The organism is Thermostichus sp. OS-CIW-30 (assembly GCF_054060215.1).
Map to the genome: position 1 here is coordinate 1 of NZ_JBSSCZ010000012.1, position 89,388 is coordinate 89,388.

The window sequence follows — 89,388 nt, forward strand, 5'->3', positions numbered from 1 at the left end:
TTCTCGTTTTGACAAATTGGCCAGGAACTTCTTGAGTTTTCTCTATCTCGTCAGTGCTCTCTTTTGGCTCAAATGAAAGATCAACACAACCTAGTTTCAAATGACGATAACGCTCAATCTCGACTTTGACTTGGATCGCAATGGTCGGGAACACGCTCCAAGCTCCCCTAGGCGGTTTGCACTTGGCGCACCAACCCAGTCGTTTTCAGAGCAGCCAAAGCGCGATCCCGGTAACGGCCATAGCGCTCCTGCTTGTTGCGAAGCTTGCGCCCCTCCAAATCCGGCAACAGCCCAAAATTGGCCGGCATCGGCTGAAAGTGCCTGGGATCCGCGCTGCTGATGAACTGAAACAGGGATCCCATCATCGTTTCGGGGGGCAGCGTGATCAAGGGCAACCCCAGAGCCAGGCGGGCGGCGTTCTGTCCGGCCAACCATCCCCCTGCCACCGCGCAGGCATAGCCCTCGGTGCCCACCAACTGGCCGGCGGCAAACAGCGTGGGTCGGCGACGGAATTGCAAGGTCGGCCACAGAAGCTGGGGCGAATTCAAAAATGTATTGCGGTGCATCACCCCAAAGCGGACAAACTCCGCCTGTTCCAGGCCGGGGATGAGGCGAAAGACCCGCTGCTGTTCTCCCCATTTCAAGTTGGTTTGAAAGCCCACCAAGTTCCACAGCTGCCCTGCTTTGTCCTCTTGCCGCAACTGCACCACCGCGTAAGGACGGGATCCCGTGCGCGGATCCACCAGCCCCACCGGCTTCAAGGGGCCGAAACAGAGGGTGTCTTTGCCCCGGCGCGCCATTTCTTCAATCGGCAAGCAGCCCTCGAAAAACTTGCGCTCCTCCCGTTCAAAATCCTTGAGGGGCGCCTGCTCTGCCTCCACCAGCGCCCGCCAAAACCGTTCGTACTCCGCTTCCGTCATGGGGCAGTTGAGATAGGCTGCTTCCCCCTTGTCGTAGCGGGAAGCCTGAAACACCACCGCTCGGTTCAACGAATCCCCGGTAACAATGGGGCTAGAAGCATCGAAAAAGCTCAGGTACTCCAGGCCCGTAAAGGCTTGCAGTGCCTTGGCCAGGGGATCGCTGGTCAGAGGGCCGGTACAGAGGACGGCAATGCCCTCCGGGATCTCCGTCACCTCCTCCCGACGCAGGGTGATGCGGGGATGGTTTTGAATGGCTTCCGTGAGAGCCTGGCTGAAGCGGGCCCGATCCACTGCCAATGCCCCTCCTGCCGGCACTGCATGGCAATCCGCCGTCGCGATCACCAGGGATCCCAGTTGTCGCAGTTCTTCCTTGAGTAGCCCTGCCGCCCGATCGCTGGCTGCAGCCCCAAAGGAGTTGCTGCACACCAGCTCCCCCAACTGATCGGTGTGATGGGCCGGGCTCTGACGCACGGGGCGCATCTCCGAAAGGATGACAGGCAACCCTGCCTGGGCAATTTGCCAAGCAGCTTCTGTCCCCGCCAACCCCCCGCCCACAACATGGATGGGGGCAAAGGATCCCGCTCGTGCAAGCGGGCTGCAAGCCCTTGGGTTAGTTGGAGGGTTCATCACAACCTCCGGGAGGGAAGAGAAGAATAGAACGCACCCTGCCGAGGCCGGAAACGGCCCAGGTCAGACCCACTATACCAACCATCAGCATGGCCCGACCTGCACGAGGCAAGTGACCCAGAGGCGGGATACGCTACTAGATACGCTACTATAAGTACCCGCTGACACCCAGGATCCCGACCCATGACGGAAACGGCTGACCTTTGGCCACAGCTTTTGGGGCAGTTGCTGGATCGGCAATCTCTCAGCGAAGCCCAAGCTGAACAGTTGATGAACGGTTGGCTCCAGAACCAAGTGCCAGATGTGGTGTCGGGGGCGATTCTGGCGGCCCTGCAAGCCAAGGGTGTGAGCGCCGGTGAACTGGCCGGCATGGCACGAGTGCTACAGCGGGCTTCGCTGGGATCCCCGCTGGACTTGTCTCTCCTGGTGGATACCTGTGGCACCGGCGGCGATGGGGCCGGCACTTTTAACATTTCCACGGCGGTGGCCTTTGTGGTCAGTGCAGCCGGGATCCCGGTGGTCAAACATGGCAACCGTTCCGCCTCTGGCAAGGTCGGCTCGGCGGATGTGCTGGAGGCCCTGGGGGTGAACTTGGGGGCTGAGCCAGAGCGGGTGCGGGCGGCTGTGGCGGAAGTGGGCATCACCTTTTTGTTTGCTCCCCAGTGGCACCCGGCCATGCGGGCGGTGATCCCCTATCGGCGGGCCCTCAAGGTTCGCACCATTTTCAACCTGTTGGGGCCCTTGGTCAACCCCCTCTATCCCAACCGCCAGGTGATCGGGGTTTACGCCCAGGAGCTGGTGCCGGTAATGGCAGAGGCCCTGCGCCTGTTGGGACGGGAAGGGGCCATTGTGTTGCACAGCCGCGAAGGTCTCGACGAGGCCGGTCTGGATCAACCCACCGATCTGGGCATCCTGTCCGGTGGGCTGGTACGGACGGAAGTCTTGAACCCTGCAGATTACGAGCTAACCCTGGCACCCACCCAAGCTCTCAAGGGGGGGGATGTGGCGGAAAATGCCGCCATCCTCACCCAAGTTCTCCAGGGATCCGGGACGCCTGCCCAGCAGGATGTGGTGGCCTTGAATGCTGCTTTGGCCCTGCAGGTGGCCGGAGTGGCCCCCGATTGGAGAGCCGGGATCGCCCAAGCTCGCGAGATTCTCGCCAGGGGTGCCGCTTGGGATCGCTTGCAACAGCTGGTTCATTTTCTCAAGGCTTGATGCCGGTAGGAGCCCAGGAGAGGGCGACAGGGATCCCACCTGAGCCTAGGGCTAAAACTCCCGCCCTCGCCCAAAGGCCAGAACTTCATCCACCCCCAAGCGAGGCTTGCGCGGCAGGTTACCCGCTGCCGCATATCCAACCGCCAGCAGCATCACCGGCACGTAGCGGTCGGCAATGCCGAACTCCCGCTTTACCCCTTCCGGATCAAAGCCGATCATCGGCCCGCTCACCAAACCCTTGGCCTGAGCCGCGATCATCAGCGCCATGGCAGCCATCGCCCCAGAGCGAATCGCTTCATCCCGCGCCAAGGTGGGATTGTGGAGATAGGTTGCCTGGGCCATGTTCACCCAGCCTTCCGCTTTTTCGGGGGGGAGGATCCCGGCAGCAACGCTTCTTTGCACAATTTCAGGCAGTTTCTCATACCCCCGCAGATCCCCCAGGATGATAAACACCACCGATGCATCCGCCACCTTCTGTTGGTTGTAGGCCAGAGATTTGAGGCGCTCTTTGTCTTCCGGGTCGGTGACCGCAACAAACCGCCAGTGCTGAATGTTGAAGGAAGAAGGAGCTTCCGTAGCATAAGCCACCAGCTCTCGGATCTCCGCTTCCGATAAACGGCGGCTGGGATCCAATTTGTCGGCGGAAATGCGCTCTTTCAGGGCAGTTAGGGCGTCCATAGGGATCCTCAAGTGTCGGTAGAAAGGCTGCTCCCCCCAAAGGTAGGGGCAGGATTGGCAAATGGCTATACATTCCGTGTTCAAACGGTCTGTCTTCTTTGTTATCTCCCTTTTATCCAGCCTGTGGCAACCGGGTGAGGCACAAACTGGGCCTTGGCAGGGCAGGCAAGCGGGATCCCTAACGCAAAGGCAGGTATGATGGAAAAACAAACTGGTCTCATCTGGGTCGCCCGGTCGATTGTTGGATTGGTGTGGTTGATGGGGAGAAGCAATCGGTGAACTTCGGTCGAGTGCTGACGGCCATGGTTACTCCCTTTACTGATGAGGGGGAGCTTAACTACGATGAGGCCGCTCGTTTGGCCGATTACTTGGCAACCCACGGCAGTGACGGCTTGGTGGTCTGTGGCACCACAGGCGAATCTCCCACCCTAACCTGGCAAGAGGAGTATGAGCTGTTCCGCGTGGTGCGAGATGCCGTAGCCGGTCGGGCTAAGGTGATCGCCGGGACGGGATCCAACTCCACCCGTGAGGCCATTGAAGCCACAAAAAAGGCCGCTCAACTCGGTTTGGATGGCTCTCTGCAGGTGGTGCCCTACTACAACAAGCCTACCCAGGCCGGCCTTTATGAGCACTTCAAGGCCATCGCCCAAGCCAGTGACCTGCCCATCTTGCTCTACAACATTCCCAGTCGGACAGGGGCCAGTTTACAGCCGGAGACTGTAGCCCAATTAGCAGAATTGGAAACGGTTGTCGCCATCAAAGAAGCCAGTGGTATGATGGATGTAGCTTCGGAAATTCGGCGACTCACTCCCTCGCGTTTCGCCATCTATTCAGGGGATGACTCTCTGACGTTGCCGCTCCTATCTTTGGGGGGGAGCGGGGTGGTCAGTGTAGCCAGCCACCTGGTTGGGTTGCAGTTGCAGGAGCTGATCCAGAGCTACATCAGGGGGCAACACGATCAAGCTTTGGCCCACCACCTGCGCCTGTTTCCGTTGTTCAAGGTTTTATTCATCGAGACCAACCCAGTTCCGATTAAGGCCGCATTGGAGATGCAGGGTTGGCGAGTGGGTCGGGCGCGCCTTCCCCTAGCGCCTCTACAGCCCAGTTCTCTGCAGGTTTTGCGACAGGTGCTTGAAGAGATGGGCCTACTGGCTGAATCGAAGGGATCCGAACAAATGGCGACAAAAGTTTCATGATTGCATTTTTAGACTTTGCTTCTGCCATGACCACGGTTTTCAGGGGTTTGCAAGGGGCTCTTTTGTGGCGTTTGACCTGTGGGTAGGTAGCTTTTTCCCTGAAAAGCTCTTCCCCGGCCTGGGAAATGGATGAGTTGCGGCTTTCGCCCACAACTTTGTCGGGGATAGCTTGTGCCTATTTCTGTTTTTGTTTTTTTACTGTTGAGGATCTAAACCCATATGCCAACACCACGTTCTTCAGTTGCTTCTCGTTCTGTGATCCCACAATCCACCTCTTCCGTTCAGATGATTCCGCTGGGCGGCGAGCGGGAGATCGGCAAAAACACATGGGCCTTCCGCTACGAGGACGACATTATCCTCTTGGATGCCGGTTTGGCTTTTCCCGATGAGAGCATGCACGGCGTGAACATCGTGCTGCCGGACATGACCTACATCAAGCAAAACCGCGACAAAGTGCGGGGGATGGTGGTTACCCACGGCCACGAAGATCACATCGGTGGCATCCCGTATCACCTGCGGGAGTTCGATATTCCGGTCATCTACGGCCCCAGATTGGCGCTGGCGCTGCTGGAAGAGAAACTGCGGGAGGTGGGCCTGCTCAACCGCACAGAGCTGCGTCCTGTTGGCCCCCGTGAAATCGTTCCCTTGAGTAAGCACTTTTTTGCCGAATTCATTCGCAACACCCACTCTTTTGCCGATAGCTTTACGGTGGCTCTGCACACGCCTGTGGGCGTCATTATTCAGACCGGCGACTTTAAGATCGACCATACCCCCGTGGATGGGGAGTACTTCGACCTGCAGCGGTTGGCCGAACATGGGGAAAAGGGAGTGCTCTGCCTGATCAGCGACTCCACCAACGCTGAAGTGCCGGGGTTCACCCCCTCTGAAGCCTCAGTGGTGCCCGGTCTCACCAAGGCCATTGCCGGAGCCAAAGGGCGGGTGATCATCACTACCTTTGCTTCTTCGGTGCATCGTCTCAACTTGGTGCTGCAGATCGCCGAACAGCAGGGTCGGGTGGTGTCTCTGCTGGGCCGCTCCATGCTGAATGTGGTGGCTCACGCGCGGCGTTTGGGCTACATCCGCTGCAAGGACGAGACGCTGCAGCCGATGCATGTGATCAACAGCCTGCCGGATGACCGGGTGATCATCCTCACCACCGGATCCCAGGGAGAACCTCTAGCTGCTCTCACCCGCATTGCCAACGGCGAGCACCCGCAGTTGCAAATCAAGCCAGGCGACACGGTGGTGTGGTCGGCCAACCCGATCCCTGGCAACACCATCGCGGTCTCGCGGGTCATCGACAAGCTGATGGAGCTGGGAGCCAATGTCATTTACGGCAAAGACAAGGGCCTGCACGTTTCCGGCCACGGCTGCCAGGAAGACCAGAAGCTGATGATTGCCCTGACCCGCCCCAAGTTCTTCGTTCCCACCCACGGGGAATACCGCATGCTGGTCAAGCACGCCGAAACCGCCATGAGCATGGGGATCCCGCGGGAAAACATTGTAATCATCGACAACGGCGATGTGGTGGAGGTGAACCGGGAGCGCATTGCCATCACGGGCCGCGTCCCCTCTGGCCTGCAGATGATCGCCGCTTCCCACGATGGAGTGGTGATGGATGAGATGCTGCAGGAGCGGCAGCAGATCGCCAAAGATGGCATGGTGACGGTGGTGATCAGCCTGGACGGCAGCGGCCAGTTGCTCTGCACCCCGCAGGTGCAAACCTTTGGCTTGGCGGGGGAAGGGAACCAACTCAAGGGATCCGACCTGAAACCCCTTCTGGAGAACACCCTTCGGCAAGCGTGGCCCCAATTTGCTCGCTCGCTGGAGCGGGGCAGCCTGGACATCGACTGGGCCGGCCTTAAGGGCGAAGTGGAGCGGGTGGTGCGCCGTTTCTTGCGAGAACAATTGCCCGGCAGGCCCACGGTGGCGGTTTTTGTGCAATCCCCTGAAGAGGAGTCTGTGTCTTCTTTGGGTGTGGAAACCCAACCGGAGCCGGTAGCGGGTGCTCTGGGCCGGCGGCGGCGTTCCTCGGCAGCGGTAGCTGCTTCCTAAAACTGGCCCGTTCTCCGTGGCTGGATCGTCTAAGCGCCTTTGGGATCCCTTGCCGAGCGCAGGGATCCTTCCCATTGTGCCGGCTTGTATTCATCCGTGAGAAAACTGCGGAGGGCGGACTCTGCCGCCGCATCCCATTGCAGGGATCCCACCTCGCTAAAGGGAGGGCAGCGGGTTTGGGGAGGGATCGGTTGCCGAAAGGCGCTTAAGAAGGCATCGGCCAAATCGGCGTAGCCCCGGTCGTTGGGGTGAAACCCGTCGGCCAGCGGGCCGGGAAAGAAGGACTCGCGCCGGTAGGAGCGGGGATCGCAGAGCAAGTCCACCACTGGGATCCCCTGTTGGCTTAAGGGGTTGATGGCCCGTTGCGTGAGGCCAACCGAGATCAGGGAGAGCAGTTGGCGCACGCTGCTGGGTTGCTGCTGACCCAGAGGAATCAGGGCGAAGTTGGGCAGGTTAGCCACCGCCAGGCGAGCTTGAGGGGCGCGGGCACGCACCGCCTGCAGCAGGGTTTGGTAATCGGCGGCGAATTGTCGGATCTGTTGATCGACGAAGGGCAAGGGATCCTCACCTCGGAGAGCCCGTTGAGCCGCCGCCAGAGCGATGGCGTTGGTATCGTTTCCGCCCACCCAAATGGTGATCAGGGTGGCATCGGGGGGAAGGCGCGGCACTTGATCCTGCAGCAAATTGGCCGGGATCCCCTGCCTCAGGGCTTGCATGGCGGGGCTGAGCACCGCTCCCGAACGGCCCAGGTTGATAAGCTCCACTGGGCCGGGCAGCAAGCGAGCCAGGCGGGGCACATAGCCCGTTCCATTGGGGCAGTCCAGGGGCTCTGAGCGCTGGGGTCGAGTGCCGGCGGCGTTGGCTGGGCCATCACAGGAAATGGAGGCGTTGTAGCCAACGGCATCGCTGGCTCCCAGGGCAACGTAGCGGGTGAGGGTGGGTGGGCTGGGCACAACAGGGGATCCAGAACTGGCAGAGCAGGCGGTTAGCCCCAAACTGAGTATCAAAATCAGCAGGGAGAGGAGGAACACCCAGCTGTCTTGTTGTCTTGGAGTCGAGTTTTCTGGGGTTCGGGTGCTGGCATCCTTTGCAGAGAGAGGCATGGGAAAGCGGGCATAGATAGGGCGAGGCGGGAAGCACCCCCAGACAGGCTAGCCAAGGATCCCAAAATTGGCGAGGTATGGTGGGAGTATGCCGCTACGGTTTTGCAAGTCCCGCACCTACCACGATCCCCTGCATGGCGCCATCAGCCTGAATGGAGGGGACGCGGTTGAGGCTCTGCTCATTCGCCTGATCGATACGCCGGCCTTTCAGCGGCTGCGCCGCATCCGCCAGTTGGACACGGCCTTTTTTACCTTCCATGGGGCAGAGGGATCCCGCTTTACCCATTCGGTGGGGGTGCTGCAGGTAACGCGGCGGCTGTTCGACAAATTGGCCCATCGTCACCCGGAGCTGCGTCCCTATCGGGCGGTAACCTTGGCCTCGGCTCTGCTGCACGACATTGGCCATGCCCCTTTTAGCCATGCCGGGGAAGAGATCTTCGGCTGCCGGCACGAGGTTTGGACGGCCCGCATTCTCCGGGAGGATCCCCAGGTGAGGACGCTGCTGGCGGAGTTTGATTCCCAACTGCCGGCCCAGATGCAGCAAGTGCTGCAGAAGCAGTTTCCCCTGCCGCTGGTGGGGCAACTCATCTCCAGCCAACTGGACTGCGACCGCTTCGATTACCTGATGCGGGATAGCCTGCTCACGGGTGCCCAATACGGCCACCTGGACTTGGATCGCATCCTAACGGTGCTGGATTATGACCCGGAGACGGGATCCCTGTCCATCCCCGCCCGCAAAGGCCTGGGGGCCATCGAGCACTACCTGGTGGTGCGCTATTTCATGTACACCCAGGTGTACCAACATCCCAAAAGCTTGTGCGCCCGCTTCATCTTGGATCGGCTGTTCAAACGGGCGCAGGTTCTCTTGCAAAGGGGGGAGATTGAGCTGGATCCCATCCTCAGCGCTTGGTGCTGGGCCTCGCTGGCGGCTCAAAAAGGGGATCCCTTCGAGTTGCCGCTCCCCCTCTACTTGGCTGCCGACGATATCATCTTCAGCTACCCCATGCGCCTCTGGGCCATGTCGGGGAAGGATCCCATCTTGGCGGATCTGTCGCGGCGCTACTTGGAGCGGGATTTGTTCAAGGCCCGCAACATTACCCAGTTGTCTGAGGAACAACGCCAAACCCTGGTGGCTGCTGTGCAGGCCAAAATGCTGCGGGATGGGCTGGATCCTGAAAGCTATTTGGGCATCCGCTCTGCCCATGTCCAGGGCTATAGCTTTTATGACCAAGGGATCCAGCTCAAAACCGAGCGTGGCTATGAAGAAATTGCCCATCTTTCCCCTTTGGTGCGTGCCTTGGTGGAAACCCAGCGCCAGGTCTGGCTAATCTTTCCCCGGCCCTATGGCGATATCGTAGAAGGGGTTTTGTCTGCCTAGAAAATCATTGGGCCATCCCAGAGCTAGAGCATTAGAGGTGGGAATCTGTTCCTGAGCACATCTAAACAACGAGGGAAGCAGGAGTGGGGATCCGAGAAATCCTAACGGGGGTATTGTCCTTAACAGCTTTGGCGATTGCCCTGGTGGCTCTGCAACTGAGGCGAGCGTTGCGGGCTTCCCCCTGGCTGAGGGATCCCCCGGCGGAACAGGCAGGGGAAATCGCGGCCGGGATGGAGCGGCTGGCGGTGATCGTGCCCGCCTACAACGAGGCCGAGAACGTGGTGGGCTGCCTGAGCAGCATTCTGGACAGCACCTCTGCCCCTTTACAGGTGTGGTTGGTGGACGATGAATCCACGGATGCCACCTGGGAGCTGGCCCAAGCCCTGGCTGCCGAACGGCAAGATCCGCGCCTACACCTGCTCAAGGGGGATCCCCGTCCCAAAGGCCAAAGGTGGGTGGGCAAAAACTGGGCCTGTGCCCAAGCCGTCGCCCGCGTAGAAGCCGACTACTTGCTGTTTCTGGATTGCGACGTGCGGCTGGGATCCGGTGCCATTGAAGCGGCCTTAGGACATTTGCTGGCAAGCGGCAGCGGCTTGGTGAGTGTAGGGCCGCAATTGGTGTGCGGTTGCCTGGCGGAGTGGCTGGTGCAACCCATCATGATGACCATCCTGGCGGTGGGTTACAACTTTGCCGCCGTCAACGATCCCGACAACCCCAAAGCCTTTGCCTTTGGTCCCTTCCTGCTGTTTCGCCGCTCTGCCTACGAGCAAGTTGGCGGGCATGCCGGAGTGGCCGATGTGGTGATCGAGGATGTGGCCCTGGGGCAACGGATCAAAGCCCAGGGGTTGGGCCTGCAAATTTGCCTGGGAGGGCCGCGGGTGCGCAGCCGCATGTATGCCAACGGGGCTGCCCTTTGGGAAGGGTGGACCAAAAACTGGTTCCTGGGCCTGGAGCGCAACTGGGCCTTGGCGGTGTTGGCAATGGGTACGGTCTTGGGGATCTGCAGCTTGCCCTGGTTGGGGCTGATCCTGGCTGGGGCTACGGGATCCCTGGAGGTGCTGTTGGCCAGCTTTGCAGGGATCCTGGCCCAATTGGCCATCCGGCTTCTGCTCCGGCATTGGGCGCATCTGCCCCTCTGCTACTGGTGGCTAACGGCAGTGGGGGGTTGGGCGACAGCGGCCATCATCTTGGCTTCGGCCATCCGCACCACCACCGGCCGCAACTGGACTTGGCGGGGCCGTTCTCTCGCCGTCCACTGACCGGAGTGCGCCAACACCCCAGAAATGGTACAAGAACATGGTCTAATGGGGGATGTTCGGAAAACAGGCAAGCTGGGTTTAGAAACAGCGGAATAGCACACCATGCAGGCTCTGGTCATCGGATCTGGGGGGCGAGAACACGCTCTGGCCTGGAAGCTGTTGCAGTCTCCCCAGGTTACTCGGATCTACTGTGCCCCCGGCAACGGCGGCATGCAGCAGCTGCCCCGCTGTCAATCCGTGGCTTTGGCGGCTACCGACATTGAAGGCCTGGTGCGGTTTGCTACCGTACAAGGGATCCGCCTGACGGTGGTAGGGCCAGAGCTGCCCTTGGTGCAGGGGATCGTGGACGCCTTCCAGGCAGCAGGGTTGCCCATTTTCGGGCCTAGCCGCGCCGCTGCCCAACTGGAAGGAAGCAAACTCTGGGCTAAGCAATTGATGCAAGAGGCGGGGATCCCGACTGCTCGCGCTACCGGCTTTGCTGAGCTATCTGCCGCTGTGGCCTATCTCGACTCCCAGAGTTTCCCAGTGGTCATCAAAAAAGATGGACTGGCTGCCGGCAAGGGGGTAACCGTTGCCCAAAACCGGGAAGAAGCCGTGCAAGCCCTGGAAGCAGCCCTGGCCAAGCCGGGCGATCAGGTGCTGATCGAGGAGTTTATCCCCGGCCAGGAGGTGTCGGTTTTGGCTCTAACCGATGGCCAGATCTGTGTGCCGCTGCCACCTGCCCAGGACTACAAGCGCCTTGGCGAGGGCGATACTGGCCCCAACACCGGCGGTATGGGAGCTCATGCCCCTGCGGATCACCTGGTAACTCCAGAACTGTTGGCCCGCATCCAAGCCCAGATCCTGGATCCCACCCTGGAGGCTTTGCAACGGCGGGGCATCCGCTACCAGGGGGTGATCTATGCCGGTTTGATGATCACGCCCAGTGGGGATCCCTACGTGTTGGAGTACAACTGCCGCTTTGGGGATCCAGAGGCTCAAGTCCTCCTGCCCTTGCTGGAAAACCCTTTGGACGAGGTGCTGCTGGCCTGTATAGAAGGACGGCTGGCCCAAATCCAGCTCAAATGGAAACCCGGCTATGCCGCCTGCGTGGTGATGGCAGCCCCAGGCTATCCCGATGCCTACGAGCGAGGGATCCCCGTCTCCGGCTTGGATGCAGCTGCCACCACGGGGGCGTTGGTGTTTCATGCGGGTACCCGCCAGGCAGGCAAGCAGCTCCTGAGCGATGGCGGGCGCGTTCTCTGTCTTACCGGCCAAGGGGCAACCCTATCCGAGGCCCTGCGCCAAGCCTACGCAGCTGTGGAGCAAGTGCAGTTTCCCAAGGCCTACTATCGTTCTGACATCGGCAGCCACGCCCTGGGGCCTGCCGTCCGCCGAGGAGTGATCCCTACCCCATAAAGCCATCCCTTGCCCTCTCAGCTGCAGCCGGATGGAAGAAGCCCCAGAGGGGTCGCTCCTCCAGGGCCCATAAAGCAGCTTTGAAAAAAGCTTTGATGCTTAGACGATAGCGCTTTCGGTAACAAGACGGCAACAGTGATATCAAAAGCTCAACTTTACTTTAGATTCCTTAACAATAGCCCTCTGCTTTGACTAGGCACGGATATTGCTGAGCTGAGTCTCTCCCCTCTCGAGGGGGATCCCCCATTAGCCCACTTGAACTGTTGCGGACCCGGATCCCCTAGAGCAGGCATTTCCTCTCCCAGGGTGGAAGAGGGGTTGGGGGTGTTCGTCTGGGGCAGCGCATGGCAGAGAAGACTATCTCTCTCAAATAGATTCAGCTAGAAATCGCAGGAGCCCCGCACTGTACCCGTAGGGTCGGTGTCGGGAGGAATGCGCTTTGATGAAGTACAATGAACTTATGAGCCAAGTCCTGACCATATCCTGTAAGCTCAAGGTAGCCCAGTCGCAAGCCGCCAAATTGGACGCGACGATGGAGGCTTTTGGCCAAGCCTTGAACTGGGTCAACCAGAACACGCCGGAGAAGATCGTCAACGCGGTCAAACTGCAATCCCTTTGCTACTACGAGATTCGAGCCCGGTTCGGCTTGTCCAGTAACTTGGCTCAACAGGTGTGCAGACGGGTAGCGGGTTCCCGCAAAGTGGCTAAGCAGAAAAAGCGTCCCGTCAAGGAGTTTAAGAGCGGCTTTGTTACCTACGACGCACGCATCTTCTCGTTCCGTCAAAAAGACTGGACGGTGTCGCTGACCACGGTGGAAGGGAGAGAACGCTTTGAACTGGCCATTGGCAACTACCAGCGTGGGATGCTGGCTGGTTCCAACCCCAAATCTGCCACCCTGGTCCAGCGGAAGGATGGCTCCTACTACATCCAGATTTGCGTAGAGAAAAAACCACCCAAGCAACAAGATACCGACAAGGTGATCGGGGTGGACTTGGGAAGGACGGATATTGCTCATACGTCAGAGGGGGACAACTGGAATGGACAGCAGTTGAACAGAGTCCGCGACCACTACTCCAAGCTGAGGGCGGCACTCCAACGCAAAGCCAGTAAGGGCACACGCAGTTCGCGGCGCAGATGCAGAGAACTGTTGCAACGGCTGTCTGGCAAGGAGAGACGCTTTCAGTCGCGTCAGCGTTGCGTAGCAAAAACGTGGGTCAATCATCGCATCTCCAAAGCTATTGTCTCTAGGGCAAAAGCTACCAACAGCGCTATCGCTCTGGAAGACCTGACAGGGATCCGGGAAAGGGTCAATCAACAGCCACGCAGCAAAACCGAAAGGCGCAGGGCCAACAGTTGGGCGTTCTACCAACTGAGGCAGTTTCTGGAATACAAGGCTCTGCGTGCGGGGGTTGCTCTGATTCTTGTTCCGCCTGCCTACACGTCGCAGACCTGCCACCGGTGTTTGCACATCCATCCCGACCCTGCGCAATCCTATCGCAGTGGTAAGTCGTTCAAGTGTGGGCACTGTGGATGGGAAGGGGATGCGGATTTGAATGGTGCAAACGTAATTGCGCTCTTGGGGGCTGTCGTAAACCAGCCTAGAGGTCCGGGCTTGTTTTGTTCTCTGGTAGAGCAGAACAGGCTCAGGGCTACTGAAAGCCCGCTCCGTATCGCTTAGCGGTCGGAGCCGGGTAGTTTACAGTAACTGCAATCACCATCCCTCGCCATCTTCAGGCCAAACTCTCGCAGAGCGGGCAAGAAATTTTTGTTTTCGTGATGGGATCGGCTCAACTTCAGCAAGGCAAATCTCTGGATATCGTGCAAGTTTCTCCAGAAATCGAGGGCAAGCCGGATCCCCAGGTCTTGAGCTTTTTGTTGGACAGCCATTGGGATCTGGTTGGGATTTTGCCATTCAGGCTGGGGATCAATGGGAATCTCTTGCGCCTCTTCGTGGCAGATGGAGCGAACCAAATGGCGCAGATGGTTGCGGAGTTCTTCTAGATCCTGTGGAGATTCAGAGGGCCAATCAACACACTTCCGCCGCTCTTCTAAGGAAAACTTGGCCCATTGATGGAGCTTGAGCTTGATCCCGCACAAATCCAGCTTTAGGCGCAAGGTCATGGGGATGCATCGCAGAGAGTCGGCAAAATCTTGCTCAAACTGAAACAGAGTCATGGGAACCTCGATTAGGAACCAAATCTAGAGTTGAGGGGATTGCTTGAGCGGTGGGTCGGCTTTCTCAAGAGCAACGGCACAGGCTTTTAATTCCGGCTGGCCGGAATCGGGACAACTGATGTCATGGGTAAGGGCATTACACTCGGCTTGTTCTGCCCAGAGGGATCCCCAGTGCATGGGCACAAACACTGTTCCAGGGGCGATGTTGGCAGTTATCTTGGCCGGGAAATAGGCCCGCCCGCGGGCAGAACGCACTTGAACCCAATCTCCATCTTGGATGCCCAGCTTTTCCGCATCGCGAGGATGGATTTCAATAAAGGGTTGGGGGTGCATTTGCTTGATTTTTTCAATCCTGCCGGTGCGGGTTTGGGTGTGCCAATGGCCGTAAAGCCTGCCCGTGGTTAATACGTAGGGAAACTGGGGATCCGGCGGCTCTGCTAGGCCACGGGAATGGTGGGGGATAAAGCGGGCGCGGCCATCGGGGGTCGGGAAACGCCAATCTGTGTAGAGGCGAGTGGACTTAGGGGCCGAGGTTCTTTCTTTGGGATAAGGCCATTGCTGAGGGCCTCGTTCTGCCAAAAGGGCATGGCTGAGGCCGGAGTGATCGCAGAGGCGATTTGCGGTAAGGGCGGCAAATTCTGCATAAACCTCTGCCGCGGTTTGGAAGGAAAATTGCGCTTCAAAGCCCAACCTGCGCCCCACTTCAGCAAAGATCTCCCAATCGGGTCGGGCTTCGCCAGGGGGATCTCGAAAGGCTTGACAAAGGGTAACCCTGCGCTCGGAGTTGGTCATCACCCCGGTTTTCTCGCTCCACTGACAGGCAGGCAAAAGCAAATGGGCATATTCTGCCGTTTCTGTAGGGTAATAAGCCTCTTGATAAACAGTAAAGGGAGACTTTTTCAGGGCTTTTTTGACCCGTTCCAGATCCGGAAAGCTCACCAAAGGATTAGTGGCCACAATCCAGAAGAACTGCAGGGATCCCGTCTCCAGAGCGGCAATCATCTCGGTGGCCCTCAGTCCTGGGTGGGGGGAGATGGAGCCGCCGGGCAAACCCCAAGCCTGCTCCACCTCTGCCCGATGCTGGGGCTGGCTCACCAGCCGATATCCCGGCAGCAGATGGGATAACCCCCCTGCCTCTCGACCGCCCATGGCATTGGGCTGGCCGGTCAAGGAAAAGGGGCCCGTCCCCGGTCGGCCAATTTGCCCGGTCAGGAGATGCAGGTTGATTAAGCTGGTGATCTTGGCGGTGCCCTCACTGGACTGGTTTAGGCCCATCGACCAAAGGGAGAGAACCCTTTGGGATCCCTGCCAAAGCTTGGCTGCTTCGATCAAATCCTCGGTGGCAATTCCGCAGCGCTGGGCCACAATCTGCGGTTCATAATCGGCCAGCAAAGCTGCATATTCAGCAAAACCTTGGGTGCAGCCCTCGATAAAATCAGCAGCAATGGATCCCCACTTTAACAACAAATGGGCAATCCCATTGAAAAGATCGATATCCGTACCGGGGCGAATTTTTAAGTGGAGATCGGCAGCTTCTGCTGTCTGAGTGCGCCGGGGATCCACGACCACCATTTTGAGGGGGGATCCGGGCTTGTGCCGCTTCTTCAAGCGATTAAAAAGAATGGGATGGCACTCGGCGGTGTTGGTGCCCACCAGAAAAGCCAGATTGCAGAGATCGAGATCCTCGTAGCAGCAGGGGGGGCCATCGGATCCCAGGGATTGGGTGTAGGCCGAGACGGCTGAGGACATGCACAGGCGCGAGTTGGTGTCGAAATTGTTGGTGCCCAGGCAGCCCTTAATGAGCTTTTGAGCAACGTAATAGTCTTCAGTGAGCAACTGCCCCGATCCATACATAGCCATGGAGTGAGGGTTGTCTTTGAGGCAGCGCAGCCGAGAAACCATCTCCTCAAAAGCCTGATCCCAAGAAATGCGACGAAAGGGCTGGCCCAAGCTCTCCCGAAACAGGGGATAGAGCAGCCGATCTCGACCAACTGCCTCCAGAACCGTAGCCCCCTTTACACAGACCATCCCCAAGCTGGAAGGATGCTCCCGGTCGCCTCTTATTTTCCAGCCACCTGAGGCTGTCGAAACCGCTTCCAATCCACACCCTACGCCGCAGTAGGGACATAGGGTTTTGATGACGGCTTTTTCCGGCTCCATCGCGGTCACCATGAGTGGGGATCCCTGTCAGGATGGATAAGTGTCTTGCATTTTGGATCCCGATAGGCCATCAGGTTAAGGATCTCTCAGCCGAGGAGATCGGCCACTTGGATCTCAAATCCGGGCAATACAACCTGGCTTTTGGCAGTCTCTTGTTCGGTTAGCCAAAGGTGGCGATCCTGAGTCTGGATAAAAATAAATTTGCTTTTGGGAAAAACCAGCCAGACTTCCAGCGCACCGGAGCTGAGATACTCCTGGGCTTTCAAGAAAATGTCCTCTCCAGAGTCGGTTGGGGAGAGGATCTCTCCGGTGAGGGGATAGCTCTGCGGCAAAGTGGCAATATCCTCTCCAAATTGCTGGATTAAATCTGGAGACAGGTAGGCAACATCAGGTCTTCTGACTTTGCCTGTCGTTTGGCAGGGAGCCTTCACCAAAACCATACCCCCCAATGGCAGACATTCAACATAACCGAGCCAACGGAAGAGAAGTCGGGTTTGGATCTTTGCATGCCCTAAGGTTTGCCCCACTTTCTCCACAATGTAGCCATCTACCCATTTGGTTGGAGCAACTGGGTTGGCCAGACAGTCGGCAAGGGTTTTGGGCAGGGCAAGACCCGCTCCTCCATTGGGAGATCGGTTGGAACTACCTGAACCGGAGCAGCGGCCATCAACTTCCCTCTCCAAGTATTTTGAACCCTAGCTCAATCCCCTCCATGGGCAAAGCGGCGATAGAGGAAGTCAAGGGCGCGGTTACGCAATTCGTAGAACTCAGGCATTTCCATAATGCGGGAGCGGATGCGCGGTCGCTCAAAGGGAATGGTCAAGATCTCACCAATATGGGCAGCGGGGCCGTTGGTCATCATCACCACACGGTCTGACAAGTAGAGAGCCTCGTCGATGTCGTGGGTAATCATCAAAACTGTGCAGCGGTGATCCCGCCAAATGGCCAGCAGCTCATCTTGTAGATCTTCCTTGGTAATGGCATCCAAGGCCCCAAAAGGCTCATCCAAGAGCAAAACTTGCGGACGAACGGCAAGAGCACGGGCAATGGCTACCCTTTGCTTCATGCCTCCAGAAAGCTGCTTGGGCCGCTTGTGGGCTGCCTCTGCTAAACCTACCAATTCTAGGTGTTCTTCAACGATTTCCCTTTTCTCCCGCCGGGATTTGTTTGGGTAAACCTGATCCACCACCAGATAAATATTTTCAAAGGCAGTCAGCCAGGGCAAAAGGGAATAATGTTGAAACACCATCATCCGATCTGGCCCTGGGGAGGTGATGGGCTGGCCCTTGAGGGCGATGGATCCCGAAGTGGGAGTCGAAAAACCCGCCACCATGTTGATCAAGGTGGATTTGCCACAACCCGAGTGGCCGATAATGCAAACAAACTCACCGGCGGCCACTTCCAGATTGATATTTTCCAGCGCAACGAAGGGCCCTGCTGAGGTGAAGTAGGTCTTGCCCACATTCTGAAGACAAAGAAGGGGCAGTCCTGCAACCGGAGATGCAGAAGATAGCGGTGAGGAAGATAGGCGAGAACTGGTCATCATGGTGTTTTCCAATCGAGAGTTTAAGGTAACAAAAGCTAAACTTCGCTGAGCTGGTACTCCTGCAGCTTCAGATCCTGCCGGATGGCCACCGACTCCAGGTAAGCAACGGGATCCTCTCCGTCAAAGCGGGATCCATCGCCAAAGAGTAAAGCTCCGCGGTCGTGGGCCCGATCCGGAAGGCCCAGTTCTCTGGCGGCTAGGGCGTAGGTTTCGCTGTCCAGAACTTGGTCGAGAACCGAAACCCAATTGCGGGGAAAAGCGCAGAGTCCCCAGCGAGCCATCTGCGTCAGGATCCAGAGGTGTTCCAATCTTTCCGGACAGGTGTTGCGCCCGTTGGCAAACTGGTGAAAACCGGTGAGGGCTTGGGATTCATCGGCAATTCCCCGCTGCAGAATACCCGTCCACCCCGGCTGCAGATCCTCCAGGGCCACGCCCACATACTGGGGCTGAGCCAGCCACTCCAAGATCTCAGAACGGTGCTGCGGCTGATCGCAGTAGTGACAAGCCTCCAGTAGTGCCTTGACCAGAGCTACATGGGTACGGGGGTAGTTTTGCGCCCAATCCTGGCGCACTGTCAGCACTTTTTCAATGTGGCTGGGCAAGATTTCGAGAGTGGTGGTGACGATAAATCCCAACTGTTCCCGCACGGCGCGGGAGTTCCAGGGCTCGCCCACGCAGTAGCCATCGATGTTGCCGGCCTTGAGGTGGGCCACCATCTGCGGGGGTGGGATCACCGTCAACGTAACGTCCCGATCCGGATCCACCCCCCCACCGGCCAGCCAGTGCCGCAACAGGAAGTTTTGCATGGAAGCCGGATGAACCACTCCCAGGGTGTGGACTGTGTCGGGGGTGTGGTTGAGGTATTGGCGAAAATCCGCCAGGCTTTGAACGCCTCGCTCCAAAAGTCTGCGCCCAAAGGTAATGGCGTTGCCGCCACGGGAGAGGGTTAAGGCGGTTACCAAAGGCACCGGAACTCCCCCTACTCCCAAGGTGGAAGCCAACGGGATCCCGGCCACCACCATGGCCGCATCCAGCCGACCGGAGCGGATCCCTTCCCAGATGGTCTTCCAGCCTGGCTCCCGCACCAGGGTGACCTGCTCCAGGCCATGCTTTTGAAACAGGCCTTTTTCCTGCGCCACCACCAGAGGCGCGCAGTCGTTGAGGGGCACAAAGCCAATCTCCAAATTGACCTTCTCCAGGCCGTGTTTGGCAATGGCCACGCGAACAGGCGTTTTTTGGCGAGCCCGCTTTTGCTGGTTGAGAAAGTAGATCATCTCTCCCCGCAGGCTGTAGTAGTCGGGGTGACGCACCACTTCCAAACGATGGCGGGGTCGAGGAAAAGGGATCCGCAAAATCTGGCCAATGCGGGCCTCCGGGCCATTGGTCATCATTACCACCCGATCCGAAAGCAGCAGCGCCTCATCCACATCGTGGGTAACCATGACACAGGTGAGCTGCTCCGCCTGGGCAATCTCCATCAGTTGCTCCTGCAGGTTGCCGCGCGTCAAGGCATCCAGAGCGCCAAAGGGCTCATCCAACAGCAGCACCCGCGGACGGATGGCCAAAGCCCGGGCAATGGCTACCCGCTGTTTCATCCCTCCTGACAGATGGGCCGGTCGCTTGTCGGCTGCCCCCTGCAACCCCACCTGGCGGATGTGCTCTTCCACAATCCGGCTTCGCTCTGCTTTGGGAAGGGATCCCAGCACCTCGTCCACAGCCAGGGCAACGTTCTCCCGCACGGTCAGCCAGGGCAGCAGGGAATAGTTCTGAAACACCACCATGCGATCTGGGCCGGGATCTGTAACCTGTCGGCCCTCCAGGAGAATGCCTCCGCGGGAAGGCTTTTCCAGGCCGGCGATGATGTTGAGCAGGGTCGATTTGCCACAGCCGGAGTGGCCGATCAACGAGACAAATTCCCCCTTTTGGATCTCCAGGTGGATGTCTTTCAGGACAGGATAGACCTCTCCGTTGTCGAGGAGAAATTCCTTGTCGACATGATCCACTTCAATGTAAGGCTGAGTCTTCATGATTCCCCTGAGATGATTTCTGAGAGCATGGAGAAATTGTCAGCAACCAATCTAAAACTCGGCCAAGCTCATTTAGCGATCCTCAGCCACCACCAGCGAGCCAATCCAAGCCGTGATCCGATCCAGCAGAAGACCCACCATCCCGACATAGATCAAAGCCAGAATGATTTCGCTGATGCGGGAGCTATTCCAGGCATCCCAGATGAAGAACCCGATGCCCACACCGCCAATCAACATTTCCGCTGCCACAATGGCCAGCCAAGACAAGCCCACCCCAATGCGCAAGCCGGTAAAAATATAGGGCACAGTTGCCGGGAAAACGATTTTGAAAAAGTACTTCCAGCCGGACATGCGCACAATTCTGGCCACGTTGCGGTAGTCCTGTGGGATCTGCTGTACGCCGACAACGGTGTTGATCAAAATGGGCCAGAGGGCCGTAATGAAGATTACGAAAATGGCGGAAGGGTTGGCATCTCGAAAGGCAGCCAAAGAAATCGGCAGCCAGGCCAAAGGCGGCACCGTGCGCAGCACCTGAAAAATGGGATCCAAAGCCTCGTACAGCCAGCGATTGACCCCGATGATCATGCCGCCCACAACCCCCACCAAGCCGGCCAGGGCAAACCCAATGAACACCCGCCGCAAGCTGGCCCAAATTTGCCAGAACAGCCCTTTGGCATTGCCGCCATAGTCAAAAAAGGGATCTTTAATGAGGGGATCCCAGGTGTCCTGCCAAACCTGGAGAGGGGTGGGCAAGTTGGCTCCGGGGCGGCTGTAAATGATTTGCCAGAGAATCAGGACGAGCAAAATGGCCGTAGCGGGCAACAGAATGCGACGCAGCGCTTTGTGGATTTGGACTCTTTGCCGCCAAGCAGAAGAAGGTGCAGAACTGGCGGGGGAACCGATTCCGGTACTGGACTGAAGAACAGAACCTTGGCCGGTTTTCAGCAGCCAGTGGCCTAGGCCAACCAGTAGGGGAAGCAGGATCCGAAAGAGGTGGTAGCCCAACTGTAGGGCAGAGTGGAAAATCCTCATGGCTTGCTGGGAGTAAGGTTGAAGTCAACTTAAGAGGATCCCAAGAGAGAAGGGGTTTCAGTTGAACACTCTTTGTGGGGATTCGGGGATCCCTTCTCTCCTGGACAGAGGGTTTGCAGCTAACTTGCTGGGGAAAGTTGGGAAATTAGGCCAGCTTCTTAATCGCCAATTTCTCCAGGTAGGCGGCAGGATTTTCGGGATCGAACTGCACCCCGTCGAAGAAGGTTTCCACTCCTCGGGAAGGGCTGGGGGGAATGGCCGCCTCCTGGCCAATGGCTTTGGCAGCTTCCCGCCAGAGTTCTTCCCGATTCACCCGCTCCACCAAGGCTTTGGTATCGGTGTCGGCAGGTAGGTAACCCCAGCGAATGTTTTCGGTCAAGAACCAGAGATCGTGGCTCTTGAAGGGGTAGGAAGCGTAGTTCTGCCAGAACTTCATCAGGTGGGGGCTGTTTTCAACGACCTTGCCGGTGCCGTAGTCAAAAGTGCCCCGAGAACGGCCCAAGATATCGGTCACGGGAACCCCCAGCCAGCGGCGGTCGCCGATGATGCGACACATCTCCTCTTTGTTTTCCATCTGGTCGCACCAGATCTGGGCTTCCAGCACCGCTTTCAACAGGGCAAGGGTGGCTTTCGGGTGCGCATCCACCCAGTCGGCCCGCAGGGCAAAGGCCTTTTCCGGGTGGCCGTTCCACAGCTCGCCGGTGGTGAGGGCACTATACCCCTCTTTTTGGTTCACCAGCTGGGCATTCCAAGGCTCGCCCACACAGAAGGCTTCCATGGTTCTGGATTTCATATTGGCCACCATCTGCGGCGGCGGCACCACAATGATGGAGACGTCGCTAGTGGGATCGATCCCGCCTGCGGCCAGCCAGTAGCGCATCCACACGTCGTGGGTGCCACCAGGGAAGGTCATTGCACATTTGGGATCCCCGCCGGCAGCTCGGACCTCGGCAAACTTGGCCTTGAGGGGGGAACTATCCAGGCCGATTTGCAAATCCCGATATTGGTTGGAAATGCTAATGCCCTGACCGTCCAGATTGAGACGGGCCAAAATGTACATAGGCACCGGCTTGCCATCGGTAACTTTGCCGGTGGTGATGAGGTAGGGCATGGGGGTGAGGATGTGTGCCCCATCGATGCCGCCGGCGGCGGATCCCAGCACCAAGTTGTCGCGGGTGGTGCCCCAAGAGGCCTGCTTGACCACCTCCACATCTTTCATGCCGTACTTGTCGAAAAACCCCTTCTCTTTGGCGATGATCAGGGGGGCCGCGTCGGTTAGAGCGATGAACCCCAGCTTGGCGCTGGTGGTTTCGGGAGTATCGGCCTGCGCCACCCAGTAGCCTTTGCCCAAGGATTGCGATTGGGCGCGCGGGATCCCAGCCGTGGCCGCCCCAGCCGTGAGAGCAGCCACCCCGGCCAAAAATTGCCGACGGGAGACGGGAGAGGAAGTGCTGAACAGCTTAGACATCGAAACCTCCAAGATTTACAACGACGAAGAAAGAAAAACTTTCAGGACGGCAACAGAACCGCTAGCGGGTTACCAAAACAGAAGCCTGGGCGGCGGACGGATGCTGACGCGGCCTGGCCCCAAAGTGCTCCCTGAGCAACTCCACCAAGACCGGCTTGAGGTCTTCGCAAGGGATCCCTTTGCGCACGCATTCGCCCAGCTTGGCGTCTTTGCCCACCTCTCCCCCCATGTAGATGTCCACGGCCTCCACCACCCTGCCGTCCTTGCGAGCAGTGGTGCCCATAAGGCCGATATCGGCTACTTGGGGTTGGCCGCAGGAGTTGGGGCAGCCCGTCCAGTGGATGCGCACCGTTTGGGGGATCTCCAGCTCCGCCTCCAGCTCCTCCATCAAGGCCACAGCCCGGTTTTTGGTCTCGATAAGGGCAAAGTTGCAGAACTGGTTGCCCGTACAGGACACCAACCCCCGCTGCAAGGGCCCTGGGTTGGGGGAGAACTTCTTCAAGAGCGGCTCTTTGAGGAGCGGGGCCACTCGGGAGTCGGGCACATTGGGGATGAGCACGTTCTGCTCCACCGTCAGCCGCAGCTCCCCGGAGCCGTACACCTCCGCCAAGCGGGCCAGCTCCATCATCTCCAGGGCGTTGAGCCGCCCCACAGGCACGTGCAGGCCGACAAAGTTGAGGCCCGGCTGCTTCTGGGCATGCACCCCCAGCAGATCCCGCTTGTGCCAGACCACCTCATCTTTTTCCGCTGCCCTGAGCAGAGGGTGGCCAGTCTGGCGCTCCACAGCCGCCCGGAACTTCTCTAGGCCCCACTCGTCAATGAGCCACATCAACCGCGCCTTTTGCCGGTTGGCCCGCAGGCCGTGATCCCGGTAGACCAGCAGCACCGCCTCGCACAGAGGAACCACATCGCGGGGATCCACCCAGACATCTAGGCCAATTGCCTCGGCGCAGCGGCGAGCCGAGAAAAAGCCGCCCACCAGGACGTTGAAGCCCAGGCGGCCATTTTTGAAGGCGGGCACAAAGGCCAGGTCGTTGATCTCCGCATGCACGGAGTTGTCGCGACAACCGCAGATGGCGATGTTGAACTTGCGCGGCAGGTTGCTGAAGGAAGGGTTGCCCTCGCCGTTGTTGGTGATCATGTCCTGCACCTTGCGGGTGAGACCGCGCACATCGATCAGCTCGTCCGGGTCAATACCGGCCAGAGGGGATCCCGTGATGTTGCGCACGTTGTCCATGCCCGACTGGATGCTGGTCAGGCCTACCTCTTTCAGGTAGCCCAGGATCTGGGGCATTTCCTCGATGGGGATGCCCCGCAGTTGCAGGTTCTGCCGGGTGGTGATGTCGGCTACGCCCTGTTCTCCATAGGGGTGGATGATTGCGCCCAACATCCGCATTTGGCCGCTGGTTAGGATCCCATTGGGCAGGCGCAGCCGCAGCATGAACTGACCTGGGGTGCGCTTGCGAAAGAAGATCCCCAGCCACTTGAGGCGGTGATCCCGGTCGTCTTCAGGAATGTTCTCCCAACCCATCCGGGCAAACGCCTCCAGCTCGGCCTTGACCGCCAGCCCATCCTTTTCGCTTTTGAGGCGTTCAAATTGGTTCGCCATGATCGCTGCTGTGGGGTGAACACTGGCTACTCTAGCGATGACGAACTGTTAACTTTGGTATTGGCAGTTACACTCTGTAACAGGTTATGCAGTTTTGTCATTCTCGAATTGCGCTTTATGCATAAAGTCAAGCTTCCAGGAGCAGCAGACTCCTCTCTCCCCTTTGGGAAAGGGGCTGGGGGTGAGGAAAAGCTAGTTGAGAGGGTTGAAAGAGTTGAAAGGCTCCCTCTGCCAGAGCAGACGGGGCGGGATCCCCAGCCCTTCGGTGAGGGGTGCGGGCCGTTGGGAAGTTTGGGGATCGCAGTCGTAGAGAGCGGTGGTGTAGCGGTAACTGCGGGGGGGGCCACCGTTGAGGCGAATGCCGCTAATTTCAAAGGTGTAGTTGCGATTGGGCTGGATCGAACCCACGGAGTAGGTCAAAGTTTCCAGGCCAAAGGCGGGATCCCCCACGCGGAGATCTCCAACAGGCACCGGCTCGCCGCTGAGGGCATCGGTGATGCGGACTTGGGCTTGGCTGAGATCAGCCTTGCCGCCACGGCTGGGCACCGAGAAAGACCAGCGGTAGGCAGACAGGGGCTGGCCGGAAAACCCTTCTAGGCGGTAGAGGTAGCCGTCTTTCTCCGGGAAGGCGATGAACTCTGGATCTGGCACCGACTCGTCAAAACCGAAGATCCAGTTGGCGTTGGCCTGGGTCACCCGTCCAGCCCGTGGGTCAAAGACAATGCCGTAGGCCCCCTGGGCGTACTGAGGATACAGGTTCCAGCGGCGATGCCCCACATCCACAAAGTTTTCTCGACCTGGCTCGGCAAAATAGATGTCCACCTGCCGCGCCAACACCCGGCCTGGATCGGGGCCGTTCAGCTCTAGGATGGGCCCAACCGCCAGGTTGCTGAAGCGGGATCCCGCCTCCCCAGCAGGGGTAAAGCAGCGCCAAGAAGGGGGCGGCTGGTGGCTGAGAGTACCATTGGCTACCTGCATCAAGGCCGCTTGCTGGGCGGCTTCTAGGAACTGAGGATTGAGCTTCACCGGCGGTAACTGGTGCAACAGCCGTAGAAAATTCAGCCGATCCATCATCTTTTGGGCTGCTGCAGGCGTAAGGCGACCGGGGTTGCAGGTGGCAACCTGGGGCTGTTCGGCGTAAATAGGCCCCGTGAAGCTGCGGGTCTGGCGATCCAACCGGCACAGGAAGCTGGCAATCGGCACTTCCCCTGCCCGCGGTGGCTCCATCGAGGTAGGGGATCCTCCACAGGCCGCCAGCAGACAAAGACAAAAGATCCCCACGATCCTCAAAGCCCAAAGCTGAACCAACTTGGGCAACCGCTGCAAGGGCATGCAAAAACCAGCCGAATTATGAGCCGGTGGGGGTGGGGGTGATGCTGGGGGGGCTGACGGTGCTGCTGCTGCTCTCGCCACAAGCAGGCAACAAGCCCAGACAGGCAAACAGGGCTAAGGCCGCCAAAAGCTGGTGGGTCACTTTGGGTTGCAACGTAGCCATGACAACAAACCTCCCAAATGCTGCTGGGTTTGATCCTGTTCTATCACCTGGCCAGGTGGGTTACAGCACCAAGATCCATGGCGACAAGGGTATAACTTAAGCCCAAGTCAAGGAACGCTCACCCAAGTCGGCTACATCCACTAGGACTGGGATCCAAGCCCACTTTTTCTCTCCACCCATAGTGGAGTACGGATCCCCACAACTGATACATTCACGCTGAACTCTCCTGAACATGGTTCAGGAAAGAAGCGAGCGCATCCTGCCTATCTCTGTTCGCGTCAGCGGGACGGAGTCCAAACAGGAAGGCGGTATCCCGCAAAGCCCTGAGGAATACCCCCCGAGCGCTTTCCCCCTTCACTTCCCGGCAACCGTTGCGGTGGACTCAAGGATCAGGGGGAAACTTGGTCTACTATATCCCTCTCAATGACTTTTGCCAAACCGCCTAAAGCTCAGTAAATTCAGCAAAGTTCAGGGTTTTGGGGGTTAGAGGCATGCTCTTCTTGCGCTCAAGCGAAAGATTGCTGTGATCAATGCTGCTTTTTGCCCGATTGATAAGGGATCCCCAAAAGCTTGTCAGGGGGTGATCTGGAACTCCAGGTTGTAGGTTTGGAGTAAGTTTATGGTTTCGTGATCGGTGATGTTGGTGTCGGCCAGCTCCAAGTTGTAGAAATCGATGAACTCTTCGTGGTCAAAATAGGGGCCGGCATGCCAGGTACCCATCTCCAGTTTGATAAAGCGATCCCCAGGCACCCGAAAGGCTTGAATCTGATCCACGTGCAGCTCATCGGCAGGGGGTGCAACACCAATAAACCACTCCTTGCCATTGAGGGATCCCAGGCACTGGGTGCAGCGGATGTGGTGGGTGATCTGAGTAAACTTGAGGCCGCGGCGAGGCAAGCGCATGATGTAAAAGCGGGGCTGCCCTTGATTCAAGAACAACTGAGCATCTTGACTGTCGAAGGGTTTGTGATCGGGAGTGGGGCAAATGACCTGTCCGTAGGGGGCAAAGTTTTCCGGTTCAGCGAGATGGGCCTTCAGTTGGCGCAATTGGCTGGTCACCCTGCTCTTCTCCTTTGCGTTTGACGAGCTGTCTTGTGTCTCACTGTTGCCCTACAACGTGAGCACGAGGGCGTGAAGACGCAAACAGCCCAGCGAACCCCATTCTATCGAGACTTGGCCAGGCAGCTTCCCTTCTGGAAGGGATCCCTGAGCAAGCCCAAGCTGCTCAAGGTCGCAAGTACAATGGGAAAACTTCCCAGCCTCAGCAGAGCAAATGGCGATGCAGCGGGACTTACAAGAGCTGATCATCTCCCCAGCTCAAGTTCAAAGCCTCTCTCAAGTGCCGGTGGCTTGGTTGTATCGGCCTCGGCCCGTTCGTCGTTTTAAAGACCGTCTGCGCCAGTTCTCCGCTTTCTGGGATCTCCTACGCTTGCTGGTGACGCTGGACTTGTTCTTGCGTTTCTTGACCTTCTGGACAGGGGGATCCCTACTTACCCTGGTGGGGCGGATTTGGATCCCTGGCCTACAGGCCACTTGGGGCACTTGGCTGGTGGAATGGGGGATCCTGGCGGCTATTGCCGCTCTGGGCCAAGCCTATTGGATTTTCCGCAGCCGTCGCATGCCGCTGCTGTTGAACTTGCTGGGGGAAGTGGATCGCTACAACCGAATCATCCAGGCCATCCACGTCAACGACCAGTTGGTGGAAGCGGGCAACCCCGAGGTGAAGCTGGCCCAGAGGGCTGAGGTGATCGAAGCCCTGAAGCTGACCCGGGCCGATCTCATTCGCGCCTTGAAAACCGAACGGATCTTGCGGCAAAACGAAGACCTGATCGAGCAGCAGAGCGAGTTCTTCGGCGATAACTTGGCAGCTTTGACAGCTCTGCAGGTGAGCGAGCAGGCCAGCGAACAGGGGCGAATCCTGGAGGCTGCTTTACAGATTGCTCTGCAGGTGCGCTCCCAAATCCGCCGTTTGCAAGAGCGAGAAGCCAACCACCCCCCAAACAGGGATCCAGACAAGATTGAGAAAGATCAGCAGGATAGAGATGGCAACTCAGATGGGCAGTGAAACAGATGGTTATTTTTGTCGGCAGGCGGCGCTGTGGGTTCTAATCCTTGGGAGAAAGTTGAGGTTGATTGCACCGCGTTAGCAGGTCGGAGACCGAAATTGGAGTGACCCCATCTCCCTGATTGGTGCTAAATCCCCGCTCTGCACTATTCCGCACTGTCAAGATCGCCTGCCGGCGCTACACTGGGGCTTGTCTTGGATCCCTCGGTCATCTGCGCACCTTTGATGAGCCTTTTGGCCCGCTCCCTGGCCTACGCCCAGAACCACAGCGACATGCTGTTTCAAGCTTTCGTCCAACACCTGCAACTGGTGGCGGTGCCTTTGGGAATGGGGCTGCTGTTGGGTTTGCCGCTGGGCTTTTTCAGCTCCCGCTCCCAGATGCTTTCTCTGGTGGTGATCAATGCGTTCAGCAGCCTGCGGGTGATCCCCAGTTTGGCCATTTTGTTTTTGGCCATCCCCTATTTCGGCCTCAGCTTCCGTTCGGCAGTCGTCGCGCTAACCCTCCTGGCTTTGCCCCCCATTCTGATCAGCACGGATGTGGCCTTCCGCAGCCTTGAGCCGGCCCTACGGGAAGCTGCCCTGAGCATGGGCATGACTCCTGGCCAGGTACTGCGGCACGTGGAGATCCCTTTGGCCTTGCCGGTGATCTTGGCCGGTGTTAAAACGGCTACCATTGAGGTGATTGCCAGTGCTACTCTGGCAGCGTTTATCGGCGCAGGAGGGCTGGGTACTTTCATTACCCTAGGGTTTGCCCTCTACGACAACGCCATCTTGCTGGTGGGGGCGGTTCCAGTGGCCCTTCTGGCTATTGCGGCCGAGATCGGCCTTGGCACTCTGCAGCGGGCTTTGGAACCTCCCCAAGCCTGAGGTTCTGTGAGGGATCCCATGCTGTTTTTCTCTGGTTCTTCTGAAGTGCGATCCCGTTGGCCTTTCCGCTCCATTCCTTTGCGGGTGGCGTTGCTGCTGCCCCTAGTGCTCTCAGTAGCAGGGGGAGTGGGGGGAGTGGCCTATCTCTCCTGGCAGGGCGGGCGACACCTGGCGCTGCGCTTGACGGAGCAACTGAGGCGGGAAGTTACCGACCGCACCGAAGAGCATCTTGCCAGATATTTGCAAATTCCCCTTCAGATCAATGCCCTCAATCAAGGGGCAGTGAGGGGGGGGCTGCTGCCCGATTTGACAACCCCCAGCCCAGCCGATCTAGAGGTGCTGGAAGCTCACTTTGCCCGCCAGTTGCAGCCATTTCCTGAGCTCAGCTATGTCGGCTTTATTTCCGCCCAAGGGGGGTTTGTGATCGCCCGCCGTCACGCCGATGGGTCGATTTGGACTTACCACACCCCCAGCCTGCTGCCAGGATCCGTCCGGAGCCGCCAACGGGATCCAGAGACAGGGGATCCCACAGGGTTCACTCGCCGGTTGGGCTTTGTGGATCTGAGGCAGTTGTTCTGGTTTCCCCAGCTCCTGCAGTCGGAAGGGATCCGCGACACTTGGGTGGTAACCCGATTTTTTGCGGAGCTTCCTGCCCAGGATCCAGAGCGGCTGATCATGACGTCCCTATCCCTGACCGACTCGGGGGGGCGGGTTTACGGCAGCTTAGTGGCTTCCCTCTCCGTCCGGCAGCTTCAAGCCTTTCTGGAACAGATGGAAGGCCGTTCTCCTGCAGAGGTGAGTTTTCTGCTGGACGAGGAAGGACAGGTGGTGGCCAGTACGGCGGGGCCTGCTCCCCATCCGCTGCTGGTGGCTGTGCAAGAGCAGGTGGGCTCCTGGGAGACGGCCTCTTCTCAAAATCCGCTGCGCCTCGTGGTTGGCGGGATCCCTTACTGGGTGGAGGTGGAGTCCGTTCAGAGTGAAGGGAGGCTAGGTTTTTATTTCGTGTACGGGATCCCAGAGGCAACCCTTCTGGCCGAAGTCCATCGGAGCGCCCAACAGGCTGCGCTGCTGGGGGGTGGGCTATTGCTGAGCATGCTGGGGACAGGGATCCTCCTCGGCGAAGCTCTCTCCCGTCCCCTGCGCCGCCTCACCCAAATCGCCGAGCAATTTATCCAAAGCGGCTTCCAGCCCTGGCCCCCTTTGGATCCCGGCCCCATCCAGGAGGTGCAGACGCTAACCAAAGCCTGGCAGCAGGCGGCAGCAGCTCAGCAGGCCCTGCTGGATCGTCTGTGGCAGCAGCAGCAAGAATACCGCGCCGTGGTGGAGCAGCAGACAGAGCTCATTTGCCGCTTTCGGCCCAATGGGCACATCACCTACGTCAACTCTGCTTTATTGCGTTTCTTCGATCATCGGGTAGAAGAAGTGGTGGGCCGAGCTTTGTGGGATCTGCTGCTGGAAGAAGAGCGGGAGGTGGTGCTGCAGGCTTTTGCCGCTCTCACGCCTGAGAGTCCTTTTTATAGCAGCGAGCGGGAGTACCCCGGCAAAGACGGCCAGTCCCGCTGGGTGAGCTGGGTGGATCGGGGCATTTTCGACAGCCAGGGCCAGTTGGTGGAGATCCTCTCGGTGGGGCGGGAGATCACCGAGCAAAAACGGGCAGAACAGCAGTTGCAGGCCCTCAACCGCGAGCTGGAAGCCCAGGTGGAGCTGCGCACGGCCAAGCTGCAGCAGGCTTTTCGCTTTGAGGCGATGCTGCGCGCCCTCAGCGGCCAGATGGTGGCCAGCCTGAATGAGGGGGAAATTCTGGAAGAAGTGGTCAAAAGCCTGGCCGAGGCACTCAACCTAAGCGGCTGCCATATCCTCTTGCTCTCAGACGATGGATCAACCTGGATCCCTGGCTACTGCTACTCCCCCTCTCTCTCTTCTGACGTGGCTCAAGATGGCGGGGCGGATCCCTTGCATGGGCCAGACTACGCCAGTGACCCGGAGTTCTTGCGCCTGCTGCAGTCCCATTCTTCCTCACAGCAGAAATGGAAAATCCACTGCTGTTGTCGGAAGGAAGGACGCTGGGTGCGGCTGCTGGCCTGCACCCTTTGGGACAAAGAGAAGCGGCTGGGAGCTTTGCTGTTGGAGCGGCTGCCGGAGCAAGAGTTTTCCGAAGACGAGATTCAACTGGCCTATCAGGTGGCCAACCTATGTGCCCTGGCCATCCGCCAAGCCCGTTTGTACCAAGCAGCCCAAGCGCAGGTGAAGGAATTGGAGCGGCTGAATCTGCTGAAGGATGATTTCCTCAGCACCGTCTCGCACGAGCTGCGCACCCCCATGACCAATGTGCGCATGGCCTTGCAAATGCTGCAAATGACCCGCGATAACCCCGAGAAACAGCGGCACTACTTCACCATTGCCCTGAAAGAGTGCAACCGGCAAATCGAGCTCATTAACGACCTGCTGGATATGCGACGGCTGGGAGCCGGGACGTATCTGCTGCAACCAGAGAATATTTTTCTGCCGCGGTATTTACAAGATTTGCTGGCCGGGGCTCAGCCTTTGGCCCAAGCCAAACATCAACACCTGCAACTGCACCTGGAGGCAGGGATCCCCTCGCTTTGGGCCGACCCCACCTGCTTGGGGCGCATTCTGCGCGAGCTGCTGCACAACGCCATCAAGTACACGGCCCCCGAGGGATCCATCCACCTGCGGGTTGTCTCAGAAGGAGAGGGGATCCTCTTCGTCTGCAGCAACAGCAGCGAGATCCCAGAGCCAGAGCTGCCCCGCATCTTTGAAAAGTTTTACCGGATCCCGCAATCGGATCGCTGGAAGCACGGCGGCACCGGCCTGGGGCTGGCTTTGGTGAAGCAACTGGTGGAGCATATGGGGGGGAATATCTCCGTCAACAGCTCGGATGGATGGACGCATTTCCAAGTTTGGTTGCCCCAAGGTGAGGATCCTGCTCCGCCATTGCCCGGCCCACCCCCAATGTCAGAAGACCTCCCCTTTTGGAAAGAGGCTGGGGGTGAGGGGCATACGTAAACTACCCGACCCTGACTGCTTCGCAGTACAGGGCGGGCTTTCGGCAGCCCTGCAGTTGGCAAGCCAACCACGAACCTCTAGGCTGGTTTACAGCAGCCCCCAAGAGCGCAATCACCTTCGCACCGTTAAAATCCGCATCCCCTTCCCAACCGCAATGCCCGCATTTGAACTGCTTACCCTTGCGATAGGATTGAGCGGAGTCGGGATGAATATGCAGGCACTTGTGGCAGATCTGCGAGGTATAGGCCGCAGGGACAGCTACCACCTTGACACCCGCCCTCACAGCCTTGTATTCGATAAACCGCCGCAGCTGGTAGAACGCCCAGCTATTGCTACGCCGCCGCTCCTCACGACTGCGGGGCTGCCGGTTGGTACGCCCCCGGATGCCGCTCAAGTCCTCAATGGCAATGCAGGCAGAAAGAGATTGAGCTGCTTTAACGATGCGCTTAGCGATACTGTGGTTCACCCAAGCTTGAAAGCGTCTCTCTTTGCCAGACAGCCGTTGCAGCAGTTGACGGCATCGCCGCCTGCAACTGCGGGTGCCCTTACTGGCCTTGCGCTGAAGAGACGCTCTTAACCGACAGTAGTGATCTCGGACTTTGTTCAGCTGCTGTCCATTCCAGTTGTCTCCTTCGGAGGTATGTGCAATGTCTCGCCGCCCCAGGTCAACACCAATCACCTTGTCGGTGTTCTGTTGCTTGGGGGGCTCTGCCTCGACACAAATCTGGATGGAGTAGGAGCCGTCCTTCCGCTGGACTAGGGTGGCCGTTCGCGTCAGCGGACCGGAGGTCTTTTTGGGGTCAGAGCCAGCCAGCATTCCCCTCTGGTAGTTGCCAATGGCTAGCTCAAAGCGTTCTCTTCCATCAACCGTGGCAAGCGACACTGTCCAGTCTTTCTCGCGAAACGAGAAGATACGGGCATCGTAGGTAACGAACCTACGCTTGAACTCTTTAACCGGACGGTTGCGCTGTCTCGCCACTTTGCGAGCGCCTGCCACCCGTCTGCAGACCTGCTGGGCCAGATTACTGGACAAGCCAAACCGAGCGCGAATCTGGTAATAGCAAAGGGATTGGAGTTTGACTGCGTTGACTACTTTTTCTGGTGTGTTTTGGTTGACCCAGTTCAACGCCTGCACAAAGGCATCCATTGTCGCGTCCAATTTGGCGGCTTGCGACTGGGACACCTTGAGCTTGCAGGATACGGTCAGGACTTGGGTCATGGTTCTATCATAACTTCCGCATTCCTCCCGACACTGACCCTACGGGTACAGTGCGGGGCTCCTGCGATTTCTAGCTGACCCCTATCCCGGCAAGACTTGTTGCTGCCAGAGGGCCTCCAGTTGCACCGTGTATTCGGAGTTCACGATGGGCACTGCCCCAGCAATGGCCTCTTGAATGGGGATCCCGGCAGCAGCCTCCAGCTGGGCAAAAGCTGTTTGGTAGTCGGCAGACAACCGGCTGACATCAATGAGCGGCAGATCCCCCCAAACCTCCGGCTTGAACTTTTCCAATTGCCCCTCCGGGCTGGCCAAAACCTCCGCCAAGACCATCGCCCCCCAAGGATTGGCCGCATTAATGGGAATGGCTGTAAACGAGGGATCGATCAAGCTGGTGCCCGGGATCCCATAGGGGGTGGTGCTGGGGGGAAATTGGCCGTTGCCCTTGCGTAAGATCACCTGATCGATAAAGGTGGGGATGAGCCACACTTCGCCGTTGGCAAAAAGCTCCGCCAGGCGGGCAAAGGTGGGCGGGTAGGTTTGGCCCTGTCTCCACAGGAAGGGATCCAGCTTTCTCAGGTATTCCACCAGGGCAGGGGATTGTCGCGCCCAGAGATCGGCATCGAAGTCCGGCCCGCTGTACTGAGCATAGCCCCCGGTCACGCCGTAGAAGGCGCTCAACAAAAAGCGGCTGCCATGAAAATCCGGCGGGGCCACGTAGGTAAATCGCCCTGGATTGGCCTCTGCCCAAGCCAACAGTTCGGCGTAGCTCTGGGGGGGATTGGGTACCCGTTCGGCATCATAGGCCATCAAAAAGTAGTTGCCGGTGTAGGGCGCAGAATAGCCCTCGGTGGGCAGGCCAAAATCCGTTGCAATATCGGCGGGATCGTAGAAGGGCAAGCTGGGCAATTTCTCAGCAAAAGGGCCGAAGAGCAAATTCCCCTGCTTGAGGGTGCGGAAGTTGTTGCCATTGATCCAGATGAGATCGATGCTGCCGCCGCTGAGCAGCCCGGCCTGTACCTCCCCAATCACCTTGTTGACTGCTTCAACGGTATCCGTGAGCGGGATCCGGTTCAAGCGAATGCCATAACGCTCCTGCAACTGGCTTTTCACCCAGCCATCCACGAAGCCGTTGATGGCCTCGCTGCCGCTCCACATGGCCCAGTTGACAGAGCTGCCCCGCGCCCGCTCCAGAATATCCGCCCAGCTCAAGGATCCCAGATCCACCATGTTCTGGGAGGTGTTCTGGGCAAACGGAGAGCCTTGACTCAACGCCCAAGCCCCCAGGGATCCCAGACCAGCCAACACCTGCCGCCGCTTCCAGAAAACGCTTTTGGGTTGCATAGCCTTGCCACCATCCCCATCAAACTTTCAGGTTCCAGATTCAACTTAAACTGATACATTTACGCTGAACACTGCTGAGCATTACTGCTCAACGGTGAAGCGATAGCATTCTGTCCGTTTCCGTTCGCGTTAGCGGGACGGAGTCCGAACAGAAAGGCGGTATCCCGCAAAGCTCTGAGCATAACACCCAGAGCGCCTTGCCAATCTCGTGGTAGCCTGTGGTCGCACTTTGGGCATCTAAACACCTTTGCGCCACCTAACCTCGTGTGGATGTGCCCGCACTTGGTACAGGTTTTGCTGGTGTACGCTTCCGATACTTCCACAACAACCACGTTTTTCTTTTGGGCTTGAAATTTCAGGAACTGCTTGAACCGATAGTGCGCCCAGGTGAGCATCGCCCTTGCTGTCTTGCTACCAAACTTCCTCCCCGCCTTGGCAGCCATCTTGGCTGACTCGAAAGTAGGGAGGAATATCAATCGGTAGTTATTCGTTAGGAACGCCGCTACCTTGCGATGGCACTCGTCCACCAAGTTCCTGATTCTCTCCCGCAGACGAAACGCCGCTTGCCGCATTCGCCTACGCTTGGGTCTCGGCGCTTTACTCAGCCTAGATTGCAGATCGTCTAGGTGGTAGCACAGCCGAGTGATTCTACCAAAGTCCCCCTTAGCGATATCTACAAAACCTGCCCCATCAAACCCTGTAAAGAAACTTCTTACCCCAGGGTCAAGCGCAACCACCCCCTTTGCTAACGAACACTGCTCGTTCACGGGCTCAGGGAAGATGGCATACCATCTGTCTTTCACCCGCGTTAGCTTAGTCCCATAGGCACACTTTTGCGGCACCGCTTCTGACGCCGTAAACGACAAACCCTTCGTGAGCTTCGGATACCACCTGCCCTGACTGAAATTACTGTTGTTGAACTGCAAGGTGTGGGTCTTATCCCTCACACTGCGAAACCGAGCTTCCTTGCTTTGGCGAAACGCTTGCCATGCCTCCATGACGGCGTTCTGCTTAATGTGGCAGGGGGCGTCCTTCACCCACTGCGGCAAGTCCGATTGCAGGATAATATTCCGCAGCTTTTCTGGGGTTTTAGTAGTGCCATGCTGACGCTGATAGGCAATCGCTTGGTTGTAGCAGTACCGGCATGCCGCTTGCCAATGCTTCCAAGCCTTAGCCAGCGCTGGTTCCGGATAAATCCTTATCTTTCTCGATTGCAGCCCGATATTTCCTGAGTCCGTAGAGCCGACTGCTGAAGCAGTGCAGGATGGTGAGGATATCCTCAACCAGTTCCTGTTGGGGAGAAAGGTGATCGTCATCGAGAACCAAGACTTCGCACCCGTATTGACGGCAGTACCACTCAACGAACTCAAATCCAAACCGGCAGAGTCGATCCCGGTGAGCGACCACAATTGTTCCGACATCTCCCGCACGAACTCGTTCCAATAAGGCAAGGAACTTCGGTCTTTTGAAGTCGAGACCGCCGCCAATCTCTCCGACCACTTCGGCTCCAGGATAGAGGTTAACCAGTCTTGCAATCTGTCTCTCCAAATCTGACTTCTGCCCCCGACTGCTGACTCGGGCGTACAAAACGACTCGTTTGACTTTCTTTGGCGTTCTGATGTAGCTGTCGAGGTCATACCTTCTCGCCCTACCGGATGGTGTGCGTATTGCCTTGATCCAACCTTTCTGTTCCCATCGCCTCAAAGTGTGGAGACATACCCCGAAATAGTCCGCCGCTTCTCTCGGTTTCACATACCTAGCCATACTAAGCAGCCATGCTGAACATACTATACGTTATTTCCAGTATAGTCCAGCATATCATTGACTAGAGTCATACTCTCCCCTCTTCCTTTGGGAAAAGGGCCGGGGGTGAGGGATCCCCGCCAACCCCCACAGGCCACAGAGCCTCTGGCGGCAAATGGATCCACACTGCCTGCCCCGGCGCAAACACCTGATGGGGAGCCACCCAAGCCTGCAGACTGCCCCAAGGGGTTTGTAAGGTCAGCCGTCGCTGGGTGCCCGCAAAGCGTTCCGCCATCACCTGGGCCAAGAAAACATTGTCGGCCAAGCCGGGCGGCTGGGGAAGCACCTGCACCTGTTCCGGACGCACCGTCAGCCGCACCTGACCTTGAAGTGGCACGGCGCTTTTCAAGCGGATCCCGTTGTTGAGGCGAAGTTGGTGACCCTCCGCCTGCGCATCGAAAAAATTGACCCCGCCAAAAAAGCGGGCAATGCGCTCGGAGCGCGGCTGCTGATAGAACTCCACAGGGGATCCCACCTGGTGTAGCTGCCCCTCAAACATCAGGCCGATGCGTTGGGCCATGGCTGTGGCTTCTGCTTGATCGTGGGTAACCAGCACCGTCGTCACCCCTGTTTCCGCCTGCAGCTCCAGGATGAGAGCCTGCATCTCTTGGCGCAGGTTGGCATCCAGGGCCGATAAAGGTTCATCCAACAGCAGCACCTTGGGCCGAATCACCAAAGCCCGCGCCAGGGCCACCCGCTGCGCTTGTCCGCCAGAAAGCTGACTGGGCCGACGCTGAGCAAACCCGGCCAATTGTACCCGCTCCAGCATGCGCAAGGCGGCAGCCTCCCGCTCTGTCCGGGGAATGCCCCGCATTTTCAGGCCAAAAGCGACATTCTCCCCCACGCTCAGGTGGGGAAACAGGCGGCTGTGTTGGGACAGCAAAGTCACGCCGCGCCGTTCCGGCGGCAGAGGGTTGAGGGGGATCCCGTCCAGCCAGATTTCCCCCGGATAGGGCAAGGGATCCGGCTCCAGCAGGCCGGCGATGAGATTGAGGGTGGTGGACTTGCCGCAGCCCGACGGCCCCAGCAGGGCGAAGATCTCCCCTGCCTCCACACTCAAAGACAAATCCCTGAGGACAGGGATCCCTCCCTTGTGGAAGCGCTTGCTGAGGTGGCGGAGAACAAGGTGGCCCATGCTTGGGTTACCGATCAAACGCTCAATAGAGCTCTCAAACTCTCCCAAATTAGAACACCCAAATTAGAACAGAAAATACCGCTGCGCCATGGGCAGCACCTCTGCCGGCTCGCAGGTGAGCAATTCTCCATCGGCCCGCACTTCATAGGTCTCCGGGTTCACCTCAATGTGGGGAGTGGCGGTATTGAGTTTCAAATCCGCTTTGCCGATCTCGCGGCAATTTTTCACCGCTACGGCCCGGCGCTGGATCCCCAGTTTTTCCGGGATCCCCAGGTCTAGGGCAGCCTGGGAGACAAAGAGGAGGCTGGTCTCGGTCAAGGCGCGGCCAAAGCTGCCGAACATGGGGCGAGGGTACACCGGCTGCGGGGTCGGAATGGAAGCATTGGGATCCCCCATCTGGGCGTAGGCAATCAGGCCCCCCTTCAGGACGATTTCCGGCTTAACCCCAAAAAAGGCCGGCTTCCATAGACACAGATCCGCCAGCTTTCCCACCTCCACCGACCCGATGACGTGGCTGAGTCCTTGGGCGATGGCAGGGCAGATGGTGTACTTGGCTACGTAACGCTTGGCCCGGAAGTTGTCGTTGCGGCTGCTGTCTTGTGGCAAAGGCCCCCGCTGCACCTTCATCTTGTGAGCCGTCTGCCAAGTGCGGATGATCACCTCCCCCACCCGGCCCATGGCCTGCGAGTCGGAAGAGATGATGCTGAACACCCCCATGTCATGCAAGATGTCTTCGGCGGCGATGGTTTGGGGACGAATGCGGCTTTCGGCAAAAGCAATATCCTCCGGCACATTCTTGCTCAGGTGGTGACACACCATCAGCATGTCCAGATGCTCTTCGATGGTGTTGCGGGTAAAGGGGCGGGTGGGATTGGTGGAGCTGGGCAGCACGTTGGGCTCAGAGGCAATGCGAATGATATCGGGGGCATGCCCACCCCCGGCCCCTTCGGTGTGGAAGGTGTGAATGGTGCGGCCATTGATGGCAGCGATAGTGTCCTCCACGAAAGCGGACTCATTTAAGGTATCGGTGTGGATGAGGGTTTGGATGTCGTACTCATCCGCGACCTGCAAACAGCTGTCGATCACCGCCGGCGTGGATCCCCAATCTTCGTGGATCTTGAGGCCGCAGGCCCCCGCTTCCACCTGTTCCCGCAAAGCTGCGGGAAAAGCCGCGTTTCCCTTGCCAAAAAAGCCCAAATTGACGGGGAACCCCTCCGCCGCCTGCAACATCTTGCCCAAGTTCCAAGCTCCAGGGGTGCAGGTGGTGGCGTTGCTGCCTGTGGCCGGCCCAGTTCCGCCCCCCAAAAGGGTGGTCACTCCCGAGGCGATGGCAAACTCGCACAGCTGCGGACAGATGAAATGCACATGGGCATCGATCCCGCCCGCTGTCAGGATCAGGTTTTCCCCGGCAATCACCTCAGTGCTGGGGCCAACCACCATGCCCGGCGTCACCCCCGCTTGGATGTTGGGGTTGCCGGCTTTGCCAATGCCGACAATGTAGCCATCGCGAATGCCCACATCCGCCTTGACAATGCCCCACCAGTCCAGGATCAGGGCGTTGGTGATCACCAGATCCAAGGCCCCGTTGGCGCGGGTGGCCGTCGGCGATTGCCCCATGCCATCGCGGATGGTTTTGCCGCCCCCAAACTTAATCTCCTCGCCGTAGGTGGTGAAATCCTCCTCCACCTCGATGATCAGTTCGGTATCCGCCAGGCGCACCCGATCCCCTACGGTGGGGCCGTAGTTGCTGACGTATTGGCGACGGGGAATCTCTAGGGTCATAGGGTGGTATCTGCAAAAGGGCTGCCAGGGTTTTACCACACATCCCCACCCAGGGGATCCCTTGCTGCTTGTTGTCTGGTTTCAACCCTTCATTAGAACCCATTGGGTCGACTGAAAATTCGTTACATATATTTACATCTATGATCGAAAAAACAATTGCCAATCGACTCCGACCTCGATGGGACAAGGGATCCCTCGTTTAATTATTGTGAAGCAACTGAGGGCTCACAAACCCTGACCTATAATGCCAGGTAAGTCCTGCCCTGGGGGAATCTTCTGCCAAGGGGTAGGGATGCTTCGTTCCTTGTCGCAAGAGAGGAGTTCTTGATGACAACTACGCCAAAGGAGCGAGAGCCGAAGGTCAAGGTGTCGGTTGATGTGGATCCGGTTCCCACCTCATTTGAGAAATGGGCTAAGCCGGGCCACTTCGATCGCAGCCTATCCCGTGGCCCCAAGACCACGACCTGGATCTGGAACCTCCATGCTCTTGCTCATGACTTCGACAGTCACACCAGCGACTTAGAAGACGTCTCTCGTAAGATCTTTTCCGCTCACTTCGGCCACTTGGCAGTGGTTTTCGTCTGGCTGAGCGGCATGTACTACCACGGAGCTCAGTTCTCCAACTATTCCGCTTGGCTGGCGGATCCGATCAACATCAAGCCCAGCGCCCAAGTGGTCTGGCCCATCTTCGGCCAAGAGATCCTGAATGGGGATGTGGGCGGCGGCTTCGAAGGGATCCGCATTACTTCCGGTCTGTTTCACCTCTGGCGAGCTGCCGGCATCACCAATGAGTTTCAACTCCTCTGCACCGCCATCGGTGGCTTGGTGATGGCCGGGTTGTGCCTGTTTGCCGGCTGGTTCCACTACCACAAGCGGGCTCCCAAGCTGGAGTGGTTCCAAAATGTGGAATCGATGCTCAACCACCACCTGGCGGGCCTGCTGGGGCTGGGTTCTTTGGCCTGGGCCGGTCACCAAATCCACGTGGCCATTCCCATCAACAAGATGTTGGATGCGGGCGTGCCGGCTGACCAGGTGCCTTTGCCCCACGAGTTCATCCTCAAGCCCGCCTTGATGAAGGAGATGTTCCCCAGCGTGGATTGGGGCATCTTCAGCGGGGTGGTGCCCTTCTTTACCTTGGATTGGGGCAAGTACGCGGAGTTTCTCACCTTCAAGGGTGGCCTGGATCCGCAGAACGGTGCCCTCTGGCTGACCGACCAAGCCCACCACCACTTGGCCATTGCCGTGCTCTTCATCGTGGCCGGGCACATGTACCGCACCAACTGGGGCATTGGCCACTCCATTAAAGAGATCCTGGAAGCCCACAAGGGCCCCTTCACCGGCGAAGGCCACAAGGGCCTCTACGAAGTGCTCACCACCTCTTGGCATGCCCAGCTGGCCATCAACCTGGCCATGGTGGGATCCCTGAGCATCATCGTGGCGCAGCACATGTACGCCATGAACCCCTACCCCTACATGGGCATCGACTACGCCACCCAGATCTCCCTGTTTACCCACCACATGTGGATAGGCGGCTTCTTCGTGGTGGGGGGTGCTGCCCACGGGGCCATTTACATGGTGCGGGACTACGACCCGGCGGTGAACCGCAACAACGTGTTGGATCGGGTATTGCGCCACCGCGACGCCATCATCAGCCACCTCAACTGGGTGTGTCTGTTCTTGGGCTTCCACGCCTTTGGCTTCTACGTCCACAACGACACCATGCAGGCCCTGGGTCGTCCGCAGGACATGTTCTCGGACACCGGCATCCAACTGCAGCCCATCTTTGCCCAGTGGATCCAGTCGCTGCACACTTCGGCCATTGCCAGCACCGCTCCCTATGTGGGCGCCTCGGTTAGCCCCATCTTTGGTGGCGACGTGGTGGCTGTGGGTGGCAAGGTGTCCATGATGCCCATGGTGCTGGGCACGGCGGACTTCATGGTGCACCACATCCACGCCATGACCATCCACATTACGGTGCTGATCCTGCTCAAGGGGGTGTTGTTTGCCCGCTCTTCCCGGTTGATCCCGGACAAAGGCAAATTGGGCTTCCGCTTCCCCTGCGATGGCCCGGGCCGCGGCGGCACCTGCCAGGTCTCCGGCTGGGATCACGTGTTCCTGGGGCTGTTCTGGATGTACAACTGCATCTCCATCGTGATCTTCCACTTCAGTTGGAAGATGCAGAGCGACATCTGGGGCACCGTCAACGCCGATGGCACGATTGAGCACATCACCGGCGGCAACTTTGCGGCCAGCGCCATTAACATCAACGGCTGGTTGCGGGACTTCCTGTGGGCGCAATCGGTGCAGGTGATCAACTCCTACGGCTCGGCTCTGTCGGCTTATGGGCTGCTCTTCTTGGGCGCTCACTTTGTCTGGGCCTTCAGCCTGATGTTCCTGTTCAGCGGTCGCGGCTACTGGCAGGAGCTGATTGAGTCCATCGTTTGGGCCCACAACAAGCTAAAAGTCGCTCCGGCCATTCAACCCCGCGCTCTGAGCATCATTCAGGGTCGGGCGGTCGGTGTGGCCCACTACCTGTTGGGAGGGATCGTCACCACCTGGGCGTTCTTCCTGGCACGGTTCGGCGCACTCGGCTAAGGCAAGGAGGAAGAGAGAATCATGACAACTGCAACTCGTTTTCCCCAATTCAGCCAAGACCTGGCCAGCGATCCCACCACGCGTCGGCTGTGGTATGGCATTGCCACCGCCCACGACTTCGAGACCCACGATGGCATGACGGAGGAGCGGCTTTACCAAAAGCTGTTCGCCACCCACTTTGGCCATCTGGCAATCATCTTCCTGTGGGCCTCCGGCAACGTCTTCCACATTGCTTGGCAAGGCAACTATGAGCAATGGGTAGCCAACCCCACGGGTGTCACCCCCATCGCCCACGCCATCTGGGATCCCCACTTTGGCAAGGCAGCGGTGGAAGCCTTTACCCAACCGGGGGGCGGCGGCCCCGTCAACGCGGCCTACTCTGGCCTGTACTACTGGTTCAACACCATTGGCCTGCGCACCAACGGCGATCTCTACGCCGGTGCCATTGGCCTGTTGTTGTTGGCGGCGGTGTTTCTGTTTGCCGGCTGGCTGCACCTGCAGCCCCGCTTCCGGCCTAGCCTGAGCTGGTTCAAGAACGCTGAAGCCCGTCTCAACCACCACCTGGCCGGCTTGTTTGGGGTCAGTTCCCTGGCTTGGACTGGTCACCTGGTACACGTCGCCATCCCCGAGTCCCGCGGGCAGCACGTAGGCTGGGACAACTTCCTTACCACTCTGCCCCACCCGGCAGGTCTGAAGCCCTTCTTTACCCTCAACTGGGGGGTCTACGCCCAAAACCCGGACACGGCCAACCATGTCTGGGGCACGGCAGAAGGGGCGGGCACGGCCATCCTCACTTTCTTGGGTGGCTTTAACCCCAACACCCAGTCTCTGTGGCTGACGGACATGGCCCACCACCACCTGGCCATCGCGGTGATCTTCATCGTGGCCGGCCACATGTACCGCACCAACTGGGGCATTGGCCATAGCATCCGGGAGATCCTTGGCGCCCACAACCCCCCCAAGGGCACTCCCTTCGGAGGCCTGCTGGGAGAAGGCCACAAAGGTCTCTACGACACGGTCAACAACTCCCTGCACTTCCAGTTGGCTCTGGCCTTGGCCTGTCTGGGGGTGGTGACCTCGCTGGTGGCGCAGCACATGTACGCCCTTAACCCCTACGTGTTCATGTCCATGGATCACACCACGGAGGCGGCTCTCTACACCCATCACCAGTACATTGCTGGCTTCTTGATGGTGGGGGCGTTTGCCCACGGGGCCATCTTCCTGGTGCGGGACTACGATCCTGAGGCCAACAAGAACAACGTGCTGGCGCGGGTGCTGGATCACAAAGAAGCGATCATCTCCCACCTCAGTTGGGTATCGCTGTTCTTGGGCTTCCACACGCTGGGGCTGTACGTCCACAACGACGTCATGCAGGCCTTTGGCACGCCCGAGAAGCAGATCTTGATCGAGCCGGTGTTCGCCCAGTTCATCCAGGCCTCTCACGGCAAGATGATCTACGGCATGGATGTGTTGTTGTCCAACCCCGACAGCCTTGCTTCTACCGCTTGGCCCAACTACGGCAACGTGTGGCTGCCGGGCTGGCTGCAGGCCATCAACGATCCCAATGGATCCCTGTTCCTGCCCATTGGCCCGGGTGACTTCCTGGTGCACCACGCCATTGCGCTGGGCTTGCACACCACCACCTTGATCTTGGTCAAGGGGGCGTTGGATGCCCGCGGCTCTAAGCTGATGCCGGACAAGAAGGACTTTGGCTACAGCTTCCCCTGCGACGGCCCGGGTCGAGGCGGCACCTGCGACATCTCCGCCTGGGATGCCTTCTACCTGGCCATGTTCTGGATGCTGAACACCATCGGCTGGGTTACCTTCTACTGGCACTGGAAGCAGCTTGGGGTTTGGAGCGGCAACACTGCCCAGTTCAACGAGAACTCCACTTACCTGATGGGCTGGCTGCGGGATTACCTCTGGGCCAACTCTGCTCAGTTGATCAACGGCTACAACCCCTACGGGATGAATAACCTGGCGGTTTGGGCCTGGATGTTCCTGTTTGGCCACTTGGTCTGGGCGACGGGGTTCATGTTCTTGATCTCCTGGCGCGGCTACTGGCAAGAGCTGATCGAGACCTTGGTGTGGGCGCATGAGCGCACTCCCTTGGCCAAGCTGATCCGCTGGAAAGACAAGCCGGTGGCCATGTCGATTGTCCAAGGTCGTCTGGTGGGTCTGGCTCACTTCACGGTGGGTTACGTGTTGACCTATGCGGCCTTTGTTATCGCCTCGACAGCCTCTCAGTCGGGGTAGCAAGCCCATAACCTGCTGAATAGGGATCCCTCGGCTGGTCCAGGGATCCCTTTTTTGTGAGTTGGTAGAGTGGTGATATGAAGTTTAGGGTCTGATGAGTTTGGTCGATGACTCTAGCCGCCCGATTGGATCCCTATATCAGGCGATATACCTTTGAGGAGTTTCATCGGCTGATTGAGTCTGGACAGATTGAAGAGCCCAATCAGTTGGAGCTGATTGACGGGCTCCTGGTTCAAAAGATGACGAAAGGGGAGAGGCACGCCGCCTACTGTAGCCGCCTGTACCGACTGTTGGTGGGCCTTGTGCAGGAGCAAGCTATTGTGCGCACCCAGGATCCGGTGCAACTGCCCCCCAATCACGAGCCAGAGCCCGACTTTGCCATTGTGCGCTTTCAGCAGGATGAGTACCGCTCTCGGCATCCTCAGCCCGAAGACATCTATCTCATCATCGAAGTGGCTGATTCTTCCCTTACCTATGATCGGGAAGTCAAACTCGGACTCTACGCCAAAGCCGGGATCCCCAACTACTGGATCTTGAACTTGCAAGAGAACTGCCTAGAGACGTACAGCTTGCCAACAGGGTCGGGAGTTTACCAGAAAAGAGAGGCTTACACCCCCGAGGAGAAAGTTGGGATCCCAGGGATCCGGGCTGGAGAGTTGAGTCTGGATCAGGTTTTTTCCATCGGTTAAGGCAGGGATCCCTTGCCGGCAGATCGAATCTTGGCTGGCAGGAGCATGACTCTATTCAATGATACGCTGGACTATACTGAAAATAATGTACAGTATGTTCAGTATGGCTGCTTGGTATGGCTAGGTATGTGAAACCGAGAGAGGCGGCGGATTATTTTGGGGTGTGTCTCCACACTTTGAGGCGATGGGAACAGAAAGGTTGGATCAATGCAGTACGTACGCCGTCTGGTAGAGCGAGAAGGTATGACCTCGACAGCTACATCAAAGCGCCCAGAAAGGCCAAGCGAGTCGTTTTGTATGCCCGAGTCAGCAGTCGAGGGCAGAAGTCAGACTTGGAGCGACAGATTGCAAGACTGGTTAACCTCTATCCTGGAGCCGAAGTGGTCGGAGAGGTTGGCGGCGGTCTCAACTTCAAAAGACCAAAGTTCCTTGCCTTATTGGAACGAGTTCGTGCGGGAGATGTCGGAACAATTGTGGTCGCTCACCGGGATCGACTCTGCCGGTTTGGATTTGAGTTCGTTGAGTGGTACTGCCGCCAATACGGGTGCGAAATCTTGGTTCTCGATGACGATCACTTTTCTCCCCAACAGGAACTGGTTGAGGATATCCTCGCCATCCTGCACTGCTTCAGCAATCGGCTCTACGGACTCAGAAAATATCGGGCTGCAATCGAGAAAGATACGGATTTATCCGGAGCCAGCGCTGGCTAAAGTTTGGAAGCGGTGGCAAGCGGCGTGCCGGTACTGCTACAACCAAGCGATTGCCTATCAGCGTCAGCATGGCACTACTAAAACCCCAGAAAAGCTGCGGAATATTATCCTGCAATCGGACTTGCCGCAGTGGGTGAAGGACGCCCCCTGCCACATTAAGCAGAACGCCGTCATGGAGGCATGGCAAGCGTTTCGCCAAAGCAAGGAAGCTCGGTTTCGCAGTGTGAGGGATAAGACCCACACCTTGCAGTTCAACAACAGTAATTTCAGTCAGGGCAGGTGGTATCCGAAGCTCACGAAGGGTTTGTCGTTTACGGCGTCAGAAGCGGTGCCGCAAAAGTGTGCCTATGGGACTAAGCTAATGCGGGTGAAAGATAGATGGTATGCCATCTTCCCCGAGCCCGTGAACGAGCAGTGTTCGTTAGCAAGGGGGGTGATCGCACTTGATCCTGGAGTAAGAAGCTTCCTTACAGGGTTTGATGGGGCGGGCTTTGTAGATATCGCCAAGGGAGACTTTGGCAGAATCGTTCGGCTGTGCTACCACCTAGACGATCTGCAGTCTAGGCTGAGTAAAGCACCGAGACCCAAGCGTAGGCGAATGCGGCAAGCGGCATTTCGTCTGCGGGAGAGAATCAGGAACTTGGTGGACGAGTGCCATCGCAAGGTAGCGGCGTTCCTAACGGATAACTACCGATTGATATTCCTCCCCACTTTCGAGTCAGCCAAGATGGTTGCCAAGGCGGGGAGGAAGTTTGGTAGCAAGACGGCGGGGGCGATGCTCACCTGGGCGCACTATCGGTTCAAGCAGTTCCTGAAGTTCCAAGCCAAAAAGAAAAACGTGGTCGTCGTGGAAGTATCGGAGGCGTACACCAGTAAAACCTGTACTAAGTGCGGGCACATCCACACCAAGTTGGGTGGCGCAAAGGTGTTTAGATGCCCAAAGTGCAACCATAGGCTACCACGAGATTGGCAAGGCGCTCTGGGTGTTATGCTCAGAGCTTTGCGGGATACCGCCTTTCTGTTCGGACTCCGTCCCGCTGACGCGGTCGCGTTAGCGTCGCGTAGCGACAACGGAAACGGGCAGAATGCTATCGCTTCACCGTTGAGCAGTAATGCTCAGCAGTGTTCAGCGTAAATGTATCAGTATTGTGGGTGGAGAAGCGTTTGCAGAAGGATTGTCGATGAGCTACGACGCGGTGGTGATTGGGGCCGGGCACAACGGGCTGGTGAGCGCTTGCTATTTGGCCAAAGCGGGGCAAAAAGTGCTGGTGCTGGAGCGCTATCACACCGTTGGTGGTGCTGCCATTACAGAAGAAATTCACCCGGGCTTTCGCGTGTCGGTGGCTTCCTATTCCTGTAGTTTGCTGCGACCGGAGATCATTCGCGATTTGCGCCTGCCGGACTATGGCTTTGAGGTCTACGCCAAGCAACCTTCCTACTTCATGCCTTTCCCGGATGGGCAGCACCTCTTTCTGTATGCCGATAACCGTGCCAAGAGCAAGGCGGAAATTGCCAAGTTTTCTCGCAAAGATGCGGAAGCCTACGACCGCTGGGAGGAGTTTTGGGATCGGGTGAACGAGGTGGTGGAGCCAACCTTAATGCAGCCGCCGATTTCACTGGGCCAACTGGCGGATCGCTTTGCAGCTGCTGGCTATGAAGACGATTTCCGCCGCATCATGCTCCTCTCGACCACTGATCTCCTGGATGAATTCTTCGAGTCGGAGCAAGTCAAGGCGGCGATGGCTCCTCAATCTTTGATCGGCACCTCTGCCGGGCCGATGACTCCGGGTACGCCCTACATCTGGCTGGTCCATGCGGTAGGTCGGGCCATTGGCTCGCGTGGGGTCTGGGGCTATGTGCGCGGTGGGATGGGATCCATTACCCAAGCGATGGCCAAGGCAGCTCTGGACTTAGGGGTGGAGATCCGCACGTCTGCTCCAGTGGCGGAGATCTTGATGGAGAGTGGGCAGGCCGCTGGGGTTATCCTCGAATCGGGGGAAACCGTGCGGGCGCGGGCGGTTCTCTCCAATGCCCATCCCCAAATCACCTTTTTGCGGCTCTGCTCCTCTTTGCCCCCAGACTTGCGCGACCGACTAGAACGGCACTACCGCACCTCAGGCCCGGTGTACAAGCTCAACTTGGCCCTGGAAGAATTGCCTCGCTACACAGCGGCCCCTGCTGAAGTGCCCCCAGAAGTGGTCAGTTCCGCCACGGTAGACATTGCTCCCTCGGTGGCCTATCTGGAGCGGGCTTGGGATGATTGCAAATACGGGATCCCTTCCCGGGATCCGTTTATCGAGATCTACAGCCAATCCCCCACCGACCCGACGATGGCTCCCCCAGGCAAGCACATTCTCTCCTGCTTCTGCCAGTTTGTGCCCTACCAACCCAAAGGGCGGGACTGGAACGATGGCCTACGGGAGGAATTTGCCGATCGGGTAATCGACAAAATTGCCCAATTTGCCCCCAACATTAAAAACGCCGTGATCGCACGGCAGATGTTGTCGCCCGTGGATCTGGAGGCCCGCTTCGGCCTTGTGGGGGGCAGCATTTTTCACGGGGAAATGACGCCGGATCAAAGCTACAACCTGCGGCCCATCTCCGGCCTAGCCGACTATCGATCCCCCATCCCCGGCCTTTACCTCTGCGGCTCAGGGGCGCACCCAGGAGGCGGAGTGACCGGGATCCCTGGCCACAACTGCGCACAGGTGGTGCTCAGCGATCTACCCAAGCTCTGACCGACGAAAAGGCCAAGCCAGAGCGGATCCCTGCTCTGGGATCAGACGGTTTGCCTGGGCTACAGGCGTACCTCAGTTCCCTCAAAGAACCCACGGATGATTAAGATAGTTCCAGTTGGGTCTGGAGTAAGAGTGTTAGTAGGGAATTGCTGTTCCAAAAACCACTGGCCGGAAATGCGCTCAGCAGAGGTCGTTGAATCGAAGACAAGGTTCAGATTTCCTCTTTGTGTTCCCCCACCAATATCAAGCCGGTTAAACGGCCCTGATAACTGTGCTCCGGCCAAGGTGCGGAAGAGGAAATCCCCCGTTGCAGGCACGATGCCCTGCAAAACAACTGGAGTACCCCCGCCTTCTTCCCTTTCAGTTCGTAATGAGAAAAAGTAATCAAAGGCTGTAGGAGCATTTGGCGGCGGGCTGACCTGCACAAAGTTGAGGACTGTGCTGACGTTGGCCGGATCAAACTCCGCTTGAACACGACCGTTCAACAGGCGGCGGATGCGAACCAACTGATTGGGCAAGATGTTCGGTCGAGTCGGATCCGGAGCGAACAGTACCGACTGCGTACCCACCTGGGCAGGGCGATAGACAATCTCCGCCTGGTTGGGCCGGAAGTTCAGGCGGGCAAAGAGAGCCAAGGCATCCTCAGGAGTGCCATCGCCCGCAACCCCCCGCTGCCGCACCACAAAGCTCGCGGAGAAACTGCCTGTTTGGAGAATAGCGACTACAGGACCTTGGGGTGGAGGAGGGTTGACAAAGGAGCCAGGCGCCAAAATCTCACCACCGGGGCCAGGGCCACCGTTTTCAAACAATACACCCACAGTGGGGACAATCAGGGAAGAATCTCCCTCCAGGACGACTTGATTACCATTTCTACTCACCAAAATGCGGCGCACGGTGAGCGTTAAAACAGTGCGGTCATCTCGGATAGCCCTGAAGGTGGTGTTCACCCGAATGCGCTGGTCGTTGGGGAGGGTCGAAATTGCAACCAGCCCGGCGATATTGAATTGCGTAGATAGCCTGCCGTCGTTGGGTCCAAAGGCAGTGATATTCACCAGCGGTGTGGTTCGCCCAATTTGGATGGCCAGGGTGCTGGAGCGAAGAGTTGAGTCAATCGTCAGCTCAGTGGCTGGGATCTCGTTCACAGGCAAGATGCGGGCTTCAACATTGGCGATGCGAGCTTCACCGCTGCCTTGGAGGGGGTTGGTGCGCACAGGGATCCCGTTGTCAAACCTCGGATTGACATAGTCCAGCCGCAGGCTGGTGGTCTCCAGCACCGAGCCGGGGGTAAAGCGATACTCTTGGGCCGAGACAAAGGCAGCCGGATCCACCTGGACGGGCCCAGGCAAGGTCGGAGACTCATTAACTTCTCCGCAGCCGCCTAGCAGCAAGACTCCACACAAAACCGCCAACGAGCGACCTTTGAAGTTCATATGGCACTTCCTCACACACCTTAAATCTGGGCAAATCCACACACAAAATGGGGAGAAGGCACCCAACCCCTAACGCTACAGGTAAGCTGGCCGCCCCTGCTCGAGGCTATGATACCCCATATCTAGGGGATGGGCCATTTCCAGAACAATTTCTTGCATTTGCTCTGCCGCTCGCTTGACAACGCTCTAGGATGCAGTAGAACTAACAGCAGGCATCCCCCTTGAAATTGTGCAGATGCATAAGACTTGAGCAAGCTCCGTGGATCCCCGCTGGACGCTGCCTAAGACGTTTGCTGTGGTGTGAGTGAGTGGAGATTTTTCGATGAGACGACGTTTTGGCTCAGCCCTTGGCCGTGGCGGCCTCTCTCTTTGGGCAACCTGTGCTTCGGTTGCGCTGATTACCGGCTGCAGTAGCGAGACCACCAGCGGGGTGCCGCCTCTACTGGCTTCTAGCGGTGCCACGCCTCCTCCTGTGGCCGTTGCCCCCACGATTGCCCCCATCACCCCACCGCCCATCCAGCTCGACCTACCGGATCCGCCTAGTCTGTTGCCAGATGGGGAGTTCAATCTTTCATCAGTGGAATCCGCTTTCGTAACCATCACTCTGAGAGGCTTACTTGCTCCAGGAGTGATCAGGAGCGTAGAGGTTCAGTTTTTTAACATCAGTCGCGGCACGGATATTACCAGCATCTTTTTGCCGACGGCAATCGAGCAGTTTAGAAATACGCTGATAGGCAGAGGCAATAGCTACGACGACCGAATCAACGGGATCACGCTTACCAACGGCTTCACCTTCCCGGCGGATCTAGCCGCCTACAACACCAACGTTGCTGCGGGAGAAAGGGTTTTGGTAATCGTGGTCATTCGAGATTCATTTGGTCAAGCTCTGAGGCTGGAAGCGGACGCCCAAGCCACCCAAGCTGGAGCTGAGTAAGGCTGTTTGGGTTTGTGCCACGAGAGAGTTGAATGGCAGGAGGATGAGGGAATGAAAACGGGAAAAGTAGCTGGGGTTTTGGCTTGCTTGTGCTTGGGCTTGCTAACAGCTTGTCAACAAACTAAAGAGAGGAATCCAATCAGCTCGCTGCCAGGGCCAATCATCCCTGTGCAAAACCCAAACACAGAACCCGGAGGAACGGGGGTAGGGCTGCCATCCACCCCGCCCCTGCCCACTCCCAATCCCTCTCCTAGCATTATTGGCTTGCCCCCAGGCCCCTTGGCTGCTCCAACGTTCACTAAGCAGTTTGTTCCTAACCCGACTACAAACGGCAACGTCGTAACTGTTGTCTTCACAATTACGAACACTGCAACTGTTCCCATAACCGGCCTCAGTTTCATCGACATTTTGCCCAACGTTCCGGCTTCAGGGTTACAAATTACGACTCCAGCAGTTACCTCAAACACCTGCGGTGGCACGCTGACAGCAAATGCTGGTACGACCACGATTTCTCTCGCGGGCGGAAGCCTAGCCGCAGGCGCCTCCTGCGTGGTTTCTGTATCGGTCGAGCAAGCTCCGCCCCTGCCTCCACCACCACCACTACCAGTGACCTACACCAACCCACCAGTTACTCTCTTGAGCAATGGCGCGCCGCCAGCGATTTCTGGTTCAGCTACTGTAACTTTTACACCGTAACTTTTAAGTAGAGTTCTTACCCTTGACCCAAGTAAAAGTGAGGCAGATGGGTCAAGCTGTGAGCATTCCTATGCTGCTCAGCAGAGCTTGGGGGGAGAGGCCAACCCTGTAGGCTGCCGCAGTTTGGCAGCCTCTCAGTCTCTGCACTCAAGAGTCAAAGGGATCCAGCTTTGCGCAAAAGATTATCTGGGATATTAAGCTGTTGTGCTGTTCAAGCCGGCTGCCCAATCCAGCAGGCGATTCACTTCTTCCGGGGTTTTGGCTTCCGAGTACAGCCGCAGCAGAGGCTCGGTGCCGCTGCCGCGAATCATCACCCAACTGCCGTTGGCGAGGGTGAATTTGTGGCCATCTTTGTCGAAATGTTTGATCACCTGCTGCCCCAAAATCTCAAGCGGGGGATCCTTTTGCAGCCGCTGGAAGAGCTGGGTTTGTTGATTTTGATCGGCGAGGTGGAGATCGCGGCGCAGGTAAACAGAGGTGAACCCTTCCCGTTCCTGCAAAGCTCGGTAAAGGGCGCTGAGATCTTGGCCGGTTTCCGTAACCGCTTCGATGAGATACAGGGCCGAAAGCAGGGCATCCCGCTCGGGAATGTGGCCCAGGTAGCCGATGCCGCCCGATTCTTCTCCGCCCAACAGCACCTGGGTGCTCATCATGCGCTCGGCGATGTACTTAAAGCCCACCGGCATTTCCGTAACCGGCAGGCCGTAGTGCTCCGCAACTTTAACAAACAGTTCGGAGCCGCTGATGGTTTTGACAATCTCGCCCCGCAAGCCGCGTCGCCCGGCCAGGTGGTCGATCAAGATGGGGATCAGGATCTGCGGGCTGAGGAAATGGCCCTGCCCATCCAGGGCGGCAATGCGGTCGGCATCTCCATCAAAGACCAAACCCATTTTCAAGGGGGCGGGATCCGCCGCGATGATCTGAGCAGAAGCCTGCAGGTTTTGGGGCAAGGGCTCGGGGGGAAATCCCCCAAACAAGGGATCCCGATGCGCCTGCAATTCAATCACCTTCTCCCCCAAGAGGCGCTTGAGGCCGCCAGCGCCAGAGCCAAACATGACATCCACCCAAATCTTGGCCGGGGATCCTTTGAGCTTTTCCAGATCCACAAAGCGGCTGAGCTGGGCCAGGTAGCCAGGCCAGGGATCCCAGGCGTGAATGGGGGCCTTGTGGGATCCCAGAGGTTGCAGGTGGCGCATATCCTGCTCGATGGCGGCAGTGACTTCCGGTGGCACGGATCCGCCAAATCCCCCCTTGACCTTGAGGCCGGAATAGTGGGGGGGGTTGTGGCTGGCGGTGATCACCAAAGCGCCGTGGCAGCCCCGCTCCTTGGCACCCCAGCTAAAGGCCGGCGTTGGGGCCACACAGGTGGAGAGGTAAACTGGGATCCCCAGGCGGGCCACCACCTCAGCAACGTGGGCGGCAAAGCGTTCCGAAAGAAAGCGGTTGTCGTAGCCGACCAGGATCCCTTCGCCGGGGTAGGTGCGGGCCAACACTTGGGCGCTGGCCTGGGCGGCAAGGGCCAAGTTTTGGAAAGTAAAGGCATCGGCAATCACGGCTCGCCAGCCGTCGGTGCCAAAGTGAATAGGGGGGGTGGGCATGGCTTGATGTATCGGATCCCGTCGCATCAACTCATAGCATGATGCCAAGGTCAATGGTTTCAAGGAGGACGAAAAAGCGGTTGATCTGCGGTTTCTCAGCCCACTCTCAGGCAAAATGGGCTGCATTCTCAGCTGGAGCGGGGGTAATAAGAGAGGAGTTTCTCTTGCAGGGTTCATCAATCCAGCTCCCAGCCTGACGGCCCAAGGTATCTGCGAGGGAGTTCCTCCGCGTATTTACGTGGGTACAGTTCTGCAAGTTGTGGTGCCAAGATGTTCAGCCTACTCCTTCTGCTGACCTTGATTGGGGTGATCTTCTTCACCCGGCGGCTACAGCAACTCCTGCACAACATTCCGCAGCGCTACTGGCTCTCTCTGGGTGGAGGGATTTCTCTGGCCTATGTGTTCACGGCTTTTTTGGCGGAAGTGACGGAGCTGCAACAACACTTGATGCCCCTAGAAGTGCCTGTGTTGGGCTATTTGATTGAACACATTCATCTGCTCATGTTGCTGGGCATTGTTACGGTATATGGGTTGGAGGGGCTGGCCCAATCTTCCAAGCAAGAGGCATTGCTGCATCCAAGGATATTTTCCGTTCACATTGGTTTCTTTACGCTCTACAGCGTAATTCTGGGTTATTTGCTAAGACACACGGTGCAAGAATGGCTCAGTTGCCTGTTGCTGACCATCGCTTTGGCTATCCACCTCAGCATCGTCTGTAAAGATCTATTTGAGCATCATCCCCACTTATTTCAGCACCAAGGGCGTTGGCTGTTGATCGGATCCCTTTTTGTCGGTTGGCTGATGGGGCAAAGGGCCATTTTGCCGGAGATAGCCTTAGCCGCCAGCATTGCCTTTGTAGCGGGGGTTTTAATCTTTCAAGTGCTGAAGCACGAGCTACCCGAAACCGAAGGGCACTTTGGGGCATTTTTGGCGGGTGTTGTCGGTTTTGGTAGCTTGCTGGTGGCCATTTCGGCCATTCGGGCCTGGGAGTGAGTTCTACGGGTAAACCCAGCGTATCAGTAGCAATCACTGGGATCCCTCTCTGAAATTCTGCGGATTTTGAGTGGAGATTACCTTTTCTGAATCTTCGCTTAACAAAAAGTTAACTCTAGCCTGCTATTTTCTATCTGTTCCTTGAAGAAACACTGAGCCCTCATTGAGGAGTCAATAGACACTATGATGAAAACTTTCTTGGCAGGCCGTCGCTCTTTGCTCGTGGGGCTAGTTGCCACCGTGGCCGGTGCTTCTGTAGCCCTGTCTGGACTGGTGCATGCCCAGGCCAAAGATTGCCCCCGTCCGCCGGAGATGGATGTGCGCTTCTGCGACCGCGATGGCGATTTGATTGCCGATGTGCCGGAAGATCCGAACGAGTGGATCAATCCGGATACCCTGATCTTTGCCTACACCCCCGTTGAGGATCCCTCAGTTTACAAGAACGTTTGGGCTGAGTTTCTCGATCACTTGGCAGAGTTAACCGGCAAGAAGGTGGAATACTTCCCAGTGCAGTCCAATGCTGCTCAGTTGGAAGCGATGCGGGCGGGCCGTCTGCATGTGACCGGCTTTAACACCGGCTCTGTCCCTTTGGCGGTGAATGCGGTGGGCTTCCGTCCTTTTGCTATGATGGCCAGCTTGGATGGCAGCTTCGGCTACGAAATGGAGATCATCGTTCCTGCCGATAGCGATATCCAATCCATCGAAGATCTGCGCGGTCGGCAATTGGCTTTCACTAGCGAAACCTCCAACTCTGGCTTTAAGGCTCCTTCGGCGCTGCTGAAAGGGGAATTTGGCATGGAGCCCGGGGTTGACTACCAAACTGTCTTCTCAGGCAACCACGAGAACTCTATCTTGGGTGTGTTTAACGGTGACTACGAGGCGGCGGCTATTGCCAACTCCGTGATGACCCGCATGGCCAAGCGGGGCACGATTGATCCCAGCAAAATTCGCACCATCTACAAATCTCAAACTTTCCCCACCACAGCCTATGGAGTTGTCTACAACCTCCACCCAGAAGTGGCGGAAAAAGTGAAAGAGGCTTTCTTCACCTTTAAGTGGGAAGGCACCAAGCTAGCGGAAGAGTTTGGCAAGAGTGGTGGGGAGCAGTTCATTACCATCACTTACAAAGAGTATTGGGAAGTGATCCGCACTATTGATAAAGCCAGCGGCGTGGAGTACAAGCTCTAAATCCTCTCCAGCAGATCTTTCACTTATGGGATCCCTTCTCGATCGGGGATCCCTTTTTGTTGTCCTGCGACAGTCAGGATCGAGCCGGACAGTATCATCGTTGCAGACCTATCCTGCAGATCCCAGCATCCTGATCCCCCATGGCCCTGTTCACCCTCAACTCCGTTCGCAAAGATTTTGGCATCAAGGAACTCCTGAGGAATGCCAGTTTCAGCCTAGAAGAAGGCGATAAAGTCGGCATCATCGGCACCAACGGTTCCGGAAAATCCACACTGCTCAAGATGATCGCTGGCCTAGAACCCATCGATGGGGGCGACCTCTGGGTCAGTTCTGGGGCGAGGATAATCTACCTACCCCAACAGCCAGAGATGGATCCCGAGCATACGGTGCTGGAGCAGGTGTTTGCGGCTGCCGGAGAAAAAATGCGCCTGATCCGAGCCTACGAGGAGCTTTCCCATCGCTTGGCCCATCAAGGTGGGGATCCCAGTCTGTTATCCCAGTTGGCCAGTATTAGCGAGCGTATCGAGGTGGAATCCGCTTGGGATCTGGAAACCCAGGCCAAAACCATTCTCAGCCGTTTGGGCATTGCAGACTTTCAGGCCCGCGTTGGCGATTTGTCGGGGGGATACCGTAAGCGGATTGCCATTGCGTCAGCCCTCTTGGCAGAGCCAGATGCTCTACTGATGGATGAGCCCACCAACCACTTGGATGCCGAATCGGTGGAATGGTTGCAAGATTATTTGAATCGTTTTGCTGGGGCAGTGCTGCTGATCACCCACGACCGCTATTTTTTGGATCGGGTTACCCAGCGCATTCTGGAAATTGATCGCGGCGATCTGTATGCCTACAGCGGCAACTACTCTTACTACCTGGAGAAAAAAGCGGCTGCTGAAGCGGTCGAAAAGGGATCCCAACGCAAGTATGCCAATCTCTTACGGCGGGAATTGGAATGGCTCAAACGAGGCGCCAAAGCCCGCAGCACCAAGCAAAAAGCCCGCAAACAGCGCATCGAAGACCTACAAAATCAAGAATTCAAGCAAGCTCTGGGACAAGTGGATATTGCGACCGCCGGGCGTCGCATCGGCAAAAAGGTGATCGAGCTAGAAGGGATCCACAAATCCTACGGCGACCAACTCCTCATTCAAGACTTTACCTATACCTTTGCCCCCGATGATCGGGTGGGCATTATTGGCCCCAATGGGGCGGGAAAATCGACTTTGATGAATATCATCATCGGCAAATTGGCTCCAGATGCGGGCCGAGTGGAGATTGGCCCCACCATCCACATTGGCTACTTCGACCAACACTCTGACGATCTCAGCCTCAACCCCGACCAACGGGTGATCGAGTACCTCAAAGAAGTGGCAGAGCTGGTGAAAACTGCCGATGGGGAGACGATCACCGCATCGCAAATGTTGGAGCGCTTTCTCTTTCCCCCCAATCAACAATATGCCCCACTCCACAAACTTTCCGGTGGTGAGCGCCGCCGCTTGTTTTTGTTGAGGGTGTTGATGCAAGCGCCGAATGTGTTGATTTTGGATGAGCCCACCAATGATCTGGATGTGCAAACCTTGGCAGTATTGGAAGACTATCTGGAAGAATTCAATGGTTGTGTGATCGTGGTGTCTCATGACCGCTATTTTTTGGATCGCACCGTGAATCGCATCTTCGCCTTTGAGGGATCCGGCCGAATCCGGCAATATCCTGGCAACTATTCTGTTTATCTGGAGCATAAGCAGCGCCAAGAGAGTGAGATCAAATCCGCCCGCCCTGAGTCTGTCCCTCTCATTCCCCAGCCTGAAAAAGAGCTTGATAGGATCCCACAAAGCAGAAAACTCTCCTTCAAAGAAAAACGGGAATATGAGCAGCTTGAAAGCCAAATTCCGCAGATGGAGGCAGAAAAAGCTGAAATTGAGCAGATCCTTTATCGCAACCCTCCCAGCGGCTACAGCGAAGTGCAAAAGTTAGCCCAGAAACTGGCAGACTTAACCGCCGCCATCGACTCCGGGACCGCCCGTTGGCTAGAATTGGCCGAGCGCCACCTCAACTAGCGTCGAGCCTGCTTCCAGCATCTCTTCTGTCGAATTTGCAACAGCATCTGGGCAACAATCGTCAAAACTGGCAGCTCGATCAGGGGGCCGATCACCAAAGCCAGAAGGATCAACGGACGCTGCGGAAAAGCAGAAGCAGCAATGGCCAAAGCAAGCGGAGAATTGCGAGCCAAGGTTGTACAGGTCAAACAGACCCACTCCTCATAAGCCAAACCCAGCCAGCGGCTGACCTGGTAAGCCAAGAGGAAGTTGACGGCGAAAAAAACCAGAATGGGAGGCAGAAGCTTGAAAAGTAGGGCTGGATTCTCAGCGAGAATGCTTCCTTCAGTGGCAAAAATAAAAACTATCGCTAGATTCAAAGCCACAATCTGCATGATGCTAATCCGGTCTTGATAGCTTTCAAGGGATCCCCTCTCTCCACGTTCCGTTTTGATTTGCCGAATGGAGTATTGTGTGAGTGCTGCTGCCAGCAAAGGCAAGAAAAGGATCCAAAACAAGCCTGACAATAAAATTTCAACATTTAATTCGACTAAATCTCCTGCCAAAAGCAAAAGATAAACTGGCAAAAGCAAAACTTGCAGAACCAAATTAACAGGCAACAGGGCCGTTGCTAAAACCACATTTCCACCCGCTATCCCTGTAAAAACCAAATACCAATCCGTACAAGGAGTTACCATCAACATGAGCAGGCCAACCCACAAATCTGGCAGATCCGATAAAAAAACAGCCCCCAATCCCCAGGCAAAAATCGGAGTCCACAGAAAGTTGATCGACAAACTGGCCAACGCCACTGCCAATACAGCTTTAGAAGCGCGATTAACCTGCTCAAGTTTCTGAAAAAAACCTTTCCCCCAGATGCGAGTGGAATGCCCAGGAAAGTGAGATAAAGCAGCAAAGCCAACAGAGGTTGTACCCAGCCTCTTAAGATTTGGACAGAGTTTGGCCATCCTGTGAGGGCCAGACCCACGCCGATCGATACCACAACGAGCAAAGGTTGAGCTCTTTCAGAGAAACGCATGGATACAACTCGATGGATAGTGAGCAGCATTTCCAGTCTCTCAGCCCCTGTCAGTGTGGGATCCCACCTCGCAAGAACCAGAGAAACGGCTACAGTAACCTGGAAAGCGTTCCGCTCCTTTGTGCCATGACTCAGCAACTGACTCTCGACGGACTGGGATTTGGCTCGGGTGGGGGATCCCGTCTGGGTCGGGTGATTGTAACCGATTTGCAGGGGGAGATGCAGCGCTCCTACCTGGAATACGCCATGAGCGTGATCGTGGGGCGGGCCTTGCCGGATGTGCGGGATGGCCTCAAGCCGGTACACCGCCGCATCCTCTACGCCATGCACGAGCTGGGCCTGACGCCGGATCGCCCCTACCGCAAATGCGCACGGGTGGTGGGGGATGTGCTGGGGAAATATCACCCCCACGGGGATCAGGCAGTTTATGACGCGCTGGTGCGCATGGTGCAAGACTTTTCCAGCCGCTATCCCCTGGTGGCGGGACACGGCAACTTCGGCTCTGTGGATGATGACCCGCCGGCGGCTATGCGCTACACGGAGTGCCGGCTGGCGGAGCTGAGCCACACAGCGCTTCTGGAGCAGGTGTCGGAAGAGATCGTCGATTTCATGCCCAATTTCGACGGATCCCAGGCGGAGCCCACCGTTCTCCCGGCCCGATTGCCCATTTTGCTGCTCAACGGCTCTTCCGGCATTGCCGTGGGCATGGCCACCAATATCCCACCCCACAACCTGGGGGAAGTGGTGGATGGCCTGTTGGCTTTGATCGACCATCCCGACCTCAGCCCTGAGGAACTGTTGCGGTGGATCCCAGGGCCGGATTTTCCCACCGGCGGCCAAATCTTAGACACCCAAGGGATCCGCGCAGCCTACCTCACCGGGCGCGGTTCCATCACCCTGCGGGGGGTAGCCCGATTTGAGGAGATCCAGCCGGGCAAAGGACGCCACCGGCGGCCTGCTCTAGTCATCAGCGAGTTTCCCTATCAGGTGAACAAAGCCGCCTGGATCGAAAAAGTGGCCGAGCTGGCCAACCAAGACCGCATCAGCGGCATCGCCGATCTGCGGGATGAGTCGGATCGCAGCGGCATTCGCGTGGTGGTGGAGCTGAAGCGAGAGGCCAACCCACAGGCGGTTTTGCAGCAGTTGTATAAGCTCACCCCTTTGCAAAGCAACTTTGGAGCCATCCTGCTGGCTTTGGTGAACGGGGAACCGCGGCAGCTGAGCCTCAAAGAGATCCTGCAGCACTTTTTGCAATTTCGCGAGGCCACCCTCAACCGGATGTTCCGTGCCGAACTGCAGCAGGTGCAGCGCAAGGCGGAAGAGGTGGCAGGAATGTTGCTGGCGTTGGCGGATCTGGAGGGGGTGATCGAGCTGCTGCGGCAAGCGCCCGATGGCACCACGGCCAAAGCCCAATTGCAAACTCGCCTGGGCTGTACCCCCCAGCAGGCAGAGACGATTTTGGCCATGCCTCTGCGTCGCCTGACGGGATTGGAGCGGGAACGGCTGCACCAGGAACACGCCCAGTTGCAGACCCGCATCGAAGAACTGCAGGGGCTACTCAGCGACCGCCGCAAGCTCTTGAATTATTTGAAAAAAGAGCTGCGACACCTGAAAAAGACCTTCGGGGATCCCCGGCGCACCCAGATCCTCTCAGCCTCGGAGCTGGAAGCGGAAGTGGCCCAAATCCCCAGCGGCGAAGAGACGGAAGAGACCCACTTCTTGCTGCAATTCACCCGCAAGGGCTATGTGCGCCGCCTGCCTCTGCCTAGCCGTCGCTCCCGCAGCAACCCGGCGCAACGGGAACTGGGGGAAGATGTGCTGGTCGGCCTGGAATGCGTCACGCTGGAGCAGGAAATCTTGGTGCTCACCGCCGGCGGCAAAGCTTTCACCCTGCCCATCGCAGGGATCCCCCTCAGCACTGGGTCCTCACGGGGGGTGCCTCTGGTTACCCTTCTCCCCAACCCTGAGCCGATCGTCGCCACCTTCACGTTGGATCCGGATCCGGGCAAGGCAAGTTTGGTGGTGCTCAGCCGGCAGGGGCGGATCAAGCGGCTGGCCCTGGCAGAGCTAATGGGCCTCACCCAACGGGGATCCACCGTCCTCAAACTAAAGGAGGGAGATGAGCTGGGCTGGGCAGCCCTTTGGGATCCCGACCACCAAGGCTACAGCGTCGTCCTGGCTACTTCAGGGGGACGGGTGCTGCGGCTGGATGTCCAACAGATTCCCCTGATGGGTCGGGCGGCTATGGGATCGCCGGCCCTGCGCCTGGGGCGCACCGAGCGAATAGTTGGTATGGCGCTGGTGCCCTCCCAAGGGATCCTGGTTCTGGCCAGCCGGTTGGGCTATCTGAAGCGCTTGTCTCTGGAGGAGATCCCCATCTTGGAGCGGGGTCAAGTGGGCGCGCCGGCCTTTCACTTCTCCGACCGAGGGGATGTGCTGGTGGGCTTGGTGGGTCTCCCCCCCGAGCTGGAGAGGCCTTCCCATCTGCAACTGGATGTGATCACGGAGTCTGAACAGGTGTACTCCTTCTCTCCTGCCGAGATCCCGCTGCAAAGCCGCTCCGGGGGCGGATCCCTCCTGGTCAAAGGGGAGCGGGTCAGGGAGTTGCGCCTGTTCTGGCCGCAGTGGCTGCCGGAAGGCGATGTGGGATAGCTCTTGGGGGAGCAGAAGATCCCTAGGACGAAGAGCCTTCCCCAGGCGAGGCCGAATCGGTCGGCGGGGAGCCGGGATCCGTCTCCGGCACTTCGGGATGGCGAACGGGCTTGGGTAGGGTGCCACCTGACCTGATAACCAAACAGCGCACGGTTTGGTGCAGCTCCTCCAGCAAAATGCTGATGGCAGAGCGGAAGTCTCGGTGGTCATCTCGCATTTGCTCCAGCATGGCGCGGATGACTTCCTGACAATCCTTCAGGATGTGCTGCTGCTGGGCAACAATCTGCACCAGTTCGCTTTGTTCCTTGAGCAGCTCCCGCAGACAAGAGCGCAGCTCTTCCACATGGCTCTGCCAAAGGGCCTGTCCTTCCCGCAGCTCCATCACGCTGGTGCGCAAATCGGCGGTCGAGTCTCTTAGGGCTTCGCTGTGGCGGCGCTCGGCTTCCAGTTGCTTTTGCTGCTCCTGCTGCTGTTGGCGCAACTCAGAATTGGCCCGCAAGTTGGCTTCCGCTGCCCTGAGCAATTGAGCCAATCGAACCTCAGTAACAACCCAACGCTCTTCCGGGGAGAGAGATCGACCTCGGCCAACTCGCCTGCAGAAGTACTTCACAGTCGCTGCACCCTATACACAACTCTCTACTTTAAATCAAAGCACCATAGGACTTCAGCCCAAGCAGAGACCTGTCTATCGGGCTTTGTCCCGGCTGTTTTCTGGGTTTACCCAATGTAGCCATGATAGCGGATGCCGAATCCAGAAGTTCGGAAGACGGAGCTGCCCCTCTCCAGGGATCCCGGTCGTTCTTCTAGGATGGTGGAGAGTTTGGATAAAAGAAACCATGCCTTCACTTGCCAATCAAGTGGTGCTGATTACCGGCGCCTCTGCTGGAATTGGGGAAGCCGTCGCTCTGGAGGCGGCCAAACGAGGGGCTCGCTTGGTGCTGGCGGCCCGTCGGGAGGGGCTGCTGCGAAACGTCAAGGACTTGGTGGAAAGTCGGGGGGCGGAGGCGCTGGTGGTGCCCACCGACATGGCCGATACGGCCCAGGTGGAGGCGCTGGCCCAAAAGGCTCTGGATCATTTTGGCCGGGTGGATATCCTGGTGAACAACGCCGGCTATGGCCAGATGGGGCCGGTGGAAGAGGTGGATGTGGCGGCCATGCGGCGCCAGTTTGAGGTGAATGTATTTGGCTTGCACGCCCTCACCCGTGCCCTCTTGCCCCAAATGCGGGAACGGGGCAGTGGCCGCATCCTCAACCTCAGCTCGGTGGCCGGCCAGATGTCGATGCCTTTCAGCGGCGTTTACAACGCCACCAAGTTTGCTGTGGAGGCCCTCAGCGATGCGTTGCGGGTGGAGGTGGCCCCCTTCGGCATCAAGGTCATCTTGATCGAGCCGGGGCCGGTAGCCACCGAGTTTGGCCGCGTGGCGGAAGAAACCTTTGCCGCTGTTGTCAACCCCAATGGCCCCTACAAAGCGATCTTGGACAAGACTGCCGAGCTGGCCAGCTCGTTTAACAAAATGGCCTGGCCGGTGGAGAAGGTGGTGGAGCCGATCCTGAGGGCGATGACCGATCCTCACCCTTCCGACCGCTACACCGCTTTCACGGGGGGTAAGGTGGCGTTGGGGCTGATGCGGCTCATGCCCGCTGCTCTGGCTGACTCCATGTGGCGGCGCGTCTATGGGCTGGATGGTCTGGGATCCCCCGGCTCGGCCTAACTGCAGGCTTGTGGCGGGCATCGGATGGGGCAGGGATCCCTCAGGAGCTCATCCTTGCGGGGGTAGGGTTGTGCCTTCCAGGAGGGACAGGTTAAGTTTGTTAAAGGACTTTTAATAACCGAGCGTTCTCTTCCCTATGAACAAGCCTCTATCTCCCCAGCGCTGGCTGATCGCCCTCCTGCTGGGCTTTTGTCTCTGGCAGGGATCCGGCCTGGTGCTGCAGCCTGCACCCGCCCATGCAGCTTTGGCCTCGGCCCTCACCTACGATCGCTTTTTGCGCTACGTCGAGGAGGGGCGGGTTACGGATGTGCGCCTCACGGACAACAATCTGGTAGCTGAAGTTACGGCTGTGGATCCCCAGACCCAGCATTCCACCCGCTACCGAGTGAACCTGCTGCCCAACACCGTACCGCAACTGGTGGACCGCCTCACCGAGCAGGGGATCGAAGTGGCAGTGGTACCCACCCGCAATGGCAGCGCCTTTTGGGCGCTTCTGGGCAACCTGGTGATCCCGCTGTTGTTGTTGGGGGGGTTGTTCTTTTTCCTGCGGCGTGCCGGTGGCGGAGCGGGCGGCCCTGGGCAGGCGATGAACTTCGGCAAATCGCGGGCCCGCTTCCAGATGGAAGCCAAAACCGGCGTTAAGTTCGACGATGTGGCCGGCATCGAAGAAGCCAAAGAAGAATTGCAAGAGGTGGTTACCTTCTTGAAGAAGCCGGAGCGCTTCACCGCTGTTGGGGCCAAGATCCCCAAAGGCGTGTTGTTGGTGGGGCCGCCGGGGACGGGCAAAACCCTTCTGGCCAAGGCCATTGCCGGCGAGGCAGGAGTGCCTTTCTTTAGCCTGTCCGGCTCTGAGTTTGTGGAAATGTTTGTCGGGGTGGGTGCCTCTCGCGTGCGGGATCTCTTCAAGAAGGCCAAGGAGAATGCGCCCTGCATCGTCTTCATCGACGAGATTGACGCGGTGGGCCGGCAGCGGGGGGCCGGCATTGGCGGGGGCAACGACGAACGCGAGCAAACCCTGAACCAGTTGCTCACCGAGATGGACGGCTTTGAGGGCAACACCGGCATTATCGTGATTGCCGCCACCAACCGCCCTGATGTGTTGGATGCCGCTCTCTTGCGTCCGGGGCGCTTCGACCGCCAGGTTACGGTGGATCGGCCCAGTTTCAAGGGGCGCTACGAGATCTTGCGGGTGCATGCCCGCAACAAGAAGCTGGCGGAAGAGGTCAGCCTGGAGGCGATTGCCCGCCGTACCCCCGGCTTTGCCGGCGCGGATCTGGCCAACCTGCTCAATGAAGCGGCCATTTTGGCGGCCCGCCGTCAGCGCATGGCCATCACCAACCAAGACATTGACGATGCCATCGACCGCATCACCATCGGCCTGACCAAGCCCCCGCTTCTGGACGGCAAGAGCAAGCGCCTGATCGCCTACCACGAGTGTGGCCATGCCCTGTTGATGACACTTTTGCCCCACGCGGATCCCTTGAACAAGGTGACCATCATCCCCCGTTCCGGCGGCGCAGGTGGCTTTGCCCAGCAACTGCCCAACGAGGAGCAGATCGACTCCGGCATGTACAGCCGCGCTTGGCTGCTGGATCGGGTGGTGGTGGGCTTTGGCGGTCGGGCGGCCGAAGAGATCGTCTTCGGCTACTCGGAAGTGACCACCGGAGCCAGCAACGACCTGCAGCAGAACACGAATCTGGTGCGGCAGATGGTGACCCGCTTTGGCATGTCTGAGCTGGGGCCCTTGATGCTGGATCCCCCCAACAACGAGGTATTCTTGGGCGGCGGCTGGATGAACCGCGTCGAGTACTCGGAGGATGTGGCCGCCAAGATCGACCGCCAGGTGCGGCAGATCCTGGAGAGCTGTTACCAGAAAGCCAAGCAGATTTTGCTGGAGCACCGCCCTCTGCTGGATCGATTGGCCGATACCTTGGTGGAACGGGAAACCCTGGATGGCGACGAATTCCGGGCGATTGTCTCAGAGTATGTGCCCATCCCGGAGAAGGTCGGCCTGCCCAGTCCACTTGCGGAAGCGGGACGGAGTCCAAAGCTGGTCTAGGGGATCCCATCTCCATTGCCAGATAGACAACTGGGGGGGTTGTTGGGGCTGGATCCCGGCAACTGCCCTTTTTTTAGCGGGTTTTCTGTTGCGTCGGGTTATCTCATGCGCTCTTCTCTCTCTGCTTTGCCGGTTCACCTTTATCGCTGCCTGAGCTGCGGTCGGGAAGGGTTGACCCAATCACCAGGGCGGGAACAGGGATCCGTGGCAGATCGGGTTTATTGTCCCAGTTGTGGCCAAATTTACCCCATCACCGCTTCTGGGGCTGTGGATTTTATCGGCAGCTCATCGGACTTGCATCTCACCCCGGCCCAAGCCATTGCCCATCTGCCTGGGTTCGCCTGGGGCTACGATCGCCTCTGGCGGCCCTGGGCTCTGTCGCTACTGACGGGGGAGAGCTTTGGCAGCGAGCGGGAGGGTCAACTGCTGGCCGAGCTGGTGGGGGAGGAAGATCCCATCTTGGATTTGGGCACTGCCGGGGGGTACTGGAGCCGCTTGATTCTGGCCAGGGATCCGCAGCGGACGGTGGTCGGCCTGGACAATGCGGCAGGGGTATTGGCGGAAGCCGCTCAACAAGCGCAGCCCCACTGGCAGCACTACAGCCTGATGCGGGCTCGGGCTGAACAGCTTCCCCTCGCCTCTGGAACTTTTGGGGCGGTGATCAGTGGGGCGACCTTGAACGAAGTGCCTTTGGATCCCTGTTTGCGGGAAATTGCCCGCGTCTTGAAACCGGGAGGGGCCTTTGTCTCGATGCACAGCCAGCAGGTACAGGGATGGGGGCAGATGGTGCAGCAATGGCTGGAAGCCACCGGCCTTCATTTTTTCTCGGAAACCCAGTTGCGCGAGCACCTTCAACAGGTGGGGCTGCAGTTGGAGCGTTATCTCAGCTTGGGTTGGGTGGCCTTTGTGCGGGCGGTGCGCCTCTGATCTGGGCTGGGTTGAGGTGGCCATTCATTGAGTCCAGAGCGGAGCCATCACCCAAATCCAAGTCGCGTCGATCCCCAGCCCTCCTCTTCCACCGGGAGAGGGCCTGGGAGTGAGGGCGAGAGCGCAGGCTAGGGGATCCACTCCAGCCCAACGCCAAAGCTAAACTCCCGATCCAGGGTCGAGTTGCGCAGGCTATAGCGAGCAGAAAGACGAAAGGAAGGGCTAATGGCGTAGGCAGCAGTGAGCTCCGCCAGGGTGGCCTGTCCTTCTTCCGGCTCCTGGGGGGCAACCCAACTGTAGCTGCCGGTCAAATCTACACCTCCCGGAGCCAAGGCCAAAACAGCAAAAGCCCCATAGCTAACTCCACTGAGGCTGCGGTTCTTTTGTTCCAAAGCCCGATACCCCAGTTGTGGCGCCAGATTAAAACGGGATCCCATGGGGGCCAGAAAGTAACGCATTTCCGACCCGTACTGGCGCACTTCGGGATGTTCGGAAGATTGGCGATAGTCACCGCTGAGGGTGAGGCGATCTCCCAGACGCAAGTCTTGTAGGCTGATTCGCCAGTGAGAAGAGGACTCGAAACCGGCCTGCAAGCGCGTGGGCAAGACAGGGGTGTTGCGGATTTCTTCCAGGAGATGGGGCGGGTTTTGCAGCCAGCGGCGCAACACGGGGCTGCCTTCCAAAAGTTGGCTATCCAAGCCCAAATCCAAAGCGGCTGAGAGCGTGGCTGGCGCCGGATCCTGAATGCTGGCTTGCGTGGAATTGGCCCAAACTGGCCACCCAGGCACCAGTCCAGCCCAGAGGAGCAGCATACCCAGGGGAAGCCCTTTGCCAGACTGTCTCACCGCCTGCAACCCCATGCATCGCGTCCCTACTGTAGCCGCTTTCCGAGGGATTCTCCACGCAGACGGGCAGAGCCAAAGGGCGGCAACAACACCTCAAAGACGGCCCAGCGACAACAGAAAGCCTAGCTGCTACGGCTGTTGGCAACCACCCGCAAGCGCTCGACCAATTTTTGCAGTTGCCGTTCAAATTGCAGACTTTGCCGCTGTAGCTGACTGACCTTTTCACAGCTATAGAGGACGGTGGTGTGATCTTTTCCCCCAAAGTAGTCGCCAATTTTGGGCAGGCTGAGGTTGGTGTAGTGGCGCATCAAGAACATGGCAATTTGCCGTGCTTGGCTGATGTCGCGCTTGCGGGAGGATCCCAGTAAACTGTCTCGGTCGATGCCGAATTCTTCACAGACCACATCGGTAATCATGTCGGCGGTGATCTCTTTCGGCTCGCTGGGGGGATTGAGGATGGGCTGAATCGTCTCCACGCTCATCGGCAAGCCGGAAATGGAAACATAGGCGACGGCGCGGATCAGGGCACCTTCCAGCTCGCGGATGTTGCTGGTGTAGGTGGTGGCAATGTACTCGATCACGTCGGCGGGCAGGTTCATCCCCTCGTACTCGGCTTTCTTCTTGAGAATGGCCATGCGGGTTTCGATATCGGGCGATTGAATTTCCGCAATCAAACCCATGGAGAAACGAGAACAAAGCCGCTCCTGCAGACGCGGGATCAGATGAGGAGAGCGGTCGGCGGCCAGTACGATCTGTTTGCCGGACTCGTGCAGCGTATTAAAGGTGTGAAAAAACTCCTCTTGGGTGTACTCTTTGCCTTCGATAAATTGAACGTCATCCACCAATAAAATATCCACATCCCGATAGTGCTCCCGGAAAGACTGCATGCTGTCTCGCCGGATGGCATCGATTAAATCGTTGGTAAACCGTTCGGTGGACACGTAGAAGACCTTGGCGCGTGAATTGGCCTCCAGTTGGTAGTGGCCAATGGCCTGCATCAGGTGGGTTTTGCCCAGACCCACCCCACCGCAGAGAAACAGGGGGTTGTAGGCGCGCCCAGGCTTGTCGGCCACAGCCAGAGCTGCAGCGTGAGCCATGCGGTTGTTGGGGCCAACCACAAACCGCGAGAAGGAATACTTGGGGTTGAGATCCGGCGCCCGCATGGGCAGGCTGCCGCCGACTTCCAGTCCTAGAGTGGTGGAGGCAGGTAAGCTGCCGGCTCTGCCCGATGTTGGGGAAATCGCCCTTGAAGGGGGTTCTGCCTCGACAGAAGCGTGGGGGGAAACGGAAAACTCCACCTGCAAAGGGATCCCGGCTACCCGCTGCACCACCTCGGTGATGGTGGAAGCGTAGTGCTTTTGCAGCCAGCCCCGTGCCCATTCGCTGGGGGTACAGATGGTGAGGCGGTTGTCCACCAACGATTCAGCCCGCGCCGTTTTGATCCAAGCCTCAAAGGTTGGGCGGCTGAGCTGCACCTGCAGATGACACAGGGCTTCATCCCAGAGCTGATCCAGGGAAATATCCACACCACACACTCAGAGCGACACAGCAGAAGCCCAGAGGAAACAGCGGCGGCTTCCTCGACAGGAGCTTCGGGATTCCCAATTTAACTGCTCGGCGCGGGGTGGCCAATCTAGCAATTTTCCATTGAGTCTGCTAAGATTGAGCGTCTGCGATCAGTTTCAAGCGGGCTAATTTCGGTCTGGTCAGCTCTGGCAAATGATCTTGGATTCATAAGTTGGCTTCTCACCATGACTCAGCGTACCCTTCGTGGCACCAATCGCAGACGCATTCGGGTTTCTGGGTTTCGGGCCAGAATGCGAACGGCAACTGGGCGTCAGGTCTTGCGGCGACGGCGGGCCAAGGGGCGTTATCGCCTGGCGGTTTCCTAAGCCCTTTGGTCAGAGATTTGATTTGTCTTGGTTTTTTGGAGCGTTGCAGCCCAAAACTCGCTGACTTCTGGGGCAGACTCTCCTCGGTGCCCAATGTTGCCGGCTCCTCATCGATTGCGGGATCGACGAGCTTTTCAGGCGCTCTACCAGGGGGGCCAACGTCGTTCCGGTGCAGGCTTGACCCTGCTGTTTCAGCCGATGCCCGCAGGGTGCGAAGGGATCCCCAGCCATGTGGGACTGGTGATCGGCAGAAAGGTGAGCAAATCTGCCGTAAAACGGAATCGGCTGCGACGCCAGTTGCGAGAAATCTTGCGCCCTCTGTGCCCAAACCTGAAACCCGGATACCGGCTGCTGTTTATCTCCAAGGCAAACCTGCTGACCTACCGCTGGCCGGAGCTGAGGGCGGAGGTGCATCGTCTTCTCCAAAAGGCCGACCTGCTCGTCAGCACAGATGCGGATCCCAGGCTGTCCTAGAGACCTAGGCTGCACAGGTTTTTGCTACCCATGCTAGCCTGTTGCCATCATATGCTGGTGGCCACGCTAGATGTGGGGTGTGATGTACATCAAGCGGATTGAGCTGACCCGATTTAAGTCGTTTGGCAGCACCACCTCGTTGCCCCTGCTGCCGGGCTTTACGGTCATTTCCGGCCCCAATGGCTCCGGCAAGTCCAACATCCTGGATGGGATCCTGTTTGCGCTGGGTTTATCGTCCTCGCGGGGGATGCGGGCAGAGAGGCTTTTGGATCTGGTGCATTCCGGCAGCCTCAACGGCAATCGGCAGGTGGAAACCCATGTTTCTGTCACCTTTGAGCTGGGGCCAGGAGAAGATGGTCAGCCCAGGGAATGGAAAGTCAGTCGCCGGCTGCGGGTCAAGCCCGGAAAGGCTGAGGAGCTCGCCCGCGATAGTGGGACGGAGTCCTTTTCTCTCCCCTACACCAGCACCTTTTATATCAACGATGTGCCCTGTACCCTGAGCGAGCTGCACGAACAACTGGAGGCGATGCACATCTACCCCAACGGCTACAACGTTGTTTTACAAGGGGATGTCACCAGCATCATTTCCATGCACCCCAAGGAACGGCGGCAGATCATCGACGAATTGGCGGGGGTGGCCACCTTCGACCGCAAGATCGCCCAGGCCAACAGCAAGCTGGAGGCGGTACGGGAACAAATTGAGCGCTTTCGGCTCATCGAACAAGAATGGCAAGCTCAAGGAGAGCGGCTGCTCAGAGAGAGCGAAAAGGCCCAACACTATCAGCAACTGCGGCTGCAGTTGCAAACGCTGGAGCAGCAGCAACAGGTGTTGCTTTGGCGGCATTTGCAGGCCCAAGTGGAAGAAACCCAGGCGGCCATTCAGCAGCTTCTGGAGGCTCAGGAGCAGGCCACCGCTCAGGTGCAGACCTTGAGCGAGCATTTGCAGCAAGCCGAAGCCGCCCTGACCGAGTTGCAAAGCCGCATCCACGCCCTTGGAGAGGAGGAATACCTGCACCTGCAAGCCCAGATTGCCGCCGCCGAAACACAACGGCAACAGGTCAGCCAACAGATCGCAGCCTGGCAGCAGGAGATCGAGCAAGCGCAGCGCCTACATCAGGAGCGGCAAACCCAACAGCAGCATCTGCAGGCGGAGCTGGAACACCTGCACAGCCAACAGGAGCAACTGGCCCAAGCCCAGGGATCCCTGCAGGCCCAGGTTCAGAAAGCCCAAATTAGCTTGGAACAGAGCCGCGAACAGCTGCGCGCCCTAGCCCAATCCGCTGATGCCTGGGTGAAACAGCAGCGCTACCTCACCCGCCACATTGAGGAACTTCGCGCCGAACAGGAGCCTCTCCAACAGGAGCAAATTCGCCTGCAAGAGCGACAACGGCAACTGGAACGGCAAAGCCAAGAGATCCAGGCGGAGATTGCCCAGATCGAGGCGTGGCTGGGATCCCACCTGGCCCTCACCGCCGAGCTGGAACACACTTGCCGACAGTCGGAAGCTCAGGTTCAAACTTTGGCCCAAGAGCTGGCGCAACTGCAGGCCAGCCTGGAGTTGGATCGCGCCACCCACGAACGCCTCACCGTCGAGCTGCACGCCAAGCAGCGGCAACTGGACAAATGGGAAACCCGCCGCCAAGTGTTGCAAGAATCCCAGGGATCCCGGGCGACCCAAGCCATCCTGAGTGCCCGTCTGCCGGGGGTTTTGGGGTTGGTGGCCCAGTTGGGGCAGGTGGATCCCCAGTATCAACTGGCCCTGGAGGTTGCAGCAGGCAACCGGCTGCACTTTGTGGTGGTGGAGGATGACACCGTGGCCGTGAGCGCTGTCAACTTTTTGAAACGGGAAAAAGCCGGACGCGCCACCTTTTTGCCCTTGAATAAGCTCCAGCCCACCCGCCCCCCCAGCCCCCTGAAATTGGACGGCCTGATCGACTACGCCATTCGTTTGGTGCGTTTTGAAGAGCGCTACCGGGATGTTTTCGGCTTTGTGTTCGGCTCCACCCTGGTTTTCCAAAGCCTAGAGCTGGCCCAGCCCCACATCGGCAAGCACCGCATGGTTACTCTGGAAGGGGAGCTGTTGGAAACTTCGGGCGCCATGACCGGCGGCAGCGCCCCCCAGCGAGCTGGGATCCATTTTTCTGTCGGCGAACCTTCCGAGGAGGCCGCCTTGCGCTCCCGCTTGGCCGAGCTGGAGGAACTGCTGGCCGCCCTCACCCTGCGCCTACAAGCAGCCCAAGCCCGCGAAAAACAACTGGCCCAAGCCCTGCTCCTGGCTCGCCAAGACGCCCTGCAAGCCCAGCAATATCTGGAGCGGCACCAAGCCGACTGCCAAAAGCAACAGGCCCGCCTGCAACACCTGCAGGGATCCCTGGCGCAAAGGCAAAGCGAAAGCCACCAGATCCAGCAGCGGCTCCAGCAGATTCAACTGCGTTGGGATCCCTTGCAACAGCGCCTGGCCGATCTCACCCTCAAGCTCAGCCAACTGGAGGGATCCCCGGTGAACCAACATTGGCAGCAACTGCAGCAGACGGTGCAGCAGCAGGAAAGTCGCTTGGCAGAGCTGCAGCAGCAACTGACCCAACTGGAGCGGCAACAGCAGGAGAACTCCGGCCAACAACACCTGAAACAGGCCCAAATCCAGCACCACCAGGAGCGCCTGCAGGAGAGCAAACAGCGCCAAGCCTATCTGCAGGAGCAAATCGTCCAAGCCCAAGCCACCCTTGGCCAAATCCAGCAACACCTTGCCGAGCAACGGCAACAGATGAGCCAGATCGAGGCCCGACTTTCCCACCTGCGCCAAGAGCGAGATCGGCAGGAATTTCAACTGCGGGCCCAACAACAGCAAATCCAACGCCTGGAGTGGGAACGCTACAACGCCCTCACCCAACAACAGGAAAAAGAGGCCCTGCTGGCCCAACTGCAAACCCAACTGCAAGCGGTGGCCCAAGAGCTGCCGGATCCGCTGCCCAACTTGCCCGCCACCCTGACCCTAGACGAGCTGCAACGGCAAAAACGCAAAATCGAAGAGCAATTGCGATCCCTGGAGCCGGTAAACATGCTGGCCATTGCCGAATACGAACAGACCCAAGCTCGCCTGCGGGATCTCAGCGCCAAACTGGAAACCCTGCACCAAGAGCGCACCGAGTTGTTGCTGCGCATCGAGAACTTTTCCACCCTGCGTCGGCAAGCCTTCTTGGATGCCTTTCATGCCGTCAACGGCCATTTTCAGACCATCTTTGCCCAACTTTCCGATGGGGATGGCCATTTGGAATTGGAAAACCCAGAGGATCCCTTCGCAGGCGGTCTAACCTTGGTGGCCCACCCCAAAGGCAAGCCGGTGCGCCGTCTCAGCGCCATGTCGGGAGGAGAAAAATCCTTGACAGCCCTCAGCTTTATTTTTGCTCTGCAGCGATTCCGCCCTTCCAGCTTTTACGCCTTTGATGAAGTAGATATGTTTTTGGACGGGGCCAATGTGGAAAAATTGGCCAATATGATCTGGCAGCAATCTCGTCAGGCGCAGTTTTTGGTGGTCAGTTTACGCCGCCCCATGATCGAAAAAGCTGAGCACACCATTGGTGTAACCCAGGCCCGCGGTGCATACACTCAGGTGATCGGCCTGACCAAACCCGCCCCTCACCCCAGTTAAGATGTGGCTTGGTTAAGAGCAGAGGGCAAATCCTGAGGTCCCATTAGGCTCATTCTAAGAATGGTTTAGGAGTGTCCAAACGCCTGCCATGGTTGCTCTGACTCTGAATCTATCCCCCCTGACAACCCTGAGCCGAGCAGATTTTATTCGGCTTTGTGCCGCCAATCCTGACTTGAAGCTGGAGCGTACCGCTCAAGGAGAATTGGTTATCATGTCTCCAACCGGCGGGGAAACCGGCCACTGGAATGCCGAAATCACCACAGACTTAACCCTTTGGAATCGGCAATCGGGCCGAGGGAAAAGCTTTGATTCTTCCACCGGATTTTCCTTGCCTTCAGGCAGCGACCGCTCCCCTGATTTGGCCTGGATCCCGATTGAAAAGTGGGAAGCTTTGGATCCCTCAGTCCGTCAAGGATTTTTGCCCTTGTGCCCCGATTTTGTGGTGGAGATCCTCTCGCCCACCGATTCTTGGATCCAAACTCAGGCCAAGATGCAAGAATACATGGACAACGGCTGCCGGCTGGGGTGGCTGCTGGATCCCAAGGCTAAGCGGGTGATGATCTACCGACAAGGGCAAGCGCCGGAATTGGTCGAAGATCCGGAAACCCTATCAGGAGAGGACGTGCTGCCGGGCTTCACCTTGCCCATTCGCAAGATCTGGTCGGCTTGATATGAGTAGCTTTCACGGATTTACGATCCCTGATACAGATTTTTTCCACACCCTTAACCCAGCTAACTCAGATGGATCTCTTGCATGACAGGGATCGGAATTGCAGAACTCTCCCAACCTTGGAAACAGCTGCAGTAAAAATGTTGAGCGATAGGCCAAAAACAGGCGGAGTCACACTACCATGGCTGCTCTGACTCTGAATCTATCTCCCCTGATAACCCTCAGCCGAGCAGATTTTATCCGGCTTTGTGCCGCCAATCCTGAGCTGAAGCTGGAGCGTACTGCCCAAGGAGAATTGGTCATCATGTCTCCAACCGGTGGGGAAACGGGCAATCTTAACTTTGAAATTGCCGGGGAAGTTTATGTTTGGAATCGGCAATCGGGCCGAGGGAAAAGCTTTGATTCTTCCACCGGATTTTCCTTGCCTTCAGGCAGCGACCGCTCCCCTGATTTGGCCTGGATCCCGATTGAAAAGTGGGAAGCTTTGGATCCGGAAACCCGCCAAGGATTTTTGCCCCTGTGCCCCGATTTTGTGGTGGAGATCCTCTCGCCCACCGACTCTTGGATTCAAACTCAGGCCAAGATGCAAGAATACATGGACAACGGCTGCCGGCTGGGGTGGCTGCTGGATCCCAAGGCCAAGCGGGTGATGATCTACCGACAAGGGCAAGCGCCGGAATTGGTCGAAGATCCGGAAACCTTATCGGGAGAGGACGTGCTGCCGGGCTTCACCTTGCCCATCCGCAAGATCTGGTCCACCTGACATTCTACGGTCGTTTTATAGTCATTTTAGACAGGAATGAAACATTTGTGTATTGGTTCCTAACTCCCCTCTCCCAAAGGAAGAGGGGCTGGGAGTGGTCGCAGAAGCTGCACGGAATGCTTGAGGAGTGTCTCAATCTAGTTTGGAATGACTATAGTCCTCAGATTGGGGTCTTTCGCGCAATTCTGGCGAGACTGGGATCTTGGCCAGGCTGGATAAGGCCCACCGATGCCTTTTGCACCTGCTGGACTTCTTGCAAAAGCTGCAAGTAAAAAGTCCGTCGTTCCCAATCCAGATCTCGGAGCCCACAGCCCGGCTCTCGATGGTGCAGGCAATCGCGAAACTGACAGGCGCCCAAGCGATCCCTTACTTCGGGGAAGCACCGTATCAACTGCAAAGGATGCACCGGCGGGATCCCTTCGCCAGCATTGAATCCCGGCGAATCGGCGATCCAACCGCCTTCCGGCAAAGGAAACAGCTCCACATGGCGGGTGGTGTGCCGACCATGGCCCAAACGTCTGGAGACGGCCTGAGTGGCCAGCCGAACGTCCGGCAGCAGCCGATTGAGCAAGCTGGATTTGCCCACCCCGGAAGGGCCCATCACCACCGAGATCTGATCTCGACAGCACTGTTGCAACTGGGGGATCCCAGCTTGGGTGTGGGCACTGACCAACAGAGGCTCATATCCCCACCTCTGCAGACGCTCCACCCAAGTTGTCGCCACTTCTGGATCCACGCAGTCGCATTTGTTCAACACCACCTGAACCCGCAGTTGGCTGGCCTCGGCTTGCACCAGCAGACGACTGAGGGCGTTGGGCTCAGGGTCGGGCTCGGCCAGGGCCACCACCACCAGAACTTGGGTTGCGTTGGCAATAGCGGGTCGAGGCAGCTGAGTGCGCCGCGGCAGGATCGCCTCGATCACCCCCCGCTCCGGCCAGAGGTCGGCGGCAGCAGGCGGCAAGCGCACCTCCACCCAGTCCCCCACCATCACCTGCTGGCCCGTTTTTTTCAGCTTGGCCCGGCTGGTACAGAGAATCTCCGCCGGGGTGGGCTTTTGAGCCGGAAACTGAGCCGGGATCTCGGGAAAAAGGGCGGCCAAACTCGGATCGATCCGCACGCGATAAAAGTTGGCCTGCGCTGCGCGCACCCAGCCGGTACAACTGGATCCCGGATCCCCCTTTCCTTCTGGTTTCACCGGGCTCATGCCGACTCAGGCGTGCCACGACGCACCCAGAGAATGTGATGGCCTTCGGGGGAAGCTGCCTGTCCCTCAATCCGATGCCCGGCCATGGCTAGACTGTTGGGCACCTGCTCCAGAGGTTCTCCCGCATCCAGCCACAGCTCCAGCAGTTCTCCAGGAGCCATGCGCTCCAGGCGCAGCTTCGCCCGCACGTAGTTAAGTGGGCAAGGGATCCCGCGCTGGTCAAGGATAAACTTGACCTCTTCCGACGAAACAGCCTCTGCAGTCATTCTTCCTCACGCTCCCGGTTGCCAGGCATCTGGGCCAGCCCCCGCAACAACCCGCCCAAGAAACCATCCCGCTTGTTGATGCGTTCTCCATGCAGCTCAGCCAGGCGCATGAGCAATTCCCGCTCTTCTGAGCTGATGCGGGTGGGGATCTCCACCACCAGCGTGATTTGGTGGTCGCCCCGAGACATCGGGTTGCCAATGCGAGGTACCCCCTTGCCCTCCAGGGTCAGCACTGTACCCGGCTGGGATCCGGCTGGGATGGTCAGCTCCACCTCCTCCTCCAGGCCGGCTTTCGAGTCCACGGTGGGCACAGAGACCTTGGCCCCCAAGATGGCCTGCAAATAGCTCACCCGCACCTCCGAGAGAATGGTCAGGCCATCTCGCTGGAAGTCGGGATCCGGTTCCACGAATAGGTAGACGTAGAGATCCCCGGGCGGGCCACCGCGTCGACCGGCATCGCCTTCCCCGGAAACCCGCAAACGGGTGCCACTATCCACGCCGGCTGGGATGTTAATGCGCAGTTTCTTCGTGGTTTGGGCCAAGCCCTCGCCGTTGCAGTTGTAGCAGGGCTCCTCCAACACCTGACCGCTGCCACCACAGGTGGGACAAACCGAGACCTGGGTAAAGTTGCCAAACGGCGTGCGGGTTGCCCGCCGCACCTGACCACCGCCCCCGCAGGTGGGGCAAGTTTTCACCTCCGTACCGGGCTTAGCCCCGCTGCCTCCACAGACGTTGCAGACTTCCAAGTGGCTGATGCGAATCTGCTTTTCGCCGCCGAAGATGGCTTCCAGAAACTCCAGTTTTAGGTCAAAGCGCAGATCATCGCCCCGTACCGGCCCCTGGCGACTGCGGGCATAGCTGGCTCCTGCCCCTGCAAAGTTGGTGAAAAAGCTCTCGAAAATGTCGGCAAAGCCACCCATCCCCGCAAAATCCTGGAATCCACTTGCTGCCGCAGCAGCTCCACTCAAACCCGCTTCTCCAAAGCGATCGTAGCGAGCTTTTAGCTCATTATCAGAGAGCACCTCATAGGCACGGTTGATCTCTTTGAAGCGCTCCTCGGCGCCTGGCTCCTTATTGACATCCGGGTGGTACTTACGAGCCAACCGTCGATAGGCGCGCTTGATCTCCTCTTTGGAGCTATCGCGGCTAACCCCCAAGATTTCATAGTAGTCGCGAGCCATAGAAGCGCTTCAGAAGAGGTTAAAGATCAAAACATCAGACACACTTGAGATGCAACTTGTCAGGCAGCACAACCGAAGCAGACCTACAAGGCACCGGAGCTGGGGGAGAGCAAGCAGTTGCCTAGAATCCTCAGCGAGCTCCATAGATCTCGCTACCCATCTCCAGCAGGACAGCCCGCAGTTCTTCCATTGCGTTCCGTAAAGTTGCTAAGTCTACGTTATCATTTGCCAGCAATGCCCTCAATGTGCCCGCCACCTGAGCCCCCCGCTGGATTCGAGCTTCGCTGAGACGATTGCCATGCTCCTGCAGGGTTTTGTCGTAGTTGTAGAGCAGGCTATCTGACTGGTTGCGGGCTTCCACCAACTGCCGCCGGCGTTGATCTTCTTCGGCATAAGCCTCCGCTTCTCGGCGCATCCGCTCGATCTCGCTGCTGCTCAGGCCACCGTTATTGGTGATCTTGACGCTCTGCTCGATTCCTGTCCCCTTTTCCCGAGCCGAGACTTTCAAGATCCCGTTGGCATCGATGTCAAAAGAAACCTCGATCTGGGGCACCCCACGGGGAGCCGGCGGGATCCCGGTCAGCTGAAAGCGGCCCAAGGTTTTGTTGTCTTTGGCCATGGCCCGCTCTCCCTGCAGGACGTGAATCTCCACCACACTCTGGCCATCGGTGGCAGTGGAGAAAATCTGGGTTTTACTGGTGGGAATGGTGGTGTTGCGCTCGATGATGCGGGTGAAGACTCCCCCCAGCGTTTCCACCCCAATCGAGAGAGGGATCACGTCCAGCAGCAGTAGATCTTTCACTTCTCCACCCACCACGCCTGCCTGGATGGCAGCGCCAAGGGCCACCGCCTCGTCCGGGTTGACGGAGCGATCTGGGTTTTTTTTGAAGATTTGCCGAATTTTCTCCTGGACAGCGGGAATACGAGTAGAGCCGCCCACCAGCAGCACGCGGTCGATGTCTGCAGGGGAGAGGCCAGCATCCCGCAGCGCCTGTTCTGTAGGCTCCACGGTGGCCTCCACCAGATCCCGCACCAACTCCTCAAACTTGCCGCGGGTCAGCTCCACTTCCAGGTGCTTGGGCCCCGAATCGTCGGCGGTGATAAAAGGCAGGTTAATGAGTGTAACCTGGGTGCTGGACAGCTCAATTTTGGCCTTCTCAGCAGCCTCCCGCATCCGCTGCAGGGCCATGCGATCCCGCGAGAGGTCGATCCCTTCCGTCTCCAAAAACTGACGGATGAGCCAATCGACAATTCTTTGGTCGAAATCATCCCCCCCCAGGTGGTTGTTGCCGGCAGTCGCTTGCACCTCAAACACGCCGCTGCCCAGTTGCAGCACCGAGACATCGAAGGTGCCGCCACCCAAATCGAAAACCAGAATGCGCAGGTCTTGATCTTGTTTGTCTAGGCCATAGGCCAGGGCGGCTGCTGTCGGCTCGTTGATGATGCGCAGCACCTCCAGCCCGGCAATAGTGCCCGCATCTTTGGTGGCTTGCCGCTGGGCATCGGTGAAGTAGGCGGGAACGGTGATCACGGCTTGGGTCACCGGCTCCCCCAGATAGGCCTCCGCATCGGCCTTCAGCTTTTGCAGGATCATGGCGGAGATCTCCTGCGGAGTGTAGGCGCGATCTTGCACCGCCACTTCCACCATGTTGTCTCGACCGGGGATGACTTTGTAGGGAACCCGCCTCCGCTCATCTTCGGTCTCGGCAAAGGTGCGGCCAATGAAGCGTTTGATGCTGAAGATGGTGTTTTCGGCATTGGTAACCGCCTGGCGCTTGGCCAGTTGGCCCACCAAGCGGGTGTTGTTCTTAGCGAAGCCGACAATGCTGGGGGTGGTGCGCCCTCCCTCGGCGTTGGTGATCACAACGGGCTGACCACCTTCCAAAACCGCCATGCAACTGTTGGTGGTTCCCAGGTCAATCCCGATGACTTTACCCATAGCCCCCTCTCCCCGTGCGCCAAGTCTCAACCCAAGAACGCAATTCCACGGATCTTAAAAGCATTCTGCCCAGAATCCCGCAGAAACCTTCAGACGTTGCTTTCGTCTCCGTAGCTTTACTGTAGCGTTTCTGAGACTGCTCCGGTTCTGTTTGTCAAGGTTCAAGTGAGCAAGTTCGGCTAGGAAGGTTGGGGGTTTTGGGGAGAGGCGGGCGTGTTTTCCGGACCAGCTTCGATGGTGGCTTGGGCTGGGGGGGATGGTTCAGAGCTGGGGCTGCCCGCCGAGACGGCCACCATGGCATGACGGATCACCAAGTCCCCCAGCTTGTAACCTGGCTGATATTCGATGGCTACCACATCCTCGGGATAGTCTGGGCTGGGCTGACGGGCTATGGCTTCGTGCAGGTTGGGGTCGAAGGGCTGGCCCACCGATTTCATGCGGGAGACGCCCATCTTCTTCAGGCATTCCACCAGCAGGCGATAGACGCTCTGGTAGCTGTTGTGCAACTCCCGCTCGCGGTCGGTTTCCAGCTTCAGCTGCTGCTGAGCCCGCTCAAAGCTGTCCACAACAGGCAAGATCTCCAGCACAAATTTCTGCCGTTCTTTTTGGCTGAACTCTTCTTTTTCCCGCTGGGTACGCCGCCGGTAGTTTTCAAAATCGGCGTAGAGGCGCAGGTAGGCGTCTTCTTTCTCTTTGAGTTGCTGGCGGACAACTTCCAACTCGTGCTGGAGCTGCTTGAGAGCTTCACCGGGATCTGGAGAAGGCTCAGCTGCGGTTTCTCCGGAGGAGGTACCGGCTTCTGCTTCGCTATCTTCCAAAATCAGCTTCTCCAGCTCTGCCTCTACGTCGATCTCTTCTTCCTGTAGTTCAGGATAGGTATCTTCTGGGGCCATCGGTTGCTTCTCTTCGGCAGTCATGGGCGATGTCGGCAAGTGTTAGCAATGAGCAGTGACTCGGATATCCCCAGTTTGGCAGTTTCAAAACCGCCGCTGCACTCAGCCAAACCAGGCTCTGTGTTGATCGTATTCTACCGGGTTCTCTTTCAGCCAGTTGAAGTCAATATCTTTTCTTTCCTAGCCGACCAGCAGATGTTCCCGTGGCCGGCCCAGGCAATCGGGGAAGTAGATCTTGGCCAAGTCGGGGATTAGGCGCCAGTTGGGGCTGTAGATGGGTTGAATGGGGGAGTGGGTGTGAATATAGTAGACCAGAAAGTCGCGGATGCTATCGGCTGAGATCCACAGGGTTTGGGCTTCTTGGAACATGCTGTAACCGCCGCCGCCGCCGGCTCGGTAGTGGTTAATGGCCAGGCGAAAGGTCTGTGCTGGTTCCACCGGCTGTCCGCGGAATTGTAAGGTCACCAGGCGCTTTCCTACGGGGCGGGTGAGATCGAAGCAGTAGTCGATGCCGTGGTAGAGGTCGAAGGTGTAGCCGCGGGCTTCGGGGGCCACGACGGCAGCAGGATCGGCGGGAAGGTGATTGGGATCCAACTGGCGAAAATAGCCGGCAGTCTGTTCCAGGGCGCGCCGCAGAATATCTCCGGTGATCTCCAAAACGCAGAGGGTGTTGTCGTAGACGGTGAGGCTGTAGGCATCTTGCAGGGAGATGGGGCCTGCCGACAGGCCGGCGCTGCTGCAGATGTTGACCAGGGAGAGCTCTGCGGGGAATCCCGCCTCCCGCACTGCTTGCAATTGGGCCTGGTGGAGCAGCTCTGCCAGAGGGTTAGCCCCCAAACGGGCTGCCAGACCGCCACTATAGGCAGAACGGGCCTGGCCGATGGGCTGACGGATGTAGCGCAGGGTGGCTTGATGATAGGGCTCTGTCAACGCCAAGAGTTCGGGATCGGGAGGGATCCCTTCGGCGGAGAGGAGCTGTGCGCTTTTGCTGATGATTTGCCAGCGGCTGCCCTGGCGCTCCAGCTCCAGGGATACCTGGGAGAGGTGGCTGCCCCAATAGCCGGGCTGCACCACTAGAGCTTGGGATCCCCCCAAACCGGCGATGGTCTGGTGGGTATGGCCGGAGAGGATGACGTCAATGCCGTCCAGTTCGGCCAGGGCCAACAGTTCGTTTTCCCCTGCCAGGCTTTTGTTGCTGCACCAGCCGGAGCGATCTGGGTTGTGCCAATGCTCAGGGGTGCGCAGGGGGGGCAATTGGTTGGGGCCGCTGTGCAGGATCAAGATCAAAACATCCACCTGAGGTCGCAGCAGCGATAGGTAGTGTCGGGCGGTCTCCAACAAGGGGGCAAAGCGCAGCCCCGCAATGTAGTCGGGTCGCTCCCAGGTGTCGATGCGGGGGGTGGTCAGCCCTAGCAAGCCAACGCGAACCCCGGCCAATTCCCGGATCAGGTAGGGCTGGAAGAGGGGATCCCCATTCTGGCGGAGGATGTTGGCACAGAGCACCGGACAGCGGAGATCGCCGACAAAATCCCGGAGAACCTGAAGCCCAAAGTTAAAGTCGTGGTTGCCGGGGGTAAAGGCGTCGTAGCCTAGGGCGTTGAGGGCATGGGCCAAGGGGTGGGGAGAGACGCGCTCCACCTGCGCATAGTAGCTGCCTAAAGGGGATCCCTGAATGGTGTCGCCGCTGTCGATGAGCAGGACGGGATCCTCACTGGCTGCTCGCACGCGCTTGATGAGGGTGGCCAGCTTGGCTAAACCGTGCTCCGCAGGGATCCCGGTGAAGTAGTTCCAGGGATGTAGATTGGCATGGAGATCCGAAGTGTGGAGAATTGTTAATCGCATTCTCATATCATAGCCAAAGTCAAAGCCCAACCCAAACTCGTCAGCCCAGCAAGAACAGCACCTGCACACAGCCCACCAAAAAGCCGAGGAGGCCGCCTAAGTTGACGATGGCCTGGAGTTCTTGGCGCACAATCTGCTGGATGGCCTGCTCCAGGTCGGCAGGGGAGGTGGCGTTGACTTTATCGGCAATGACCTGATCCAGGTTCAACACCGGGATCACCTGCATCATCAGGGATTCGAGATCCCGTTCTAGGTAGCGCTCCAAGACCAAAGCCAGGTCGGCGCTGATCTGGTCGATGGAGGTGATCAACGCCTTGGAGTTGCGCAGGCGTCCCAACACCAGGCTGGCCACTTTTTCCCAATCGATGGTCTCCCCCAGCCCTTTGATAACCTCTGGCCCTTGGCTGCGCAGGTAATCTTGGATCCCGTCGCGGAGGGCACGGCGCAACTGACGCACGGCGGAAACCGGCAGGTTTTGCAGCGAGAGGTTCTGCAGGATCTCGGTCAGGCGGCGGGAGGCGTTGATGTCTTTGAGCAGATCTTCCAAGATGGCTTCTGCCCCTTCCGGCTCTTCCAGACAATAGGTGCGCAGGCGCAACAGGGCATTTTTCAGGCCGAACAAGTTGGCCACCACCCAGTAGGAGCCGGTCGCTCGTTCACGAAACTCCTCGTCAAGGGATTCGATGTTGCGATCGGTGAGAAAGTCCACCAAGTTCTGCCGCAACACCTTTGGGGGCAGCGCCTGCTTCAGGATCCACTCCGAGAGCTGCTTGGCCTGCTCGGCACTGAGACGCAGCTCCAGCAACACTTGGTCGAACAGTTGGTTAATGGGCCCTTCCAAAAAGGTTTCTTGGCGGGCAAGCACCTTCACCAGGCGGGGCAACGACTCGTTAAACAGGTCGGCTAAAATGCGCGCCAACACCTGAGCAGTTTGCTGCTGTTGCTCAGGGTTTTGCAGCCGATCCAGGGCTACCCCCAGCAGCCAGCGGATCCCAGCTTGCATGCGCTCGGTTTGCAGCAGCTTGCGGGCCAGATTGTGCAGTTCCTCCGGCGTGAGCAGGGATCCCATGATGGTCTTGGCGATCTGCTTGGCCAGACGAGGCTGGTTCTGCGGGATCAGGCCGGGGGTAAAGGGGATGCGCCAGCCGAAAACCCGATAGGGGCGGTAGGGCCGGAACAGCATTTTGATGGCAATGTCGTTGGTGAAATAGCCGATCACCAGCCCGGCCAGCGGGGGCACAACGTAGATCCAGAAGGCCATGGAAGCAATGGAGGGGGCTCTCTTCTACTCTACCGAGCTGCCCCAGCGCAAGAGAGCGTTGACCAGTTATTGGATGATCAGGCTATCGGTCAGTTCCAGCTCCACCAACGTATTGGGCTGTAGCGTCACCACCCGGTCAATATTGGTACTGCCTGCCGCAGCGCCGGCCAAGCTGCCGGCCAAGATCGGCAAAAAGCCCCATCCCCCCGTGAGGATCCCCAAGGCCAACCCACCTGCTGCCCCATAGCCTGCCCCGCGGGCTACAGTTGTGCCGACGTCGGCGTTGCGATCCAACCCGACTGGTAGCGGCGCAGATTGGCCTCTCACCAAGTAGGTGGAAGACCCAATGGTGAGGCGGTTGGCCACAAAGCGGCTGCCGACGACCCGCTCTTGGGGATCGGCGCTCTCCGACTCCCGACCAGGAAACTTCTGTTCTCGGTAAACCGGCTCAAAAGTGCCCCACACTACACTCCCTGCCGGGATCACCACCTGGCCAAAGCGATCCGCCACCGGCTCGGAGACTTCCAGGTGGCCGTTAATGGCCTGGTAGGGCTGGAAAGTGATGGGGCGGTAGACCGTGAGGAGAATACGGGTGCCGGCAGGCAGCTCGCCCCGCGTGGCTCCAGGGAGATCCCCACCTGGGCTGAGGTCGGGCCGACGTTGATAGGAATAGGCCTCGCCTTGGGGGAGTTGTCCACCTGGGGCCGCTTGAACGGGCACCACCGGGATCGGGTCCAAGGCCGGAGCTGTGGGATCCAGCGGCATTTGCGGCACCTGAGGTACAGGCGGTAGGGCCGTGGCAGAGCCGGGGGAGGGCGGAGGGCTCAGCAAGGGCAGGGTAGGGACGGGATCCCCCCTGAGGGGCACCGGCTGAGGGGTGAACTCGAACTGCTGAGCAGCAACCGGGGTAACGGCACCGGCTATCAACACCCCCCAAAAGGAACTCCTCTGCAACAAATGCAGGAACGGCTGCAAGGTTGAGCTCATGGATCCCATCCGGTCGCAACTGGCAGTAGCTTAACATCCTGCCCCGCTTGTGCCCACTAGATTTAGTAGGTATTAAGGGATCGGAAGCTCTTAAAACACTATTGAGCCTGTTCGGGGTCTGGATCGAGTTTTCCCTAGGGGCTGGGGGAAGGAGAAGGAGTCGGTCCGCCGGGATCCCCTGGCTGGGGGGCTGGGGATTCTGGCTTAGGAGACTCTGTAGCCTCACTCTCCTGAGCCTCGGGGCTGGACTCCGGCTTGGGTTCTGCAGGAGACCGTCCTTCTGGAGAAGGAGAAGGTGAAGGCTCCCCGCCAGGCTGTGGAGTCGGAGTGGGTGTGGGGGTCGGTGTTGAAGTCAGGGTGGGTGTAGCTTCCGGCGTGGGTGTGGGAGTAGGCGTAGCTACCGGTGTTGGGGTTGGCGTTGGGGTCAGAGCTGGAGTCGGCGTTGGGGTCGGTGTGGGCGTGGCTGTCGGTGTTGGGGTTGGTGTTGGGGTCGGTGTGGGTGTCGCTGCTGGTGTCGGGGTTGGTGTTGGGGTCGGTGTGGGAGTGGGCTGGGCGGCCTGCACCTGGAAAGACCACTGCTGGATGGCAGTGTTGCCGCTGGTATCGGCAATTTGGACGGCGATCAAGGTCGGTCGATCGGTGGGCAGCGGCTCGGCTGGGGTGTAGGCGAAGCCGGTGCGGGTGAGCTGGGCTTGGGCGGTGACATCCGCGTTGTTCACCAGCAAGGTAAAGCTATTCAGGTCAATTCCTTGGTCATCTTGGAAACGGGCTGAGATGGAGGGGCGAGAGTTGTCGGTTAGGGATCCGTTGGGAGGGGCCAGTTCGCTGATGGTGGGGAAGGTGGTGTCGGTAACCCGCCCGATGGTGATGGTCTTATCCGGCAGCTGCACCAGGGTTACCAGTCCATCCCGCTCCAAGCGGGCAAAAACAGGCGCTTCTGAGGCCCGGTCTTGGCTGCGGAAGGTGTAGCTGCCCTCGTATTGCCCTGGGCGGGTTTCCTGCAGTGGCAGGTTGTAGGCAATGCCGGGGATGGAAAACGATCCCTGCGCCCCTGGGGATCCCAGCAAAAACACGGTAACGGTATCCCCTGGGTTTACGGATCCCAGCTCTTCGCGGGCAAAGAAGGTTCTCACTTCTGGGGCGGCGGGCAGCGTTTCTACCAGAGGCTCAATGGGAATGTCTGGCGTGGTCAGGGGTTCGGGCGTAGGGGTGACCTGGGCAAGGAGCTCGGTGCGGATCCCAGGGCCGGGAATGGCAGCCCCCACCGGCGGATCCAAATTGGGTACTCGACCCACCTTGGCCAGCGCTTGGTAGGTAAGAGCAGCCACTTCCCCCCGCGTGGCCACCGCCTGGGCATTCAATTGAGTGGGGTTGGGGTAGAGCACCAACAGCCCTTTCTGAACCGCTGTCGCGATGGGGGCGCGGGCAAAGTTGGGAACCAAATTGGCATCGCCGAACGCGGATAGGATCGCGTCAATTTGGCCGGCATCTTCGATGAGCCTACCGTTGGTGGCGGCACGGGTCAGGACAGTGATGGCCTGCGCACGGGTGAGCACATCGTTGGGGCGAAAGGTGCCGTCCGGAAAGCCGGAAACAAACCCTGCCGCTGCCGCCGCGCCGATGGAGGGAGCCGCCCAACTGGGAATGGGATCGGCAAAGGAGCGCACAGGAACGTTGGTATCTAGGCCAAAAGCCTTGGTGACAATAACGGCAAATTGGGCACGGGTGATGGATTCATTGGGACGAAAGGTGCCATCCGGGAAGCCGCCGATGATCTGCCGTTCATTCAACCCGGCAATGTACTGGGCACCCCAATAGGTGCTGATATCAGAAAGTTGGGCCCAAGCGGGATCCCCAAGCCAGGCCAAGCTGCTGCAACTGATCACCAAAGCCGCAGTTTTCCAGCCCTGCCAAAGGGAAAGCTCACGCATCGTTCACACCTCAGGTTCTGGGTACGGGATTTACAGTCTTGGATCCCCACTCTCGGTTGGGAGGGGCCCTGGAAGTTGGCCGGACAGAAGTGTAGGAGAGGATGATCCAAACCGCACACCCAGACGAGGAAACCTTCTGAAAAGTTCTGTCTGGCCACCGGTTTCGCCAACCTTTCAGGGGGCAGGATTGGGGTAGCGCTGGTGAACCGCTTCGATCTCCGCCAGGATCTGCGGGGACAGCTCCACATCCAGGCAACTGAGGTTCTCTTTGAGTTGGGTCAGGCTGGTGGCCCCAATGATGGTGCTGGTGACAAACCAGCGGCTGCGCACAAAGGCCAAAGCCAACTGGGCCGGTGTCAGACCGTGCCGGCGGGCAATTTGCACATAGGCAGCCACCGCTTCTTCCACATTGGGCTTGCGGTACCGCTGGCCAAAGCCTTCAAACAAGGCCAAACGGGATCCCGGCGGCTTCACCCCCCCCAGATATTTGCCCGTCAGCAGCCCAAATCCGAGCGGGCTGTAGGCCAGCAAGCCCACCTGCTCGTGGCGGCAGACTTCCGCCAGGCCCATTTCAAACGTGCGGTTGATGAGGCTGTAGGCATTCTGAATCGAGACCACCTTGGGCAACCCCAGTTGCTCGGCCACCTGGCAGAACTTGCTCACCCCCCAAGGGGTTTCGTTGCTCAGGCCGATGTAGCGAATGAGACCCTCTTGCACCAATTCCGCCAGAGCCTGCAACTGCTCGGCAATGGGAACGGTGGGCCGCTCCTGGCTGGGATCGTAGGCAACGCCCCCAAACAGGGGCACGTAGCGATCCGGCCAGTGGATCTGGTAGAGGTCGATGTAGTCGGTCTTCAGGCGTTTGAGGCTATCGGCCACCGCCTGCTTGAGGTTGTCGCGGGTGATGGACAGGGATCCGCCGCGAATCCAATGCCAGGGCCGACCAGGGCCGGTGATCTTGGTGGCCAGGATCAGGCGATGCCGCGGTTGGTGTTGTAGCCACTCGCCGATGTAGCGCTCGGTGGATCCCTGGGTTTCCGCCCGCGCCGGCACCGGGTACATCTCGGCGGTATCGATGAAGTTGATCCCGTGCTCCACCGCGTAGTCGAGCTGTTCGAAAGCCTCAGACAAAGTATTCTGCTGCCCAAAGGTCATGGTGCCCAGGCAGATCTCGGAAACTTGCAAAGGGCTGTGGCCAAGCTGGCGGTAGCGCATGGGGAATCTCCGTCTCCAACCCTAGACAGCGCGCCAGTCCCCATTGTGCCCAAAACCTGTCGGCCTACGGGATCCCCCGCTATGCCCCCGTTCCTATTTCGGTGCGGATCCCAGCAGGGGAACGTACTCGCGGTAGAGCTGACCCAAAATTTCCAGACCAATGCGGGTGCGGCTATCGGGGGGGCGAGCCTCAATGGCCGCCTTGACTTGCAAAATCGTGCCCACCGGATAGGGGGAGCGCAGCTCCTCCCGCTTGCCCAAAAACACATCCGTAAAGTAGTCGATCAGCCGCTTGACTTCCCCCACGTCTTTGCGGGAAATGTCCATATCCAAAACGGTGGTCAACTTGGCCCGCATAGCCTGAAAACTTTGCTGGCCGGTGTTGAGGGCCACCCGCTTGGCCAGGCTATCCACCACAATTTGGGTGATCTTCTCCACATTTTGGGTGACGATTTCTCGGTGGCGGGCGGCAAAGCGCAACTGAACCTCATCCAGAAATCGTTCTCGTTCCAGAATCTGGATGCCCTGTTGCTCCAAATCCACCCCATAGCTCTGCAATTGCTTATACTGATTCAAAACCCATTGGTTGTAGAAGGAATCCGCCAAAACTCGCCAATAGCCGATGAGGGTGGCCTCGGCAAAGGGAACGCTGACCAAATAAGCTTCGCTGGTGATGTGGCGCAAATGCTCTGTCAGCTTGTCTCGCTCCTTCTCATCCAAGTAGGAGGTGCGCGGCACCCAAACTGCCCCGTACTCGCTTTTCACCTCTCCGGGCAGGGATCCGAAGAGGGTGTCAAAAAACTGATGAATGCTGAAGAGAAGAAACTTTCCCGGATCCTGAAGGCGGTTGAGCAGTTCCTGTTTTTTCTCCTCCTGATATTGGGCCACCAATTGCTGGGCCTCGGCGATCTGGCCGCGGGCCACCTCCACATCTTGCCGCAGCTTTTCAATCTCCTCCGAGCTCACCATCTCAACACCAGTAGGCTCCCGTTCCCCGCTGAAATAGCTGCCCCCCAGCCCGCTGCCCCCAATGCCCACCAGGGGAGCGTCGCTGTCGTTGTCCAGGGTTAGAAGGCGAGCAAGAGCCTGGAGTCGAGCCTGCCGATTGGAGGAGCGCAGGGATCCCAGCTCCACCGGATCCCCACTTTCCCAACCGTCCAACCCACCGATGCGGTAGAGCGTGTAAAAATACTTGCTGAGCAGAAGCGCCAGCAGATGCCTGTTCTTGACCTCGTTGTACTCCAGGTAGGCTCGCAGACACAGTTGGAAGGCGATGTTGGGCAAGCTGCGACACACCTTCATAATCTGGGTGTAGACCCTTTGCAGGTGAGGCCGAAAGCTGCGTGGGATCGCCTCGGGCCGTAGGCCGCGCAACAAGAACTCCTGCTGGCGCAGATCTTGAGGGGTAAAGTAAAAACTTTCTTGCCAAAGCAGCTCATCCAAGTCACGGGCAAAAATCGGTTTTAAATGATCGATAATCTGCACCACAACCGACTCGGTGAAGGCCGGTATAATCTTTTCGATGTGAAGCTGATCGTAAACAGAGCGCAGCCGCTCGCTGCGGAAGTCTTCGATGGAGATCAGCCCCTTCATGGTTCCGATCCGACCATCGCTCAGCAGGAACTTATAGACCACTTCGGCAGTGGCCCCTGGGGAGAGAACAAGAGTTCCCGTCAAGTCAGGGCAGATTTGCAGGGGGCGTAGCAGGCGGCTGGTTTCACTGACGCTGAAGCAACTCCAAGCTGCCGGGTTTAACACCACCGACGATAGGGAGGCCAACAATTGCTTCTCATCCAAGTCCTCCAGCCGGATTTCTCCCCTGTGAGCTTCGCTAGGTCCCGGAGGCAAGCTCGCCCGCGAATCCTGAACGGCGGAAGGGGATAAGGATGGGGGAGATGTGCTCATGCGGTAAAGGCTATTGAATCTTAACGTTCACTCTAAGTCGGCGAAGGATGGATGAGTGTGATCTGTATCTCTGTATCCAATGAAAGTCTCTCAAGAAGAATCTGCCCAGAATCTGCCTCGAATTGTCTCCCGCCACCAGTATCTGGAAACGGTTAGCTTTTGGGTAGCGTGCAACCACGGTTTTGAGGATCCACAAATCGATACGTACCTTCAGCTCCGATGGATGAGGCTGCTGAGGCTTCACCCCTTTGTCGTGGACTGCTTGCCGAGCCGGTTTTCCTGCTGCAACCCCTAAGCTAGGATGAAAGATCTGCCTATCGGTATGGGATATCGGGCTGGAGTTGGGTTTGAATGCGTTTTGACTTCAGGATTGGGGTGCAGCGGTCATGACGACCATTTTGATTGTCGACGACGATCCGACGATTCGGCTGGTGTTGAAGCGATCCCTGGAACGACAGGGCTACACCGTGGAGATGGCCAGCAACGGTTCCGAGGGGCTGGAGCAAGCCCACCTGCTGGTGCCGGGGCTGATCATCTGTGACTGGATGATGCCGGACATGGATGGGCTGGAGGTTTGCCGACGCATCAAAGCCGATCCCAAGTTTTCCACGACGTTTTTTATTTTGCTCACCGCCCGCACTGAGGTGGAAGACCGCATCCAGGGCCTGGATGCCGGAGCAGATGAGTTTCTAAGCAAGCCCATCGACCCCAATGAGTTGCGGGCACGTGTGCGAGCCGGATTACGCTTGCACCAGCTCAGCTATGACCTGCAGCAGCAAACGGCCAGGTTACGGGCAGAATTGGCCGAGGCGGCCAGCTATGTGCGTTCTCTCCTGCCGGAGCCGGCCTATTTTCCCGACTGCAAAGTGACCCTCGAGTGGCGCTTTTTGCCCTCCCAGGAATTGGGGGGAGATTCGTTTAACTATCATTGGCTGGATGAGGAACACCTGGCCATCTATCTGCTGGATGTGTCGGGGCATGGGGTGGGATCCGCTCTGTTGTCGGTGTCGGTGATGAACCAGTTGCGCACTCAAGGCTTGGCCGATGCCGATCCCCGCCAGCCGGACGCGGTCTTGCGCGCCCTCAACCACTCTTTTCAAATGGGATCCCACCATGAGATGTACTTCACCCTTTGGTACGGGGTTTACCAGCCGGGATCCCGTCTGCTCTCTTTTGCCAGTGCCGGCCACCCACCTGCCCTGCTCATCCAGGGTCAGGATTCGCTCCTGCTGAAGACTGCCAACTTGCCCATTGGCATTTTGCCCGACCTCACTTTTCAAAGGGATCAGGTGCGGATCCCCGAGAACAGCCATCTCTACCTGTTCAGTGATGGAGTTTACGAAGTCATAAACCCCCAGAGAGAAATCTGGGGGCTGGACAATTTGATAGCCCTGCTGAGCAAGGGCGCTGGCAATAGTTTGGATCAGGTGATCCATCAGGCCCAATCCTTTCAGGGGCGGACGGACTTTGAGGATGATTTCTCCCTGCTCCGGATCAGCTTTGGTTAGAGGTGAGTTATGGCTATTGCAAGCTGCTTTGAGGCGATCCCCTGACCAAAAGGCGCGGCAAGCCCCGTCCTTCAGGGCAGGGAAGGATAGCGCCGACCGTAGCCGACGCCCTTTAAAAACGCAGTGCCGGCCATGTG

68 protein-coding genes are annotated in these 89,388 nt (G+C 58.2%); 31 read left to right on the forward strand and 37 right to left on the reverse strand.

The annotated features are described in order from the left end of the window. Positions 1-167: 167 nt before the first annotated feature. Complete coding sequence (gene trmFO, locus ACVWZF_RS06540; protein WP_011431723.1) at positions 168-1,547, reverse strand: FADH(2)-oxidizing methylenetetrahydrofolate--tRNA-(uracil(54)-C(5))-methyltransferase TrmFO; 1,380 nt, start codon at positions 1,545-1,547, stop codon at positions 168-170. A gap of 183 nt (positions 1,548-1,730) precedes the next feature. On the opposite strand from trmFO, the gene trpD reads away from it, so the two are divergent. Next, positions 1,731-2,762, forward strand: coding sequence for an anthranilate phosphoribosyltransferase (trpD, locus tag ACVWZF_RS06545; protein WP_011431722.1), 1,032 nt, complete (start codon positions 1,731-1,733; stop codon positions 2,760-2,762). A gap of 51 nt (positions 2,763-2,813) precedes the next feature. Here the strand turns inward: trpD and ACVWZF_RS06550 are convergent, their stop codons facing one another. Further along, positions 2,814-3,440 carry a nitroreductase family protein gene (locus ACVWZF_RS06550; RefSeq protein WP_011431721.1) on the reverse strand — a complete coding sequence of 209 codons (627 nt, stop codon included), beginning with the start codon at positions 3,438-3,440 and terminating at the stop codon, positions 2,814-2,816. 275 nt (positions 3,441-3,715) lie between these two features. On the opposite strand from ACVWZF_RS06550, the gene dapA reads away from it, so the two are divergent. Together dapA and ACVWZF_RS06560 are read left to right on the forward strand one after the other, a co-directional pair. Continuing rightward, on the forward strand, positions 3,716-4,636 hold the full coding sequence (dapA, locus tag ACVWZF_RS06555) for a 4-hydroxy-tetrahydrodipicolinate synthase (RefSeq protein WP_011431720.1): 921 nt from the start codon (positions 3,716-3,718) through the stop codon (positions 4,634-4,636). A 219-nt stretch (positions 4,637-4,855) separates the two neighbouring features. Then, positions 4,856-6,691: a ribonuclease J gene (locus ACVWZF_RS06560; protein WP_011431719.1), complete on the forward strand. Its 1,836-nt coding sequence runs from the start codon at positions 4,856-4,858 to the stop codon at positions 6,689-6,691. Between the two features lie 29 nt (positions 6,692-6,720). On the opposite strand, the gene ACVWZF_RS06565 is transcribed toward ACVWZF_RS06560, so the two are convergent. After that, positions 6,721-7,644, reverse strand: a complete 924-nt coding sequence (locus ACVWZF_RS06565) for an SGNH/GDSL hydrolase family protein (protein WP_457411133.1) — start codon at positions 7,642-7,644, stop codon at positions 6,721-6,723. A gap of 238 nt (positions 7,645-7,882) precedes the next feature. On the opposite strand from ACVWZF_RS06565, the gene ACVWZF_RS06570 reads away from it, so the two are divergent. From ACVWZF_RS06570 to ACVWZF_RS06585, 4 genes are all read left to right on the forward strand, one after another. After that, a complete protein-coding gene (locus tag ACVWZF_RS06570; RefSeq protein ID WP_011431717.1) occupies positions 7,883-9,172 on the forward strand; it encodes an HD domain-containing protein in 1,290 nt (429 codons plus the stop codon). An 83-nt stretch (positions 9,173-9,255) separates the two neighbouring features. Then, positions 9,256-10,431 carry a glycosyltransferase gene (locus ACVWZF_RS06575; RefSeq protein WP_238376828.1) on the forward strand — a complete coding sequence of 392 codons (1,176 nt, stop codon included), beginning with the start codon at positions 9,256-9,258 and terminating at the stop codon, positions 10,429-10,431. Between the two features lie 102 nt (positions 10,432-10,533). Further along, entirely contained in the window at positions 10,534-11,829 is a 1,296-nt protein-coding gene (purD, locus tag ACVWZF_RS06580; protein ID WP_011431715.1) for a phosphoribosylamine--glycine ligase, read from the forward strand. 460 nt (positions 11,830-12,289) lie between these two features. After that, positions 12,290-13,507 (forward strand): RNA-guided endonuclease InsQ/TnpB family protein, encoded by a 1,218-nt coding sequence (locus ACVWZF_RS06585; protein ID WP_011431714.1) that lies wholly within the window; start codon positions 12,290-12,292, stop codon positions 13,505-13,507. On the opposite strand, the gene ACVWZF_RS06590 is transcribed toward ACVWZF_RS06585, so the two are convergent. The 11 genes from ACVWZF_RS06590 to ACVWZF_RS06640 all read right to left on the reverse strand — a co-directional run bounded on the left by ACVWZF_RS06590 (position 13,504) and on the right by ACVWZF_RS06640 (position 26,400). Then, a complete protein-coding gene (locus tag ACVWZF_RS06590) occupies positions 13,504-14,004 on the reverse strand; it encodes a nitrate reductase associated protein (protein WP_011431713.1) in 501 nt (166 codons plus the stop codon). The genes ACVWZF_RS06585 and ACVWZF_RS06590 overlap by 4 nt on opposite strands. A 24-nt stretch (positions 14,005-14,028) precedes the next feature. Next, positions 14,029-16,164: a molybdopterin oxidoreductase family protein gene (locus ACVWZF_RS06595; RefSeq protein ID WP_011431712.1), complete on the reverse strand. Its 2,136-nt coding sequence runs from the start codon at positions 16,162-16,164 to the stop codon at positions 14,029-14,031. Positions 16,165-16,250: 86 nt separating this feature from the next. Beyond that, positions 16,251-16,847: a Uma2 family endonuclease gene (locus tag ACVWZF_RS06600; protein WP_011431711.1), complete on the reverse strand. Its 597-nt coding sequence runs from the start codon at positions 16,845-16,847 to the stop codon at positions 16,251-16,253. Positions 16,848-16,864: 17 nt separating this feature from the next. Further along, positions 16,865-17,707, reverse strand: coding sequence for an ABC transporter ATP-binding protein (locus tag ACVWZF_RS06605; protein ID WP_011431710.1), 843 nt, complete (start codon positions 17,705-17,707; stop codon positions 16,865-16,867). Positions 17,708-17,745: 38 nt separating this feature from the next. Then, complete coding sequence (locus ACVWZF_RS06610; RefSeq protein WP_011431709.1) at positions 17,746-19,737, reverse strand: ABC transporter ATP-binding/substrate-binding protein; 1,992 nt, start codon at positions 19,735-19,737, stop codon at positions 17,746-17,748. Between the two features lie 72 nt (positions 19,738-19,809). After that, entirely contained in the window at positions 19,810-20,769 is a 960-nt protein-coding gene (ntrB, locus tag ACVWZF_RS06615; RefSeq protein ID WP_011431708.1) for a nitrate ABC transporter permease, read from the reverse strand. Positions 20,770-20,914: 145 nt separating this feature from the next. Further along, on the reverse strand, positions 20,915-22,237 hold the full coding sequence (locus tag ACVWZF_RS06620; RefSeq protein WP_011431707.1) for a CmpA/NrtA family ABC transporter substrate-binding protein: 1,323 nt from the start codon (positions 22,235-22,237) through the stop codon (positions 20,915-20,917). Positions 22,238-22,298: 61 nt separating this feature from the next. Beyond that, positions 22,299-23,846 (reverse strand): ferredoxin--nitrite reductase, encoded by a 1,548-nt coding sequence (locus tag ACVWZF_RS06625; protein WP_011431706.1) that lies wholly within the window; start codon positions 23,844-23,846, stop codon positions 22,299-22,301. 192 nt (positions 23,847-24,038) lie between these two features. Further along, the gene (locus ACVWZF_RS06630; protein WP_071818131.1) at positions 24,039-25,178 is read right to left on the reverse strand and encodes a CAP domain-containing protein; all 1,140 of its coding nucleotides are present in this window, start codon (positions 25,176-25,178) and stop codon (positions 24,039-24,041) included. 16 nt (positions 25,179-25,194) lie between these two features. Next, positions 25,195-25,341, reverse strand: coding sequence for a hypothetical protein (locus ACVWZF_RS06635; RefSeq protein WP_187147246.1), 147 nt, complete (start codon positions 25,339-25,341; stop codon positions 25,195-25,197). A gap of 573 nt (positions 25,342-25,914) precedes the next feature. Next, positions 25,915-26,400, reverse strand: a complete 486-nt coding sequence (locus ACVWZF_RS06640) for an ureidoglycolate lyase (protein WP_011431703.1) — start codon at positions 26,398-26,400, stop codon at positions 25,915-25,917. 214 nt (positions 26,401-26,614) lie between these two features. Between ACVWZF_RS06640 and ACVWZF_RS06645 the strand changes: the two genes are divergently transcribed. The 3 genes from ACVWZF_RS06645 to ACVWZF_RS06655 all read left to right on the forward strand — a co-directional run bounded on the left by ACVWZF_RS06645 (position 26,615) and on the right by ACVWZF_RS06655 (position 31,300). After that, complete coding sequence (locus ACVWZF_RS06645; RefSeq protein WP_011431702.1) at positions 26,615-27,406, forward strand: hypothetical protein; 792 nt, start codon at positions 26,615-26,617, stop codon at positions 27,404-27,406. A gap of 225 nt (positions 27,407-27,631) precedes the next feature. Further along, entirely contained in the window at positions 27,632-28,273 is a 642-nt protein-coding gene (locus ACVWZF_RS06650; protein ID WP_011431701.1) for an ABC transporter permease, read from the forward strand. 18 nt (positions 28,274-28,291) lie between these two features. Continuing rightward, on the forward strand, positions 28,292-31,300 hold the full coding sequence (locus ACVWZF_RS06655; RefSeq protein ID WP_457411134.1) for an ATP-binding protein: 3,009 nt from the start codon (positions 28,292-28,294) through the stop codon (positions 31,298-31,300). 1 nt (position 31,301) lies between these two features. On the opposite strand, the gene ACVWZF_RS06660 is transcribed toward ACVWZF_RS06655, so the two are convergent. The 6 genes from ACVWZF_RS06660 to ureC all read right to left on the reverse strand — a co-directional run bounded on the left by ACVWZF_RS06660 (position 31,302) and on the right by ureC (position 38,580). After that, positions 31,302-32,519: an RNA-guided endonuclease InsQ/TnpB family protein gene (locus tag ACVWZF_RS06660; RefSeq protein ID WP_457411136.1), complete on the reverse strand. Its 1,218-nt coding sequence runs from the start codon at positions 32,517-32,519 to the stop codon at positions 31,302-31,304. Between the two features lie 81 nt (positions 32,520-32,600). Beyond that, entirely contained in the window at positions 32,601-33,860 is a 1,260-nt protein-coding gene (locus tag ACVWZF_RS06665) for an ABC transporter substrate-binding protein (RefSeq protein WP_457411137.1), read from the reverse strand. Positions 33,861-33,919: 59 nt separating this feature from the next. After that, positions 33,920-35,143, reverse strand: a complete 1,224-nt coding sequence (locus ACVWZF_RS06670; RefSeq protein ID WP_457411160.1) for an RNA-guided endonuclease InsQ/TnpB family protein — start codon at positions 35,141-35,143, stop codon at positions 33,920-33,922. Further along, positions 35,031-35,624: an IS607 family transposase gene (locus ACVWZF_RS06675; protein WP_457411139.1), complete on the reverse strand. Its 594-nt coding sequence runs from the start codon at positions 35,622-35,624 to the stop codon at positions 35,031-35,033. The genes ACVWZF_RS06670 and ACVWZF_RS06675 overlap by 113 nt, the downstream gene beginning before the upstream one ends. A 67-nt stretch (positions 35,625-35,691) precedes the next feature. After that, the gene (locus tag ACVWZF_RS06680; RefSeq protein ID WP_457411141.1) at positions 35,692-36,798 is read right to left on the reverse strand and encodes an ABC transporter ATP-binding protein; all 1,107 of its coding nucleotides are present in this window, start codon (positions 36,796-36,798) and stop codon (positions 35,692-35,694) included. Between the two features lie 63 nt (positions 36,799-36,861). Then, on the reverse strand, positions 36,862-38,580 hold the full coding sequence (ureC, locus tag ACVWZF_RS06685) for an urease subunit alpha (protein WP_011431695.1): 1,719 nt from the start codon (positions 38,578-38,580) through the stop codon (positions 36,862-36,864). Positions 38,581-38,907: 327 nt separating this feature from the next. Between ureC and psaA the strand changes: the two genes are divergently transcribed. From psaA to ACVWZF_RS06715, 6 genes are all read left to right on the forward strand, one after another. Then, positions 38,908-41,175 (forward strand): photosystem I core protein PsaA, encoded by a 2,268-nt coding sequence (gene psaA, locus ACVWZF_RS06690; RefSeq protein WP_011431694.1) that lies wholly within the window; start codon positions 38,908-38,910, stop codon positions 41,173-41,175. A gap of 21 nt (positions 41,176-41,196) precedes the next feature. Beyond that, positions 41,197-43,431, forward strand: coding sequence for a photosystem I core protein PsaB (psaB, locus tag ACVWZF_RS06695; RefSeq protein ID WP_011431693.1), 2,235 nt, complete (start codon positions 41,197-41,199; stop codon positions 43,429-43,431). Between the two features lie 107 nt (positions 43,432-43,538). Beyond that, positions 43,539-44,120: a Uma2 family endonuclease gene (locus ACVWZF_RS06700; protein ID WP_011431692.1), complete on the forward strand. Its 582-nt coding sequence runs from the start codon at positions 43,539-43,541 to the stop codon at positions 44,118-44,120. Positions 44,121-44,236: 116 nt separating this feature from the next. Then, positions 44,237-44,830: an IS607 family transposase gene (locus ACVWZF_RS06705; RefSeq protein WP_011431691.1), complete on the forward strand. Its 594-nt coding sequence runs from the start codon at positions 44,237-44,239 to the stop codon at positions 44,828-44,830. After that, positions 44,718-45,965 (forward strand): RNA-guided endonuclease InsQ/TnpB family protein, encoded by a 1,248-nt coding sequence (locus tag ACVWZF_RS06710; protein WP_457411162.1) that lies wholly within the window; start codon positions 44,718-44,720, stop codon positions 45,963-45,965. Before ACVWZF_RS06705 ends, ACVWZF_RS06710 begins: the two co-directional genes overlap by 113 nt. Before the next feature lie 46 nt (positions 45,966-46,011). Next, on the forward strand, positions 46,012-47,568 hold the full coding sequence (locus tag ACVWZF_RS06715) for a phytoene desaturase family protein (protein ID WP_099812798.1): 1,557 nt from the start codon (positions 46,012-46,014) through the stop codon (positions 47,566-47,568). Between the two features lie 59 nt (positions 47,569-47,627). Here ACVWZF_RS06715 and ACVWZF_RS06720 read toward each other — a convergent pair whose 3' ends face one another. Further along, positions 47,628-48,998, reverse strand: coding sequence for a hypothetical protein (locus ACVWZF_RS06720; protein WP_238376827.1), 1,371 nt, complete (start codon positions 48,996-48,998; stop codon positions 47,628-47,630). Between the two features lie 322 nt (positions 48,999-49,320). Between ACVWZF_RS06720 and ACVWZF_RS06725 the strand changes: the two genes are divergently transcribed. Both ACVWZF_RS06725 and ACVWZF_RS06730 read left to right on the forward strand, forming a co-directional pair. Next, positions 49,321-49,932 (forward strand): hypothetical protein, encoded by a 612-nt coding sequence (locus ACVWZF_RS06725; RefSeq protein WP_011431687.1) that lies wholly within the window; start codon positions 49,321-49,323, stop codon positions 49,930-49,932. Positions 49,933-49,983: 51 nt separating this feature from the next. Next, complete coding sequence (locus ACVWZF_RS06730) at positions 49,984-50,628, forward strand: DUF7933 domain-containing protein (protein ID WP_457411143.1); 645 nt, start codon at positions 49,984-49,986, stop codon at positions 50,626-50,628. A gap of 194 nt (positions 50,629-50,822) precedes the next feature. Here ACVWZF_RS06730 and ACVWZF_RS06735 read toward each other — a convergent pair whose 3' ends face one another. After that, positions 50,823-52,226 carry a phosphoglucomutase/phosphomannomutase family protein gene (locus ACVWZF_RS06735; protein WP_457411145.1) on the reverse strand — a complete coding sequence of 468 codons (1,404 nt, stop codon included), beginning with the start codon at positions 52,224-52,226 and terminating at the stop codon, positions 50,823-50,825. 270 nt (positions 52,227-52,496) lie between these two features. Here ACVWZF_RS06735 and ACVWZF_RS06740 point away from each other — a divergent pair, with 270 nt between their 5' ends. From ACVWZF_RS06740 to ACVWZF_RS06750, 3 genes are all read left to right on the forward strand, one after another. Further along, positions 52,497-53,219, forward strand: a complete 723-nt coding sequence (locus ACVWZF_RS06740) for a hypothetical protein (RefSeq protein ID WP_011431684.1) — start codon at positions 52,497-52,499, stop codon at positions 53,217-53,219. Positions 53,220-53,402: 183 nt separating this feature from the next. Beyond that, the gene (gene phnD / locus ACVWZF_RS06745; protein WP_011431683.1) at positions 53,403-54,407 is read left to right on the forward strand and encodes a phosphate/phosphite/phosphonate ABC transporter substrate-binding protein; all 1,005 of its coding nucleotides are present in this window, start codon (positions 53,403-53,405) and stop codon (positions 54,405-54,407) included. A gap of 140 nt (positions 54,408-54,547) precedes the next feature. Next, positions 54,548-56,458, forward strand: coding sequence for an ABC-F family ATP-binding cassette domain-containing protein (locus ACVWZF_RS06750; RefSeq protein WP_011431682.1), 1,911 nt, complete (start codon positions 54,548-54,550; stop codon positions 56,456-56,458). On the opposite strand, the gene ACVWZF_RS06755 is transcribed toward ACVWZF_RS06750, so the two are convergent. Further along, a complete protein-coding gene (locus ACVWZF_RS06755) occupies positions 56,455-57,405 on the reverse strand; it encodes an arsenic resistance protein (protein ID WP_083757623.1) in 951 nt (316 codons plus the stop codon). The genes ACVWZF_RS06750 and ACVWZF_RS06755 overlap by 4 nt on opposite strands. Before the next feature lie 197 nt (positions 57,406-57,602). On the opposite strand from ACVWZF_RS06755, the gene ACVWZF_RS06760 reads away from it, so the two are divergent. Further along, positions 57,603-60,128 carry a DNA gyrase/topoisomerase IV subunit A gene (locus ACVWZF_RS06760; protein ID WP_049749540.1) on the forward strand — a complete coding sequence of 842 codons (2,526 nt, stop codon included), beginning with the start codon at positions 57,603-57,605 and terminating at the stop codon, positions 60,126-60,128. Between the two features lie 22 nt (positions 60,129-60,150). On the opposite strand, the gene ACVWZF_RS06765 is transcribed toward ACVWZF_RS06760, so the two are convergent. Next, positions 60,151-60,738 (reverse strand): hypothetical protein, encoded by a 588-nt coding sequence (locus tag ACVWZF_RS06765; protein ID WP_011431680.1) that lies wholly within the window; start codon positions 60,736-60,738, stop codon positions 60,151-60,153. A gap of 226 nt (positions 60,739-60,964) precedes the next feature. Between ACVWZF_RS06765 and ACVWZF_RS06770 the strand changes: the two genes are divergently transcribed. From ACVWZF_RS06770 to ACVWZF_RS06780, 3 genes are all read left to right on the forward strand, one after another. Continuing rightward, positions 60,965-61,840 carry an SDR family NAD(P)-dependent oxidoreductase gene (locus ACVWZF_RS06770; protein ID WP_011431678.1) on the forward strand — a complete coding sequence of 292 codons (876 nt, stop codon included), beginning with the start codon at positions 60,965-60,967 and terminating at the stop codon, positions 61,838-61,840. A gap of 136 nt (positions 61,841-61,976) precedes the next feature. Then, a complete protein-coding gene (gene ftsH, locus ACVWZF_RS06775) occupies positions 61,977-63,899 on the forward strand; it encodes an ATP-dependent zinc metalloprotease FtsH (RefSeq protein ID WP_457411147.1) in 1,923 nt (640 codons plus the stop codon). A 105-nt stretch (positions 63,900-64,004) separates the two neighbouring features. Further along, on the forward strand, positions 64,005-64,826 hold the full coding sequence (locus ACVWZF_RS06780; protein WP_457411148.1) for a class I SAM-dependent methyltransferase: 822 nt from the start codon (positions 64,005-64,007) through the stop codon (positions 64,824-64,826). Between the two features lie 128 nt (positions 64,827-64,954). Here the strand turns inward: ACVWZF_RS06780 and ACVWZF_RS06785 are convergent, their stop codons facing one another. Together ACVWZF_RS06785 and dnaA are read right to left on the reverse strand one after the other, a co-directional pair. Beyond that, complete coding sequence (locus tag ACVWZF_RS06785; RefSeq protein ID WP_148202667.1) at positions 64,955-65,638, reverse strand: hypothetical protein; 684 nt, start codon at positions 65,636-65,638, stop codon at positions 64,955-64,957. A 155-nt stretch (positions 65,639-65,793) separates the two neighbouring features. Then, positions 65,794-67,197, reverse strand: coding sequence for a chromosomal replication initiator protein DnaA (gene dnaA / locus ACVWZF_RS06790; protein WP_414382552.1), 1,404 nt, complete (start codon positions 67,195-67,197; stop codon positions 65,794-65,796). Between the two features lie 225 nt (positions 67,198-67,422). Between dnaA and rpmH the strand changes: the two genes are divergently transcribed. The 5 genes from rpmH (at position 67,423) to ACVWZF_RS06815 (ending at position 73,119) form a co-directional block, all read left to right on the forward strand. Continuing rightward, positions 67,423-67,563 (forward strand): 50S ribosomal protein L34, encoded by a 141-nt coding sequence (gene rpmH / locus ACVWZF_RS06795; protein ID WP_011434477.1) that lies wholly within the window; start codon positions 67,423-67,425, stop codon positions 67,561-67,563. 93 nt (positions 67,564-67,656) lie between these two features. Next, positions 67,657-68,037, forward strand: coding sequence for a ribonuclease P protein component (gene rnpA, locus ACVWZF_RS06800; protein WP_457411150.1), 381 nt, complete (start codon positions 67,657-67,659; stop codon positions 68,035-68,037). 82 nt (positions 68,038-68,119) lie between these two features. Next, positions 68,120-71,686, forward strand: coding sequence for a chromosome segregation protein SMC (gene smc / locus ACVWZF_RS06805; RefSeq protein WP_457411163.1), 3,567 nt, complete (start codon positions 68,120-68,122; stop codon positions 71,684-71,686). An 88-nt stretch (positions 71,687-71,774) separates the two neighbouring features. Beyond that, a complete protein-coding gene (locus ACVWZF_RS06810; RefSeq protein WP_011434474.1) occupies positions 71,775-72,356 on the forward strand; it encodes a Uma2 family endonuclease in 582 nt (193 codons plus the stop codon). 181 nt (positions 72,357-72,537) lie between these two features. Then, positions 72,538-73,119 carry a Uma2 family endonuclease gene (locus ACVWZF_RS06815; protein ID WP_011434473.1) on the forward strand — a complete coding sequence of 194 codons (582 nt, stop codon included), beginning with the start codon at positions 72,538-72,540 and terminating at the stop codon, positions 73,117-73,119. 160 nt (positions 73,120-73,279) lie between these two features. Here the strand turns inward: ACVWZF_RS06815 and rsgA are convergent, their stop codons facing one another. From rsgA to ACVWZF_RS06870, 11 genes are all read right to left on the reverse strand, one after another. Beyond that, on the reverse strand, positions 73,280-74,323 hold the full coding sequence (rsgA, locus tag ACVWZF_RS06820) for a ribosome small subunit-dependent GTPase A (RefSeq protein ID WP_457411152.1): 1,044 nt from the start codon (positions 74,321-74,323) through the stop codon (positions 73,280-73,282). After that, the gene (locus ACVWZF_RS06825) at positions 74,320-74,589 is read right to left on the reverse strand and encodes a sulfurtransferase TusA family protein (RefSeq protein WP_414349857.1); all 270 of its coding nucleotides are present in this window, start codon (positions 74,587-74,589) and stop codon (positions 74,320-74,322) included. Before ACVWZF_RS06825 ends, rsgA begins: the two co-directional genes overlap by 4 nt. Continuing rightward, positions 74,586-75,770, reverse strand: a complete 1,185-nt coding sequence (gene dnaJ / locus ACVWZF_RS06830) for a molecular chaperone DnaJ (protein WP_414329167.1) — start codon at positions 75,768-75,770, stop codon at positions 74,586-74,588. Before dnaJ ends, ACVWZF_RS06825 begins: the two co-directional genes overlap by 4 nt. A 130-nt stretch (positions 75,771-75,900) precedes the next feature. Continuing rightward, complete coding sequence (gene dnaK, locus ACVWZF_RS06835) at positions 75,901-77,709, reverse strand: molecular chaperone DnaK (RefSeq protein ID WP_457411154.1); 1,809 nt, start codon at positions 77,707-77,709, stop codon at positions 75,901-75,903. Between the two features lie 179 nt (positions 77,710-77,888). After that, positions 77,889-78,626: a nucleotide exchange factor GrpE gene (gene grpE / locus ACVWZF_RS06840; protein ID WP_414407151.1), complete on the reverse strand. Its 738-nt coding sequence runs from the start codon at positions 78,624-78,626 to the stop codon at positions 77,889-77,891. 156 nt (positions 78,627-78,782) lie between these two features. Beyond that, positions 78,783-80,444 (reverse strand): bifunctional metallophosphatase/5'-nucleotidase, encoded by a 1,662-nt coding sequence (locus tag ACVWZF_RS06845; protein ID WP_457411156.1) that lies wholly within the window; start codon positions 80,442-80,444, stop codon positions 78,783-78,785. 40 nt (positions 80,445-80,484) lie between these two features. Then, a complete protein-coding gene (locus tag ACVWZF_RS06850; RefSeq protein ID WP_414374087.1) occupies positions 80,485-81,705 on the reverse strand; it encodes a DUF445 domain-containing protein in 1,221 nt (406 codons plus the stop codon). A gap of 66 nt (positions 81,706-81,771) precedes the next feature. After that, a complete protein-coding gene (locus ACVWZF_RS06855; protein WP_457411157.1) occupies positions 81,772-82,692 on the reverse strand; it encodes a hypothetical protein in 921 nt (306 codons plus the stop codon). 134 nt (positions 82,693-82,826) lie between these two features. After that, positions 82,827-84,623, reverse strand: coding sequence for an S-layer homology domain-containing protein (locus tag ACVWZF_RS06860; protein ID WP_457411158.1), 1,797 nt, complete (start codon positions 84,621-84,623; stop codon positions 82,827-82,829). A 174-nt stretch (positions 84,624-84,797) separates the two neighbouring features. After that, the gene (locus ACVWZF_RS06865) at positions 84,798-85,838 is read right to left on the reverse strand and encodes an NADP(H)-dependent aldo-keto reductase (RefSeq protein ID WP_011434463.1); all 1,041 of its coding nucleotides are present in this window, start codon (positions 85,836-85,838) and stop codon (positions 84,798-84,800) included. A gap of 93 nt (positions 85,839-85,931) precedes the next feature. Then, the gene (locus ACVWZF_RS06870) at positions 85,932-87,686 is read right to left on the reverse strand and encodes a hypothetical protein (RefSeq protein WP_238376825.1); all 1,755 of its coding nucleotides are present in this window, start codon (positions 87,684-87,686) and stop codon (positions 85,932-85,934) included. Positions 87,687-88,129: 443 nt separating this feature from the next. Here ACVWZF_RS06870 and ACVWZF_RS06875 point away from each other — a divergent pair, with 443 nt between their 5' ends. Continuing rightward, a complete protein-coding gene (locus ACVWZF_RS06875; protein WP_011434461.1) occupies positions 88,130-89,251 on the forward strand; it encodes a PP2C family protein-serine/threonine phosphatase in 1,122 nt (373 codons plus the stop codon). The last annotated feature ends 137 nt before the right edge of the window (positions 89,252-89,388 follow it).

Excerpts from the sequence above, each read along its gene's own strand:
- trmFO (WP_011431723.1), bottom strand. The coding sequence starts at position 1,547 with ATGAACCCTCCAACTAACCCAAGGGCTTGCAGCCCGCTTGCACGAGCG.
- trpD (WP_011431722.1), top strand. The coding sequence starts at position 1,731 with ATGACGGAAACGGCTGACCTTTGGCCACAGCTTTTGGGGCAGTTGCTG.
- ACVWZF_RS06550 (WP_011431721.1), bottom strand. The coding sequence starts at position 3,440 with ATGGACGCCCTAACTGCCCTGAAAGAGCGCATTTCCGCCGACAAATTG.
- ACVWZF_RS06560 (WP_011431719.1), top strand. The coding sequence starts at position 4,856 with ATGCCAACACCACGTTCTTCAGTTGCTTCTCGTTCTGTGATCCCACAA.
- ACVWZF_RS06570 (WP_011431717.1), top strand. The coding sequence starts at position 7,883 with ATGCCGCTACGGTTTTGCAAGTCCCGCACCTACCACGATCCCCTGCAT.
- purD (WP_011431715.1), top strand. The coding sequence starts at position 10,534 with ATGCAGGCTCTGGTCATCGGATCTGGGGGGCGAGAACACGCTCTGGCC.
- ACVWZF_RS06585 (WP_011431714.1), top strand. The coding sequence starts at position 12,290 with ATGAGCCAAGTCCTGACCATATCCTGTAAGCTCAAGGTAGCCCAGTCG.
- ACVWZF_RS06590 (WP_011431713.1), bottom strand. The coding sequence starts at position 14,004 with ATGACTCTGTTTCAGTTTGAGCAAGATTTTGCCGACTCTCTGCGATGC.
- ACVWZF_RS06595 (WP_011431712.1), bottom strand. The coding sequence starts at position 16,164 with ATGGAGCCGGAAAAAGCCGTCATCAAAACCCTATGTCCCTACTGCGGC.
- ACVWZF_RS06605 (WP_011431710.1), bottom strand. The coding sequence starts at position 17,707 with ATGACCAGTTCTCGCCTATCTTCCTCACCGCTATCTTCTGCATCTCCG.
- ACVWZF_RS06610 (WP_011431709.1), bottom strand. The coding sequence starts at position 19,737 with ATGAAGACTCAGCCTTACATTGAAGTGGATCATGTCGACAAGGAATTT.
- ntrB (WP_011431708.1), bottom strand. The coding sequence starts at position 20,769 with ATGAGGATTTTCCACTCTGCCCTACAGTTGGGCTACCACCTCTTTCGG.
- ACVWZF_RS06620 (WP_011431707.1), bottom strand. The coding sequence starts at position 22,237 with ATGTCTAAGCTGTTCAGCACTTCCTCTCCCGTCTCCCGTCGGCAATTT.
- ACVWZF_RS06625 (WP_011431706.1), bottom strand. The coding sequence starts at position 23,846 with ATGGCGAACCAATTTGAACGCCTCAAAAGCGAAAAGGATGGGCTGGCG.
- ACVWZF_RS06630 (WP_071818131.1), bottom strand. The coding sequence starts at position 25,178 with ATGCCCTTGCAGCGGTTGCCCAAGTTGGTTCAGCTTTGGGCTTTGAGG.
- ACVWZF_RS06635 (WP_187147246.1), bottom strand. The coding sequence starts at position 25,341 with ATGGCTACGTTGCAACCCAAAGTGACCCACCAGCTTTTGGCGGCCTTA.
- ACVWZF_RS06645 (WP_011431702.1), top strand. The coding sequence starts at position 26,615 with ATGGCGATGCAGCGGGACTTACAAGAGCTGATCATCTCCCCAGCTCAA.
- ACVWZF_RS06650 (WP_011431701.1), top strand. The coding sequence starts at position 27,632 with ATGAGCCTTTTGGCCCGCTCCCTGGCCTACGCCCAGAACCACAGCGAC.
- ACVWZF_RS06655 (WP_457411134.1), top strand. The coding sequence starts at position 28,292 with ATGCTGTTTTTCTCTGGTTCTTCTGAAGTGCGATCCCGTTGGCCTTTC.
- ACVWZF_RS06660 (WP_457411136.1), bottom strand. The coding sequence starts at position 32,519 with ATGACCCAAGTCCTGACCGTATCCTGCAAGCTCAAGGTGTCCCAGTCG.
- ACVWZF_RS06665 (WP_457411137.1), bottom strand. The coding sequence starts at position 33,860 with ATGCAACCCAAAAGCGTTTTCTGGAAGCGGCGGCAGGTGTTGGCTGGT.
- ACVWZF_RS06675 (WP_457411139.1), bottom strand. The coding sequence starts at position 35,624 with ATGGCTAGGTATGTGAAACCGAGAGAAGCGGCGGACTATTTCGGGGTA.
- ACVWZF_RS06680 (WP_457411141.1), bottom strand. The coding sequence starts at position 36,798 with ATGGGCCACCTTGTTCTCCGCCACCTCAGCAAGCGCTTCCACAAGGGA.
- ureC (WP_011431695.1), bottom strand. The coding sequence starts at position 38,580 with ATGACCCTAGAGATTCCCCGTCGCCAATACGTCAGCAACTACGGCCCC.
- psaA (WP_011431694.1), top strand. The coding sequence starts at position 38,908 with ATGACAACTACGCCAAAGGAGCGAGAGCCGAAGGTCAAGGTGTCGGTT.
- psaB (WP_011431693.1), top strand. The coding sequence starts at position 41,197 with ATGACAACTGCAACTCGTTTTCCCCAATTCAGCCAAGACCTGGCCAGC.
- ACVWZF_RS06700 (WP_011431692.1), top strand. The coding sequence starts at position 43,539 with ATGACTCTAGCCGCCCGATTGGATCCCTATATCAGGCGATATACCTTT.
- ACVWZF_RS06705 (WP_011431691.1), top strand. The coding sequence starts at position 44,237 with ATGGCTAGGTATGTGAAACCGAGAGAGGCGGCGGATTATTTTGGGGTG.
- ACVWZF_RS06715 (WP_099812798.1), top strand. The coding sequence starts at position 46,012 with ATGAGCTACGACGCGGTGGTGATTGGGGCCGGGCACAACGGGCTGGTG.
- ACVWZF_RS06720 (WP_238376827.1), bottom strand. The coding sequence starts at position 48,998 with ATGAACTTCAAAGGTCGCTCGTTGGCGGTTTTGTGTGGAGTCTTGCTG.
- ACVWZF_RS06725 (WP_011431687.1), top strand. The coding sequence starts at position 49,321 with ATGAGACGACGTTTTGGCTCAGCCCTTGGCCGTGGCGGCCTCTCTCTT.
- ACVWZF_RS06730 (WP_457411143.1), top strand. The coding sequence starts at position 49,984 with ATGAAAACGGGAAAAGTAGCTGGGGTTTTGGCTTGCTTGTGCTTGGGC.
- ACVWZF_RS06735 (WP_457411145.1), bottom strand. The coding sequence starts at position 52,226 with ATGCCCACCCCCCCTATTCACTTTGGCACCGACGGCTGGCGAGCCGTG.
- ACVWZF_RS06740 (WP_011431684.1), top strand. The coding sequence starts at position 52,497 with ATGTTCAGCCTACTCCTTCTGCTGACCTTGATTGGGGTGATCTTCTTC.
- phnD (WP_011431683.1), top strand. The coding sequence starts at position 53,403 with ATGATGAAAACTTTCTTGGCAGGCCGTCGCTCTTTGCTCGTGGGGCTA.
- ACVWZF_RS06750 (WP_011431682.1), top strand. The coding sequence starts at position 54,548 with ATGGCCCTGTTCACCCTCAACTCCGTTCGCAAAGATTTTGGCATCAAG.
- ACVWZF_RS06755 (WP_083757623.1), bottom strand. The coding sequence starts at position 57,405 with ATGGCCAAACTCTGTCCAAATCTTAAGAGGCTGGGTACAACCTCTGTT.
- ACVWZF_RS06760 (WP_049749540.1), top strand. The coding sequence starts at position 57,603 with ATGACTCAGCAACTGACTCTCGACGGACTGGGATTTGGCTCGGGTGGG.
- ACVWZF_RS06770 (WP_011431678.1), top strand. The coding sequence starts at position 60,965 with ATGCCTTCACTTGCCAATCAAGTGGTGCTGATTACCGGCGCCTCTGCT.
- ftsH (WP_457411147.1), top strand. The coding sequence starts at position 61,977 with ATGAACAAGCCTCTATCTCCCCAGCGCTGGCTGATCGCCCTCCTGCTG.
- ACVWZF_RS06780 (WP_457411148.1), top strand. The coding sequence starts at position 64,005 with ATGCGCTCTTCTCTCTCTGCTTTGCCGGTTCACCTTTATCGCTGCCTG.
- ACVWZF_RS06785 (WP_148202667.1), bottom strand. The coding sequence starts at position 65,638 with ATGCTGCTCCTCTGGGCTGGACTGGTGCCTGGGTGGCCAGTTTGGGCC.
- rpmH (WP_011434477.1), top strand. The coding sequence starts at position 67,423 with ATGACTCAGCGTACCCTTCGTGGCACCAATCGCAGACGCATTCGGGTT.
- rnpA (WP_457411150.1), top strand. The coding sequence starts at position 67,657 with ATGTTGCCGGCTCCTCATCGATTGCGGGATCGACGAGCTTTTCAGGCG.
- smc (WP_457411163.1), top strand. The coding sequence starts at position 68,120 with ATGTACATCAAGCGGATTGAGCTGACCCGATTTAAGTCGTTTGGCAGC.
- ACVWZF_RS06810 (WP_011434474.1), top strand. The coding sequence starts at position 71,775 with ATGGTTGCTCTGACTCTGAATCTATCCCCCCTGACAACCCTGAGCCGA.
- ACVWZF_RS06815 (WP_011434473.1), top strand. The coding sequence starts at position 72,538 with ATGGCTGCTCTGACTCTGAATCTATCTCCCCTGATAACCCTCAGCCGA.
- rsgA (WP_457411152.1), bottom strand. The coding sequence starts at position 74,323 with ATGAGCCCGGTGAAACCAGAAGGAAAGGGGGATCCGGGATCCAGTTGT.
- ACVWZF_RS06825 (WP_414349857.1), bottom strand. The coding sequence starts at position 74,589 with ATGACTGCAGAGGCTGTTTCGTCGGAAGAGGTCAAGTTTATCCTTGAC.
- dnaJ (WP_414329167.1), bottom strand. The coding sequence starts at position 75,770 with ATGGCTCGCGACTACTATGAAATCTTGGGGGTTAGCCGCGATAGCTCC.
- dnaK (WP_457411154.1), bottom strand. The coding sequence starts at position 77,709 with ATGGGTAAAGTCATCGGGATTGACCTGGGAACCACCAACAGTTGCATG.
- grpE (WP_414407151.1), bottom strand. The coding sequence starts at position 78,626 with ATGACTGCCGAAGAGAAGCAACCGATGGCCCCAGAAGATACCTATCCT.
- ACVWZF_RS06845 (WP_457411156.1), bottom strand. The coding sequence starts at position 80,444 with ATGCGATTAACAATTCTCCACACTTCGGATCTCCATGCCAATCTACAT.
- ACVWZF_RS06850 (WP_414374087.1), bottom strand. The coding sequence starts at position 81,705 with ATGGCCTTCTGGATCTACGTTGTGCCCCCGCTGGCCGGGCTGGTGATC.
- ACVWZF_RS06855 (WP_457411157.1), bottom strand. The coding sequence starts at position 82,692 with ATGAGCTCAACCTTGCAGCCGTTCCTGCATTTGTTGCAGAGGAGTTCC.
- ACVWZF_RS06860 (WP_457411158.1), bottom strand. The coding sequence starts at position 84,623 with ATGCGTGAGCTTTCCCTTTGGCAGGGCTGGAAAACTGCGGCTTTGGTG.
- ACVWZF_RS06865 (WP_011434463.1), bottom strand. The coding sequence starts at position 85,838 with ATGCGCTACCGCCAGCTTGGCCACAGCCCTTTGCAAGTTTCCGAGATC.
- ACVWZF_RS06875 (WP_011434461.1), top strand. The coding sequence starts at position 88,130 with ATGACGACCATTTTGATTGTCGACGACGATCCGACGATTCGGCTGGTG.